The sequence below is a fragment of the Nitrospiraceae bacterium genome, from assembly GCA_019637075.1.
In the GTDB taxonomy this organism is placed as follows: domain Bacteria; phylum Nitrospirota; class Nitrospiria; order Nitrospirales; family Nitrospiraceae; genus JAHBWI01.
This window is the reverse complement of sequence record JAHBWI010000007.1, coordinates 1-115,343: the sequence shown is the minus strand read 5'-3', so window position 1 is coordinate 115,343 and position 115,343 is coordinate 1. Positions and strand designations below refer to the sequence as shown.

At 59.3% G+C, this 115,343-nt stretch carries 109 protein-coding genes, 1 riboswitch and 1 other annotated feature (1 of these 111 running past the window's edge); of the genes, 49 read left to right on the top strand and 60 right to left on the bottom strand.

From position 1 onward, the window contains the following. On the top strand, nt 1–1,076 hold the 3' portion of the coding sequence (locus KF814_16875; protein ID MBX3237822.1) for a HAMP domain-containing protein. It extends 889 nt beyond the left edge of the window; the window shows 1,076 of its 1,965 coding nt (coding positions 890–1,965); the start codon falls outside the window, past its left edge; it ends in the stop codon at nt 1,074–1,076. 9 nt (nt 1,077–1,085) lie between these two features. Here KF814_16875 and KF814_16870 read toward each other — a convergent pair whose 3' ends face one another. The 4 genes from KF814_16870 to KF814_16855 all read right to left on the bottom strand — a co-directional run bounded on the left by KF814_16870 (nt 1,086) and on the right by KF814_16855 (nt 7,174). Beyond that, nucleotides 1,086–1,958 carry a M48 family metalloprotease gene (locus KF814_16870; protein MBX3237821.1) on the bottom strand — a complete coding sequence of 291 codons (873 nt, stop codon included), beginning with the start codon at nt 1,956–1,958 and terminating at the stop codon, nt 1,086–1,088. Further along, complete coding sequence (locus tag KF814_16865) at nt 1,942–2,454, bottom strand: SH3 domain-containing protein (protein ID MBX3237820.1); 513 nt, start codon at nt 2,452–2,454, stop codon at nt 1,942–1,944. The genes KF814_16870 and KF814_16865 overlap by 17 nt, the downstream gene beginning before the upstream one ends. Nucleotides 2,455–2,502: 48 nt before the next feature. Further along, complete coding sequence (locus KF814_16860) at nt 2,503–4,680, bottom strand: adenylate/guanylate cyclase domain-containing protein (GenBank protein ID MBX3237819.1); 2,178 nt, start codon at nt 4,678–4,680, stop codon at nt 2,503–2,505. Between the two features lie 64 nt (nt 4,681–4,744). After that, nucleotides 4,745–7,174, bottom strand: coding sequence for an endonuclease MutS2 (locus KF814_16855; GenBank protein MBX3237818.1), 2,430 nt, complete (start codon nt 7,172–7,174; stop codon nt 4,745–4,747). A gap of 214 nt (nt 7,175–7,388) precedes the next feature. Here KF814_16855 and gap point away from each other — a divergent pair, with 214 nt between their 5' ends. From gap to secG, 4 genes are all read left to right on the top strand, one after another. Then, nucleotides 7,389–8,393 (top strand): type I glyceraldehyde-3-phosphate dehydrogenase, encoded by a 1,005-nt coding sequence (gene gap, locus KF814_16850; GenBank protein ID MBX3237817.1) that lies wholly within the window; start codon nt 7,389–7,391, stop codon nt 8,391–8,393. Nucleotides 8,394–8,479: 86 nt separating this feature from the next. Then, a complete protein-coding gene (locus KF814_16845) occupies nt 8,480–9,679 on the top strand; it encodes a phosphoglycerate kinase (GenBank protein MBX3237816.1) in 1,200 nt (399 codons plus the stop codon). Between the two features lie 39 nt (nt 9,680–9,718). Further along, on the top strand, nt 9,719–10,489 hold the full coding sequence (gene tpiA / locus KF814_16840; GenBank protein MBX3237815.1) for a triose-phosphate isomerase: 771 nt from the start codon (nt 9,719–9,721) through the stop codon (nt 10,487–10,489). Nucleotides 10,490–10,502: 13 nt separating this feature from the next. Beyond that, nucleotides 10,503–10,847, top strand: coding sequence for a preprotein translocase subunit SecG (gene secG, locus KF814_16835; GenBank protein ID MBX3237814.1), 345 nt, complete (start codon nt 10,503–10,505; stop codon nt 10,845–10,847). Between the two features lie 212 nt (nt 10,848–11,059). Here the strand turns inward: secG and KF814_16830 are convergent, their stop codons facing one another. Continuing rightward, complete coding sequence (locus KF814_16830) at nt 11,060–11,974, bottom strand: branched-chain amino acid transaminase (GenBank protein MBX3237813.1); 915 nt, start codon at nt 11,972–11,974, stop codon at nt 11,060–11,062. Nucleotides 11,975–12,216: 242 nt separating this feature from the next. On the opposite strand from KF814_16830, the gene rplU reads away from it, so the two are divergent. From rplU to bioB, 8 genes are all read left to right on the top strand, one after another. Then, nucleotides 12,217–12,531 carry a 50S ribosomal protein L21 gene (gene rplU, locus KF814_16825; GenBank protein MBX3237812.1) on the top strand — a complete coding sequence of 105 codons (315 nt, stop codon included), beginning with the start codon at nt 12,217–12,219 and terminating at the stop codon, nt 12,529–12,531. 25 nt (nt 12,532–12,556) lie between these two features. Then, nucleotides 12,557–12,820, top strand: a complete 264-nt coding sequence (gene rpmA, locus KF814_16820; protein ID MBX3237811.1) for a 50S ribosomal protein L27 — start codon at nt 12,557–12,559, stop codon at nt 12,818–12,820. 129 nt (nt 12,821–12,949) lie between these two features. Continuing rightward, complete coding sequence (gene obgE / locus KF814_16815) at nt 12,950–13,981, top strand: GTPase ObgE (protein ID MBX3237810.1); 1,032 nt, start codon at nt 12,950–12,952, stop codon at nt 13,979–13,981. Beyond that, nucleotides 13,963–15,093: a glutamate 5-kinase gene (gene proB, locus KF814_16810; GenBank protein MBX3237809.1), complete on the top strand. Its 1,131-nt coding sequence runs from the start codon at nt 13,963–13,965 to the stop codon at nt 15,091–15,093. The genes obgE and proB overlap by 19 nt, the downstream gene beginning before the upstream one ends. 51 nt (nt 15,094–15,144) lie before the next feature. Further along, nucleotides 15,145–15,825: a nicotinate-nucleotide adenylyltransferase gene (nadD, locus tag KF814_16805; protein MBX3237808.1), complete on the top strand. Its 681-nt coding sequence runs from the start codon at nt 15,145–15,147 to the stop codon at nt 15,823–15,825. Beyond that, the gene (gene rsfS, locus KF814_16800) at nt 15,815–16,234 is read left to right on the top strand and encodes a ribosome silencing factor (GenBank protein ID MBX3237807.1); all 420 of its coding nucleotides are present in this window, start codon (nt 15,815–15,817) and stop codon (nt 16,232–16,234) included. Before nadD ends, rsfS begins: the two co-directional genes overlap by 11 nt. A 5-nt stretch (nt 16,235–16,239) precedes the next feature. Next, nucleotides 16,240–17,640 carry a tetratricopeptide repeat protein gene (locus KF814_16795; GenBank protein MBX3237806.1) on the top strand — a complete coding sequence of 467 codons (1,401 nt, stop codon included), beginning with the start codon at nt 16,240–16,242 and terminating at the stop codon, nt 17,638–17,640. A gap of 95 nt (nt 17,641–17,735) precedes the next feature. Then, nucleotides 17,736–18,779, top strand: coding sequence for a biotin synthase BioB (bioB, locus tag KF814_16790; protein ID MBX3237805.1), 1,044 nt, complete (start codon nt 17,736–17,738; stop codon nt 18,777–18,779). 29 nt (nt 18,780–18,808) lie between these two features. Here the strand turns inward: bioB and KF814_16785 are convergent, their stop codons facing one another. Further along, on the bottom strand, nt 18,809–21,442 hold the full coding sequence (locus KF814_16785) for an ABC transporter permease (protein MBX3237804.1): 2,634 nt from the start codon (nt 21,440–21,442) through the stop codon (nt 18,809–18,811). A 101-nt stretch (nt 21,443–21,543) separates the two neighbouring features. Here KF814_16785 and KF814_16780 point away from each other — a divergent pair, with 101 nt between their 5' ends. Then, nucleotides 21,544–21,816 (top strand): response regulator transcription factor, encoded by a 273-nt coding sequence (locus tag KF814_16780; protein ID MBX3237803.1) that lies wholly within the window; start codon nt 21,544–21,546, stop codon nt 21,814–21,816. A gap of 3 nt (nt 21,817–21,819) precedes the next feature. Here KF814_16780 and KF814_16775 read toward each other — a convergent pair whose 3' ends face one another. Together KF814_16775 and KF814_16770 are read right to left on the bottom strand one after the other, a co-directional pair. Next, the gene (locus KF814_16775) at nt 21,820–22,746 is read right to left on the bottom strand and encodes a dihydroorotate oxidase (GenBank protein ID MBX3237802.1); all 927 of its coding nucleotides are present in this window, start codon (nt 22,744–22,746) and stop codon (nt 21,820–21,822) included. Further along, nucleotides 22,715–23,464, bottom strand: coding sequence for an ABC transporter ATP-binding protein (locus tag KF814_16770; protein ID MBX3237801.1), 750 nt, complete (start codon nt 23,462–23,464; stop codon nt 22,715–22,717). The genes KF814_16775 and KF814_16770 overlap by 32 nt, the downstream gene beginning before the upstream one ends. Before the next feature lie 101 nt (nt 23,465–23,565). Between KF814_16770 and KF814_16765 the strand changes: the two genes are divergently transcribed. From KF814_16765 to KF814_16740, 6 genes are all read left to right on the top strand, one after another. Further along, nucleotides 23,566–24,384 carry a ComF family protein gene (locus tag KF814_16765; GenBank protein ID MBX3237800.1) on the top strand — a complete coding sequence of 273 codons (819 nt, stop codon included), beginning with the start codon at nt 23,566–23,568 and terminating at the stop codon, nt 24,382–24,384. 2 nt (nt 24,385–24,386) lie between these two features. Continuing rightward, nucleotides 24,387–24,731: a zinc ribbon domain-containing protein gene (locus KF814_16760; protein ID MBX3237799.1), complete on the top strand. Its 345-nt coding sequence runs from the start codon at nt 24,387–24,389 to the stop codon at nt 24,729–24,731. Nucleotides 24,732–24,844: 113 nt separating this feature from the next. Continuing rightward, nucleotides 24,845–25,042, top strand: a complete 198-nt coding sequence (locus KF814_16755) for a helix-turn-helix domain-containing protein (protein MBX3237798.1) — start codon at nt 24,845–24,847, stop codon at nt 25,040–25,042. 13 nt (nt 25,043–25,055) lie between these two features. Further along, nucleotides 25,056–25,499, top strand: a complete 444-nt coding sequence (locus KF814_16750; protein ID MBX3237797.1) for a hypothetical protein — start codon at nt 25,056–25,058, stop codon at nt 25,497–25,499. Between the two features lie 154 nt (nt 25,500–25,653). Continuing rightward, complete coding sequence (locus KF814_16745) at nt 25,654–26,130, top strand: RusA family crossover junction endodeoxyribonuclease (protein ID MBX3237796.1); 477 nt, start codon at nt 25,654–25,656, stop codon at nt 26,128–26,130. Nucleotides 26,131–26,210: 80 nt separating this feature from the next. Next, nucleotides 26,211–27,449 carry a DUF3391 domain-containing protein gene (locus tag KF814_16740; protein MBX3237795.1) on the top strand — a complete coding sequence of 413 codons (1,239 nt, stop codon included), beginning with the start codon at nt 26,211–26,213 and terminating at the stop codon, nt 27,447–27,449. Nucleotides 27,450–27,535: 86 nt separating this feature from the next. On the opposite strand, the gene KF814_16735 is transcribed toward KF814_16740, so the two are convergent. The 4 genes from KF814_16735 to KF814_16720 all read right to left on the bottom strand — a co-directional run bounded on the left by KF814_16735 (nt 27,536) and on the right by KF814_16720 (nt 31,752). Further along, nucleotides 27,536–28,771: an ABC transporter permease gene (locus tag KF814_16735; protein MBX3237794.1), complete on the bottom strand. Its 1,236-nt coding sequence runs from the start codon at nt 28,769–28,771 to the stop codon at nt 27,536–27,538. A gap of 6 nt (nt 28,772–28,777) precedes the next feature. Then, entirely contained in the window at nt 28,778–29,491 is a 714-nt protein-coding gene (locus KF814_16730; protein ID MBX3237793.1) for an ABC transporter ATP-binding protein, read from the bottom strand. Between the two features lie 68 nt (nt 29,492–29,559). Then, complete coding sequence (locus KF814_16725) at nt 29,560–30,840, bottom strand: efflux RND transporter periplasmic adaptor subunit (GenBank protein MBX3237792.1); 1,281 nt, start codon at nt 30,838–30,840, stop codon at nt 29,560–29,562. Between the two features lie 186 nt (nt 30,841–31,026). After that, nucleotides 31,027–31,752: a hypothetical protein gene (locus KF814_16720; GenBank protein ID MBX3237791.1), complete on the bottom strand. Its 726-nt coding sequence runs from the start codon at nt 31,750–31,752 to the stop codon at nt 31,027–31,029. Nucleotides 31,753–32,000: 248 nt separating this feature from the next. On the opposite strand from KF814_16720, the gene KF814_16715 reads away from it, so the two are divergent. Continuing rightward, on the top strand, nt 32,001–32,876 hold the full coding sequence (locus tag KF814_16715) for an undecaprenyl-diphosphate phosphatase (protein ID MBX3237790.1): 876 nt from the start codon (nt 32,001–32,003) through the stop codon (nt 32,874–32,876). 146 nt (nt 32,877–33,022) lie between these two features. Here KF814_16715 and lspA read toward each other — a convergent pair whose 3' ends face one another. The 3 genes from lspA to nadA form a co-directional block, all read right to left on the bottom strand. Further along, nucleotides 33,023–33,544 (bottom strand): signal peptidase II, encoded by a 522-nt coding sequence (gene lspA / locus KF814_16710; GenBank protein ID MBX3237789.1) that lies wholly within the window; start codon nt 33,542–33,544, stop codon nt 33,023–33,025. Beyond that, nucleotides 33,541–36,372: an isoleucine--tRNA ligase gene (ileS, locus tag KF814_16705; protein MBX3237788.1), complete on the bottom strand. Its 2,832-nt coding sequence runs from the start codon at nt 36,370–36,372 to the stop codon at nt 33,541–33,543. The genes lspA and ileS overlap by 4 nt, the downstream gene beginning before the upstream one ends. Before the next feature lie 216 nt (nt 36,373–36,588). Next, nucleotides 36,589–37,692: a quinolinate synthase NadA gene (gene nadA / locus KF814_16700; protein ID MBX3237787.1), complete on the bottom strand. Its 1,104-nt coding sequence runs from the start codon at nt 37,690–37,692 to the stop codon at nt 36,589–36,591. Nucleotides 37,693–37,819: 127 nt separating this feature from the next. Between nadA and KF814_16695 the strand changes: the two genes are divergently transcribed. From KF814_16695 to KF814_16670, 6 genes are all read left to right on the top strand, one after another. After that, the gene (locus KF814_16695; GenBank protein ID MBX3237786.1) at nt 37,820–38,167 is read left to right on the top strand and encodes a hypothetical protein; all 348 of its coding nucleotides are present in this window, start codon (nt 37,820–37,822) and stop codon (nt 38,165–38,167) included. A gap of 113 nt (nt 38,168–38,280) precedes the next feature. Then, a riboswitch (TPP riboswitch) is annotated at nt 38,281–38,383 on the top strand. Between the two features lie 83 nt (nt 38,384–38,466). Beyond that, nucleotides 38,467–40,380, top strand: coding sequence for a phosphomethylpyrimidine synthase ThiC (gene thiC / locus KF814_16690; GenBank protein MBX3237785.1), 1,914 nt, complete (start codon nt 38,467–38,469; stop codon nt 40,378–40,380). A gap of 134 nt (nt 40,381–40,514) precedes the next feature. Next, nucleotides 40,515–41,315: a sulfide-dependent adenosine diphosphate thiazole synthase gene (locus tag KF814_16685; protein MBX3237784.1), complete on the top strand. Its 801-nt coding sequence runs from the start codon at nt 40,515–40,517 to the stop codon at nt 41,313–41,315. A 250-nt stretch (nt 41,316–41,565) separates the two neighbouring features. Next, entirely contained in the window at nt 41,566–42,081 is a 516-nt protein-coding gene (locus tag KF814_16680; protein ID MBX3237783.1) for a tetratricopeptide repeat protein, read from the top strand. A gap of 85 nt (nt 42,082–42,166) precedes the next feature. Beyond that, nucleotides 42,167–42,556 carry a histidine kinase gene (locus tag KF814_16675; GenBank protein ID MBX3237782.1) on the top strand — a complete coding sequence of 130 codons (390 nt, stop codon included), beginning with the start codon at nt 42,167–42,169 and terminating at the stop codon, nt 42,554–42,556. 23 nt (nt 42,557–42,579) lie between these two features. Continuing rightward, nucleotides 42,580–43,671, top strand: coding sequence for an aminomethyltransferase family protein (locus KF814_16670; protein MBX3237781.1), 1,092 nt, complete (start codon nt 42,580–42,582; stop codon nt 43,669–43,671). 93 nt (nt 43,672–43,764) lie between these two features. On the opposite strand, the gene KF814_16665 is transcribed toward KF814_16670, so the two are convergent. From KF814_16665 to KF814_16655, 3 genes are all read right to left on the bottom strand, one after another. Then, nucleotides 43,765–44,247, bottom strand: a complete 483-nt coding sequence (locus KF814_16665; protein ID MBX3237780.1) for a hypothetical protein — start codon at nt 44,245–44,247, stop codon at nt 43,765–43,767. A 55-nt stretch (nt 44,248–44,302) separates the two neighbouring features. Continuing rightward, nucleotides 44,303–44,545, bottom strand: a complete 243-nt coding sequence (locus KF814_16660) for a hypothetical protein (GenBank protein MBX3237779.1) — start codon at nt 44,543–44,545, stop codon at nt 44,303–44,305. Between the two features lie 163 nt (nt 44,546–44,708). Then, nucleotides 44,709–46,160, bottom strand: coding sequence for an alkaline phosphatase D family protein (locus KF814_16655; protein ID MBX3237778.1), 1,452 nt, complete (start codon nt 46,158–46,160; stop codon nt 44,709–44,711). A gap of 118 nt (nt 46,161–46,278) precedes the next feature. Between KF814_16655 and KF814_16650 the strand changes: the two genes are divergently transcribed. Further along, a complete protein-coding gene (locus tag KF814_16650) occupies nt 46,279–46,512 on the top strand; it encodes a hypothetical protein (protein ID MBX3237777.1) in 234 nt (77 codons plus the stop codon). Nucleotides 46,513–46,556: 44 nt separating this feature from the next. Here the strand turns inward: KF814_16650 and KF814_16645 are convergent, their stop codons facing one another. From KF814_16645 to KF814_16560, 18 genes are all read right to left on the bottom strand, one after another. Then, a complete protein-coding gene (locus KF814_16645) occupies nt 46,557–46,883 on the bottom strand; it encodes a hypothetical protein (GenBank protein ID MBX3237776.1) in 327 nt (108 codons plus the stop codon). Nucleotides 46,884–46,942: 59 nt separating this feature from the next. Next, on the bottom strand, nt 46,943–47,194 hold the full coding sequence (locus tag KF814_16640; GenBank protein MBX3237775.1) for a hypothetical protein: 252 nt from the start codon (nt 47,192–47,194) through the stop codon (nt 46,943–46,945). Nucleotides 47,195–47,538: 344 nt separating this feature from the next. Then, a complete protein-coding gene (locus KF814_16635) occupies nt 47,539–47,955 on the bottom strand; it encodes a hypothetical protein (protein MBX3237774.1) in 417 nt (138 codons plus the stop codon). Nucleotides 47,956–48,003: 48 nt separating this feature from the next. Next, a complete protein-coding gene (locus tag KF814_16630) occupies nt 48,004–49,275 on the bottom strand; it encodes an ATP-binding cassette domain-containing protein (GenBank protein ID MBX3237773.1) in 1,272 nt (423 codons plus the stop codon). A gap of 99 nt (nt 49,276–49,374) precedes the next feature. Beyond that, nucleotides 49,375–49,611 (bottom strand): acyl carrier protein, encoded by a 237-nt coding sequence (locus tag KF814_16625; GenBank protein MBX3237772.1) that lies wholly within the window; start codon nt 49,609–49,611, stop codon nt 49,375–49,377. A gap of 101 nt (nt 49,612–49,712) precedes the next feature. Further along, nucleotides 49,713–51,218 (bottom strand): SDR family NAD(P)-dependent oxidoreductase, encoded by a 1,506-nt coding sequence (locus KF814_16620; protein MBX3237771.1) that lies wholly within the window; start codon nt 51,216–51,218, stop codon nt 49,713–49,715. A 37-nt stretch (nt 51,219–51,255) separates the two neighbouring features. Then, nucleotides 51,256–53,253: an HAD-IIIC family phosphatase gene (locus KF814_16615; GenBank protein MBX3237770.1), complete on the bottom strand. Its 1,998-nt coding sequence runs from the start codon at nt 53,251–53,253 to the stop codon at nt 51,256–51,258. Between the two features lie 18 nt (nt 53,254–53,271). Then, entirely contained in the window at nt 53,272–53,865 is a 594-nt protein-coding gene (locus tag KF814_16610) for a serine acetyltransferase (GenBank protein MBX3237769.1), read from the bottom strand. 324 nt (nt 53,866–54,189) lie between these two features. Next, on the bottom strand, nt 54,190–54,582 hold the full coding sequence (locus KF814_16605; protein ID MBX3237768.1) for a nuclear transport factor 2 family protein: 393 nt from the start codon (nt 54,580–54,582) through the stop codon (nt 54,190–54,192). Between the two features lie 153 nt (nt 54,583–54,735). Beyond that, nucleotides 54,736–55,056, bottom strand: coding sequence for a hypothetical protein (locus KF814_16600; protein ID MBX3237767.1), 321 nt, complete (start codon nt 55,054–55,056; stop codon nt 54,736–54,738). 124 nt (nt 55,057–55,180) lie between these two features. Then, complete coding sequence (locus tag KF814_16595; GenBank protein MBX3237766.1) at nt 55,181–55,336, bottom strand: hypothetical protein; 156 nt, start codon at nt 55,334–55,336, stop codon at nt 55,181–55,183. A 218-nt stretch (nt 55,337–55,554) separates the two neighbouring features. Then, nucleotides 55,555–56,919: a sigma-54-dependent Fis family transcriptional regulator gene (locus tag KF814_16590; GenBank protein ID MBX3237765.1), complete on the bottom strand. Its 1,365-nt coding sequence runs from the start codon at nt 56,917–56,919 to the stop codon at nt 55,555–55,557. Nucleotides 56,920–56,993: 74 nt separating this feature from the next. After that, on the bottom strand, nt 56,994–61,805 hold the full coding sequence (locus KF814_16585) for a PAS domain S-box protein (GenBank protein ID MBX3237764.1): 4,812 nt from the start codon (nt 61,803–61,805) through the stop codon (nt 56,994–56,996). A gap of 221 nt (nt 61,806–62,026) precedes the next feature. Further along, the gene (locus KF814_16580) at nt 62,027–62,260 is read right to left on the bottom strand and encodes a hypothetical protein (protein MBX3237763.1); all 234 of its coding nucleotides are present in this window, start codon (nt 62,258–62,260) and stop codon (nt 62,027–62,029) included. A 223-nt stretch (nt 62,261–62,483) separates the two neighbouring features. Further along, complete coding sequence (locus KF814_16575) at nt 62,484–63,137, bottom strand: response regulator transcription factor (GenBank protein ID MBX3237762.1); 654 nt, start codon at nt 63,135–63,137, stop codon at nt 62,484–62,486. Then, the gene (locus KF814_16570; protein ID MBX3237761.1) at nt 63,134–64,672 is read right to left on the bottom strand and encodes a PAS domain S-box protein; all 1,539 of its coding nucleotides are present in this window, start codon (nt 64,670–64,672) and stop codon (nt 63,134–63,136) included. Before KF814_16570 ends, KF814_16575 begins: the two co-directional genes overlap by 4 nt. Before the next feature lie 106 nt (nt 64,673–64,778). Further along, nucleotides 64,779–65,699 carry an EamA family transporter gene (locus tag KF814_16565; protein MBX3237760.1) on the bottom strand — a complete coding sequence of 307 codons (921 nt, stop codon included), beginning with the start codon at nt 65,697–65,699 and terminating at the stop codon, nt 64,779–64,781. Continuing rightward, nucleotides 65,696–66,340, bottom strand: a complete 645-nt coding sequence (locus KF814_16560) for a class I SAM-dependent methyltransferase (protein ID MBX3237759.1) — start codon at nt 66,338–66,340, stop codon at nt 65,696–65,698. The genes KF814_16565 and KF814_16560 overlap by 4 nt, the downstream gene beginning before the upstream one ends. Nucleotides 66,341–66,381: 41 nt before the next feature. On the opposite strand from KF814_16560, the gene KF814_16555 reads away from it, so the two are divergent. The 8 genes from KF814_16555 (at nt 66,382) to KF814_16520 (ending at nt 78,232) form a co-directional block, all read left to right on the top strand. Next, nucleotides 66,382–67,962: a carboxypeptidase M32 gene (locus KF814_16555; protein MBX3237758.1), complete on the top strand. Its 1,581-nt coding sequence runs from the start codon at nt 66,382–66,384 to the stop codon at nt 67,960–67,962. A 168-nt stretch (nt 67,963–68,130) separates the two neighbouring features. Then, nucleotides 68,131–71,433 (top strand): PAS domain S-box protein, encoded by a 3,303-nt coding sequence (locus KF814_16550; protein ID MBX3237757.1) that lies wholly within the window; start codon nt 68,131–68,133, stop codon nt 71,431–71,433. Then, nucleotides 71,426–72,097 carry a response regulator transcription factor gene (locus KF814_16545; protein ID MBX3237756.1) on the top strand — a complete coding sequence of 224 codons (672 nt, stop codon included), beginning with the start codon at nt 71,426–71,428 and terminating at the stop codon, nt 72,095–72,097. The genes KF814_16550 and KF814_16545 overlap by 8 nt, the downstream gene beginning before the upstream one ends. Nucleotides 72,098–72,696: 599 nt before the next feature. After that, nucleotides 72,697–73,353 carry a response regulator transcription factor gene (locus KF814_16540; GenBank protein MBX3237755.1) on the top strand — a complete coding sequence of 219 codons (657 nt, stop codon included), beginning with the start codon at nt 72,697–72,699 and terminating at the stop codon, nt 73,351–73,353. 165 nt (nt 73,354–73,518) lie between these two features. Next, the gene (locus KF814_16535) at nt 73,519–73,935 is read left to right on the top strand and encodes a hypothetical protein (GenBank protein ID MBX3237754.1); all 417 of its coding nucleotides are present in this window, start codon (nt 73,519–73,521) and stop codon (nt 73,933–73,935) included. Between the two features lie 31 nt (nt 73,936–73,966). Then, the gene (locus KF814_16530) at nt 73,967–77,116 is read left to right on the top strand and encodes a PAS domain S-box protein (GenBank protein ID MBX3237753.1); all 3,150 of its coding nucleotides are present in this window, start codon (nt 73,967–73,969) and stop codon (nt 77,114–77,116) included. Next, nucleotides 77,113–77,739: a response regulator transcription factor gene (locus KF814_16525; GenBank protein ID MBX3237752.1), complete on the top strand. Its 627-nt coding sequence runs from the start codon at nt 77,113–77,115 to the stop codon at nt 77,737–77,739. Before KF814_16530 ends, KF814_16525 begins: the two co-directional genes overlap by 4 nt. A gap of 214 nt (nt 77,740–77,953) precedes the next feature. After that, nucleotides 77,954–78,232, top strand: a complete 279-nt coding sequence (locus tag KF814_16520; protein MBX3237751.1) for a hypothetical protein — start codon at nt 77,954–77,956, stop codon at nt 78,230–78,232. A gap of 22 nt (nt 78,233–78,254) precedes the next feature. Here the strand turns inward: KF814_16520 and KF814_16515 are convergent, their stop codons facing one another. Further along, complete coding sequence (locus KF814_16515; GenBank protein MBX3237750.1) at nt 78,255–78,818, bottom strand: hypothetical protein; 564 nt, start codon at nt 78,816–78,818, stop codon at nt 78,255–78,257. A gap of 219 nt (nt 78,819–79,037) precedes the next feature. Between KF814_16515 and KF814_16510 the strand changes: the two genes are divergently transcribed. From KF814_16510 to KF814_16480, 7 genes are all read left to right on the top strand, one after another. Further along, complete coding sequence (locus tag KF814_16510) at nt 79,038–79,469, top strand: transcriptional repressor (protein ID MBX3237749.1); 432 nt, start codon at nt 79,038–79,040, stop codon at nt 79,467–79,469. Between the two features lie 99 nt (nt 79,470–79,568). Beyond that, nucleotides 79,569–80,594: an extracellular solute-binding protein gene (locus tag KF814_16505; protein MBX3237748.1), complete on the top strand. Its 1,026-nt coding sequence runs from the start codon at nt 79,569–79,571 to the stop codon at nt 80,592–80,594. Between the two features lie 15 nt (nt 80,595–80,609). Next, entirely contained in the window at nt 80,610–82,196 is a 1,587-nt protein-coding gene (locus KF814_16500) for an iron ABC transporter permease (protein ID MBX3237747.1), read from the top strand. 90 nt (nt 82,197–82,286) lie between these two features. After that, complete coding sequence (locus KF814_16495) at nt 82,287–83,351, top strand: ABC transporter ATP-binding protein (GenBank protein MBX3237746.1); 1,065 nt, start codon at nt 82,287–82,289, stop codon at nt 83,349–83,351. A gap of 120 nt (nt 83,352–83,471) precedes the next feature. Further along, nucleotides 83,472–83,903: a TonB-system energizer ExbB gene (gene exbB / locus KF814_16490; protein MBX3237745.1), complete on the top strand. Its 432-nt coding sequence runs from the start codon at nt 83,472–83,474 to the stop codon at nt 83,901–83,903. After that, complete coding sequence (locus tag KF814_16485) at nt 83,887–84,261, top strand: biopolymer transporter ExbD (GenBank protein MBX3237744.1); 375 nt, start codon at nt 83,887–83,889, stop codon at nt 84,259–84,261. The genes exbB and KF814_16485 overlap by 17 nt, the downstream gene beginning before the upstream one ends. Before the next feature lie 671 nt (nt 84,262–84,932). After that, nucleotides 84,933–85,217: an energy transducer TonB gene (locus KF814_16480; GenBank protein ID MBX3237743.1), complete on the top strand. Its 285-nt coding sequence runs from the start codon at nt 84,933–84,935 to the stop codon at nt 85,215–85,217. Nucleotides 85,218–85,240: 23 nt separating this feature from the next. On the opposite strand, the gene KF814_16475 is transcribed toward KF814_16480, so the two are convergent. Continuing rightward, on the bottom strand, nt 85,241–86,305 hold the full coding sequence (locus tag KF814_16475; GenBank protein MBX3237742.1) for an FAD:protein FMN transferase: 1,065 nt from the start codon (nt 86,303–86,305) through the stop codon (nt 85,241–85,243). 506 nt (nt 86,306–86,811) lie between these two features. Between KF814_16475 and KF814_16470 the strand changes: the two genes are divergently transcribed. The 5 genes from KF814_16470 to KF814_16450 all read left to right on the top strand — a co-directional run bounded on the left by KF814_16470 (nt 86,812) and on the right by KF814_16450 (nt 90,930). Continuing rightward, nucleotides 86,812–88,251, top strand: coding sequence for a hypothetical protein (locus KF814_16470; GenBank protein ID MBX3237741.1), 1,440 nt, complete (start codon nt 86,812–86,814; stop codon nt 88,249–88,251). 120 nt (nt 88,252–88,371) lie between these two features. Next, nucleotides 88,372–88,773: a hypothetical protein gene (locus KF814_16465; GenBank protein ID MBX3237740.1), complete on the top strand. Its 402-nt coding sequence runs from the start codon at nt 88,372–88,374 to the stop codon at nt 88,771–88,773. Continuing rightward, nucleotides 88,770–89,447 carry an FMN-binding protein gene (locus KF814_16460; GenBank protein ID MBX3237739.1) on the top strand — a complete coding sequence of 226 codons (678 nt, stop codon included), beginning with the start codon at nt 88,770–88,772 and terminating at the stop codon, nt 89,445–89,447. The genes KF814_16465 and KF814_16460 overlap by 4 nt, the downstream gene beginning before the upstream one ends. Before the next feature lie 21 nt (nt 89,448–89,468). Next, the gene (locus KF814_16455; protein ID MBX3237738.1) at nt 89,469–89,993 is read left to right on the top strand and encodes a hypothetical protein; all 525 of its coding nucleotides are present in this window, start codon (nt 89,469–89,471) and stop codon (nt 89,991–89,993) included. Nucleotides 89,994–90,099: 106 nt separating this feature from the next. Continuing rightward, a complete protein-coding gene (locus tag KF814_16450; protein MBX3237737.1) occupies nt 90,100–90,930 on the top strand; it encodes an HD domain-containing protein in 831 nt (276 codons plus the stop codon). A 795-nt stretch (nt 90,931–91,725) separates the two neighbouring features. Here KF814_16450 and bfr (KF814_16445) read toward each other — a convergent pair. The 11 genes from bfr (KF814_16445) to KF814_16395 all read right to left on the bottom strand — a co-directional run bounded on the left by bfr (KF814_16445) (nt 91,726) and on the right by KF814_16395 (nt 104,298). Next, nucleotides 91,726–92,205, bottom strand: coding sequence for a bacterioferritin (gene bfr, locus KF814_16445; protein ID MBX3237736.1), 480 nt, complete (start codon nt 92,203–92,205; stop codon nt 91,726–91,728). Between the two features lie 40 nt (nt 92,206–92,245). Continuing rightward, a complete protein-coding gene (gene bfr, locus KF814_16440) occupies nt 92,246–92,722 on the bottom strand; it encodes a bacterioferritin (GenBank protein MBX3237735.1) in 477 nt (158 codons plus the stop codon). 308 nt (nt 92,723–93,030) lie between these two features. Next, complete coding sequence (gene topA, locus KF814_16435) at nt 93,031–95,367, bottom strand: type I DNA topoisomerase (GenBank protein ID MBX3237734.1); 2,337 nt, start codon at nt 95,365–95,367, stop codon at nt 93,031–93,033. A gap of 34 nt (nt 95,368–95,401) precedes the next feature. Beyond that, entirely contained in the window at nt 95,402–96,565 is a 1,164-nt protein-coding gene (dprA, locus tag KF814_16430; GenBank protein ID MBX3237733.1) for a DNA-processing protein DprA, read from the bottom strand. 98 nt (nt 96,566–96,663) lie between these two features. Further along, on the bottom strand, nt 96,664–98,172 hold the full coding sequence (locus tag KF814_16425; GenBank protein MBX3237732.1) for an Rne/Rng family ribonuclease: 1,509 nt from the start codon (nt 98,170–98,172) through the stop codon (nt 96,664–96,666). Between the two features lie 147 nt (nt 98,173–98,319). Further along, nucleotides 98,320–99,438, bottom strand: coding sequence for a rod shape-determining protein RodA (rodA, locus tag KF814_16420; GenBank protein ID MBX3237731.1), 1,119 nt, complete (start codon nt 99,436–99,438; stop codon nt 98,320–98,322). Further along, on the bottom strand, nt 99,438–101,318 hold the full coding sequence (mrdA, locus tag KF814_16415) for a penicillin-binding protein 2 (protein MBX3237730.1): 1,881 nt from the start codon (nt 101,316–101,318) through the stop codon (nt 99,438–99,440). The genes rodA and mrdA overlap by 1 nt, the downstream gene beginning before the upstream one ends. 24 nt (nt 101,319–101,342) lie before the next feature. Next, complete coding sequence (locus KF814_16410) at nt 101,343–101,843, bottom strand: hypothetical protein (GenBank protein MBX3237729.1); 501 nt, start codon at nt 101,841–101,843, stop codon at nt 101,343–101,345. Continuing rightward, on the bottom strand, nt 101,840–102,721 hold the full coding sequence (gene mreC / locus KF814_16405; protein MBX3237728.1) for a rod shape-determining protein MreC: 882 nt from the start codon (nt 102,719–102,721) through the stop codon (nt 101,840–101,842). Before mreC ends, KF814_16410 begins: the two co-directional genes overlap by 4 nt. 18 nt (nt 102,722–102,739) lie before the next feature. Continuing rightward, nucleotides 102,740–103,771, bottom strand: coding sequence for a rod shape-determining protein (locus tag KF814_16400; GenBank protein MBX3237727.1), 1,032 nt, complete (start codon nt 103,769–103,771; stop codon nt 102,740–102,742). A 68-nt stretch (nt 103,772–103,839) separates the two neighbouring features. Then, nucleotides 103,840–104,298: an RDD family protein gene (locus KF814_16395; GenBank protein ID MBX3237726.1), complete on the bottom strand. Its 459-nt coding sequence runs from the start codon at nt 104,296–104,298 to the stop codon at nt 103,840–103,842. Nucleotides 104,299–104,458: 160 nt separating this feature from the next. Here KF814_16395 and KF814_16390 point away from each other — a divergent pair, with 160 nt between their 5' ends. Then, the gene (locus tag KF814_16390; protein MBX3237725.1) at nt 104,459–105,157 is read left to right on the top strand and encodes a SurA N-terminal domain-containing protein; all 699 of its coding nucleotides are present in this window, start codon (nt 104,459–104,461) and stop codon (nt 105,155–105,157) included. Here the strand turns inward: KF814_16390 and queA are convergent. The 11 genes from queA to KF814_16335 form a co-directional block, all read right to left on the bottom strand. Continuing rightward, nucleotides 105,150–106,235 carry a tRNA preQ1(34) S-adenosylmethionine ribosyltransferase-isomerase QueA gene (gene queA / locus KF814_16385; protein MBX3237724.1) on the bottom strand — a complete coding sequence of 362 codons (1,086 nt, stop codon included), beginning with the start codon at nt 106,233–106,235 and terminating at the stop codon, nt 105,150–105,152. The genes KF814_16390 and queA overlap by 8 nt on opposite strands. Continuing rightward, complete coding sequence (locus KF814_16380) at nt 106,180–107,406, bottom strand: SpoIID/LytB domain-containing protein (GenBank protein MBX3237723.1); 1,227 nt, start codon at nt 107,404–107,406, stop codon at nt 106,180–106,182. Before KF814_16380 ends, queA begins: the two co-directional genes overlap by 56 nt. 11 nt (nt 107,407–107,417) lie before the next feature. Continuing rightward, nucleotides 107,418–107,672 carry a DUF2905 domain-containing protein gene (locus tag KF814_16375; GenBank protein MBX3237722.1) on the bottom strand — a complete coding sequence of 85 codons (255 nt, stop codon included), beginning with the start codon at nt 107,670–107,672 and terminating at the stop codon, nt 107,418–107,420. A gap of 3 nt (nt 107,673–107,675) precedes the next feature. Then, the gene (locus KF814_16370) at nt 107,676–108,695 is read right to left on the bottom strand and encodes an aspartate-semialdehyde dehydrogenase (GenBank protein ID MBX3237721.1); all 1,020 of its coding nucleotides are present in this window, start codon (nt 108,693–108,695) and stop codon (nt 107,676–107,678) included. A gap of 5 nt (nt 108,696–108,700) precedes the next feature. Then, nucleotides 108,701–109,921, bottom strand: coding sequence for a hypothetical protein (locus KF814_16365; protein MBX3237720.1), 1,221 nt, complete (start codon nt 109,919–109,921; stop codon nt 108,701–108,703). Nucleotides 109,922–109,929: 8 nt separating this feature from the next. Further along, nucleotides 109,930–111,003, bottom strand: coding sequence for a 3-isopropylmalate dehydrogenase (leuB, locus tag KF814_16360; protein ID MBX3237719.1), 1,074 nt, complete (start codon nt 111,001–111,003; stop codon nt 109,930–109,932). A 21-nt stretch (nt 111,004–111,024) separates the two neighbouring features. After that, entirely contained in the window at nt 111,025–111,384 is a 360-nt protein-coding gene (locus tag KF814_16355; protein MBX3237718.1) for a cupin domain-containing protein, read from the bottom strand. 110 nt (nt 111,385–111,494) lie between these two features. Further along, on the bottom strand, nt 111,495–113,042 hold the full coding sequence (locus tag KF814_16350) for a 2-isopropylmalate synthase (GenBank protein MBX3237717.1): 1,548 nt from the start codon (nt 113,040–113,042) through the stop codon (nt 111,495–111,497). A gap of 122 nt (nt 113,043–113,164) precedes the next feature. Beyond that, nucleotides 113,165–113,402 (bottom strand) — a binding site (T-box leader). A gap of 1 nt (nt 113,403) precedes the next feature. Further along, the gene (gene pssA, locus KF814_16345) at nt 113,404–114,204 is read right to left on the bottom strand and encodes a CDP-diacylglycerol--serine O-phosphatidyltransferase (protein MBX3237716.1); all 801 of its coding nucleotides are present in this window, start codon (nt 114,202–114,204) and stop codon (nt 113,404–113,406) included. Beyond that, nucleotides 114,201–114,851 carry a phosphatidylserine decarboxylase family protein gene (locus KF814_16340; protein MBX3237715.1) on the bottom strand — a complete coding sequence of 217 codons (651 nt, stop codon included), beginning with the start codon at nt 114,849–114,851 and terminating at the stop codon, nt 114,201–114,203. The genes pssA and KF814_16340 overlap by 4 nt, the downstream gene beginning before the upstream one ends. 48 nt (nt 114,852–114,899) lie before the next feature. Further along, a partial coding sequence (locus tag KF814_16335) for a ketol-acid reductoisomerase (GenBank protein MBX3237714.1) occupies nt 114,900–115,343 on the bottom strand: 444 nt, incomplete at its 5' end.

Below are 115,343 nucleotides of genomic sequence, written 5' to 3'. Positions count from 1 at the left end.
ATGCCTTCATCCGGCAGGCGCCCGAAGAAACCTATGCGCCGGTTTTCTCGCTGCTCACCACGGTCGGACTGATCGGATTCGGTCTTGTCCTCGCACTGTCCTGTTTCGGTTTTTTCGTGGGGCACCGCATTGTGAGGCCGATCTCGGCCTTGCGGCGCGATGCCGAATCCCTGCGACAAAACCTTACTTCGCCGGGGCCGCTGCCGTCGGAACCGCCGCCGACGGTGACACCCTCTCTGTACCGCACGGGGGATGAAATCGAAGACCTCGCTGAGAGCTTCGTCGCCATGAGGACGGTGCTGGAGGAAAACTTCAGAACCATCAGCGCCCAGCAACACGAACTGGTGCGGCGGGAGAAATTGGCGTCCGTCGGGCAGTTGCTGGCCGCCCTCGCTCACGACATTCGAAACCCCTTGGGCGTCATCCGCAGTTCCGCACAAGTCATCCTTGGTGGAGATCAAGAACCGGGAGTGCGACAAGAGGTGGCCCGCTACATCATCGAGGAGGTCGACAAGCTGTCCCATCGGCTGAACGATTTTCTCCGCTACGCGAGACAGAAGCCGCCTGAATTCAAGTCCGTCGTGGTAGAGGACGTCGTTCGCACAGCGCTCCGGCAGTGGCAGGCTCAGGGACGCGCCGATCGAATCGCCGTGGACTGCCGGTTTGGAGAAGGCCTGCCTCCGGTGCGCATCGACCCGGACCAGATCAAGGAGGCCATGATCAATCTGTTGTCGAATGCTGCGGAAGCGATGCCGAACGGGGGGAGGCTCACGCTTGTCACCGTCCGAGGTAAGCAGTCAGACGTGCTGCTCGAGGTGACGGATTCAGGAAGCGGGATTGCACCGGAGCATTTGCCTCGGCTGTTCGAGCCATTTTTCACGACCAAGGAGTATGGCACCGGCTTGGGGCTGACGAACGTGAGGCGGCTCGTCGAAGACAACGGCGGAAAGATCGATGTACGCAGCAAGCCTGGCGAAGGCAGTACTTTCGCCCTCCATCTTCCCGCTGCGACCTCCACCGAGGAGGAACAGGCCCCTATCGCCCTGCACGGATCAGGATCGGCAGAAGGCGCCTGAGCGTGGGCCTTAGACCCGTTTGACGTATTTCCCAAATCGGTCCGGCAACAACACGCCGGTGAGCTTCAGATTCTTCCCCTGTATCGTCTGTTGAACGGCCTGGATCCTCGCCGAGAAATTCGGGTGGGTTTTGAAAAGCGCCCGGTCGTCGCCCTTCAGGTCACGCAGCCGGCTCAGCAGAGTCACATAGGCACCGGCATCGTAGCCGACCCGCGCGGCAAATTCTTCGCCCAGGGTATCGGCTTCGATTTCCTTTCCTTGATCCAACCCTTCATCCAACAATTTTTTCACCGCTCCGTCGATCACGCCCTTAAACGCATTGGGATTGGCCGTCGCGTAGGCCAGGCCGGCCTCCGTAACCCCGGCCAGCCGTTTGCTTCGCTGAATCACCTCGAGAATATGCTTTTGGCTGACGTGCGCGATCTCATGCCCCAACGCCGCGGCCAATTCGGCTTCGTTTTGCACTTGGCGCAAAAGACCTCGCGTCACGAAGATGTAGCCGGCCGGGGCGGCGAAGGCATTGATCGAGTTGTCGTCGAGGATGGCAAAACGGTAGGGAATGTCCGGCCGGTCAGAGGTGAGGGCCACCGCCCGCCCAACCAGATTCACATACCGAACCAAATCAGGCTGATCGACCATGCCACCGTATCGCGCCACGACCTGCAACGCAATTGCCTGGCCTATCGAGGATTCCTCTTCGTAGCCGATCGGCAACAAGCTACTGACCACACTGCCCGTCCCGTGGATCACGTTGGCCAGACGAGGATTACCGGATTGCCGGGCTGTGTCCTCCGCTACTCGTTGGACTTCAGCGCAACCAGCCGTCATCAGGCTCAGGGTCACCAAAGCCGCGGACCAGATGGGATTATTTCGCATATTCACCGAGCCCTCCTTCCCGGAGAAACTCCTCCACATCCTGATCCGCCATCTGATAGGCGGTCATTCGGTCAACCGCTTCCCGGTCCTTCGCCCCAATGCCGGTCCGATTCGCATAGCCTTCGGACGCCTTGTCGAGGCCGCGGGCACCGGCCGACGCGGTCGTGGACGAGGCATCCCCGGCCCGCATGCTCTGTCCCAACTTGGCTAACATGTCACTACCGCCGGAAGGTTTGCTGGATGAAGTCTTATTGGAGAAAATCCACCCGCGCGCGCCGTTCGAGGTCTTCACGTCCAACCAGCTCCCGTCACGACCGAGCACTTCCAAGGCATCACCAAATTTGACGTTGGCCACGACGCCGTCGAGCGATGTCTTGCCGGAACGCAATTGTCCCGTCTTGGCCTGCACGTAGACGGTTTCCGCCCAGCCGGCAGTCCCGATCGACAACAAAGCGATCGTCAGCCCCAGCACCCTTCCCCAATTCATCGTTGTTTCCATCACGACTGCCTCCCTCCGGCAGGCTTGCCCGCGACAGTCACGCCCGCCTCGCTACTTCGACTTCAATTCGTAGACGCCGTCCCAGGCAGCAGCGGGTGGTTCCACTTCGTAGGCCGCCGCCCGTTCCAGATACACACGTGAAGGTCCGTCCGCCGGATCGAGAGCCAAGGCCTCCGCAAACCGGGCCTTCGCCGTCGCAAAATTCCGCTGCTTATAGGCCGTCAACCCTTCGAGATACCGGTCGAGGATGCTTCTTTTCTGTTCGGACAATTCCCCCCGCCGGCACAACAGCTCATAGACCACGACGGGTTCCTTTTTGCCCTTTACACGTAGCAGGTCTACCTCGCGCACTTCAACGTCGTTCTTGGCCAATTCCGCCGTACGTTGCCCGAGGAGAATCAAGGTGTCATAAAACTTGTTAGCCCCCTCCAGACGCGAGGCAAGGTTCACACTGTCCCCGGTGACTGTATACTCCATCCGCTCATCCGACCCCATGTTGCCGACGATGCAAGCCCCGGAATTGATCCCGATGCGCGCACCGATTTCCGGCAGACCTTCCTTCAGCCACTCCGCCCGCAAGCGCGCCAACTCAAGCTGGCACTCCAGCGCGGCGGAGCAGGCTCGTGACGCATGGGCGGCATCGTCCAGCGGCGCACCGAAGATCGCCATGATGCCATCGCCCAAGTACTTGTTCACGTTGCCCCGGTGGTTGCGCTTAATGATGGTGGTCATGGCCGAGAGGTACCGGTTCAACAGCGTAACGAGTTCTTCAGGCGGCATCTTTTCGGAAATGGTCGTGAAGCCGGCGATGTCCGAAAAGAGGATCGAGATCTCCTTCTTCTCCCCACCGAGCTTGATGGCCTCCGGATTGCGCATGATCTCCTCGACCACCTCCGCAGACATATACTTGTCGAAGGCCGCCCGCATCAGGCGCCGCTGACGGCCCTCCGTCACATACTCGACCGTGGCCGCGGTGCCGAACGTCAGCAGGAGCGCCGCTTCGGGAAACACGAGATCCATCCAGCGCTCATGGCCCGAAAACGCATGGGCGACGAGCGCGTAGTAACCGACGGCCATCGCAAGCGTGGCCCCAAACTTCACGAGATAGGACCTGACGAGCATGAAGGTGGTGGCGGAACCGATGCAAAGCAGGAACAATATCAGCCGGGAGAACCAGACCGGCGCCTGGCGTAGCGCCTGCCCGTGCAAGAGATTGTCGAGGGCCGCCATATGAATCAACACCCCGGGAGTCTGGCTCGAGAACGGCGTGACACGCAGGTCATAGAGCCCAGCCGCAGTGCCGGCGATGAAGACAATTTTATCTTTGAAAATCGACGCATCCAGCGACGGCTTCTCACCCTTTTGCTGCTGCGCGAATGCCTGCAGGACTCGGCCGACCGAGAGCCGCTGACGGTGATAGGTCTGCTCAAGCGCGCCATGCCAATCGGCCAGGAGACGTCCCGCCGCGTCGAGCGGCACGATGGTGTTTCCCAACATGGCCCGCTCAGAGTTCAAGGAAACGGTCTCCGTCCCCAGTAGCGCACGGGCGACTGCCAATGAAAGATGCGGAACCCATTGTCCCTCCACCTGCCCGGCCAACGGAACCCGGCGCGTCGGCCCGTCGGCGTCCGCAGACAAGTTGATGACTCCCAATCCGCGAGCTGCGCCGGCCAATGACGGAATCGGCATCTTTAACGATGGGTACCGATCGACGGAAGAACCTGCGTTCGATTCTCCCCCGCTGATCCCGATAGTGGCTCGTCGCAGCAGATCAGGAGGCGGTGCCGGACCGTCAGACTGAAACAGCATCGGGAGAAACACATTGCCCGCAGCGGCAATATCATCGGCGAACGACTGGTCGAATTCCTCGGCATTCTCATCCGGCTCGAAAAACATGACATCGAACACGATGGCTTTGGCGCCGGCCTGCTTGAGGTACCGCACCACATAGCCATGGCGATCGCGCGGCCAAGGCCAGCGGCCAAACGCTTCGAGACTCGCCTCATCGATGGCGAGCAGCAGGATATTGGGATCGGCTTTGGCAGGTTCTGCATACCGGCGGACGAGGTGATCCAGTGCTTTGAGTTCTGCGACCTCGAACCAACCAGAGGCTTGAAGCGATACGGTGAGTAGGAATACGCCGAGGCCGACAGCCAAGGCAGAGAGCACGCGTTGAACGGGCTTCGTCAGGACCACAGACTCCTCATGCGCCAACCAGCCGGGTGCCATGGTAACGAAGATCGCTACGGAGGGAAAGTGTGATTCCTCTGTGGCGAACAACCGGGAGGCCTGGTTACCGAAGTTCGACGATCGTCACACCGTCACCCCCCTCGGCGCGATCGCCGGACCGGAAGGTGGCGACATAGGGAGAGTCCTTCAAGTATTCGCGCAAGGCATTCCTCAAGCGGCCCGTCCCATGTCCGTGGATGATCCGCACGTAGGGGCTCCCTCCCAACGTTGCCCGATCCAGCACCGCTACAAGCGCATCGACTGCCTCATCGGCGGCCTGCCCCCTCACATCCAGGGTTTCCTGAATATCCTCCGGTGCAAGTGTGTGGCTGTTCCGCCTTGGTGCTGTCGCCTGTTTTTCTACTTTCTGGGTGCCGGTCTCAGTCGCCACAGCCCGGGCCACCCCCGTCAAACCGGCGACCGACGCGCTGATCTCCCCTTCTCCAACCCTCACACGGACACGCTTCTTGCCCCGAGGGTCTTCAAGCAATACCCCGCTCATACCCAAGGCCGTCACCTCGACAGCATCACCGATCGTGAGCGCTTCAACCGGGATCGGAGCCTGCGGTTCTCCCACATCACGACGCACCTCGGCTTCCAACTCCACCAGCCGGCTCTTGGTCTCGCGGGCTTTCACGATTTTCTGATCACGCTTGAGCTCATCCAAGGTCGCCTGGACCGCCGCTCGCGCCCTCTGAAACTCCTGCGTCAGCTTCTTCTTAAGACCTTTTCGCTCCTCGCGCTCCGAGTCCTGGAGCGATGTCAGCAACTCCTGCGCCTCCTTCGCAGCAGCGTCTGCTTCCTGCCTGGCAATGGCCGCAGAGGCCAACTCGTCGGTGACCCGCCGGTGCCGTTCCTGCACGTCAGTCAATAACGTCTCCAGGAGACGAGTCTCCCCCTGAAGCCGACGCCGCGCATCAGCGAGGATGGCCTCGTCCATCCCCAACCGTCCTGCTATTTCTATAGCCGCAGAGCCTCCGGGCTGTCCCTGCACGAGTCGATATGTCGGCGCCAGTGTCTCAAGATTGAACTCGACGCTCGCGTTGGCAAAACCGGGGGTCTCTTGCGCAAGGCCCTTCATGACGCTGTAGTGAGTGGTCGCGACCACCTTGGCCCCGATGTCCGCCAATCGGCAAAGCAGCGAGCTGGCCAACGCAGCCCCTTCAGCCGGATCGGTGGAAGTCACAGGCTCGTCCAATAACACCAGAACGGCCCCCTTCGCGGAAGGCTGGCAATTTCCATTCCGTCTCGGCTCAACCTCAGCAAGCAGCTTGACCATCTGCGTCATGTGAGCAGAAAAACTCGAGAGATCGCGAGCCAAGTCTTGGGAGTCGCCGATATCGGCATAGACCGCGTCGAACAGCGCCATATCCGAGTCCGGCCCGCAGGGCAGATGAAGCCCGCAACGCACCATCAGCGCGTAGAGGCCGAGGAGTTTCAGCACCACAGTCTTGCCGCCGGTGTTGGGGCCTGAGACAATCAGCACGCGGATGTGTTCATCAAAATCAATGTCGTTCGCAACCACTTGTTCTTTCGCAAGCACGAGCAGCGGATGCCTGGCACGCTGCAACATAATCCGCCCGTTGTCGGTCAGCCGTGGGGCCTCGGCTTGGAGTTGATGGCTCAAGGCAGCCTTCGCCGAAATCGCGTCGAATTCGGCCAGCACAGCGAGCGCCGCCGTAAGTCGATCGGCTTCGGGAGCTAACGCCTCCGAAAGGGATCTAAGGATGCGCCGCACCTCACGTTCCACCTCGAGATCCGCCACCTTGATCCCATTGTTGAGATCAACCAATTCCCTCGGCTCCAGAAACACTGTCGCCCCGCTGGCCGAGACATCGTGTACGATGCCGGGAACCCGCCCCTGCATATCCGCTTTAATCGGCACTACATAACGACCTTCTCGTTGAGCAAAGTACTGTTCCTGCAACACCTCCGCATACCGCTGCGATTGCAGAATTTGGTCCAGCCGATGGCGCATCTGCTGCTTGAGGTCGTTGGCCTGGTGCATGAACCGTCGCAGGTCCTGGCTCGCCGACTCTTTCATCGACCCGTCTGCATTGATCGCCGCATTGATCGCTCCCTTGAGCCGTCGCCATTCACCTGCCTGTCCGAGACGATGCAGCAGCTCGGCCAATGTCGGTGCATCCTGCCGATGGCGGGACAAGTACCGATGCACTTCCTCCAGTAGAGCCAACACCAGCCCGGCATCACGCAATTCAAGGATTTCGAGGGACGCCCCCTTCGAGACCCGCCCCAAGGCTTCCTCTATGTCCGGGAATTGAAGCGTCGGGAGGGGATCGGTGCTTTCCCGCAAGACTGCCGCCTCAGTGGTCTCCGCCAGGCGTTTTTGAGCCCGGACCAGATCCTCTTCCAAGGTCAGGGATCGGCAATAGCGAGCCCCACGACTTGAATGGGCATGAGAAGCCAGAGCGTCCAGCAGTCTCGTCCACTCCAATACCTTGTTTGCCTCGTTGCGAAGGCTTTCCGATTGCATGGATACGTGTTCCTGTTCGCGGGTGGCTGACTCTACCCGACGCGATACCCACAGGCAATATGGAGGCTCGCCGCTGCACCAATTCCGAAACAATTTCCCTAAAGCCCGCGAGTGACTCCCCCATTTGTATGCTTGACACTGAACAGGGCCGCCAGTACTATCGCCCCTCGTGTGCAATTAGATTAACCTGCTTAATTCTCGAGGACTTAGCCCCATGACCACACGCATCGGCATCAACGGATTCGGGCGCATCGGCCGCAACGTTCTTCGCGCTTCCATGGATGATCCCAGCCTGGAATTTGTCGCCATCAACGATCTGACCGATGCCAAGACACTGGCCTATCTCCTGAAATATGACTCCGTGCACGGCACCCTCAAGGGCACCGTTGAAGCCAAAGACGATCAGTTGATCGTCAACGGACGCCCCATCAAGGTATTGGCGGTCAAGGATCCGAAGGAATTGCCCTGGAAATCGTTGGGCGTCGATGTCGTCATCGAATCAACCGGTCGGTTCACCGACCGCGAAGGTGCGGGCAAACACCTCTCCGCCGGAGCCAAGACCGTCATCATCTCCGCCCCGGCCAAGGACCCTGATGTGACTGTGGTATTGGGCGTCAACGAACAGACGTTCGACGCGAAATCCCATCACATTCTCTCGAACGCCTCCTGCACTACGAACTGTCTGGCCCCGGTGGCCAAGGTGCTGTTGGACAACTTTGGGATCAAACACGGCGTCATGACCACGATTCATTCCTACACTAACGATCAGCAGCTGCTCGACTTGCCGCACAAGGATCTTCGGCGTGCGCGCGCAGCCGGCATGTCGATGATTCCCACGAGTACCGGCGCGGCGAAAGCCCTGCATCTGGTCTTGCCGCAACTGAAGGGCAAGTTGGATGGCCTGGCGATCCGCGTCCCGACGCCTAACGTTTCCCTCGTCGACCTCACTGTCGAGACCGAAAAGGATGCCGACGTGGCCGCCGTCAATGCGGCATTCAAGCGGGCTGCCGAGGGGCCGATGAAGAACATTCTGGCCTACTCTGAAGATCCGATCGTCTCCATCGACCAGAAAGGCGATGCGCACTCCGCGACGGTAGATGCGCCCCTGACTGCGGTGATCGACAAGCGGATGGTTAAGGTGACGGCCTGGTACGACAATGAATGGGGCTACTCCTGCCGGGTCAGGGACCTCATCAAGTTCATCGCAGCCAAATCGTAAAGTTCCGCTCCACGGTATCCCACCGGGAATCGCCGGCGAAATCAAAGCCGGCTTCCCAGGTGGCACATGAGGACTGAGCATCGACCATGAATCTCCACAAGCAGATCATCGAAGATCTTCAGCTACGAGGGAAACGGGTCATCGTACGAGCGGACTACAACGTTCCGCTGGACGATTCGCTTCAGATCACCGACGATACGCGTATCCGGTCGACGCTACCGACCATCAATCGCGCCGTCGATGAGGGTGCAAAAGTCATCCTCTGCAGCCACCTGGGGCGGCCGGATGGAAAATTCAATCCAAAGTTCAGCCTTGCCCCGGTAGCCAAGAGGCTTCAGCGACTTCTCGGCAAGGAAGTCATTTTTGCGCCCGACTGCATTGGTCCGGCCGTCGAAGGCCTGGTGTCGAAGATGAAGCCGGGCGACGTGATGCTGCTGGAAAACCTCCGTTTTCACCCGGAAGAAGAAAAGAACGAAGACAGCTTCTCCAAGGCCCTGGCATCCCTGGGTGACGTCTATATCAACGATGCGTTTGGTGCGGCGCACCGGGCGCACGCCTCCACCGTCGGCATCACCAAATTCATCCCGGAAGCGGCCGCAGGGTTTTTGCTCAAAAAGGAAATCGAGTACCTGGAAGGTGCGGTTGAAAACCCCGTTCGCCCCTTTGTGGCCATCTTAGGAGGCGCAAAGGTCTCCGGAAAAATCGGCGTGATCGAGAACCTCGGCAAGAAGGTGGATAAAGTCATCATCGGCGGAGGAATGGCATTCACCTTTCTGAAGGCAATGGGCCTGGAGATCGGAAAATCTCTGGTCGAGAACGACATGTTGGACTTTGCCAAGGGCGTCCAAGATCATGCCTTCGCCAGCGGTGTGAAGTTCTACCTGCCCGTCGATTGCGTTGTAGCCGCCGGTCGTGAACCCGGCGCCGAGACGAAGATTGTGCCAGTTCAGGAAATTCCCAAGGGTTGGTATGGCCTGGATATCGGTCCGGCATCGGTTAAGCTGTTCTCCGAAGCAGTCCAGGACGCCAAGACGATTCTCTGGAACGGTCCTATGGGCATGTTCGAAGTTGACGCGTTCGCGCGAGGCACCCTTGCGATGGCCCATGCCGTCGCCAATGCCTATGCCCTGACAATCGTGGGTGGCGGCGAAACCGCCTTGGCTGTGCACCGCGCAGGAGAATCCGAAAGCATCTCGTTCATCTCTACCGGCGGTGGCGCCGCTCTCGAGTTGCTGGAGGGTAAGACGCTACCCGGGCTAGCCGCGTTGCCCAACCGTCCCACCTAGACGCTGTCCACTTTTCCCACCGTCAACCCTGAGGACGAAGTGAGAACGCGATTTCTTGTCGGCAACTGGAAAATGAACAAAACGGCCTCCGAGGCCGCGTTGTTCGTGCAACAGCTTTCACAGCTATCTCCCAAGGTGTCCGGGATCGAGGTCGGGCTTGCGCCCCCCTTTACCGCCCTGCATGCCGTACGAACAACGCTGTCGCTTTCGTCTCCCTTCGTGGTAGGGGCTCAAGACCTTTATTGGGAAGATAAGGGTGCGTTCACAGGGGAAATTTCCGGGCCGATGCTCAAGGATCTGGGCTGCAAGTTCGTGCTGATCGGACATTCAGAACGCCGGCACCTCTTTGGCGAACAGGATGCGGCCACCAACAAGAAGATCACAGCCGCACTAAAACACGATCTCCAACCCATCCTTTGCATCGGTGAACGGTTGGACGAACGGGAGAGAGGCCTGACCGACTCCATCATTGAGCGTCAGCTCAAGGGCGGACTCGCCGGACTCTCCTCGCAAGACCTCCGCAGGCTAACGCTGGCCTATGAACCGGTGTGGGCAATCGGTACCGGTCAAGCCGCGACGGCGGAGCAGGCCGTACAAGTCCACAGGCACATTCGCCAAGTGCTCGACAATCTGGGGGGTGCGGGCTGTGGTGCGCAGGTTCGCATTCTCTACGGAGGCAGCGTGACTCCGCAAAACCTGCCCTCCTTCCTGGAATCAGAAGAAATTGACGGCGGCTTGGTCGGAGGGGCTTGTCTGGATCCTGCCTCCTTTGCTACACTCATCAACCTTACGGCCACCTCTCAATCTTAAAGAATCGAGTGACATGTATACCTTGCTGGTGATCGTTCACGTCATTGTGTGCCTGCTGATGATCGGAGCCATTCTCTTGCAGTCGGGCAAGGGTGCCGAAATCGGAGCGGCCTTCGGTGGGTCCAGCCAGACGGTCTTCGGCAGCCGCGGCCCAGCCAACTTTCTCAGCAAGTTCACCGTGATCACCGCCTTCGTGTTCATGTTCACATCGCTGTCGCTGGCCATCTTGGCTAAAGACCGGACCTTTTCATCGACCGTGATCGATTTGAACAAGAAGCCAGCCGCGAGTTCGCCCGCTCCCGACACCTCGAAGCCTGCTTCAACCGATTCCCATAGCTCGACCGAAGGCTCGCACTAGTCCCGGTTTCCGATCCACGCCAGCCATTCCTCCGAAGCGCTACCGTGCGCCAACCAACCGTCTCGGCTCAGATCATCTCTGCCCTCATGACATAAGAAGCCGGTAAATCCGCACGAATATTTGCCGCGCATGCCGGCGCGCCGACAATCTAATCGCAGAATTGTATGGGGAAGAGGATTGCGGCGGACCGCCCTGGGGCGGTCCGAATGAGATTAAACCGGGGCGAGCCAATAGCGGTGCTTCTCATCCGCCCCTGTCACAATATCGAAAAACGTCTTCTGAAGAGCCTGTGTGATGGGCCCAGGACGCCCGGTGCCAACCTTCCGTCGGTCGATCTCCGTCACCGGGGTCAGTTCGGCAGCAGTACCAGTCACGAACACTTCATCCGCGACATACATTTCATCACGCGTGAAACGCTCCTCCTCAACCGGGAGGTTCCGTTCCCTGGCCAGCTGCAGAATGGAATTGCGGGTGATCCCCTCAAGGATCGACGTCAGTGGCGTCGTCTTGAGCACACCGCGCCGGACGATGAACACGTTTTCTCCGGTTCCTTCGGCGACATAGCCTTCCGGATCGAGCATGATCGCTTCGTCGTAGCCGTCCGCCTTGACCTCGCGCTTGGCCAGAATGGAATTGACATAGTAGCCGGAAATCTTACCGCGAGTCATCGACACGTTCACATGGTGCCGTGTGAAGGATGACACTCTGGCTCGAATTCCCTTGGCCAGGGCTTCATCACCCAGATACGTTCCCCACTTCCATGCGGCGATGCTCACGCGGATCGGATTCTCACCTGGATAGAGCCCCATGGCACCATAGCCGATGTAGACCAGAGGACGAATGTAACAGGCCTCCAGGCGGTTGGCCCGAACCGTCTCGATGATGGCCTCGGTGATTTGTTTCCGGTCGTACGGGATTTCTATGAGCCCGATGTGGGCCGATTCGAATAGTCGGTCCACGTGCTCGGTCAGCCTGAAAATCGCCGACCCGCTCTTGCCCTTATAGCATCGGATGCCCTCGAATGCGGCCAATCCATAGTGCAGGGAATGCGTCAACACGTGCACCTGCGCGTCGGCCCAGGGCACCAATTTTCCATCCATCCAAATTTTTTCGCTGGCTTGCAACATGCGGCGGATCATAGCAGCGGGTCCGGAGGAGCGTCAAGAACCGCCTGCACCTGATCGGCCGGTTTCTCCTGGATCGACATGTTCCCGTGTCCAGCGCATGGAACAAATTTCCCCTTCCACCGCCACGCGTCCGGGGCCGGATGCGAGCCCGATGATTTTGAAACTTCGCACCTCAATTTCTTGACACTGGATCGACGGCTATGATACTGGTTGACGTTCTGCTGACGAGGAGAGAGATCACTATGTACGCTATTGTAGAGACAGGTGGGAAACAGTACCGGGTAGAGACGGGGACAGTTCTGCAAGTCGAGTCGCTTCCTGGCGAGATCGGCAGCTCTGTGCAACTCGAGACCGTGCGGCTGGTGCATGGGACTAACGGAGTCCTGATTGGCCAACCACTGGTGGCGGGTGCCCGCATTACAGCTGAAATCGTGCGCCAAGGTCGTACGCGCTCGATTACCGTGTTCAAGAAGAAGCGCCGCAAGAACTATCGTCGCACCCGCGGTCACCGCCAGGGCTATACGCAACTGCGCGTGACCGGTATCGAAACCAAGTAATCAATCAGCGCGGGAGACACCTTCCATGGCAACAAACAAAGGCGGCGGCTCCACAAGGAACGGCCGCGATAGTAATCCGCAGTACCTAGGCGTCAAAGCATATGGTGGTGAGACGGTCACGGCCGGCTCCATTATCGTGCGTCAGCGCGGGACGAAGTTTTTCCCGGGCTTCAACGTCGGGCTCGGCAGAGATCATACCCTATTTGCCACAGTGACCGGAGTGGTGAAATTCGAAGGCGGTCGCGGCCGGCAAAAGGTCAGCGTCTATCCCGCCACCTCGAAGGCGTGAGTCGAGTTCCGACTCACGCCCCTTACTCCTCGATCTTCTCTGCCTCCCTCGTCTCTCCTCTTCTCGGACCAGGGTGATACGCTATACTAGCGCGCTCCCCCGCAGCTTTTCACGGGGTTGGCATACACGATGTCCACGTTTGTCGATCAAGTCCGAATTCAGGTGACGGCCGGACAGGGCGGAAGCGGCGCCTGCAGCTTCAGGCGCGAGAAATATGTGCCTCGCGGAGGCCCTGATGGCGGAGACGGCGGCCACGGAGGCAACGTCGTCGTCATGGCGTCCACCAGGCTCAGCACCCTCCTGGATCTTCGTTACCAAAAGCATTACGAAGCGGAAAACGGTCAGTCGGGCGGCGGCAGCAATTGCCACGGGCGCACGGGCGCCGACGTCACCATTCCGGTGCCGGTCGGTTCCATGATCTTCGACGACACCACAGAGGAACTCCTGGCCGACCTCACAGCCGATGGAGAGTCCTGCGTCGTCGCGCAGGGCGGCCGTGGAGGAAAGGGCAATTCCAACTTCGCCACCTCCACCAACCGCGTCCCGACTCATTTCGAACCAGGCACGCCGGGTGAAATGCGGATGCTGCGGATCGAGCTCAAGCTGCTCGCCGATGTGGGTCTCGTCGGTTATCCCAACGCCGGCAAGTCTACCCTCATCTCAGCCGTTTCATCGGCACGCCCCAAGATTGCCGATTATCCCTTTACCACGCTCACGCCCAACCTGGCCGTCGTCCGGTGGACCGAAGAACAGAGCTTCGTGATCGCCGACATCCCCGGTCTCATTGAAGGCGCGCACGAAGGCAAGGGGTTGGGCTTTCAATTCCTTCGGCATGTCGAACGGACCAGCCTGCTACTCCATATAATCGACGTGTCAGAATGGACCCAGGATGACCCGGTCAGCAGTTTCGAGATTATGCGGCGCGAGCTGACGGCGTATGACGAGGCACTGGCGAGCCGTCCGTTTGCGGTGGTCGGGAGCAAGATCGACGTGAAAGGCGACGGCGAGCGCCTTGATCGATTGCGCAAGTACTGCCAGCGAAAGAAACTGCCCTTCTTCGCCATCTCGGCTGCCACCCGCGAAGGACTCGACGCTCTCATCCTCTACGTGGGACAACAAGTTGAACGGCTACGGACATCCTCGTGCGAGACGAACTCCTAAAACAGGCACGGCGCGTCGTCGTCAAGATCGGTAGTAGCTTGGTCGCCTCGCGTGCGCAGGGGCTGAGTGCTGACCGTATCGAGCGACTCGCCGGCGAGGTGGCCGCGGTGCGAGGACAGGGACGAGAGATCGTCCTGGTTTCGTCCGGTGCGGTCGTGTCCGGCATCAAAAAGCTTGGGCTTCGAGAATATCCCAAGAGCCTGCCGGTCAAGCAGGCGGCCGCCGCAGTCGGCCAGAGTCAACTCATGTGGGCCTATGAAAAGGCCTTCGAGCCGCTCGATCTTCGCGTGGCGCAAGTGCTGCTCACTCATGCTGACTTGGCGGATCGCCGAAGGTTTTTGAATGCCCGGCACACCCTCACAACCTTGATTGGATTCGGTGTCATCCCCGTCATTAATGAGAACGACACGGTGGCGGTGGAGGAAATCCGCGTCGGCGATAACGATACGCTGGCGGCCCAGGTCGCACACCTCATCGATGCCGATTTGCTCGTGATCCTCTCGGATGTCGAAGGGCTCTTTACCGTCGATCCGCGCAAAGATCCCACGGCGACGCTGATCCCAGTCATTCCTGAAATCAATGAGGATATCGAGCGACGAGCAGGCATATCCTCGACCTTCGAAGGCACCGGCGGCATGGCGACAAAAATCCGCGCGGCTAAGAAGGTGGGCGAGTACGGAGTCGCCACGCTCATCCTCAATGGCACCGTCCCGGGATTGCTGCCTGATGCGCTGACTGGGAAAGAAGCCGGAAGTTTGTTTCTCGCGAAGGGGCGCAGACTCAATAGCCGCAAACACTGGATCGCCTTTACCCTCCGGGCCCGTGGGCAACTGAAGCTCGATCAGGGCGCGGTCGATGCGCTGACGCAAAAAGGGAAAAGCCTACTCGCCTCGGGTATCTTGGACGTGACCGGCCAGTTTGATGCAGGAGATCCCGTGGCCTGCGCCACACCGGACGGCAGGGAGTTCGCGAAGGGGCTGGTCAACTTTTCCTCTGACACACTCGTGCGTATCAAGGGGCTCAAGACTCTCGAAATCCAGCAGATCCCCGGTCTGCAAGAATACGAAGAAGTAATTCATCGCGACAACCTGGTCCTGCTGTCTCCCTTGTAACAATGCCCGGGGCTCGAGAGCATTAACCGGCCGGTTCGTGGACGGTCAAACATGAAGCTCGGAATCCTCGGCGGCAGCTTTAATCCGATTCACAAATGCCACCTGTCCGTTGCCCGCGCCGCCAGGTCGTGCGTCGGCCTCGACCGCATTCTGTTCATTCCTACGGGCGACCCACCACATAAACCACCCGGGTCGTTTGCCTCCGCCCATCACCGCCTCCGAATGGTGGAATTGGCCATCCAGGATGACGAGGGATTTTCAGCCAGCGATCTCGAACTCCGCCGGCCGGGAAAGTCCTACACCATCGATACCCTCCGTGCCCTCCTTCCGGAGCAGGAGCCAGGCACAGAGCTGTTTTTTATCGTGGGGCTGGATGCCTTTCTCGATGTGCCATCTTGGAAGGAATCAGATACTCTTCTGAGCCTGTGCCACTTCATCGTCATTTCGAGACCGGCGACGTCCTTCCAAAGCCTGACCAAGCTGCCGGCCTTCAAGACCACTTCGGTCGCCACCCTGGCCGCCTTGGATGCCGGCACCCAAACTCGAGCCGACCTCCCGCTCTCATCTCGCTCCACGCTCATCCTGCTCAAGCTTCCCCCGTGCGACGTATCGGCCTCCGAAATCAGAACTCGCCTGCGGCAGCAGGCATCGCTGGCAAATCTGTTGCCCGTCCAGGTCGAATCTTATATACTGACTCACAAGTTATACATGGAGGACGCCGATCGTACCTGAATCAAAGGCCAAAGCTCTTGCCATTGCGGGAGCCATCCTCGACAAGAAGGCCGCAGACGTCCTCATCCTGCACATTGCGAAACTCACCTCCGTCGCCGACTATTTGGTGCTGGGCTCCGGAGAATCGGAACGTCAGGCTCGCGCCATTGCGGACCATGTCAGTGATGTGCTCCGTGCCCAGGGCCACGCCCCGCTGAGCGTGGAGGGGTCTACGTCCGCCAAGTGGATCGTCATGGACTTCGGTGACGTGGTGGCTCACATCTTTCAAAAGGACATCCGCGAACATTACGCCCTGGAACGTCTCTGGGGCGATGCGCGGTCCGTGCGCATTCCGGGTGGAACGGCAGCCAAACCTCCGCTCCCGGCGAAGAAGGCACCACGCCGAGCGCGGACTCGTAAACAGGGCTAGGACTCATGTTCCGACTGCTCTCGACGATTTTCCTGGTCAGCGCCGGGATTTTTCTCTACAGCTATTTCCGCGAGCTGAACCCGGGCACCGTCTCGATTCGTACCGGTCCCGCCGCCGTCTTCGAACTCAGCCCCGTCACCCTTGTCTTGATCGCCATGGCGGTCGGGGCCGTGCTGGTCGCCCTGGTCGTGACCATTAAGGAAACCTCGCACTTCTTTCTCAACTGGCGAAGCAACCGCCTGGTTCGGCGAAAAGAAAAAGTCGACTCGCTCCATCGGGACGGAACCCATGCGTTCATGTCCAAACGGACGGCCGATGCCGTGAGCCTCTTCGAACGCGCGCTTCTGATCGACCCGAACCGTACCGACTCGCTCCTGTGGCTGGGAAACATCTACCGGTCGGAGAGCAATTTTGCAGAAGCGATCCGTTTGCACCAACAGGCACACCGCATCGAAGAACGAAATGTAGAAATCCTGCTGGAATTGGCGAAGGATTTGGAGGGAGCCCGTCGCTATGAGGAAGCACTCCAGACCCTGCAGAAGATTCTTCGTATCGAACCGGACAACCTCACGGCCCTGACGCGCAAGCGCGATCTCCAGATTCGTCTGGAAAAGTGGAGCGACGCCTTGGAGATCCAACACCGCATGGTCAAGGCCAGCCTGCCGGAGAGCGAGCGCCGTGCGGAAGCGGCACTCTTATTGGGCTGCATGTATGAGGTCGGTCGCCAATTGCTGGAGCGAGGCCATCCGGACAAGGCTCGGCGGTATTTTCGCGGCGCGATCAAGAAAGACCGCTCCTTCCTTCCAGCCTATATCGGCCTGGGAGAAATTCTGGTTCGTGAAGGCAAAACGAAGAACGCCGTCGAAATCCTCAAGAAGATCTACGCCAAAACCAAGAGCATCATTATCCTGCACCGGCTGGAGGAGTTGTTTCTCGAGCTCGGCGAGCCCGATGAAATCATTCGCGTCTACCAAGAAGCCCTCCAGTTGGATCCGCGCAACACAGTGATCCAGTTCTACTTGGGCAAGTTGTACTATCGACTCGAAATGGTCGACGAAGCCTACGATATCCTATCGACCATGGATGGAGCACAGGAGCAATTGGTCGATTACCACAAGATTATGGCCAACCTGTACCTGCGCAAACAGCACATGGACGAAGCGGTGCTGGAACTCAAGAAAGCGCTGGGATTCAAAAAGCGCGTCGTCGTCCCCTACCTCTGTACCCACTGCCACCATGAGTTGGCGGAGTGGTCGGGCCGCTGCCGCCGATGCGGCCGGTGGAACACCTACGTTGCCCTCCCCTGGCTCGATGCCAACAAGCCGGACAGCGACCGTGAAGGTTCAAGCGCCCGGCTCCGCACCGTGCCCTATCAAGGCATTGCATCTCCGTTTGAAACCGTGTAGGGTTTCAACGCTCAATTTCCATCCGGCACGGCGGTCTCCCGAACGATCCTGTTCGTGAAAACCACCCGTTTGATTGCGTCACAGGAGTACCAGGAATGACTGATTTTGTCGCGCTATCCGAGAAGGCCCTGCGGGACGAACCGCTTACCCGTGAAGAATGTCTGAACGTCCTGCAGACCCCCGATTCCCAACTCCTGGAACTGCTCCAAGCCGCCTTTCGGGTGCGTGAACGCTATTTCGGCACGACGGTCCGGCTCCAAATGCTGTTGAACGCCAAAAGCGGCGCTTGCCAAGAAGATTGCCACTATTGCTCCCAATCCTCGATCTCAACGGCTCCAATCGAGCGGTATGGCCTGTTGCCCATCGAGCAGATGATCAACGGTGCCCGACGCGCCGCCGCCGCGAAGGCCCAGCGCTATTGCATCGTCATCAGCGGGCGCAGCCCCCTCGACCGGGACATCGACGAGATTGCGGGCGCGGTCCGGGCGATCAAGGCGGAAAACCCGATCCAAGTCTGTTGCTCACTCGGCCTGATGAACGAGGAGCAGGCCAAACGCCTGAAGGCGGCCGGTGTGGATCGCGTGAACCACAATCTGAACACCAGCGAGGCCTATCACTCGTCGATCTGTAGCACGCATACGTTCAAGGACCGGCTCAACACCATCAACAACGCCAGAACGGCGGGCCTGGAAATTTGTTCCGGCGGCATCGTCGGGATGGGAGAGCGGGATGAGGATATCGTCGATCTGGCAATGGCACTCCGCGAGGTCAAACCCCACTCAATTCCGTTGAACACCCTGCACCCTGCCCAAGGCACCCCGCTGGAAAACTGCCATCAGTTGACGCCGCAGCGATGCCTGAAAGCACTGTGCCTGTTTCGCTTCCTCAACCCCAAGACCGAAATCCGCATCGCCGGCGGGCGCGAGCACAACCTTCGCAGCCTGCAGCCATTGGCCCTCTATCCGGCCGACTCGGTCTTCGTCAACGGGTATCTCACGACCCCGGGTCAACCGGCTCCCGAGGTGTGGGGAATGATCGAAGACCTCGGATTCACGATCGAGGTCGACTACCAGCCTGCGGAACACAAGTTCCACCATACTGCCGAGTCGAGCTGCGAGCCGCTGAACACGCGACACTAAGTGCGCGCGTCATCCAATCGGCATTGCGCCTATTCCCCGCGAAGTACGTCGCCGATCGGCTGCTTCGCCGCCCAGCGGGCCGGAAGATACCCGGCCAACAGGGTCGCTGCTCCCGCTAAACCTACGACCTGAAGAAGGGCGCCGACCGGGACAATCATCTGGATCGTCCAGCCGAACGATTGTTTGTTGATGACTGTCACCAGCAGGACCGACAGCGCACCTCCGCCGACGAGCCCGAGCCCGGTCCCCAGCACTCCAAGATAGGCGCTTTCCCACAAAACCAATTGCTTGATTTGCCCCGCGCTGCCACCGATGGCAAGCAGGGTCGCAAACTCCCGCCGACGTTCCAGAATCGAGGTGATCAGCGTATTGACGATGCCCAGCATGGCAATCACGACGGCGATCGCTTCCAGCACATAGGTCATCACAAAGGTCCGGTCGAAGATCTCCAGAACTTCCCGGCGCAACTCCCCATTGCTGATGAGAAGCGGCGGCGGCTTGCGCTGGCCCCCTGAGGCCAATGCCTCGGAGATCTCGCGGCGGATCGAGCCGGCATCAGCGCCTGGCGCCAGATAGACCGCGAATACTGTCACCAGATCGTCATGCCATAGGGACCGGTAGAGGGTCCGATCCATCACGACCTTTCCCCCGTGGGTGCCATAGTCGTAGAACACCGCCAGGATCGGAAACGAGCGGACACCTTCAGGTGTGGGGATCGCCAGCTCTTGGCCCTCCTTGACGCCAAACTGATGCGCCAACACCTCCGACACTAAAATGCCTCCCCGTTCCGCAGCTTGCCTCAGGACCGTCGAAGAATCACCCTGTCGAACCTGATACCGGCTACGCTCGGCATGGAGCCGGAGGTTTCGTGACACAATCGAGACCCGATGCCCCTGCATCTCGCCCCGTACATCACGATAGGAATCGACCGCGGACACCCCCGGAACCTGTGCCAGCCTGGCTTCCCAATCAGGCGGCAAGCTGCGCCCCGAGCCGCCCTGGACGGTGCCGCGTAGCCAGGTCGGAGGCGCCACGACCACATCCGCCATCACCGTCTCATTGATCCAGAGTTCAACCGTATGCCGAAAGCTCCGTACCATAATGATCACGCCGATCATGATCGCCAATCCGACCATCAAGGCGGAGACCGTCACACCGTTGCGACCGGGATTGCGGCTGGCATGGTCGATGGCAATCGAACGCAGCGCGCGCTGCACCTCGGACGCTCCATCCGTGCCCGTCGAGGATGTGAACCTTCCTCCGCCTGTGACACAAAAGGGCGCGAGGCAGGAAAGCCCGGCCAACAACGCGAAGGCGGCAGCATAGCCCGGCAACGGCAGGCCGTTGACAGGGCCGGCCATACTCAAGCCACCCGCCAATAGCAGCAGCCCGCACCCTGTCAAGGCCACACCCTTGCTCGCAGCTGTTTGACTGCTCTCGTAATCCCCCGGCGCCAACGCCCGCACCGCGATGGTTCGCCCGGCATCGAGACTCGGCCCCAGCGCGCCCAGAACGGACACCCCGGCCCCAACAGCAACCCCCTCTGCAATACTGCGCAACAGACCTTTGGAACCAACGAAGGAGCCGGCTCCCATTCCCACCGCCACATACAAATCTGAAATCGTCCGGCTCAGAAGAATGACCAGCACCTGCGCGAGAAACAGACCGGCGAGGCTGCCGATCAGGCCACCCACCGTCCCCAGCAGCGCACCTTCCGCAAGAAACAAGCCGGTGACGCGTCCCTGAGTCATCCCGATGGCGCGATAGATACCGATCTCCCGCCGCCGCTGCGCAATCGCAAACGACATGGTGTTGTAAATCAGAAATACCCCGACCAGCAGTCCCACCCAACTCAATACCATCAAGTTGAGACGAAACGCCCGCACCATATCCTCGACTTTCTGAGTCCGGCGGGCGGGGCGATCGACGGTGACATGGGGAGGCAGTGCTACGCGGATCGCGTGGACGGCGGCGTCGATCGAAACGCCGGGCCCAGTCACAACGTCGATCCGATCCAGACGGCCGATCAGTCCGAATTGTACCTGCGCGGCGGCAATGTCCATGATGGCGAGATGATCCCAGCCGGATTCCCCCCCGCCGGCGTCGTCGATGATGCCGGCGATGCGAAGCGCCACCGGCCTCAAGCCAGCCATCACGTCCACTGTACTGCCGACGCTGACCTTCCACTCCGCCGCGGCGCGACGTCCGATATACACACTGTCCGGTGCAAGTAGGGCATCGAACTGGGCCTCGCCTTCCGCACGGTGCAGACGAAAGCCTCGAGACTCAGTCTCGGCGAGCAAATCCAATCCGAGGACTTGGATGGCCTGCCGCTGAAGTTCCCCCTCGAGACGAACCACGGTTTGGGAGATGACCGGCGAGGCAGATTGAATACCGGGGAGCGGCCTGACGGCGGCGATCAACCGTTCATCTATGCCTGTTTCGTTGCCGTGGATTTCAATCGTCGTGGGACCAGCCACCGTCAGAACGGTCTGTTCGAATGAAGCCAACACATCGAGATTGGCGCGCTGGACGGCAACCGCAGCCGCAACCCCCAACCCGACTCCCAGGATGGTCAACAGGGTACGCCCCGGTCTGGTGGAGAGATGGGCCCAGCCCAACCGTAGTAGCGCAAAGGATAGGCTGGTGATGAAACCTGACATGGATCTCACGAGAAATTGCGGGAGCCTAGTAGCTTTCCTTTACAGAATTATCCAGATGTGATACCATCACGGCATTCAGTAGGTAGTGATACAGGAACGTTGTGGCTCCACGTAAACGCCCCAGAGTCATCAAGCCCTCAAGACCCTCAAGTACCAGAACGGGAGGGCTCACACCCCGGCAGAAGGAAATTCTTCGCCTGGTTTCCCAAGGGAACACCAACCGCGACATTGCGAAGCGGCTGGCGATCAGCGTCCGTACGGTTGAAGTACATCGCTTCAACCTGATGCGCCGGCTCAAGGTCCGCAATGTCGCCCAGCTCCTTCGGCAAGCGCTTCAACTGGGGTTCCTCCCCAAGAACTTCGCATTCAAGTAACGGCTACAGTTCTTTAAGTTTCCCTCGGCAATCCGCAACAGACTTGTAGCCCTTGGCCTCGAGCGTTGCGGCCAACTCACGCTCCAGCCGCTCGAATACCGACAGACTCTCCTCCACCAACACGGTACCGATCTGCACCGCCGAGGCGCCGCACAACAGGTGCTCGAACACATCGCCCCCTTCAACGACTCCCCCGGTGCCGATGATCGGGATCGAGCCACCCAGCAGCTTCCAGAATGCCCGCACATTGGCGAGAGCTACCGGTTTGATCAGCGTGCCGCCCAATCCCCCGAATCCGCCTTTGGGCTTGATGACGGCGGTCTCACGTTGGCGGTCGACGACGAGACCGTTGCCCACCGAATTGATCAGGTTGAGATAGTCCACATTGGAGCGCCGAATAACCTCCGCCATGACGGCATGGTGCGCCGGATCAAAGTACGGAGGCAGCTTCACCCCCATTGGAACCGTGATGAGCGGACGCACCCGCTTGAGCAACCGCTCGGAATCGGCGGCGTCATAGCCGATCTGGGGCTTGCCCGGGATGTTGGGACAGGAGAGGTTGACTTCGATCAAATCCGGCTGCGCCCGATTGATTTCACGCGCAATGGTCAGAAAATCGTCTTCGCACAGTCCGGCGACGCTGGCGATAACCGGTTTACCCAACCGCTTGAGATCGGGGATCATCTCGGCGTAGGCCCGATAGCCGAGGTTGGGCAATCCCATGGAGTTGATCGAGCCACCGGGGAAACCGTAGTACCGTGGCTCCGGATTGCCGGCCCGCGCCTCGACCGTCATGGACTTCGTCACGATCGCACCCGCGTGCGACTTCCCGAGGGCGACCAGTTCGTCCTTCGTGACGCACAAGGCGCCCGAGGCATTCATCAGACAGCTGGGAAACTTAACGCCCGCAATCGTTGTGGAGAGATTCATTCGCTGATCCTTTCGCTCCCATTCCAGCGGTCCGTCCCACGAGGCGACCGTCCCGCATTTCCCAAAGATAATCGGCGGCCTGTGCGGCCGGTTCGCTGTGTGTGACGAGGACGACCGTGTGTCCAAATCGCCTGGGGAGACTCCGGAAGAGGTCCACGATCTCCGCGCCCTGACGCGAATCGAGATTTCCCGTCGGTTCATCGGCCAGGATGAGCCGAGGCCGATGGACGATGGCGCGCGCGATCGCCACCCGTTGCTGTTCGCCGCCGGACAGTTCCCCGGGACGATGCGTGCTGCGAGCAGCCATGTCGACGGCCGCCAGCACCTCCGTGACGCGATTGTGTACGGCAGCGCCCCGTTCCCCTTTCAGCAGGAGGGGAAGCGCGACATTCTCCACGACGGTCAGACCTGGAATCAGATGGAACGACTGAAAGACGATTCCGATGACTTCCCGCCGGAGCCTCGTCCATTCCGCCGCGCTTTCACGCGTGACCGCCCGCTCCTCGATCATCATCTCGCCCGACGTGGGGTGGTCCAATCCCCCGATCAGGTTCAGCAACGTGCTTTTCCCGCACCCGCTCGGGCCGACAAACGCGCAAAAGTCACCGGCTTGGATCTCGAGCGTTATATCCTGAAGCGCGTGAACGGTGGTACGGCCGAGCCGGTAGTCCTTTGAGATCCGGTCCAACCGCACCAGACTGGTCGTTGCCTGTTGCATCAGAAGGGCCGCAGATCAGGCAGAGCCGGGCTCCTGCTGTCTCCGCGGGCCTGTCCTATAACATAACCGATTTGGCAGCCACAACCTTGACAGATCACGGCATGTTTCTTAAGAATTTTGCGATGCTGCAGCAATTGGTTCGACAAACTATGCGGCTGCTCTTTCCCGTGACCTGTGATGCTTGCGGGGAGCCGTTGGGCGGGGATCCCGTCCCGTTTTTCTGCCACGACTGCTGGAGCCTGATCCGCCCCTTCGAGGGGCCTTCCTGCCCCAGATGCCATAAGCCCTTTGCCTCGGCCTCGTCATTGGTCATGAGTCCGACCCACGAATGCCGGCAGTGCCGGACGAGCCCGCCCGCCTATAGTCAGGCCTGGGCGCCCTACCCTTACTGCCCCCCCTTGCAGGAGGCGATCGCCCTTTTCAAATTTCGAGGAAAAGTGGGGCTGGCCGGCGCTCTGGGACGGCTCCTGATCGAGGCGCTGCCTCCCACCCTCGTCGGTGATCTGGTGATTCCCGTCCCGCTCCACCCCGACCGGCTGCGGAACAGGGAGTTCAATCAGTCACTGTTGTTGGCCGATCGCATCGCAACCCACCTGGCACTCCCACTCGACTATCGGAGCCTCGTGCGTATCAGGGACACGGCCCCGCAGACAACCCTGACTCGTACGGCCCGACTGCAGAATATGCGGAGCGCCTTTGCCGTCCCCAAACCTAGCCGGATTTCCGGTAAGCGCATCCTGCTCGTGGACGACGTATTGACGACCGGCACCACCGCAAACGCCTGCGCCAAAGTCCTGCTCAAGGCCGGAGCAGCCGATGTCACCCTGCTCGCTCTAGCGCGATCGGTGGACCAGGGGATGATCCCCGACATAAGACTTCCCCCCTCCGCTTTCAACCAACGATCTCTTGGAGACAACTAGCCATGCCTATTTATGAATACCGTTGCCGGCAATGCAAAAAGAAGATGAGCCGTCTGGTACTCAACCCCCGCTCGACCGATTCCATCACCTGCTGCCACTGCGGCAGCCCTGAGCTGGACCGCCTGTTCTCACGATTTGCCTCTCCAAAATCAGAGGAATCCAGGCTGGAAGCTCTCGCCGACCCGGGAAATCTGAGCGGCGTGGACGAGAACGATCCCCGGAGCATGGCGAAATTCATGAAGAAAATGGGCCAGGAGCTTGGGGAAGACCTTGGTGATGATTTGGACGCGGCGATGGAAGGCGAGGCATCCGGAGCATCCGATCTGGACGGCATTGACGCAGACTGACATGTATTGTCATGAATAATTCCTTGACTTCACCCCCGGTGTTTCCTACCATCGCAGGTGGGTGGGGAGTCTGAATCCGCCCAGAGACGGATGTATGGCTCAATTTCGCTTCCATGGTCACCGAACCCAAGAACGAGTTGCTGACGGTCGCGGAAACATGCCGCTACCTCAAGATTACGCCTCGGACCCTGTATCGCTACATTCAGGATCGTCGGTTACCTGGGTTCAAGCTCGGCAAGGAATGGCGGTTCGTCCGCTCGGATCTGGAACGATGGCTGCAGGAGCGCACCAGCGTGCAGCCACGGTCCTGATTGGAGGATCCCGATGATGTTCGCCGGCGAATACCTGTGCAAAGTCGACGAGAAGGGGCGATTCCTCATCCCCTCGCCGATCCGGGAGCAATTGGAGACCGACGGAAACCAGGTCATGTTCCTCAAGGGCGCCGAGCAGTCGCTCTGGATCTACTCCGCCAAGGAATGGGAAAAGGTACTCGAACGCACCAAGACCACCCTCGATGAAGATCAAAGCCGCCTCTTCATGCACTTCATCGTCTCTGAAGCCGGCACCTCCGACATCGACAAGGCGGGCCGAGTCTTGATTCCAGGCCGTCTGCGCAAACTCGTTCCCATGGATGAAGATCAGGAAATCATCCTCGTCGGCCTCTATCACCGGATGGAAATTTGGAACCCCGCCGAATGGCGCCGGTACATTTCCAAGACGGAAGACCGGTACGAGCAGAACATGGCCAAGATCCTCAATCTCCTCTAGTGTCAAAGGCTGGCCGTTGCGCCGCACATCCCGGTCCCGACAAGCTCCGGTTGCCTTTCGATCCGTCTCGTTTCGAGCGCCTTCTCCGTCGACGCCCCCTATTCCCGATTCCCAACTCCTTCGGCCCCTGCTTGGCCGTCGCAGGCCCGGGCATATGGAACTTCCGGTCGATCTCCAAGCCAGCGCGGGGCAAGACTACGTACGCCTGACCCTGCCGGTCCCCCCGAGCGTGAATCACCAATATGCGACCGTGAACGGCCGCCGGCTCCTGTCCGCCCGCGGCCGGACATTCAAAGATCTGGTTGGGCAACAAATTCTACTTGCGCTTGCCCAATCGGGCCATCGTGATACCCTGAGGCAAAGGCTGCAGGGGAGCCGTCTGGCCCTATCCGTTCGCTTCTTCTTCGCGTCGGCGTTGCGACGGGACGTGGACGGAGGGCTCAAGATCACCCAGGATGCGATCTGTGAACATCTGGGCGTCAACGACAACCGAGTGGTGGAATTGCACGTGTATAAGCACCAAGACCGAGACCACCCCCGTATGGAATTGCAGTTGTCCGTTCTATCGGCCGATACACCCAATGACCCTGGTCCAGATCAGCCGAAGTCACCCCCTGCCCGCTGCCGTTGAATATGCCGCCCCCACGGTCAGTCGGATGAGACCAGCAATACATCGGGCCTAGGCGCCAAATTTCACCGATAGAACCACCAGTGGCTACCCGCCGCATCACCATAGAGACCGTCCAGATCGGCATGCACGTCGTGAAACTCGACCTGCCCTGGTACCGCTCGCCCTTTCTCCGGCATTCGTTCCTGATCCGGACGGACAAACAAATCGAGAAATTGCGCCGGGCCGGCGTGAAAGTGCTGGACATCGATCCCAGCCGCGGCCTGGATGTGGCACCACCTTCACCGGCGGAGCAGCTCGAACTGGTGCCCATGCCGCTCCCGCCGCCCATGCCGAAAAAGGGCAGCGCCGGAGCGGTCCGTTCCCTGGCCACGTTGACCGAAGAATTAGAAACCGCGCGCGCAGCGCGGGTACAGTTGGAACGCTCGGTCCGATCAACCTTTTCGCGGATCGCGGAAACCGGCGTCGTGGATCCGGAAGAGGCCAAGCGCGCCACCCTGGATATCAGCGCGGTAGCCCAAACACTCGAAACCCACGCCCTGTTCATGGCCTTCAGTCAGGGACGCGAAAGCGACCCCTCGCTCAGCCAGCATGCCGTGGCCACGTGCAGTTTCGCGCTGATTCTCGGGCGCGCGGCGGACTTGGACTTACTGATCATGCAGGAACTGGCCACCGGCGCCCTGCTCCATGATCTCGGTTTGCTGCAGGTGCCCAAACGCATCCTCACCCGCATCAACGACACCTCGATCACGGTTGGCGAGCCGGAACGCCGCGCCTATGAATCCCATCCTCGAGCCGGCGCGATCACGCTCGAGCGCCAGGGGCAATTTCCACCCGCCGTCGAACAGATCCTGGCCGAACACCATGCCTACCTGGACGGCAGCGGATTTCCCTCCGAAACGCGCGGAAGCTTTACTTCGGAATTGACGCGCATCGTGATGATCACCGACCGCTATGATGAACTGCTCACCGGCTTCGGCGGAGCCTCCCCCCTAACGCCTCACCAGGCCCTGCAGCGCCTGTTTCAGGAAGGGCAGGACGGCAAATTGGACCATCGGTTGGTGTCTCTGTTTATCAAGGTCATGGGAATCTATCCCGTCTACACCGTGGTCGAACTCACCACCAAGGAACGGGCCGTCGTCACGGTCATCAATTCCCGCAAGCTGCATCAACCGATCGTCACGATCACCCACGACCCCAAGGGCGAGCCCTACATCGTTCCTCTGGTGATCGACTTGGGCAACCAGGATGAGCACGCGCCGAGTCGCTCGATCCGCACGATCCTCGACAGCATTCCCCACGCCTTCGCCCGCAACCACTGAGCGATTCTCGAGCCGTTCCCTCCGATCCCGCCGAGTGAATACGGGATCGAAGGCTCCGCCTGGAAGGCACGGCCCTCGGATTGCTCCTATTCGTATCGGAGGGCTTCGATGGGTTTCAGGCGAGCGGCCTTGTTGGCGGGATAGAGCCCGAAGAACAGCCCCACGGCGAGGGAAAAGCAGAATGCGGTGACAATCGAGTCCACGGAAATGATGGTCGGCCAGCCGGCCACAATCGTGGTCAGGCGGGCACCGAGGACGCCGAGGACCACGCCGATCACGCCGCCGACCAGGCTCAGCGTGACCGCCTCGATCAAGAACTGCATCAGAATGTGAATGCGTTTGGCGCCGACCGCCATGCGGACACCGATCTCCTTCGTGCGCTCGGTCACGGAGACCAACAGGATATTCATGATCCCGATGCCTCCGACGAGCAGCGAGACCGACGCGATGGCGAACAGCATCACCGTCAACGTCTCGCTCGTGCTCTCCTGCACTCGGCCGATGTCCACTTGAGTTCGGATCGTGAAGTCATCCGCCTGCTCCTCCTGCAGTCGATGCCGAGCCCGTAGCGCCTCGCGAATCTGTTCCACGGCTTCGGGCAAATCCGCGGTCCGTTCGGTGGAGGCGAACAGGGCTCCGACTGATCCCAGAAACTGACTGCCGAAGACCTTGCGCTCGGCGGTACTGAACGGAATGAAAATGATGTCGTCCTGGTCGGTGCCTTGGGCGGATTGACCTTTTGGCGCCAAGACGCCGATGATCTGAAAGGGCACGTTCTTGATCCGAATCGTGGCCCCGACCGGTTCTTCCCCAGGATCGAACAGATTCTCCAGGGTCGTCTGCCCGATCAAGGCCACTCGCGCGCCGCTCTCCGCATCGGCCAGGGTAAACGGGCCGCCGCCGCTGAATGACCAATCACGAATCGTAAAATAGCTCGCCGAGACGCCGTTGACCGGCCCGTTCCAATTGCGGTTGCCGTTGACGATCTGCATCACGTCGCGTTTGGCCCAGCCCGTATCCGTCAGCAGAGGAATACGCTTTTTGAGGTCGAGACCGTCGGCGGTCGTCAGGGTGACGGCGCCGCCCTGGCTGCCACGGACGCCGCTCACGGTCGTGGTACCCGGCATGATGATGATCACATTCGTCCCCATGCTCGCGACCTGCGCCTGGACCGCAGCCCGCGCCCCTTGCCCGATGCTCACCATGGCAATGACGGCCCCCACGCCGATGACGATGCCGAGCATGGTGAGGCCCGCCCGCAGTCGATTGCGACTGAGCACTCGAAATGCCGTCATCACGGTAAGAAACACGAAAGCCGACATGGCGTCTTACTCGGTGACGGTGAGCTGGCGGGGAACGCGTTTGATGTCCTGCACGATCTGTCCGTCCTTGATGACGATCTCTCTGGATGCATAGCCTGCAATATCCGGCTCGTGAGTCACCAGAATGATCGTAATGCCATCCTCGCGGTTCAACCGGTCGAGAATCCCCATGATCTCGCGGCTCGATTCGGTATCCAGATTGCCGGTGGGCTCGTCGGCGAAGAGAATCGCCGGAGCAGCCACCAGGGCTCTGGCGATCGCCACCCTCTGCTGCTGGCCGCCGGAGAGTTGCGTAGGGTAATGGTGCTCGCGCCCGGCCAATCCGACGCGCTCCAAGGCGGCAGCCGCCTGCTGCCGTTGTTCCTTGAGCGACAACCCTCGGTAGAAGAGCGGGAGTTGCGCGTTCTCCAACGCACTGGTACGTGGGATCAGGTTGAAGCTCTGAAAGACGAAGCCGATTTGCCGGTTGCGAATTTCCGCCAAGACGTCCGGCTTCGCAGCGCCGATGTCCAATCCATCCAGTTCGTACCGCCCGCGCGTGGGCTGGTCGAGACAACCCAGGATGTTCATCAGCGTGGATTTGCCTGATCCCGATGTGCCCATGATCGCCACGAACTCCCCGCGATCGATCGTGAGATTCACGCCTCGAAGCGCCTGGACCTCCACGTCGCCCACACGGTAGACCTTCCAGAGGTCTTCACAGCGGATCAATGAGCCCATCGTGCCTGTCGTCCCCCATGGAATGGCCGGATCACCTGGCTCCGCTCCATCGCCGGGTCAGGAACAAGCTAGATCCCTCGATCCCTGCGAGTCCCTCGCTGCTGCCCCGCGCCGAATCCTGGAGGAAGATCGCCGCCCTTTCGGTCACTTCTCGGCATGTCGATCCCCACGACGACTTGTTCGCCTTCCTTCACGGCCGTCGACACGATTTCCGTGAAGGCCCCGTCGGAAATGCCCATTGCCACGGGAATACGTTCCAGCTCGTCCTGATCGTTTCGTTTCCAGATCGCCGCCTCTCGGCCGCCCGGCTCGGCCCCACCGGTCTTCCGCCCGGCGACTTTACCCTCGCCGGTCGAATGGTTTGAATCAGCCGGCGCCGCCTCGACTCGAGCCGTCCTCGGGGGGATAAAGCGGAGCGCGGCATTGGGGACCTTCATCACATGATCTTTCTGGGCCACCACAATCGCTACGTTGGCCGTCATGCCGGGCTTCAAGCGAAAGTTGGGATTGTCGACCTCCACCACCACGTCATAGGTGACCACGTTTTGCACGTTGATCGGAGCATTGCGCACTTGCCGAACCCGCCCCTGAAAGACTTCGCCCGGGTAAGCATCTACCGTGAACGAAGCCGGCTTGCCGTCGGTAATCCCGCCGATATCCGCTTCGCTGACGTTCGTGTCGACTTGCATTTTGTTGACGTCTTCGGCGATGAGGAACAGCGTCGGGATGGCAAAGCTGGCCGAGATCCGTTGACCGACCTCCACCTGACGTGAAATGACTACGCCGTCGACCGGAGAACGGATCACCGTGTACTTGAGATCGAGTTCGGCCGACTGCAGCAGAGCTTCGGCCTGTTTAACCGCTGCCTCCGTCACCTTCAACTGCGCCGTGGCCCCTTCAAAAGCCGTCAGCGCGACATCCAGCTCGTTCTGCGAGACGAACTGCTGGCCGACCAGCGCCTTGGCCCGGTCCAATTCGCGCTTCCGTTGGGCGAGGTCGATGCGGGCCTTGTCCAACGCCGCTTTGGTATTGGCCAGACTGGCGGCAGCCTGATCACGTTTGGCCTGATAGGGAAAGGGATCGATCCGCGCAATGACTTGGTTGGCTTTGACCTTGGAGTTGAAATCGGCCTGCAGGCTTTCGATCATGCCCGAGACCTGGCTGCCGACTTGGACGGTCGTGATGGGATTGATCGTACCGGTCGCTGTCACCAACGAGACGATCGTGCCCTGCTCGACACCGGCTGTCCGGTAGCGGATCGGCGGCTTGCGTTCCCCGTTGAAGAACACGTAACCGGCAATCGCCAATCCGATCGCGATCACCCCGACAATGAGCCCGACACGACGCATGAACCACATCCTTCGTAATTGGTCCGTCATTGTAGCAAGAAGGGGGCGGCGAATCAGCAGGGATACACAGCGCAGGACCGAATCGCTCCGATATGCGACAAAGCGCTGAAAACACGAAGGCCGTTTGCCGGGTTCGGCAAACGGCCTTCGGAGGGCGTGAACACTCACGCCTACAGAACGTATCTTCTACGGTGTAACCGTGATGCGATCCTTGATCCCGTCGAATACATCCTTCGTCACGACGTTCTTGGCGACAAGCTCGCCCTTCACCTTATAGGGCCGGTTGTTGACGATCCGGTCGGCCACATCCTGCGCGATGCCGAGCGACAGCACCAAGTCGGCCGAGGACACCTTGTTGATGTTCAACAGAGAGGACAAGGGCGATGCCGGCGAGGGACTCGCCATCGGCGACGTCGCGGCCGGAGCCTTGGAGACGGGGGCATCCGCGCCGGGCGAGACACCCCCGAAGGAGGAGGGGCTCATCGACGACATCGGCCGCCGATCCTTCATTTCCTTCTGGTAGCGCGCCACCAGCGACTTCAGTTGCTCGTTGTGCCGGCGAGCTTCTTCGTATTCGGTTCGGATGCTGCGGTTCTGCGCGCTTAACTGCTTGATCTTGTCTTCCAGTTCCTTGGTGCGAACCTCGATCGTATCCCGTTCCTTGTCGCGGCCGTGTTCGATGCGCTGCAATTCGTCCCGGGCCGCCTGCATTTCCGACCCGAACTTCGCGTTGAGATCCTTGAGCGTCTTGACCTGCTGCTCCAACGCGTTCTTCTGCGAGCGCGCACGCTCCAACTCGCCCTTGGCGGCGTCGGCATCGGCAAGCGCTTCGTGATACTTCTTCTCCGCCACGCACCCACTGACAGCCACCGCGCTGACGAGCGCAAGCCCTGCCATCCACACTTGCCTCATGCGACCCTCCCCTGTTCGATCAAAACTGATCGGACTGCTTCCTTTACCTGTGTGTATGCCATCATCCAAACTTTGTCAACAGATTTGCGGATTGCGCCGAGGCCGATACGCACCTCCGCATCCGCGGGCGGATTTCGTCGAGCGTAATGAATCACACCTGTGCTTGACTGCGCTGGGACACTCTGGGAATATGCATTCACCGTTCGGCAATTTCACCCGTTGACCCACACCAACCCGATCACGATCTCATGACCAATTGGGGCCCTGAACTCGCCGTAATCCTCGGCATCATCGAAGGCTTGACCGAATTCCTCCCCGTCTCGTCCACCGGCCACTTGATTCTGGTGGGCCACGCCCTTGGGTTTACAGGGGACATCGCGTCGAACGTGGAGATCTCGATTCAGCTGGGAGCCATTCTCGCCATCATCGCCTATGAGCGGACCAAGCTCGCGGCGCTGATGTCCAACGCCTTGCGGGAGCAAAGCGCTTTTCGCGCGCTCATGCAGCAGCGGAAAGGTGCGCCGCTGGGCGCGGTACTCCGGAGCTCCATCACCCAGTACCCCAACCTCTGGTTTCTGTTCGGGCTCGGCCTGGCGTTTCTCCCCGCTGCGCTCGTGGGATTCGTCGCCCATAAATGGATCAAAGCCCATTTATTTTCGCCGGCTACGGTCGCCGCCTCGTTGATCATCGGCGGCATCATCATTCTGGTGGTGGAGGGTCGGCGTCAGCAGGTGCAGGCGAAGGAGTTGCTGGAGGTGACGCCGCGTTCCGCGCTATGGGTGGGTATCGCCCAATGCGCCTCGCTGATTCCAGGCATGTCGCGATCCGGATCGACGATCATCGGAGGGTTATTGGCCGGATTGGATCGACGAGTGGCTACGGAGTATTCGTTCTTCCTGGCGCTCCCGACCATGATCGTGGCGACCATCTATCAAATGTTGAAGTCCCAAGCGGTCTTCACTCAGCAGGACTACGTCGCGCTGGCCATCGGGCTGGTCGTGTCGTTCGCGGTGGCCTGGGCGGTCATCGCCGCCTTTCTCACCTTCGTCCAACGCCACACCTTGCGGGCCTTTGCCTACTACCGCGTGATCTTGGGCATCATCGTGCTGCTGGTAGTCAGATAGCGGGCCTCGAACCGGACTTGTGCATTCCAGCCCTCATGCCGCTCGTCGTTCGCAAAGCGTGGACCGTCTCTCGCTAAGCGAGAAACACGGCCTGTTCGCGCTTGACCGCGAACGAGGAACGACGCGGCACGAGAGACGCGGTTACGTCAGGCCGGGCGGTCTTCGGATGGAGCCGGCTCTGGATCCTTCTGCTTCTCAAACGCAAAGTGCAGGATGAGGAAGGCGACGCCGACGGTGATGGCCGAGTCCGCGATGTTGAACGCGGGCCAGTGGTAGCCGTTCACATAAAAGTCCAAGAAATCGATCACCTCTCCGTAACGCAGTCGATCCAGCAGATTGCCGATCGCCCCGCCCAGAATCCCGGCGACGCTGAGCTGCCCCATCCACTCATCGGCCGGCATCCGCACCAGAATCGTGCCGAGCAGACCCAGCGCGAACACGGACGTGATCCCGAAAAAGATGAAACGGAAGGAACTGCTGCTGGAGGAGAGAAACCCAAAGGCGGCGCCGGGGTTTCGGATGTAGGTGATGCTGAAGAGGTTGGGAACGACCGGAATCGACTCATGCAACCGCATCGTGTCCATCACGTGGAGCTTGGTCCACTGATCCAGAACGATGATGACGAAACTCAGCGCCCCCAGCAGGACGTACCGAAGGGTTCCGTTCACCGGACAGCCTCAACGCATCGATCGCACAAGGTCGGATGGTCCGGGAACGAGCCCACGGCGGGGCGATAATTCCAGCAACGCTCGCACTTGGGATGGGCGCTGCGCACGACCGTGACGTCGATGTCCTCCGGCCATGATTGGCCCTCACTCGCCGAACGATCCTGCGCCAACTCAACCTGAGACACGATGCATAGGTTCGGGAGGATGTCCTCGTACGGCTTCAAGAAAGCGTAGGCCTCCGCGGTCGCATGGACGGTCACGCTGGCCTCCAGCGGAGCGCCGATCGTCTTATCGCGCCGCAATTTTTCCAGCGCCCCCTGTATCTTCACTCGATACCCGAGCAGCCGCTCCCATCGTTTCGCCAACTCGGCATCCATCCAGCGAGGCTCGACCTCCGGAAACATCGCCATCAGCACGCTGGGAGCCTGAGCCTCCGTGCGCACGGCTTCTGGCAACATCCGCCAGATTTCCTCTGCCGTAAAGCTCAACACCGGCGCCATCAGCCTGGTCAGCGCCACCAAAATGTCGAACAGCACCGTCTGGGAGCTCCGGCGCAACGGCGAATCGTGTCGGAACGTATAAAGCCGATCCTTGAGGATGTCCAAGTAGACGGCACTCAAGTCGACCGAGCAGAAATTGTTGATCGCATGGAAGATGCTGTGAAACTCGAAGTCGTCGTAGCCCTGCTTCACACGTGGAATCAGCTCGGCCAGCCGCATGAGCGCCCACCGGTCGAGTTCAGGCAGCCGCTCGAACGGGACACGATCACGGACCGGATCGAAATCGTACAGATTGCTCAGCAAGAACCGGCAGGTATTCCGGATCTTGCGATAGGCCTCGATCAGATGGTTCAAAATCTCTTGGGAAATCCGAAGATCTTCCCGGTAATCCTGCGCCGACACCCAGAGGCGGAGGATCTCCGCGCCCGACTGTTTGATCACATCCTGCGGCGCCACCACATTCCCCGCGGACTTCGACATCTTTTTCCCGGCACCGTCGACCACAAATCCATGGGTAAGGACAGCCTTGTAGGGAGCGCAGCGGTCGGTGATGACACCGGCAAGCAACGCGCTGTGGAACCAGCCGCGATGCTGATCCGATCCTTCCAAATACAGATCCGCCGGCCACCACTGCCTAGGTTTAAGCACCGCCGCGAAACTGACGCCTGATTCGAACCAAACATCGAGAATGTCCCGTTCCTTCTCGAACTCGTTCCCGCCACATTGTCCGCAGGTCGTCCCGTTCGGAAGCAGGTCGGCCGCGGTCTTGGCAAACCAATGGTCGGTCCCGTGCTGCCCGATCAGGTCCGCCACATGGTCGATCACCCGGGGTGAGGCCAACACGCCACGGCACTTCGTGCAGGTAAAGCCCGGGATCGGCACACCCCACACTCGCTGGCGCGACAAACACCAATCTGGCCGATTGGAAATCATGCCCTCGATCCGGTCACGCCCCCAGGGCGGCACCCACTGCACGCGTCCGATCTCGGCCAGGGTTTCCCGCCGGAGATCGTTCGTCTCCATCGAAACGAACCATTGCTCCGTGGCGCGGAAGATCACCGGCTGCTTACAACGCCAGCAATGGGGATAGCTGTGATTCAACGATCCATGACCGAGCAATCGGCCGTTCTCTTTGAGTCGCTCCACGATCTTCGGATTGGCCTTGAAGACATGCTGCCCTGCGAACTCCGTCACGGCCGGGGTAAACCGGCCGCCGTTGTCCACCGGCGCCAGAATCTCGAGCCGTTCCCCGACCGACGCCTTGGCGTTGTGCCCGAGGACGAGGATATAGTCCTCCATGCCGTGCCCGGGAGCGATGTGGACGCAGCCGGTTCCCTGCTCCAGCGTCACGAAGTCGCCCAACAGAATCGGAGACAGGCCGGTCGTCAACGGCCGTTGCGTTTCCAAACCTTCGAAACCCTCGCCGCCCTTCTTCACCCCGACGATCCGATGCGACGGCAGGCTGCAGGCCTTGGCCACCTGGTCGACGAGTTTCTCAGCCATGATCAGCAGTTCGTCGCCGACGAGTACGAACGCATAGTCAATGTCGGCATGCAGACAGACCGCCTGGTTCGCAGGAAGCGTCCAAGGCGTGGTGGTCCAGATAACGACGGCAGCGGATTTGGCTTCGGGCGGCAAGACCAGCCCACCGAACCGTTTGCTCAGAACGGCCGGAGACGCCGCCAGGGGAAACTTCACATAGATGGAAGGCGACGTGTGGTCATCGTACTCAACTTCGGCTTCGGCCAGGGCGGTCTGGTCCTGAGTGCACCAGAGCACCGGCTTCAATCCTTTGTAGACCCCGCCCCGCTCCACGAACTTGCCGAACTCACGCAAGATGGTCGCTTCGTACGCAGCGTTCAGGGTCAGGTAGGGCCGGTCCCAATCGCCCAGTACCCCCAAACGTTTGAATTCGTCGCGCTGAATCGATACGAACTTCTCGGCATACTCCTTACACAATCTTCGGATGGCGAGCGGGTCGAGATCCTTTTTCTTCTCCCCAAGTTCCTTCAGGACCTGATGTTCGATCGGCAGGCCGTGACAGTCCCATCCCGGCACATAAGGCACCTGGAAGCCGGACATGGTCTTCGACTTCACGATCATGTCCTTGAGAATCTTGTTCAGCGCATGGCCGATATGGATCTTGCCGTTCGCGTAGGGAGGTCCGTCGTGCAAGACGTAGCGTGGCCGCCCCTGGCGCGACTCCTGAAGGCGCTCGTAGATCCGCTCCTGCGCCCACCAGGCCAACATGTCCGGTTCCCGCTGCGGCAAATTCGCCTTCATCGGGAATTCGGTCTTGGGAAGGTTCAATGTCGATTTATAGTCCATAGAAATGCGTCACCGTCGGGGTAAGAAGGAAATCGCGCAAACCTGGCGTGGAATATACCGGAAGGAGGGGTAACGGCACCAGCCCCAGATTATGGCGGGCTCGACGACAGCGCCATCAAGCAAGGCCGCAGCACAAGCCTCTGCGAGGTACTCGGTCGCCGGAAGGTGAGGACGGAGGGACGGCGAGGAAACCGAAGGCGCCCTATGGCGATGCCGCTAGCTGATCGCCATCATGCGATCCAGCGCCGCCTTCGCCCACTGCTTCTCGTCGTCCGGCACCACGATGTGGTTGACCACATGGCCCTCCGCCAGATTTTCCATGGCCCAACAGAGGTGCGGGGCATCGATGCGGAACATCGTGGCGCATTGACAGACGGTGGACGAGAGGAAAAAGACCTTTTTGTCGGTGAGTTCATGCTTGAGGCGGTTGACCAGGTTCAGTTCGGTGCCGACTGCCCAGGTCGTCCCTGCCGGCGCGGCCGTGACCGTGCGGATGATGTACTCGGTCGAACCGACGAGGTCGGCCTTGTTTACCACATCCTCATGGCATTCCGGATGCACGATCACCTTCACATCGGGATACTGCTTTCTGAAGTAATCCACGTGGGCCGGCTGAAACATCTGGTGCACGCTGCAATGGCCTTTCCACAGAATGAGCTTCGCTTGCTTGATCGCGTCGACCGAATTGCCCCCGCGCGGCATGTAAGGGTCCCACACGATCATTTGATCTCGGGGAATCCCCATCTTGTTGGCCGTGTTCCGGCCCAGGTGCTCGTCCGGGAAAAACAGGATCTTTTCACGACGCGCCCAGCACCATTCGATCACCGTTCGAGCGTTGGTGGAGGTGCAGGTGATACCGCCATGTTCTCCGCAAAAGGCCTTGAGGACCGCCGCAGAATTCACATACACGGCCGGCACGACGGTCTCCTCCACCGGGACGACCCGTCCGATGGCATCCCAGCAGGCTTCGACCTGTTCGATCGCCGCCATATCGGCCATGGAACAGCCTGCCGCCATGTCCGGCAAAATCACCGTTTGGTTCGAACGGCTCAGAATATCCGCGGTCTCGGCCATGAAATGGACGCCGCAAAAGACGACATAAGGGCGGTCGGACCGCTGTTCGGCGATCTGCGCCAGCTTTAACGAATCGCCGCGAAACTCGGCATGCTGAATCACTTCGTCGCGCTGATAATTGTGCCCGAGGATCATCACGCGATCACCCAAGGTCGCCTTGGCCGCCCTGGTCCGCGCAAACAGTTCTTCGGCAGAGAGGGATTGGTAGTCGGTGATCGGACGGGGCAATGTGGCGGCGGTTTTCACATGCAGCCTTTCGGATTGATGAAAAAAACTATACCACAAGCGCACTTACACTGTCTGATTCTACGACAGGGATTGATGGCATTCAATTGAGTGTACCGAAAAATAAGGACCTACAAATGCGCCCTCTATGGGCCGAAAGACCTGCGACATCGCGCGAGGTACTTGCTCCCGGAGAAAGCTGCTGCGCTCACTCGTTTTGCGCTACACTGCCGCTCCGATGCTGACTCACGCGCAAACGGAACGATTACTCGACGATCTGTCGGGACGGTTGGGCTTGTCCTTGCCGCCGGAGGCGCGCGCCCCGTTGCTCGACGATCCACCGGCTGATGCGGAGACCTTCACCGAAGAGGTCCTTGCGGCGGAAGGGCTCGATCCTGAAACGATGGAGCGTTATCTCTTTCGCCAAGTGCACAGCATGGTCGCGCGGGCGTTTGTGGAAGCTCAGCGGATCGATCACGGCCAGGATGCCCGATAACCGCCGACCAGGCCGGAACAAAACATGAGGCTCCATTGTCGGCGGATCGGTCAACATCCTGCTAGGCCTTTTGCCCGCATTGACAAGCCCTCCGGCTGATCGGTACGATCAGCTTTAACAGCTAGGGGTGCCATCCGGCTGAGAGTCCGAACGATCGGACGACCCTCAGAACCTGACCTGGGTAATACCAGCGTAGGGAAGCGACGGAACTCGTAACCGTTCGCTTCAAGCCGCACCCCACCCGGATGCGGCTTTTTTATTTGGCCGTCGGAGGCTCACCTTTACGAAAGGACAGCACCATGAGCGAGGCCCATACACAGAACGGATCCAGTGACGGTCACGGCGCTCCCGCCACTGCGCACCTGACCACGACGCCCTTTCCTGCCTCGCGCAAGGTCTATCTCAACGGCTCGCAGCCGGGCGTCCGCGTCCCGATGCGGGAGATCACGTTGACCCCGACCCGTTCGGCCAACGGCGGCGACCAGACACCGAATCCTCCCGTGACGGTCTACGATACGTCCGGTCCCTACACCGATCCGAATGTACAAATAGACGTACGCCAAGGCCTGCCTTCCCTGCGACGGACCTGGATCGAGAACCGCCGGGATACGCAAGAGTTGCCGACTGTCACCTCGCAGTATGGCCGGATACGCGCGGCCGATCCCAAGTTGGACGAGTTGCGTTTCGGTAACATCCGCAAGCCGCTGCGGGCCCAACCTGGCCGCAACGTCACGCAAATGCATTACGCCAAGCAAGGCATCGTCACGCCGGAGATGGAATACATCGCGATTCGCGAGAATCAATCGCGTGAGTTGGCGCGGGAACTGATGACGGCCAAGAACGGCTACGGCGGTGGCGTGGTCCAACACCCAGGCCAAGCCTGGGGAGCTCGCATCCCGAGCGCGATCACCCCCGAATTCGTTCGTGATGAAGTGGCGCGCGGGCGGGCCATCATCCCGGCCAACATCAACCACCCTGAAAGCGAGCCGATGATCATCGGCCGTAATTTCCTGGTCAAGATCAACTCCAACATCGGCAACAGCGCCGTCGCGTCGTCGATCGAGGAAGAAGTCGAAAAGATGATCTGGTCGATCCGTTGGGGCGCGGACACGGTCATGGACCTCTCGACCGGAAAGAACATCCATGAAACACGCGAATGGATCCTGCGCAATTCCCCCGTCCCGATCGGCACCGTGCCGATCTACCAGGCCTTGGAAAAGGTCGGCGGAAAGGCCGAAGACCTCACGTGGGAAATCTTCCGCGACACGCTGATCGAACAGGCCGAACAGGGAGTCGACTACTTTACGATCCATGCCGGGGTGCGGCTGCGCTATGTGCCGCTCACTGCCAAGCGCATGACGGGCATCGTCTCGCGCGGCGGATCGATCCACGCGAAGTGGTGTCTGGCGCATCATGAAGAGAACTTCGCCTACACCCATTTCGAAGAGATCTGCGAGATCATGAAGGCCTACGACGTCTCCTTCAGCTTGGGAGACGGTCTGCGCCCGGGATCGATCGCGGACGCCAACGACGAGGCCCAGTTCGCAGAATTGGAAACCCTCGGCGAGTTGACCAAGATCGCCTGGCGTCACGATGTCCAGGTCATGATCGAAGGACCGGGGCACGTCCCGATGCATCTGATCCAAGAAAACATGGAGAAGCAGCTCAAAGAATGCGACGAGGCTCCCTTCTACACGCTGGGGCCGCTCACGACCGACATTGCCCCCGGCTATGACCACATCACCTCCGGCATCGGCGCCGCGATGATCGGCTGGTACGGCTGCGCTATGCTCTGCTATGTGACGCCCAAGGAACATCTGGGCTTGCCGACGAAGGAAGACGTGAAGGTCGGCGTCGTCACCTATAAGATCGCGGCCCATGCGGCGGATTTGGCGAAGGGACATCCCGGAGCACAGGCTCGTGACAATGCGATGTCCAAGGCCCGGTTCGAGTTCCGCTGGGAAGACCAATTCAATTTGGCGCTCGATCCGGAAACCGCGCGCGCCTACCACGACGCCACGCTGCCGGACAATGCGGCGAAAGTCGCCCACTTCTGCAGCATGTGCGGGCCGCACTTCTGTTCCATGAAGATCACGCAGGATGTGCGCACGTATGCCGCACAAAAGCAGCTCGAGGAGCAGCAGGCTATCCAGATCGGAATGAGAGAAAAATCCGAGGAGTTCAAGAAAGCCGGATCCGAGATCTATCTCTAAGGCTGATCAACCTGGCCGCCCGGCAAGGCCGCAGGCAAGCCCCAACCGCAGGCGTACCCTCCGGGTTACGTTGAAGAGTTGGGGAACCGAGAACGCCGCCGGAATCCATGGTCAGCAGCCGTCAAGGAGCTTTTATGCCGAAGCCGAAACCAGCCCCACTACGCGAGCGCGACATCACCCGCCAAATCGCCCGCGAGTACTATAAAGAGTTCGACCAGTTGATCGAGAGCGACGTCATCATCGTCGGCGCCGGCCCGTCGGGGCTCATCTGCGCCCACGACTTGGCCGAGATGGGCTTTCGCACCCTGGTGATCGAGCAGAGCCTGGCCCTGGGCGGCGGGTTCTGGTCCGGTGGCTACCTCATGAACAAAGCCACCATCTGCGCGCCGGCCCACAAGATCCTCGAGGAGATCGGCGTGCCCTGCAAACGGATCAAGGACTGCGAGGGCATGTATATCGTCGATCCTCCCCATGCGACCGGAGGCTTGATCGCAGCCGCCTACAATGCCGGCGCAAAGGTCATGAACCTGACGAGGGTCGTGGACCTGATTCTCCGCGGCGACGGAGTTCTCGAAGGCGTGGTGGTGAACAACACCACCGCTGAAATGGCGGGGCACGATATCATCCACGTCGACCCGATCGCGCTCGAGAGCAAGATTGTCGTCGATGCCACCGGGCACGACGCCGTCGTCGTGAACCTGTTGCACAAGCGCGACCTGTACCAACCGGTTCCTGGAAACGGCGCCATGTGGGTTTCCCGGTCAGAAGAGGAAGTGATGGATCGGACCGGAGAGGTCTACGCGAACTGTTTCGTGATCGGTCTCGCGGTCGCGGCAGTGTACGGCACCCCACGCATGGGTCCGGCCTTCGGCTCAATGTTGCTCTCCGGGCGCTACGGCGCGGAGTTGATCAAAAAGAAGTTGAAACAAGAGTAGCGAGGGCGGCTCTTGCTCGCGCAACGCGCAGCCCCGGGAGGCCCTCGTTGGACGCGCGCAGTCGAGCCACCCTCACTCCTCTTGAATGGGCCGCGTATGGGCCACAGCGCAGCTGTTCTCGGCGAACTGCTCAAAAAGGTCTTCCAGCGCGGCCGCAGAAAGCGAAAAGTCCGAGGCGTACTCATCGCATAGTACGTCGAGGGGTTTGAGAGACCAACAACAACGCTGGAGGGCTTTTCAGCAGCTCGAAATGGATGTTCAAGATTTCTTAATTCAGGGCGAAGGCAGCGACGAAGACAAGCGGACGGCGTGGCAGCTATTCCAGCAAGCCTACGAACAGCAGATGAAGGGCCAGCTGGAGGAAGCGGTTACCCTCTATAAGGAATCGCTGGCCACCCACCCGACCGCCGAAGCTTACACGTTTTTGGGCTGGACCTATAGTTTCATGGGCCGCCTGGATGAAGCCATCGACGAATGTCACAACGCCATTGCCTGCGATCCGGATTTCGGCAACCCCTATAACGACATCGGCGCTTATTTGATCGAGAAGGGCGACCTGGATGAGGCCATTCCCTGGTTCAAAAAGGCAATGGAGGCCAAGCGATACGAAAGCCCGGCCTTCCCTCATCTGAACTTGGGGCGGGTGTATGAACGCCAGGGTAAATGGACGGAAGCCATCGAGTGCTACAAGCAGGCTCTCGCGCTCAATCCCAACTATACGCTGGCGAAGAAGGCGCTGGGCCGGCTCATCAGTTCACTGAACTAGTCTGCGTCCCGAAGCCATAGCCTGAACCGGCTGATCCGCCGCCAAGAACGCGATCGGCCTTAACCCTAGCATCAACCTACTTACAATGAGTCAGCCCACAATCCTCGTCGCCATCACCGATATCTTTTTCTACACGAAGGTCAGGGACGCCTTGAGGCCGCATGGCTACCAGCTGGAACGGGCCAGGACCCACGAGGAGGTCCGACCCAAGACCGCGGCAATCAGCCCGGCGGCCATCGTCATGAACATGAACGACCCGGGCGTCGATGCATTCAAAGCCTTGGAATCGCTCCAGCCTGACATCCACGCGCGTCGAATCCCCATCCTGGCCTTTGCCAACCACGAAGAGGTGGAGACCTGGAAGCGCGCCAAGGAACTGGGCGTCACAAAGGTCGTATCGCGGAACGAATTCTCCTCCCGAACGAGGGAACTCGTGGAGGAACTACTCTCCCCGAACGTCAAGGGGCAGGCGTAACGGATCCTGCCGCAGGAGCACCGATGAAACAGTCTCGATTGCATGACAGCCATACACAACTCGGCGCCGTGTTTGCGGAGAGCGCCGGCTGGGATATGCCGGCCCACTACGGGGATTGGGAACGCGAGTATCGAGCCGTCCGCCAAGCAGTCGGACTTGCAGATCTTTCGCACCGAGGCAGGCTCAAAGTCACGGGCGATGACCGGGTGAAGTGGCTGCAGAGCATCATCAGCAATGACATCTTACCGCTCCAGCCGGGTCAGGGCAGGTACTCCAGTTTCCTCACGCACAAGGGAAAGATGCTGACGTATTTCCGAGCCTACGTGCAGCCGGACCATATCCTGGTCGAGGATGTCGGCGAGGTCGGCGACGCGACCTTTCAAGCCCTTCGCAAATTCTTGCTCTACGGCACCAAGGCGAAAATGGAAAATTGCGCCGATACTTCTGGGCTGCTGCTGGTCAGTGGGCCGAAGACTGCCGAGGTCATCAAGACAGCGTTTGGCGTGGATGCGTCCGGACTCGCGTTGTTGCAGTGCCTCACCGTCACCGTGGCCGGCCAGCCCGGGTTGGTGATGCGGACCGAAGAAACCGGCGAGTTGGACCTTGAAGTCCTCGTCCCCGCGGCGGTCCTGACCGACACCTGGAATCAACTGATGCAGGCCGGCGCAGGACAGGGCCTCATACCGATCGGCACCAAGGCACGCGAAGCTTTGCGGATGGAAGCAGGCCTTCCCGTCGCAGGCCCGGATCTCAACGAGGAGATCGTGCCGCCGGAAGCCAACTTGGAGGGAAAAGCGTTCAGCCTGTCCAAGGGTTGTTATCCCGGCCAGGAAGTCGTGGCGCGGATGGACACCTACGGCAACGTGCGGCGTCACCTGGTGGGCCTGGTGCTGAAGGATGGCACGCTGCCCTTGAAAGGGGCCAAACTGTTCAGCCAAGATCGCGAGGTGGGATGGGTCAGCAGCGTCGCCTATTCACCACAACAGAACGCCGTCATCGCCTTCGGCTTTCCGCTGCGGGACTTTTCCAAACCAGACACGACGTTGACGGTCGAAGTTTCCGGCACGAGGCATGCGGCGGTCGTCCACGCCCTGCCGTTCTACCGCCGAGCCTGATCAGCTATCCCCAGAGACCAGACCCGGTTTTCCGTCCATAAGGCACCTCACTGTCGCTGCCGTCGCTCATAACGGCAGCGACAGCGGTCGACTCTACTTTTCCGGATTCCGCGAAGCCGTCACGGCGCTGGTGAATCCCAGCACGCTCGCCCGATCTTCGTCGTCAAGCGCCAGCAAGAGGTGCGTTTCTTCCGCATGCATCAGCCGAAGGCTGAGGAACGGTTCTTCACGCCGCTTCTCACGGTTGTCCCAGAGGGCATCGATGATTTGGACCTTGTCCAACTGCCCTACCGACACGATGTCGTATCGGAAATAGGAATCCCCGATGACCATATCGAAGATGACGTTTCCAGCCGTCAACAAAACGGCGTTGAAGCGCCCCTGTTCTTCGTAGCCTTCAGGCAAGAACTTGTTGATGTGGCAGCGGGCTACCTTCCGATCACCGAGCGCCGCGCGAATCTTTTGCTTCAGGGATTCATAGTCGATCTGGAGCGCCTTCTCGTCCGGACCGGTCGCGGCGGCCGCGGCATCTTGCACTTTGGTGAAAATTTCATCTGCGGACATCAACCCTGCCATGTGCTCTTCTCCTTCGTTACAGATGCGAGGCCTTTCGGCCGATACGTTATCCGATTTACCCGCGGCGGGCTCGCAACGAGCGCACGATACCGATCACTCCGATCCCTGCCCAGGCGAACTCCAACAGCACAAATCCGATCCGACGATCTTCGATCGCGACGATCCCCAGCAGCAGCGATCCGAGAATGTTCAGCGCCAGATACCCGCCGTCCAATTCCCGCCATACTCCGCCTTGGATCAGCGCGTAGGCGACCAGTACCATGACGGCCCCCACCACCGAAATCACCTGCATCAACATCGACAGACTCCCATGGCTCCTGGCCGTCGGAGAACCGTAACGGTACCGTCCGACTCGACGGGAAAGCAAGCGAATTTGCATCGGACGGTTCGATCCGATGGACTCGTCCTTGGCACGGAACCGTCAGGCAGAGGACGCAGGCACCACCCGGGATCGGTTTTCACTATTGTGCCGTGAGCCGGTGGGTAAACCGTTCTCTTCCCGCGCCATCGATGACCTTCACAACAAAGGTGCGCCTGTCCACCCGGACCAGGCCAAAGCTCTGGTAGCCCCCTTCGCTGATCAAGGTGGTGACGGCGAACGGACTCCGGACCGCAGTGACCCGGCCCGTTCCAGCAGAGAGGGGACCGACGGTGAACTCATGAAAGTCAGCCAGCCCGTCCCGATCCACATCGTAGGCCAAGCCCTGGACAAAATGGACATCCCCAGTGAGCCACACCACATTGCGGATCGGAGCCTCGATGATGGTCTGCGCGATTGTTTTCAGTTCCTGCTCGAACCCCGTGCCGTCCGGCCCTCCGGCCCAGCCGTCGTAGCCCGGCTCCTGTGCGGTGCCTGGTTTGGGAATCGACAGGGGCACGCTGCTGACGATCACTTTCCACAAAGCGGTTGAAGCACGGAGTCCTTCCGTGAGCCACCCCAGTTGCTCAGCCCCCAGCATCGTTTTCAACGGCCCATCCGGCTCACTGTTGCGGCTTCGGTATTGGCGCGTGTCGAGGAAAAACAATTCCAGATCGGCGCCGGCTCGGACTCGGCGATAGAGCCGATAGGGCGCGTGCGGCAGTGCTCGAATCGGCCAGTACTCAAACAGCGCCTGCCGCCCCGCCGGCATGTAGCTTTCGAACGGCCCGGCAAAGTTGTTTCGAACGTCGTGATCATCCCAGGTCAGGAACAAGGGGACAGAGGCCAAGAAACGTTGTAGTGGAATCGAGCCACGTTGGTACCGTTGTTTTGCCCGAAACTGCTCGAGCGTCACCGCTCGAAAGTCGCTTCCAGGCAAATTCGGCAGCCCGCAGACATCATCGGCATAGATCGTATCGCCGAGGAAAACAAAGAAATCCGGCGCCCTGTCCTGGATCAAGGAGAAGATCCCGTAACTATCGGCGCCGGTACGGCACCGGCCCTGCCCACCGAGGTCTCCGCTCCACCCAAACGATATCGGCGATGTGTTTTCGGGCGCCGGCAAGGTCGTGAATTCAGCGGCCGCGGTCGCATCCGACCCCGAAGCCGACAGTTGAAGACGATATCTGGTGCCGGACCGGAGCCCGCGCAAGTCCAGCTTGAGCGTCAGGTCTGCGGAAGTCTCGGTCCGTCCCTCGACCGTCCCTCTCTCCCTGTGAGCCAAGCCTGCTCCCGCACTCGAATCGGGGCCGGCCGGCGCATAGTCGATCCGAACCACCACCGGCCGGGTCGTCCGCACCCAAACGACGGCAGAGCTGTCGCTCACGTCACCCGTAGCCATGCCCTCGGCAAAGAGCGGCTGCGATTCCAGGTTGTCGTCAGAGAATGGACTGCCCGGAGGGAGCCCCTCCCGATAGGTGGGAGCACAAGAGAGGACGAGGCAGGCGAGCCACAACACCAAGCCCTGCCGGATAAGCCGGAATACCATCCGCATGGAAGCTAGATACTGGAAGCGATCCGGCAGGTCAATCGAGGCAAGCGGCCCGAGTTTGGGCCTCGTTGCATTTCACGGGATGTCTCCTGCATACTTCGTGCTGCAGAAGGAGGGACGCATGAGCAGCTCGAATTGCATGATTCAAGGATGTCAGGCCCGGGTCTATGCGCCGGCCGGAACACAGTCCGTCTGCCGGGATCACTTCTTCGGCTATCTGACGTGGCGTCGTCGCCGAGGGCCGCAGATGTTCCTCAAGTATGCCGCCATGACGATGGACGAGCGGGACACGATCGCCGCCGAGTGGCAGAAGACCGTCCGAGTCGAGGATCTTCCCAGCGCCACCTCCCGCTGATCCTACCCGATCCAGTGGGGTAGAATTTCCCGATTGCGTCACCGTCATTCTGCCCCGTCTTCGGAACGTAGGATCCCCGTTTCGAGCGCGACCTTGAGCAGTTGCGCGGTATTCGAGACCCGCAGTTTCTTCATCATATTCGATCGATGGGCCTCGGCGGTCTTCACGCTGATCTGCAACTGCTCCGCAATACGCCGGCTCGTATTTCCGGCCCAGACCAATTGCAGGATTTGTAACTCTCGCGGCGTGAGATCTTCGGGCCTTCGCATGTTCGTCCCGTCGACTTCCTCCATACCGGCCGAACGCTTTTCGGTTTCCCCGCTCGGCGACACCACCTGCCCGTTCACAACTGAGTAATTCTGGTATGACATGATGTCCCTCCGGTGATGACGATGCGCTCCTGCGCGTTCGACCTCCATGACTTCCCTGCCTAGCGGTCTTGCCCACTGGCGGGGTCGCTTTCGCTCCGCAGTTGCTGCAAATATCCCAGCACCGCGGATACCGCCTCTGCTCGCGACACCCAAGCCTCCTGGGAATTCGCATTCACATCGATCCAGCTTCCTCCGACATGCTCGCGAAACACCAACCGTTCGAACATGCCGTGGCTGGCCAGTTGAATGGCCAGAAGAAACTCCTGGTCTGCCTCATCCTTGAGCAAGAATCCTTTGACTTCCAAGATCATCCTCCCTCTCCGCCTCCGGCCCTCATGTCTTTTCCTCTTCTCAAAGGCCGTGCCACTGCCAAGAAAATCCACAACCCTTTCAATATTGCTGAGTTAGGAAGACAGGGCCTGAAGGAAGTGCCGGCAGAAGGTTGTGCCACGCACACGCGATCTGTGCCAAAGCTGTGCCATGAGACAACGCCGGGAAGTCACAGGAAGCACGACGTTCAAGTCAGAGCGAGAGCTTGTTGGATTAATACACGTGCGAGCAAGGAATACAGAAGGATCGGAAAAAACCGAACGGAGGCGCGGACTTCAACTAGCCGGCAATAGCGGCGCCAAAGCAAGCATGGGAGAGAAAAACGCTATTCGGCGCAGGAACAGCCGGAAAGCGACCTGGTCGCAATGTAGGTAAGGTTGTTCGTATAGCGCGTGAAGCTCTTTTGCTTTCGGAAGAGGCGCAGGAAGCAATCACTGCCCTTCTGTTGGACAAAGAACCCATAGTCCGCTCCCGAAGACGAGGAGACACCGAACGGACGCGGTCCCAAGACGCCGCTCGCCAAGACCGTCGTCGTATCTACCGCCAACCGATCTGCGACCTCGGGCTTCTCCCCTTCCTCGGTGAGGATCGATGCGAGTTGATCCCGCATGGTGTGGTTGCAGGACTCTTCGTTCAGCGTCGTCACCTGCGCCACCGTGGTACAACCGGCGAGTATCAACGAGAGGAGAACCCCAAACTTCGTTGCATCGTCTGCACCCGTCAAGCCACGAGCTCTCTTCATCAACGATCCTTCTCTTTGCCTCCGCCCTGCTGCCGGGAAAAATGCCCCTCAGCCAGGAACGAATCGTGTCCGCCACTGCAAAAGCGGCCGCACGACCCCAGGCCAATGCCCATTGAAATCTCCCCGCGCCGAATCACCGACACCATGTTCATCGACGCGAAACCCAACGGCCCGTGGCGCGTGAAGATGCAGACGGAAGGGATCCTCAGTCATGATCAGCGATGACACGACCATCACACCTTCCGACAGGAAATTCCCGGGAATCGTCGCTGTGGAGGTATACCGTCCGGCAGGCCTAGGCGTCCGTTGCCAATCCTGATCCCGGTCATGGGCAATAAACACCAACACATCTTCCTGATTATACAGATTGAACACGGGCAGAAACACATGCCCAGGCTTCACCACGTCGAACTCCACCTCGAACTCGATCGGTTTCCGAATGTCGAACTGGCCGGATACGACCCCGGCATCCGTTTGGATGCGCACCGCTCGCAGTTTCACGATCTCGTTGCCCGGGGCTTCCCTGGGATCAGACCATTCGACCGAGGGTTTGATGTGTCCCCCGTGGAGATACTGATCTACAATGTCATGGGCGGAACCCTGCCGGACCACTTCTCCCTTGTTCAGGAGGATCGCCCTTTCACAGAGCCGCGTGATCGCCGACATATCGTGAGAGACGATGATCACCGTTCGCCCCTGCTGCCCCACATCCTCCATCTTCCCCATGCACTTTTTCTGGAATCGAACGTCTCCGACCGCTAATACCTCGTCGACAATCAAAATATCAGGGTCCATATGGGCCAAGACCGAAAAGCCGAGGCGGACATACATTCCACTCGAATAGTGTTTGACCGGGGTGTCGATAAAACGCTCCACTTCAGCAAACGCTACGATTTCGTCGAACTTGCGCCTAATCTCTTCACGCCTCATGCCCAGGATGGCACCACTGAGATAGACGTTGTCGCGCCCGCTCAGTTCCGGATGAAAACCGGTTCCGACCTCCAGCAATCCGCAGAATCGGCCATGAATCAGTGCTCGCCCTTTCGTGGGTGTCGTCACTCGAGAAAGTATTTTCAGCAGCGTGCTTTTCCCCGATCCGTTGGTACCGATGACGCCGAAGACCTCTCCTCGCTTGATTTCGAACGAGACGTCCCGAAGGGCCCAGAGGGCCTGGTCGGGGACTACCTGCTCCTCCGTCCGGCGAACTAGTCGCCGCAAACCCTGCGCCAGCGTGCTCGTCAGCAACCCGTCGCCGGAAGAAGTTCCGCCCAGCCGATACCTTTTGTGGAGCCCCTCGACCAGCACCGCTGTGTCGCCCATACGCACTCCGACAAGTACCTTCTTATGATTGCCGAACACTCCGGATTTCGGTCGGCTGACGAACTGCTTCCGGTAGTCTGCTCCGACCGGCCCATCCGCTTATCGTATGCCCTGCTTCATCAAGAACTGCTTCAATTCTCCGACATTCTTCATCTCTGCGAGTTCGTTGCCGCTAAACCTGACGCGAAAAGCCTGTTCGATGCCGAACATGAGATTGATGTGGACGACAGAGTCCCATCCGGGAATATCGGATGCGGTCATCTCGTCCCGAAGCACCAAATTGTCATCCTCAAACACTTGCCGAAACACCTCTTCAAGCCGCTCCTGTACTCCCATGTCTCCTCCGTCTCTCCCACTTCTGTGTTCCGTTCCAGCCGCCCGCTTCTGCTGTCTTGTATGTCAGCCCGGAATGGCGTGTCCCTCACATCGTACGGCCGCTACAAATCGAACCTCTCCAGGATGTGCGGCGCCTTCGTCAGGCGAGGCGCCGACAAACTCCGCACGATGCCGACGGCGACGCCTTCAACGCGCATGGCTCCCTGTCGCCCCAAAGCCGTATTGGTTTGGTCCGTGAGCAGCCGAGGAGGGCGCACGATCACTCCTTGCACTAAGGGGTAGTGCACGCTGGCCCAATGGACCAGTCCTTCGATCGCACTCTTTGCCGCAATGTAATGCGGCCATTCGACGGGCAAGTCCGCCACGAATGCCGAGGACACGGCGATATTCCAGCCGGATTTTTCGGAAAGTGCCTCCAACAACGCGGATAAGGGAGTACTCACCATCTCCAAACTTCGATGCACGAATTCCTGAAACTGAGGAATCTTCTCCGAAATGAAGGCCAAGGGCCGAATGGGAGGCGATGCGTTGCACACCAAAATATCAAGACCACCGTATTGGGACATGACACGGCGGCGGAGATCCTGACACCACTGAACATCTCCGGCATCCCCTTGGACCAACTCGATTGCGCCGCTCTCGTTCCGACAAGCGGCACGCACCTGTTCTGCCTCGCTGCCGGACTGTTGATAGGCCACGAGGACCGAACAGCCTTGGGAAGCGAGTGTCTGGCTGATGGCGGCACCGAGACCTCGGCTTCCTCCAATGACGACCGCAACCTTCCCCTCCAACTGCCGAGACCGCGGCAAGAGGTTGCGAATGATGGCCGGGGATGCGCGTGGAGAGTCCTGCCGCACGAAGGCCGACATTCGGGCCTCGACGCATGGCAAACCGCTCCAGAAAAGGGTCCCATTCATATGCACCATATCCAGCCGATCATCGAAATCCGTCACGGCGACCCGGTAATTCCAGGGACCCGGTCCTTGTTCCTCACCCGATGCGAACGTGAGCGCTAAGCGCCAGAACACCGCCCGCCGCCCCGGCAACTCCATCCCTACGACGAAGCTTGCCCAGAGCAGTGCAGCGAGTTGACCGACAGATGCGCCTTTCGACGAGAGATTCCATCGGTCGATGACCTGCTCCAGATTTTCGATCGCGGGCCCATATGTTCCCGTCGCACTCGTGCCGGCCTTGCAGTCTGATCGCGTTCGATCCGCGGCCTCACATGGTCCCTGCCAGGAAAATGCCGTCAGAGGGAGATGCTTGTGCGCACCAGGCTCGAACGTCACCGTGGCCTTCATCATGATCCGACCTGCGTCGTATAGTCGGATCGTCCATCGTGCGGACGAGGTACAGGCGGTCTCTATTCGATACTCCGCACCCATCACCAGAGGGTTGCGAAACTCCACTGACAGAGCGTGTAACCGGTGACTGTCCTGGTCCGGCAACTGTCCTAGAGCCGCCAGAAATCCAAGGACGCCAAAGACAACCGGCTCTGCGTAGGGAGTGGAGCGGGCATAGCCCTCGGACAGGTGGAGCGGGTTACGGTCGTGGCTGGCGGCGCTGAAGAGAATCAGATCTTGCTGAAGAAAGCGAATCGACGTCATACGGATCTGGACGGACTACACTTTTGAAAACTGCCACTCAAGCTTCGCCTTCGGCGGGCTCCCACGAATCCACTCGAGTAATGAACTGATTGGCAATCGCCCCCTTGCCGGAAAGGTCATAGATCCACGTGGTGCATTGTTCCGAAGCAACCTCCTGTTCGAACCCAAATTTGGCATAGACATCGGCCGCAAGCGCATTCTTCGGAGTCGGTATATACGTCCCCCTGAGAGCGACACAGCCCAGCGACATCGCTCGCCGGCAAAGGTATTCCAGCATCGTGGCCTCGACCGTGCGCCCGATGACACGGCAACTCATCAGCCAGGTATCGATATCAAGCAGGGTACCTTGTTGGTGCGCGATCACGAGGCTGACCAATCCATGGTCGGCATACCGATCGCGCAAGCGCAACGCACCATGCACGCAGTTCGGATCCCCAAGAAAGGCCTCGAGTTGCGCCATCCCATGGCGCTTCGTCGTCAGGTTGAATTGGTTGGTCTTCCCGATCAGCTGTGCAATTCGAGGCAATTGGGAGTGCTCAAACGGCGCCACGATGGCCCGCATATGGAGGCCACGGTAGAAGTCTTCCATCGAGCCGGCAGAAGACTCCAGTTCCCTCACCCGTGATCGGGCGCGATACTGATCGGTGCGTGTACGGTCTTCAGCCGTCAGCGACGCCGTCTCCAACAACAGGTATTGCGACAGAGCCCGCCGGTACTGCGAGGGGTCTCCCGGCAACGGCACGACGTCCACCTCCGGCACAAACCGACGAACGGCATCCCGCTCCGTCGGATTGTCATCGACGAAGACCAGCGAATCGAGCCCGATTTGCAACGTCTGAGCGATTTTTCGAAGGTTGTCCGGCTTCGAATCCCAGTTGGCAACGAAGAGGGCCACATCTTCGAGCTTCAGCCGCATTTCCGAATGTTGCTCGAAAGGTTGAATCGCATCGGCATGATTGTTCTTCGAGCAGACGGCGAGGATGACTCCCTTGTGTTTGAGTTCGAGGATGTATTCCTGAAAACGAACGAAGGCTTCTCCGTCCACCGAATCGCCGAGCTTGATGCCGGCCAGGCCGTCTTCTGCGATGACGCCGCCCCAGAGGGTGTTGTCCAGGTCCAACACGAGGCACTTTCGATTGAGTCCAAGTTCCGCCGCGATGACAGCGGCATTGTGCCTGGCCAGCAGCGGCAACGCCTCGAATGCGACAGCCTGCTTTGCCAAGTGCCAATATCGAGGATCCGACCAACGCTGCTTGCCGATGAGGGCGGACAGGCGTTCGCAATCGACCATCGCCACCTTGGTTCCGGCCGCCTCACCCAGCCCGGCGTTGACGAATTGCGTCATCATGTAGCGAGAACCCGGCAGCTTGACCGAGAGGTGCCCCAAGGCCACTTCGCAAGGAAGCGCGAAATTGTGTTGCACGATGCGCGCGGCGGACCGTGTGGCCACCTGACGCCACAAGGCTGTCCACCGTTCGACTTCACGCCGAATTTCCTGTTCCGGCTCATCGCTGTACTGGGGCAGTCGGAGATCTCCCTCTTGCACGGCGAGAACGACGATGTCGGGGGCAAACGCGTAGAGGCCGCTGGCAGCGTCGATGATGTCCTGTTGAAATTGCCCGTAATGGCTTTCATAGAAGCTGGCGATAATTCCAAGCCGACTGAGGGCGAATCGCAGCAGTTGTCCGAATTGAGTCGTGGTGTAACTGCCGAGCAACGCCACCTTCACTGAACGAAGGGCGGGAGGCGTGCTGCGCGACGCACAACGTTGGAAGAGAGACCAACCGGCTTGCCAGGCCATATAGTCGTCGCCCGCATCGATCACGGACTGCGCCCAGAAACAGGCCTCGGTGTAACGCCCGATCCGCTCGTAACTACGGGCAAGCTTCAGGCAGAGTTCTGCGGAGGGAGGTGACGTGATACCGTCAAGATACGCTTCCACCGCTGCTTCATGTTTTCCAACAGCACGCAGGGCGTCTCCGCGGCTCTCTGACGAACAAGCGACTTGGGCGGGGTTAATTTCCGATCTTGTCATGAAGATAGATGGCCAATCCTATGACTCCAAACCGCTGACTTTGCGTACGGCATGTGCAGGATCGGGTAATCGAATGACGCGAGGCGCCTCTGCGAACACTCTGGCCTCGGCAGGCACATCCGACATCACGGTCACGTTCGGCCCGATAAAGGCGCCGTCACCGATCTTCACACCGGCAAGAATCACCGCACCCGTGCCCACTTCCACCCCTTTTCCTAATTTCGGTCCCGTGTTCAACGTCTTTTGCCCCCCGTATCCTGCTCCCACTGTGACATTGTGCCGGATCACACAGTCATCACCGATCTCGGCTCTCCAATGGAACACGATACCGCCTTGGTGAACGATGCTCACCCTGCGGCCTAATACCACGCTCAGAGGGATTTCCACGCCGTAATGGTTCCGTACAAACCGATACAGAGATCGATAAAGGCACATCAGCACCGACTTCGGTACCCCTCCCCGCCGGTTGGACACCCAGGTCCCGAAGCGATGCACGGCAATGGCCCGGAACCCAGGCATCGTCCAATCGCAGCTGTTTGTGGCCCAATCCTCGCGGATGAGAGTACCCAGTTCTCCCAGCCCCTTACATAACCGAGTTAGCGTTCCAACCATGGGCAATGTCTGTGCTCGGACTGACATGGAATGAGGAATCATCTCGGAGCCCCCTTCCCGTTTGAGCATCGGCGCACTGCGCGTGCCCCTATCCGTAGCGCATCTCGCCGAAAGAGCAGCCGATCACGTCGAACAACCTGCAGCAACAGTCGGCGAAGCATCCCTGCAGTATGTATAGCCGATCTTATCACTAATCCAGTATTACTGGACAGCTTAAATTTCGGTACCAGGGAATGCTGGGGTTAAGAATCAAGAACGAGGGAAGACGTACTTCCTTCAAGACTGCCGTAGAAATGAATGCGACAAGGATGTGAGGGGGAGGGACTAGCCCATCACGGGCGATCCGTGGTGGTGGATCATCAACCACTCATCACCGATGCGTTCGAACAGATTGGTGGCGAGCACGCTCGTCTCCATCGGCTTTTCGCCCTGCCGGCTGGTCAGGTTTTCGGTGCAAATCACCCAGCCAAGGTCGCCGGCCACTTGGACCTGAACCTCGGTCAGTTCGAATTTCATCGAAAACGTGTTGTTGAAGATTAGTACCCAGGAATCGCGCACGGCAGGCCACCCGGAACGGAGCGTCCATCCGGGGTGGATGCAAGTCACATATTCCAGGTGCGCCCAGACCTTGTCCATCTGGAGCATGTCCAGACTTTCAAAGGCGGCGTAGAAGGCAAGATTCGCGCGGGTAATTTCTTCGATTCGCTGTTCGATCACGGGAGGCTCCTCCGGCTGGGCGGCATCTTACTGCAAACACCGCTGCCGGAGCGAGCCTCATTTCGGCGGGAACACGCAGGGGCGGACCCGCGGGAAGCGGCTGGACCAGTGAGGCTGGGCAAGCCTCCCGGCGGCCGGTCGCCGCGGATCATCTCAGCTCGCGGTTGAAACGAGCAGGCCCCCTTCCAGCGCGGTCTTCAGCAACTGCGCGGTATTGGACACTCGAAGCTTCTTCATCATATTGGCGCGATGCGCTTCCGCCGTCTTGATGCTGATGTGGAGCCGGTCCGCAATGATGCGGTTGGTCATCCCCGACCAGACCAATTGGAGAATCTCACGCTCGCGCGGCGTCAGGTCTTCCGGACGGCGCTTCGACATCACGCGCCCGTCGGCAGGACGACCGTGCTCCATCTGTTCGTCCGTGTGCTGCCCGTTCAACATCGCCCGCTCCATATCATAGTTTCCGTTCAACATATGTCCTCCGATTGTGACGTGAATTGTGTCCAGCGGACGTTCGTTAGCGTTCAGGCTTGAGAAGCGGTCCGGTCGCATCCCCAAGCCCGTTCAGATACGAGAGCACCGCGCCGGTCAGATCCACCTAGTACCCATCCACCTTTCCCCGCACGAATAACCGGTCGAACAGTCCGTTGCCCGTCGGCTGAATCGCGAGTAGAAATTCCCGGTCGGTGCCGTTGCTGAGCAAGAACCCTTTGACGTCCATCGTGGCCGGTGCTCCAAACTGCTTTCGGGCCATTCGTGTGTCGCGTCCTTGCTCCTGACAACTATCAAGGACTGTGCCAGCGGGGAATTTTGGGGAGATGATGAAAAACCGAGGCCTTAGGCAGAGTCACTCAGCGGGGCAACGATTGAAGCGTCAATCCGCTGGCACAACAGCTAGTAGCATGACTGTGTCATTGGCTCGGAACGACACAATTTCTGAGTGGAGGCTCAGTGAATGAGGATGTGATGCTGTCAGATGGGGACCGACAAATCGTACTCAGCCAAACGACGATAGAAGGTGCGGCGACTCATGCCCAGCAGTCTGGCTGCCTCGGAGCGATTGCCGCCGGCGCGACGGAGGGCATCGAGCATGCGCGCCCGCTCGTCGGCACTCGGCGGGGTGACAGCCGCAACCGACCCATCGACTATCTCCGGCGGCAAATCATCCACGTGCAACGTCGTCCCTTTGCAATGGATCATTGCGGACTCGACGGCGCTCTTGAGCTCGCGAACGTTGCCCGGCCAGGCATAGTCCATAAGCAGCTGCATCGCATCGACATGGACGTGGTGAACCGGCTTTTCCATCACGGAGCGAAATTGCGTGACGAACGAATGGACGAGCAAAGGAATATCCTCTCGCCGTTCGCGAAGCGGGCCAAGCTGCACCCGCGCCACCCTGACCCGATACAAAAGATCTTTTCTGAACGTGCCTCGTTCCACGTCATCCGCAAGATTGTGGTGCGTGGCGGCCACGACCCGCACATCAATCTTCCGCGGCTTGGCTTCGCCGAGACGGGTCACCTCCCGTTCCTGCAGCATCCGCAGCAAGCTGGTCTGCACGGCCGGGATGATGTCCCCGATCTCGTCTAAGAACAGGGTGCCGCCGTTGGCCGCTTCGAAGAGGCCTTCCTGATTGTCGATCGCGCCGGTAAAGGCCCCCTTCTTGTGGCCGAACAACTGACTCCCCAAGATTGATTCCGTGAAGCCGGCGCAATTGACTGCGATGAACGGCCGATGCTTCCGTCGACTCGAGAGGTGGATGGCGCGCGCCACCAATTCCTTACCCGTCCCGGTTTCGCCTTCGATCAACACAGTGGCGTCCACTGCCGCCACCTCCTGAATCTGTGTGAAGAGATTCACCATGGCGGCGCTACGGCCGACCAGGTCGTGAAACTTTCCCTGGTCCGCCAGCTGCGACTGAAGGGCCTGCGCCTGGTCCTCCGCTTCGAACCGCCGCCGGACGTCCTCCACCCATTGCTCGGCAATCGCCAATCGAAGCTTCAGGAACTCGATGCCGATCGGCTTGACCAGATAGTCGTTGACGCCCGCCTGCAGGGCTTGCCGCAGGGAGTCGGCGGAATCATGGGCCGTGACCATCACGATCACACAGCGATCTCCGCGCAGGTCGGCCCGGATCTGGCGGCATAGCTGGATGCCGTCCATACCGCCCCCGCGCAGCTCCCAATCAAGGAGCAAGAGCTCGTATCCACCCTGCTGATACGCCTCCCAGGCGGATTCGCCGTCCGCGCAGGCCGTGACCTCATGTCCGCGGGCTCGAATGACCTGTTGAAACAGCTGTCGGATATCGATCTGATCTTCGACCAGAAGCACACGCATGACTGTCGTCCCCCCTTGGCCTTCCTACCCAGGACAAGACCCGCCGGAATCCCCGCGATCCCGCTGGGCGCCGCTCACACATATTCCACCTGAAGATGCTCGAGGAATCGCTGGAGCGCCTGGCGGTGTAGGTCGACCTGCCCCGCATCCCGACGGACGGCGGCCTGCTCCAATCCCCGGCCGATGTCGCTGACGACATCCAAGCTGTAGGTCCCGCCCGCCCCTTTGATCCCGTGGCCAATCGCACGAATCGTGTCGAAGTCGCCCTGCACCGTCGCCAGGGCGATCTGTTCAAGATCACGCCGACGATTCTCGAGGAATGAGGGCATCAATTCCTCGAATTCGGCGCTGACCCGCAGGACGACTTTCTCCTCGTGGCGTTCGGCCGGCGTTCCGTCGGCTTCATCGGCCGATCGGGTATAGAGACGTACCGCCTCCAGCAACCGTGCCTTTCGTATCGGCTTGGTGAGATGGGCGGTGCAGCCGGCCGCCAGACTCCGCTGGACTTCGCTCGGCAGTGCGTTGGCCGTGAGCGCCAAGATCGGCACGGGTTTGCGCCCCTGCTCCTGCTCCCACTCGCGGATCGCCCTGGTCGCGCTGTAGCCGTCGAGCACCGGCATCTGGACATCCATCAGCACCAGGTCATACTGCCCATGGGTGAACAGTTCCACCGCCGCCTGCCCGTTGGCTGCCGTATCGAGATGGTGCGGGGTCGATTTGAAATAAAATTCCATCATCCGGCGGTTGTCGAGAAAATCTTCCGCCAGCAGAATCGTCAGCGCTCGCTGCCCCGCACTCGCACTGCCCTCGGACTCCTTCGATCGATCGGGGCCCGGTTGAGCGACCAGCCCGATGACCGTCATCATGCCGTTGAACAGATCGGAGCGGCGGAATGGTTTCGTCAGAAACCGCACCACCCCGACATCGCGGGCACGGCCTTGATCACCGGCCCTGCGCTCGGACGTCAGCATGAGGATCGGCAGGTCTGCAAACGCCGGCGTCCGCCGAATATCGCCGGCGACATCCCACCCGCTCTTGCCCGGCATCCGCACATCCAAAATGATCAATCGATAGGGCAGCCCCGCCTGTTGAGCGCGGGCCAATTCCGCGCAGACCTCAGAGCCGTTCGCAACCTCTCCAGCCGGAATCCCCCACCCCGCCAAGGTCTCTCGCACGATCAGTCGGTTGGTCGCGTTGTCGTCGACGATCAAGGTGCGCAGGCCGGCCAACTGCTCCCATTGCGCCGGCGCAATCGTCTCGACCGCCGGCCGGGCGGACACACCGAACAGCGCCGTGAAACCAACGGTGCTGCCGCGGCCCAATTCGCTACGCACCCACATATGCCCACCCATACCCTCGACCAGTCGCCGAGAGATCGTGAGCCCCAACCCACTCCCGCCGTATTGCCGCGTGATCGAGGAGTCGACCTGCGTGAAGCGCTCGAAGATCGAATCCAGCTTGTCGGCGGGAATGCCGATTCCCGTATCCTGCACCGTAAACAGCAGAGCTCCCGGCTGATCCGCCTCAGGATTCCGTTCGATCCTTAATACGACCTCGCCGACCTCCGTGAATTTCACGGCGTTGCCGAGCAGATTGATGAGCACCTGCCTGAGCCGGTTGGGGTCACCTACGAGGGAAGTCGGGACGTCCGGCTTGATCCGGTAGGCCAATTCGAGATTGCGCTCGGCGGCTCGTACCGACACCAACTCGGCGGCCCGCTGAACGAGATCGCTGAGATCGAACTCGATGGCCTCCAGTTCGAGGTATCCGGCTTCGATCTTGGAAAAATCCAAGACGTCGTTGATGAGGCTCAGCAGGTTGCCGCCCGCATCCCGGAAAATCTGGACGTACTCGCGCTGATCGTCCGTCAGGGGAGTCTCCGACAGCAGGTCAGCCATCCCTACGATCGCGTTCATCGGTGTGCGGATCTCATGGCTCATTGTTGCCAAGAAATCGCTTTTGGCACGATTGGCCGATTCAGCGGCTTCCTTGGCCCGCAGCAACGCCTGCTCGGCGTCCTGCCGCTGTTTGGCCTCATAGGCCAGCGCGACCAGGTTGCTGATGGAGGATGCGAACCGAATCTCCTCACTGCTCCACGTCCGCGAGCGCCCGACGTGTTCGTGACCCACGACCCCGGCCAACCGCCCGCCGAAAAAGAGCGGCACATCCAGCAAGGCGCCGATATTGAGCGGACGCAGGTACTGGTCGGCCAACTCCGCGGTCCGAGGATCAGCCATGGCGTCATGCGCGTCCACAACCTGTTCCTGGAACAGCTCGGCAAAGTATCTGGGATACGATGCCACGTTCAGTCGGGCGCCGCGAAGGTGCCGCGATTCCCGCCGCTCAAAGAGTTCGGCACAGTCCAGGTAGGCACCTGTCTGGTCCAACAACCAGACGCTCCCCCGATCGACATCGAGGACGCCCGTCGAGGTGCGTATCAGTTCTTCCAGCGCCGACTGCCATTCCCCCGACCCGATGTGCACACTCTTCGTCAGCCGCATCAAGGCATCCTGGTGGGCCTGCAGGACGGACTGGCTCCGACGCAGCGCATCCTCCGCTCGCCGCCGGGGCGTGATATCCAGCACCAGCGTTAAGATGCATTCTTGGTCCCCGATGGACACTCGCTCGATGTTGAAGAGCCCGTGCCGGACTTCCCCCGATTTGGTGCAAAATTCTTTTTCGAGGTCGCGGATGAAGCCCTTCACGCGCAGTTCCTCGAGCAACTGACGGCGATGCTCCGGATTGACCCACATGCCGATATCCAACGACGACGTGCCCAGCAACTCTTCCCGCGAATAGCCCGAGACGCGGACAAATGCATCGTTGACGTCGAGAAAGAGGCCGTCTTCGGATCGGCTGATCGCCATGACCGCCGGGCTGCTATGGAATGCCTTCATGAAACGCTCTTCGCTCTGGCGGAGGGCCGTCTCGGCCTGCTTTCGTCGGGTGATATCGACGCTTAGGGTCAACAGAGAGGGTTGAGTTCCGAACGTGACCGGCGCAAAGCCCATCAGCACGTCCAGGATCTCGCCCGATTTCACCCGCACGCGGGATTCGAAATCCCGCACACTTTCGCCTTGCCCTAGCCGCTCAAATACCCGACGCCGGTCGTCCGGGTCGGCCCAAGCCTGAATCTCTGCCAATGAGCGTCCCAGGATTTCGTCCCGGCCATAGCCCGATTGAACAATGAACGCATCGTTCACTTCCAGAAATCGTCCGTCGGCCATGCTCGTGATGCACATCGCGGCCGGGCTGGCGTGAAACGCCCTGGAAAAGCGCTCCTCACTCTCGCGAAGCGCCCGTTCGGCAAACTTGCGCTCGGTCACATCGCGCGCCACGACCTGAAACCCAAGGACAACCGACCCTTCACGCAGCAGCTGCGTATCCTGCTGGAGCCACACTTGTTGGCCGTCCTTTCTCTGGACCGGCACCTCAAACCGAGTCGTCGGGATTCGCCGGATGAACTGCCGTCCATACAATCGCTCGGTCTCCTTCCGCGCATCCGGGCGGACGATATCCAGATAGTGTCGCCCCAACAGCTCTTTGGGCGCGAATTGCAACACGCGCAAGGAAGCCGGATTGCAGTAGGTGAATCGGCCGGCTGCATCCGTTCGATAGATGATGTCGCCCGTGGACTCCACCAACTCGCGGTAGCGTTCTTCACTACTTCGTAGTCGCTGCTCGGTTTCCTTCCGACCGGTAATGTCCTCGACCATGCCCTCATAGCCCACGATCCGCCCGGTCTCGTCCCGAAGGGCGCGGCCGCTCTCGGAAATCCAAATAGTGCCGCCGCCCTTTCGAAAGACCTGGGATTCGAACCCCGTGACGGAGGCGCACTCCTGTATCAGTTCCACGAAAGCGCCCCGGCGACCCGGTTCGACATAGACCTGTCGCGCAATGTCCTCGACCTGGTCGATCATGTCCGCGGGAGAATCGTACCCATATAGCTTGGCTAGGGCAGGATTCACGGAGAGATACCGTCCGGTCGCAGAAGATTGATACAGCCCCACGACGGCCTGCTCGACCATCGTTCGATAGCGCTCCTCGGCGCGGGTCAACGCATCCTCCGCATGTTTTCGGACCGTGATATCAAGATGGAATCCCGACATCCGCACGATCTTACCCTCGGGATTTCTAAACCCGGCGCCGAATGCAGCGATCCACCGGTAGGATCCGTCCTTGTGCCGCAACCGATGCTCGAGTCGATACTGCGCCGTCGTTCCTTTGAGGTAGCCGTCGACGGCAGCCAGCGCGCGGGCACGATCTTCCGGGTGCAGCCGGACCTCCCATTCCTTGAATGTGTCTTCGATTTCCTCCGGCGCATAGCCCAATTGACTCTTCCATCGGGGCGAAAAGTACACGTGATTGGTCTTGATGTCCCAGTCCCACACGCCGACGTCCGCCCCTGTCACCGCCATCTCAAATCGCTGCTGACTTTCACGGAGAGCCAATTCGACATGGCGTCGCGCGGCCAACTCTCTCGTCAATTGCTCGTTGACGGCGACCAAGGTCTGCGTCTGTTCCGCGACTCTTCGCTCCAGCTGAACGTTGGTCTCCTGCAACCGCATTTCCGCCGTACGACGTTCGCGGATGAACAGCGCCACGCCCCAGAGCACCGCACTGCCTAACGCACGGTTGAACAACGCAACGGACGGCGCCACACCGGGTAACGAGAACCAGAAGCCCAGGGCGAGGAACCCGGTGCAGAGGGCCGCAATGGAAAAGGGGGCATTCGGAATGGGAAGCCGGGAAGCCAGCGCCAACGGCACGAGATAGAGGAGCCACACAACGTGGCCCAATGGAGTGATGAGATCCAAGGCGCAGACCGCACCGGTCAGCAACAGGACAAGCGCGATCTTCCCAAAGTCGCTTCCGCTGAAAGCCATGGAGTCCCTATGGCAGGAGAGATGACAGACGTAAAAGCCCGACAAGAATACTCCGAATGAGTGGTTACGTAAACCGTCCGATGCTACGTCGCGGGCACAAGAGCATGCGCCCTGAGAGACGTAGCAAATTACGACTGCGCTGATGATTGGGCGAATGTCGCGAGCCTAAACGTACAGGACCAAATGGGGAAGGGAAGGCGGTTGGACAGGTTGTCGATCGGCTAATGAAAGAGTCCGCGGATTTCCAGAACCAGCAATGCTAGGACCCCGAGCAGGACCAGCGTAAAGCAAAAGGCGAGAAGCCGCAGACGGCGATTGGCGGAAGCCAACTGATTGAACCCTTCCCCGAATTCATAGGCCTGTCGTGATGGACGGCCCTTCTTCGTGGCAGCGGCCCGCAACGGATGGGAGCTGGTAGGTGTGGACAACGATGGCTGGTGTGAGAGCTCTGGCATAGTGGACCCCGGTACCGTTCAGTGCTTCACGTGGGTCGATGGGTGATGATTCCAAACGTGGGCCAAACGCTACCCAACTCGGGGGGTGGCCCGCATCGGGGAATCCCTGATACGTCAGGGTATTTCACCCTAGTGCGTTGGATGACACACCGGTCTTCCTGATTGCGGTCCGCGAGGAGTTACGGAGGGGGATTCAGCAGCAAGCGGCCTGCTCGGACACCTATTATGGATCCGGGGCAACAAGCCCCGTCCGGACGGCCAGCCGTACAAGGCCGGGAATATCATGGATTTCAAGGCGATCCATGATTTGGGTACGATGCGCTTCCACTGTTTTGACGCTGAGATTCAATCGTTGGGCGATTTGTTTGGTCGAGCACCCTTCCGCGACCAACTGCAGAATCTCGCGTTGCCTGGCAGTCAGCTTCGCGAGAGGACCGGCGGGAGCGGCATCGTCCCGGCAGAAGGCGTCGACCGTAAACTTCGCGAGCGCCGGCGCCAGGTAGGTCCCACCCCGACATACGGTCTTAATGGCCAACTCAAACTCGGTTCGATCCGCGTCTTTCAGCAGATACCCGGCTGCACCGGCCCGGAGCGCTTCCTTGAGATATTCCTCGTTCGTGTACATCGACAACATGAGGACCTTCGTTCCCGGACAAGCCTGGCGCAAACGGCGGGTGGCTTCGAGTCCATTGAGTCCGGGCATCGCGATATCCATCAGCACAATGTCGGGGGTCAATTCCTTGGCCATGTTGAGCGCATCGCGACCATCGCTCACTTCCCCGATGACTTGGACCCCCTCCAGTTTTTCGAGCAACGCACGAAACCCGGCTCGGACCAGCGTATGGTCTTCAGCGAGTAAGACACGGACCGTACTCATCGTCGCTCTCCCTCGTCGAGCTGAAACGTCGCGCGAACCTCCGTGCCCTGGCGACGGGCGGACGAAAGTGCAAATTGTCCGCCGACCAGGCGAACCCGTTCCTCCATCCCCGAGAGCCCAACCGTCCTCTGTGCGCGAGGGTCGGAGCGAAGCAGCTGCGGCTCGAATCCCACGCCGTCATCCCGGACGATTAACACAAGCGTTCCGCGATCGCTTCGCAACGATACTTTGACGCGCTGCGCGGAGGCATGGCGCACCACGTTGGTCAAGGCTTCTTGGGTTAATCGAAAGCAAGCGATTTCGACGTCGGGAGAGGGACGGGTGGTCATGCCTTCGACCTGGAAGTCCACATGCCACCCCGCCCGCTCCGCCTGTTTGGCCACATACCACCGTAAGGCCGGCACCAACCCCAGTTCGTCGAGAAGCGATGGACGAAGATCGAGGGCTATGCTCCGCACGTGTTGGAGTACTTGATCCAGCACCTGCATGCTGTCGACAATCTCCTTTTCGACCGATTGGGATTTGGGCGCGTCTCGAATTTCCTGTAAATTGAGCCGGATGGCCGTCAAAGCCTGGCCGACTTCATCATGCAAATCACGGGCAATCGCACGACGTTCCGTCTCCTGAATCTCCATCAGGCGACGCGAGAGCACGCGCAAGCGCTCATTCGCCTCGCTGAGCGCCGCCGTCCGCTCGGTGACCCGCCGCTCGAGTTCTTCGTGGGCGGCCTCGAGCACCGCCTGCGCGTGCTTCTGAGTCGTAATGTCGGTATTGAGTTCGAGACTTCCTTCAGGGACGCCATTCGCGTCCCGCAATAACGTCCACCGACTGGACACCGTGATTCGCTTGCCGGTCTTGGTGGTGTGAACAAGCTCGCCGTTCCAGAATCCGTTCGCAAGAAACTTCCGTTTCACCTCCGGTAAGGGACGCGGAAACTTGGTGTGCAGGAATTTGTGAATGTAGGCCCCCAACGCCTCTTTGTTACTCCAACCGTAGAGCCGGACCGCTCCGTCATTCCAATACGTAATTGTGTCCCGCTTGAGATCGCGCACGAGAATCGCATCGTTGGCAAGGTCCAGCAATTCGGCCTGCCGGCGCAACATCTGCTCTGTGTGCAACTGCCGACTCGTATCATGAATGACGAAGACATAGCCCCCAACCCGACCGCCCTCGGCCGGGAAGGCGGTGATCGACACAATGACGGGAAAGCGGTGGCCGTCGCGACGGACATAGGTCCATGCAGCCTCGGAGGGACGTCTCAATCCTGCCTTGGCGACAATGAGCCGGAAGGCTGCCGTCTCCAACGCACGGGGCGTCTTCTTGGGCTTGGGCAAACGCCGGCGCCACTCCGTCTCGTCATGAAAAGCCACCGGCGTGAGTTTTCCCACCACCGCTTGAGCCCGTACGCCCAACATGCGCTCGGCCGCCCTGCTGAAGGCCTTGATCAGCCCGTCCCGCGACGTGACCATGACCGCGGCCTGTTGCTTCACCGAGCCTTGCCGGGATGGCTGTCGTTTCGCAGCTTTCGTACCCATGACGCTTACATCGATTGGTCGGATGTGTCGGATAGGGCGCACGATAGCAAAGGGCAGGAAGGATAGCCAGTCGTGATGAAAGCGACCGCCCGCGGCACTCGGGCGGTCATTTGGCTCGCGCCGACTGCCAACCGACGAGCCACACCCCGGCCAAAATCAGGGCGATACCGACGAGTTCCACGAGCCCAACCGATTCCTGCAGCACGGCTACCGACAACGCGACGGCCGCGACGGGCGTCAAATTGCCGAGCACCGAGGCGCGCGAGGGTCCGATCCCCTGCACGCCATACAGCCAGGCCTGCTGCGCCACCGCCGTGGCGAATACCACGAGATAGGCAAGGGCCAACCAATCCGGCGTGGTCACAGAGGCCGGGCCTGCCTCCAGCATTTTCCGGTCCGTCCAGAGGAGGGGTAGTTGAAGAACGGTGGCCACGAGCAGCGTAGTCCAATTGACCGTGAGCGGCGACACGCGCGCCATGATGGACCGGCTGCCGATACTATATAACGCCCAACTCACCACCCCGCCGAAGACCAACAATCCGCCGAGGAGGGGCTGTTCGCCGGCTGCTTGGAATCCGGCCACGGACACCAGCGCCACCCCCGCGCAGGACAAAACCCCTCCGGCCCAGACCAGCCGCAGCGGGACATCTTGTATCAACAATGCCGACAGCAGTGCCGTCACCACCGGTGCTGAACCGATGATCACACCTGCAACGGCGCCGCTGACAAAGCGCAAGCCATAGAGGATGAGGAGGTGGTTACCCAGCACTCCAAGCCCAAGCAGGAACAATGTTCGGAGATCTGCGGCGTTGAACGAGGCCAAGCGGCCTTCCTGCCACCACCACGTCGCCAGCACAATGATGAGCCCGCCGATATCGCGGAGCGCGGAAGCTTCGACGGCCGAGAACGCGCCCAAGGCGAGCTTCTGCGCAACGATCGACCCTCCCCACAATACGGCCGCCAACGATAACGCCGCGTAGGCGGTAGTTTCGGAGGACTGTGCGCTGGCCTTGTCGCCCTGGCTCATCCCCGTTTTCTCACCACCAGAATGCCGTCGCGGATCGGAACCAACACCGATGTCACACGGACATCGGCCGCCACCACCCGATTGACCTCCTGAATCGCCGCGGTCTTTTCGTCGGGCGGAGGTTGCTTCAATACATCGCCGTCCCACAGTACGTTATCGATGAGAATCGCCCCGTGCGGCGAGAGGAGCTCAATCGCGCGGCGATAGTAGTTCACGTAGTTGAGTTTGTCCGCATCGATAAAGACCAGATCGAAAGGACCGGTCAGTTGTTGCAGCGTGTCGAGGGCCGGCCCCATTCGAATGTCGATTTTGCCGCCATGCTCAGACCGGCCGAAGAAGCGCCGCGCCACCGCCGCCGACTCCTCATCCACTTCGCAGGTGACGACTCGGCCGTCGGACGGCAGCGCCTCCGCAAAGCAGAGCGCACTGTAGCCGGTGAACATGCCGATTTCCAACACCCGGGTTGCCCGCACGAGCCCCGCCATCATATGCAGAAACGCCCCTTCCAACGGCCCGACGATCATGCGTGCATATTCCATCGTCCGTTCGGTCTCTTCGCGTAATGCGCGCCGGACGGGCGATTCCGGCAGGGAATGGGATTCGGCATACGTCTCGATGTCGGCGGAAACCAACTCGGGCATCGTTTCACTCCACTGAGGGGTTATGCGACAATACCTGACAAATGCCGCGGATCATACCACGGACCCGGCGGTGGAAGGAGTCAGACGTGAAGAACCTCGCAACCTTGGAACCGCTTTCGACCCGCTTGCTGGAAATCCAACGCATCAATGCCGCCGCCTCGGTCTTGTCCTGGGACCAGGAAACGTACATGCCCGTCGGAGGGGGCCCCGCGCGCGCCGAGCAGATCGCGGTGTTGCAGGGACTGGCGCACCAAAAACTCGTCTCCGACGAGATCGCGGCCTTGCTGTCGTCATGGGTAGACCCGACCACCGGACAAGCAGCGGAGCAAGGGCAGGAGTCCTGGGACGAACCATCCCGATCCCTCCTGCGCGAGGTCTGGCGCGACTTCAGCCGCGCCAAGAAGCTGCCCTCGGCCTTCGTCGTGCGTCTGAGTCGCGCCTGCTCGTTGGCTCAGCAGGCGTGGGTCGAGGCACGGACGGCAAGCGACTTCAAGGCCTTCCTTCCTCACCTCTCGAGTCTGTTGGCGATGAAACGCGAGGAAGCCGATTACCTCGGCTACAAGGCTTCCCCCTATGATGCGTTGCTCGACGTCTATGAGCCCGGCTCGACCATTGCCCAACTGACTCCGCTCTTCGAACAACTTCGCGCACGATTGGTCCCGCTTTTGAAACGAGTGACACAGAGCGCCGTCTCGATCGATCACAGGGCGCTCACGCAGCACTTCGACAGCGCGCGTCAAATCGAATTCGGCCGGCTGGTGCTCACGGCCATGGGGTATGACTTCGAGCGAGGCCGGCTGGACCTCTCCGCCCATCCCTTCACTACATCGTTTCATCCCACCGATGTGCGCGTGACGACCAGGGTCTTCGAGGAGGATCTGCCCTCCTGCCTCTTCAGCTGCATCCACGAGGGCGGCCACGGGCTCTACGACCAAGGCCTCGATCCCCGCTATTACGGCACCCCGTTGGGAGAATCCGTGTCGCTGGGAATTCATGAAAGCCAATCACGGTTGTGGGAAAACTGCGTCGGCCGCTCACGCCCCTTCTGGCGGTTTTTTTATCCGATCCTGCAGCAGACCTTCCCCGAACAGTTGCGGCACGTGGGATTGGAGCAGTTCTACGTCGCCATCAACCGCGCGCAACCGTCGCTGATCCGTGTCGAGGCGGACGAGCTGACGTACAACTTGCACATCATGCTGAGATTCGAGATCGAGCGGGACCTAGTCGAGGGACGCGTGCAGCCGGAGGACCTGCCCGGTATTTGGAACGAAAAGATGCGGCATGATCTCGGAGTTGTTCCAGATCGAGACGCCGACGGGGTGCTGCAGGACGTGCATTGGTCCATGGGAGCATTCGGCTACTTTCCGACCTACACCATGGGCAACCTCTACGCCGTGCAATTCTATGAGCAGGCCGCGCGCGAACTGCCGCATCTGGAAGAGGACATCGCCGCGGGCCGGCTGATGGGATTGCGACGGTGGCTGGAACAGAAGATCCATCGCTGGGGGCGCATGTTCACCCCAACGCACTTGTGCCAGCGCATCACGGGGACAAGTCTCGATCCCGAACCATTCCTGCGCTATGTCGAACGGAAATACTCCGAGCTGTATCGACTCAGCTGACCTCGTGCACGAAGTTGGCCGGCCAAGGCCGGACCAACTTCCATGAGTGATGCTATTTCTTCAGTATTACTACCGTCGAGATAGAGCCTAACGGCCCTACTGCGCTCACGTATAGATCAGGTAAAGTCGCTCGTCGATTCTGTATTCCCATCGTCAGTTGCATCGTTCATGCAGACCCAGTCTCGGCACATGATATTCGGGAAGGATTTGCGCGTTCTGATGTCGATCGGCCTGACCACCGGCCTGATTTGCTCGGCTGATATTGCGCTCCCCCTCGGCCACATTCCCTGGATCCTCTATTTTATTCCGCTCGCCCTCAGCTTTCAGATGCGGAATCGGCAAGCCCCCCTGCCCTTCGCGGCTCTCTGCTCGCTGTTGATCTGCGCGGGCTTCGTATTCTCACCGCCCGGGACCTCGCTCTCGACCGCAACTTTCAATCGACTCACCGGGGTGATGACGCTCTGGTTCGTCGCCTGGTTCCTTGTGCGACTTCGGATACGACAGGACAAGCTTGGACAGACCGAGGAACGATGGCAGATTCTAGCCCACCATACCCATGACATCCTCTGGGAATGGGACATCACGACCGATCGCCATTGGTGGAGCGCCAACGCACGAGCCCTCTTCAATTTAGACTCGGAGTCGGAACCGTCGATTCGAGCCTGGGCATCGCGACTGCATCCGGATGAGCGCCCGAGGGTGACGGAAAACGTGCAACGAGCGATTGCCGGCAGCGACTCCGGCTGGGCCGACGAATACCGTTTCCGTACGGCTGATGGGTCCTATCGCAGCTACTTCGATCGTGGCACGATCCTCCGGACGCCGGACGGCAAGGCGGTGCGGATGATCGGGGCGATGATCGACGTAACGGATCGCAAGGAACGGGAAAATGCCCTCGCCTTCTTCCGCTCCCTCCTGGATCAGGCCACCGACGCCATCGAGATCATCGACCCGGCCTCGGCTCGTTTTTTAGACTGCAACGAGCCCGCCCATGCCGATCTCGGCTATACCCGTGAAGAATTTCTGCAGCTCTCCGTCTTCGATATTGCGCCGCACTTCGACCCTGAAGTGTGGCGGGAGCGAATTCGATCGATGCCGCCACAGGGATCGGTTCCGACGGAATCGATCCACCGACGCAAGGATGGCTCGACCTTTCCTGTGGAAGTGAGCTGTCGATTGGTGCATCTGGATCGCCCCTACATCCTGGCGATCGTGCGCGACGTCTCGGTTCGCAAATCCACCGAACAGGCTCTGCGGCTATCCGAACAACGCTATCGCGACCTCGTGGAACGCATCGACGGGATCGTGTGGGAGGCCGACGCCAGCACCTTTCAGTTTACATTTGTCAGCGGCCATGCCGAAACGTTGCTCGGTTATCCCGTTCAACAATGGTTGGATGATCCGCAATTCTGGCCTAACCATCTCCATCCCGACGACCGGGCCGCGGCCATCCAGTACTGTCACGATCACACGGCCAGAGGCGCCGCCCATAGCTTCGAATACCGCATGATCGCGGCGGATGGCCGCACGGTGTGGGTATATGACAGCGTAACGGTCTCCCTGATGGACGGCAAAGCGCAAACGCTGCAGGGTGTGATCCTCGATATTACCGAACGCAAACACATCGAGGCGGCATTGCGTGAGAGCGAAGAGCGCTTTCGCCAGGCCTATCATCATGCCTCACTGGGGATCTCGACCGCAGATCTTGCCGGACACATCAGTCAGGTGAACCCTGCTATCTGCGCCATCTTAGGCTATGAGGAAGGGGAACTGCGCGGCCGCACCTTCCAATCGTTGACACACCCCGACGACTTGCCCGCCAATCTTGAAAGAGTAAAGAGCCTGCTGGATGGTCGGGCGACTCGCCAGGAGTTCGAAAAGCGATACATCCGCAAGGACGGCACCCATGTGTGGGCCACGGTCAGCATCTCTCTGATTCGATCAGCCGAGGGAATCCCATCTCACCTGCTGGCGATGGTACGGGACATCACGGATCGAAAACTTGCCGAGGAGGCCGCACGTCACCGGCAGCAAGAACTCCGCCTCCTACTCGAGGAATTCCCGGCCATCCTTTGGACCATGAGCCCGGATTTGCACTTTACCTCCTCGACCGGTCGAGGCCTGACGACGTTGGGGTTGGCGCCCGATGAGATCGTGGGCCAGTCGCTGGAGCAATTTATGACCGGCCTTGGCGCTCTCCCTCCCATACTGGAACAACACCAGCGCGCCCTCAAGGGAGACCGCGTCACGCTGGAACTGGCGACGAATGTCGCGACGTTTCATACCCATGTCGAACCGCGCTTTGACGGCCATGGACGAATCGTCGGCACTATCGGCGTCGCCATGGATATCACCGACCGTAAACGCAACGAAGAAGCGCTCCGCATGAGCACGAAACGCCTACAGTTGGCCTTGAGGACCTCCGAAATGGGAGTGTGGGAGTGGGATGCGGCAAGTGACCGAATCTACTGGTCCGAAGAATGCTTCAGCATTTTCGGTCTCCGATCCTTTGAAGGCACCCTGCAGGCCTTTCGTCAACTTGTTCATCCCGACCACCGTGAAGCCTTCAGCGACGCCTTGGAGTATGCAATCGCGGCCCACACCCCTGTCACGCTGGAGTTCCAATTCATTCGCTCTGACGGCGCCGTACGATGGGCGTCCAACCTCGGCCAAGCCACCTACGATCAGGCCGGCCAGGTCATCCGCTTTACCGGCACGGTCCAGGACGTCACTGCGAGAAAAGCCGCGGAGACCGAACTCCAGCAGGCCTACGATCGTCTTCGAGACGCCACCCTCCGGCTGACCCAGGCCGAAGAATTCGAGCGCGGACGGATTTCACGTGAACTCCACGACGAGTTCGGTCAAGCTCTCACGGCGCTGCAGTTTGACCTGTTCAGCCTCCGTAAGCGCCTGGAGTCCGACTCCATTCCCAGACACGATCCCGCGGTCCTTAACCGTATCTCAACCATGATTACCCTGACCGAACGCACGATGGCGGCCATCCATTACATGACGACCATTCTACGCCCTGCCATGCTGGACGAGCTCGGACTGTTCCCGGCCTTGCAGGCGAGCGTCGATGAATTTTCTTTCCGCACCGGCATCAACTGCGAATTCACAGCCGGGCCGGACCGGGCCGCGACGCCCGTCGATTCAGACATTGCGACCGCCGCCTATCGCATCATGCAGGAATTGCTGACCAACGTAATCCGGCATGCCAACGCATCGCACGTCAATATTGTCTTGGATATTCAAGACGGCCAGCTTGAATTGGAATTTCAAGACAACGGCATCGGCATCACTCCCAACCAGATAGACGCGACCACGTCCTACGGCATCCAAGGCATGCAGGAACGGGCGGCATTGCTTGGAGGATCGTTCACCATCACCGGCAGGCCGGGCACCGGGACCAGAGCAGGCCTGACGCTTCCCCTGACCCGGCAGCAAGCGATGCAACCACGCCATGACTAGGACTCACCACCAACACGCTCATCCCCTTCGAATCCTGCTGGCCGACGATCATGCCATCGTCCGACAAGGGTTGAAGCAGCTACTGGAACAGGAATTGGTCTCGGTGCAGTTCAGCGAGGTGGAAACCGGCCAGGGGCTGATGCAAGCCGGACAGAACCATCCGTGGGATCTGGCCATCATCGATATCAATCTGCCGGACAAGAACGGCTTGGATGCCTTGAAGGAAATCAAGATTCTCCGGCCGGAGCTCCCCGTCCTGATCCTCACCCTCTACCCGGAGGCACAATATGCCACCCGCGCGTTGCGGGCCGGTGCGGCAGGGTATCTGACGAAGAGCACGGCGCCGGCGGAAATCACCCTCGCCGTGGACAAGGTGCTGGCGGGTGGCCGATATATCAGCGCTTCCTTAGCGGAGCGGTTAGCCGACGAACTCACCAGGCGCGCCACACCCGCACCAACAGCACTGCACGAGTTGTTGTCGGACCGCGAACTTGAAGTGCTGCGATGGATCGCCCGAGGCAAGACCGTCACGGAGATCGCCGACCAACTATCGTTGAGCTTCAAGACCGTCAGCACCTACCGTGCTCGGCTCTTGGAGAAACTACATTTGAATACCACTGCCGATCTGATCCGATACGCGCTCGACCACCACTTGGTCGAGTAATCAGAAGCCCCAACCGGCCGCGCACATATCAGCTTTCCTCCTACAGCGACCAGCGCAATCTTCTGCCAAGAGATGCCCTGTCCTTCTGATTTCGATAAAACCACTGTTGTGATTGAATATACAGAGTATTTCAGGAGATCGTTTGTTGAATCTGAATGAGACAGCCTAAGGCCCCAACCCCCGATCCTGTGCCGCATCTGCCCCCCCTCTGCCTCGACGTAAACCAGGCATTGGAATCCCCAATGACCGCAGTTTCTATGGACTGCTGCAAGTCCGTTGTTACCAGTAGGAAGCCGGTCACGGGCCCGGCCTTCCCGTTTTCCTACGCGGTCCTTACAGGACCAACTGCCCAAGTAGACGCAGGGCCGTCTAGCCCTGCCAAACCGGCTATGTGGTCTGCTACACAGTCGCATGAATGTACGCTAAGGTGATTTCCTAGTGCAGACTGGTCAAGGGATTGGAGGCCGATCACGATCCCGAACACAGGGCCTACTGAAACGCCCCCGGCGCATCAGAAAGACAAACATCCTCCCAACATCCCGATCATCCCTGCGCCGTACTGCCGACCGTGGCTCCCATTGGCCCACGGAGCCCAGCCCATGAATATTTTGATCGTGGACGACCATGCCATCGTCCGCCGCGGCCTGAAGGAAACACTCGCCGATATCCTGTCTTCCGACCACCCGGCACTCCTGCTTCAGGAAGCAGAACATGCGCAGGAAGCCATCGACCTCGTTCAGAAACAGCGTTGGGACCTGGTGCTCCTCGATTTGAGCCTTCCGGACCGAAGCGGATTGGAAGTGCTGCGCGAGATCAAAGCGACGCATCACAACATGCCGGTTTTGGCCCTTAGCCTGCAGGCGGAGGACCATTTTGCCCTGCGTGCGTTGAAGGCAGGCGCCTCTGGTTTTCTGAGCAAAGACAAGGGGATCAAAGAGGTATCCGCAGCCGTACAAAAGCTCCTGGCAGGAGGGCACTACATCAGCCCCGAACTCGCCGAGCACTTGGCCCTCGAAGTTTCCCACCGACATACTGCTGCGAAGGGCCAGACATCACAGATCCACCGCTCACTATCGGACCGGGAGTTGGAAATCCTCCAATGGATCGCCAGAGGCCGCCGCCTGACACAGATCGCGGGCCACCTGAACCTGAGCGTCAAGACCGTCAGTACCTATCGCTCCCGGATCCTTACCAAACTCGGCATGCAGACGACCGCCGAGCTGATCCGCTACGCCGTTGATCAGCAATTGACCTGAGCGTCACGGCCCGCGCCGAACGAGGATTTTTCTGACAGCACGGCCAGCTGTAATCCTGCACTACTTTCCGCATTCATCCGATTTCAAGAATCCCGTCTATCATGTGTAATTGATTATAGAATCGGTCGCGGCATCAGCCGACCACCACTTTCAAAACCGAGGGCTATGACTACCATCCTGCTGATCAATGCCGATGAGACCTTGCGTCGAATGGTCGGACTGGCTGCGCCGGCCAAAGACCTGGCGATCCGCCACGCCGGCAGTCTGGCGGTCGCGCAAATCCAGGCGGCATCCCAGCCTCCCGACTTGGTGATTGCACGCTCCGTCATTAGGGACGACCAAGGCCCTGAGGAACTGGCCGAATTGCGACGAACGTTTCCCGACGTCAAAATTGCGATAGTCGCGGTGCTACACGAGCCGGCCCTTGAGAGCGAAAAATTCAAGACGGTCGCTCAAGCGCTCCGCCTCGATTACTGCCTGATCGAGCCTGTAGCCCCCGCAAGCCTTCAACTCACCCTGCAGTCGGCACTTGCCTCGAGGCATCCACAATCCGTGGCAACCGGACACCGCAGCAACGCCTAACCCATACCCCGATCGATCCAAGAGAGGTATAATGCCGCGCAGGGGCGATTCTGCCCTGTTCGTCGGCATTGCTATGACTGCACTGGAATCTCTCAGCCTACTCATGAGAGGCGCCCGCTGGTGCCGCCCTCTCACCGCCGGCCTGTTCATCGCCATCTTCGTCCTCGATTGCTATATCCCGCAAGGTTACTCCGTTCCCACCCTCTACCTGCTGCCGGTGATCCTCACACATTGGCTCACGAGCCGTTACGCCCCCGCCCTCGGCGCCGCCGCGATGACCCTGCTGACGCTGGCCGGCTTGACCGTCTCGCCGGTCGGCAATCTCTCTGCCGCCTACTTCAACCGCACCTTGGCCATCGTCGCAGGCTGGGTCTTGGCGCTGTTGTTGGTCCACGTGCGTCAGCGGCAAGAACGATCGGAGTTCGAAAACCTCATCGCCCAACGGACGGAGGCCCTGCAGCAAACGAACGCGGCACTCGAGCTGCAGATCACGACCCTCGCCGAGACAGAGAAAGTGCTCCGCGAAACGGAGGATCGGTTCAGCCTTGTCGTGTCGGCCACGCAAATCGGCATTTGGGACTGGAACCTTCGAACGAACCGAACATACTACTCCCCCCTGTGGAAACAGAGCTTGGGGTATGCCGACCAGGAGATATCCGATTCTCCTTCCGAATGGGAAACGCGGTTGCATCCGGAAGACCGGGAACGGGCCTTCGGACTCGTCAATCAGTTCCTCTCCGGCCAGATCCCTACCTATCGCCTGGAACATCGACTCCGACACAAAGACGGTCGATATCGTTGGATACTGACCCATGCCACGCTCCTCCGGGACGACCAGGGCGTTCCTGTCCGCATGACCGGATCGCACCTAGACATCACCGAACAAAAGCAGGCGGAGCAGGCCTTGCGCGAAAGCGAGGAGCGCTATCGCGGTGTGATCACGGCGCTGGCCGAGGGCGTCGTCGTATTGGATCACACCGGGACCATCGTCTCCTGTAACCCAAGCGCCAGCCTCATCTTAGGCGTCCCGGCAGACGTGCTCGTAGGCCGAAACGCCTCGGATCCGTCCTGGCGGACCGTGCACGAAGACGGCCGGCCATTCCCTGCTGAATCCCATCCGGTCATGGTGAGCTTGCGTACCGGAAAACCGCAAGCCAATGTGATCATGGGGGTCCGCCGGGAGGATAACCGGCTTGTGTGGATTTCCATCAATACCGAAGCCTTGGCTCGTAGAGACGCGACGGAGCCCTACGGCATTGTCGCCTCATTCCGCGACATTACCGCCTGGAAAGAAACGGAACATCGTCTCCGCAGACAAGAGCAGGAATTCCGTGTCCTCGCCGACAATGTTCCCGGGTTCTTTTCCTACGTTGATCGGCAATACCGATACCAGTTCGTCAACAAGGCGTATGAAACGTTTTTTGGACTGGCAGCGGATCGCATCCTCGGGCAGACGATGATGCAATTGATGGGGCGTAAAAATTTTGAGTACGCCAAACCTTATGTGGATGCGGCACTGTCAGGGCAAACGATTTCGTTCGAGTACCATATGTCCCGCTCCGACAAGCCGAGTCGTTGGATGAAAGTCAACTACGTGCCGGATACCAGATCCCAGGGGAGCGCCCAGGGGGTGTATGCGCTGATCACGGATGTCACCGCATCCAAACAAGCCGAGTCGGCGCTTCGACAGAGCGAATCGATCCTCCGCAGCTTTTTTGAAAGCGGCGTCCTTCTCATGGGTGTCGTGGAACTCTGCGATGACGACATCCTGCACATCACGGACAATGCCACCACCGCGGCGTTCTTCGGCACCACCCCCGAAGAGATGCACAACCGAACCGCCACCGCACTCGGAGTTCCCCGTCACATCGTAGACGAATGGATTCGACACTATCGGGCCGCGGCTCGAACCGGAGCGCCGGTCAAGTTCGACTACGAGCATGTCAAGGAAGGCAAAACCCAGCACCTCAATGCAACCGTCTGCTCCATTGGACGAGGGCCCAGCGGGTATCCCCGCTTTTCCTACGTGGTCGCCGACGTCACCGAGCAGCGCATAGCCGCCGAACGGCTGCACCGCAACCTCACTCTGCTCTCAGCGATCACGAACGGAACGACCGACGCAGTGTACCTAAAGGACATGGAGGGTCGGTATCTCCTGGCCAACCCGGCTGTGGCGGCGGCAGCGGGCAGACCGATCGACGAAATCGTGGGACACACCGACTGGGAATTGTTCTCTCCGGAGACAGCCCGTCAGTTGACTGATGATGACCATCGTGTGATCGCCTTGGACAGCACCCAAACGTTCGAAGAAGAAGTCACTACGGCAGACTTTGCTCGAACCTATCTCTCCACCAAGGATGTCTATCGGGATGAAAGCGGCACGGTAATCGGCGTGATCGGCGTGAGCCGGGATATCACCGAACGGAAACACGTCGAACGGGAGCTACAAACAGCAAACGAACGCTATCGCGACCTCTCACGGCGACTCATCGAGATTCAGGAGGAGGAGCGGCGGGCTATCGCTCATGATCTGCACGACCAACTGGGGCAACTGCTGACAGCGATCAAGTTGGAACTCAGCAGTCTCAAGAAGAAGCTACGCAGCCAGCAACCCGCACCCGGCCTCGAATCGCTTCTGGCGCAAGTCGGCTCATCCCTTCAGTTGGTAGACCAGGCCATTGATGCCTCTCGCCATGCGGCCATGGGGCTTCGTCCGACTCACCTGGACGACCTCGGCCTCGTCGCGGCCATTCAATGGCTGGCCAAGGACCTAGAGACCCGCTCAGGCATTCTATGCGAATTGACGACGTCGCCTGATCATTCCACGTTTCAACTTGGTGAAGCCATCTCAACCGGCTTATTTCGCATCACCCAGGAACTTTTAACCAACATCGCCCGCCATGCGGAGGCGTCAGAAGTCCATATCTCATTGACCCAGACAGCAGAATCGCTCGTGCTGCAGATCGAGGACAATGGGGCAGGTATCGCGACGGAAGTCGCCGCCAAGCCCACCGGGCTTGGGCTGCGCGGGGTACGGGAACGTTCCTCACTCTTGAACGGAGAATTCTCCATAGACGGCGCTCCGGGTAAAGGTACGACGGCCGTTGTGCGGATCCCACTTCACCAGGAACGCGGAGCGAATGCGACCGTGGACTCGCAAGCTTCGGAGGTGCGGCCGTGAATATCCTCCTGGTCGACGATCACGCCATCGTACGAAAAGGACTCCGGCAAGTCTTGGCAGAAGAACTGCCGTCACCAACTTTCGGCGAGGCCGGATCTGCCGCCGGCATGCAACAGGCCCTCACCAAACACAAATGGGACCTTGTGATCCTCGATTTGAACCTTCCTGATCGGCACGGCCTCGATGTGCTCAGAGACCTAAAGCAAACACGTCCGCAACTCCCCGTCCTTGTCCTCAGCCTCTATCCAGAAGAGCAGTATGCCACACGCGCCATTCGGGCCGGCGCTTCAGGCTACGTCACCAAGGACAGCGCACCGGAGGAGTTGACCACGGCAGTGGAAAAAGTGCTATCGGGAGGACGGTACGTCAGTCTCTCGCTGGGAGAGCAGCTTGCCCATGAACTGTCGGATCGCCCCACGACCAGGCCGCGTGCACTGTCGGACAGAGAATTGCAGATCCTTCGGTTGATGGCGGCAGGACTCACCTTGACGGAGATCGGTGATCGCCTAGCCCTCAGTGCTAAGACCGTCAGTACATATCGCGGCCGGCTGCTGGACAAGCTGCGGCTGCGCACGACCGCCGACCTGATCCGCTATGCCGTAGACGCCCGACTCGTCGACTGACATCCTCCGTCTCATGTTCTACCCCCTGCAATCATACTACGAATTACATCGTAGGATTCCGCCTGACGCAACAACGAGCTAACTCCTGATTTGTGCCCATGACCGCTCGTGCCATACTATTACATGTAGGACTTAAACTCCCTGTCTGGCCGGCCGCCGAGGCAGGATGATGACAACGACACCCTAGTTAAGCCTGGGAGGTTGCGACTTCCTAATGACGAAAAAAACGCGTGTATTCAAGAAGCCCAAAGTCACATTGATTAGCGCGCCGCTCTCACCCTATCAGCGTCCCATCGAGCTGACCAAACGCGAGCAGATGATTTTGGAGCGGGTATGGCTTGGCGCCCAAAATCAGGATATCGCGCGAGAACTGGGCATCAGCATGCGCACCGTGGAGGCGCACCGCGCCATGATCATGAGGAAGTTCGGCGTGACAAACGTGGCTCAGTTACTGAGAACAGCGCTTCTGGGTGGATTTCTCGAGCTTCGTTGAGCCGCGCCCTCTCACGACGGAATCAATAGCCCATTGCAGCATTGAGTTTGGCGGTGAGGCCGCCAGGCAGACCGAATTGAGCCTGCACCTCAATCCGCGCCGGCACGAGCAGTGTGGTGTGGAAGACGATGTCCCGGATCGGGATTTTGAATTCGGGCTGCTGCGGCGTACTCAATTCGACGGACTCGACCGATTGGGTGATGGCAGTCACGTCCTGCGGTCCATAGGTTGTGAGGACCGCCTGCAAGATTTCATAGATCTTCTGGTTCGTTTCGCTGGCCTCAATCCCTTTCTGCAACAGCGGCAACACCTCTTCCCTCGCCTGGTCGGAAATGCTGAAATTTTCGATTCGCTCCTTCCGCCGGAGCGAGGTCAGATCGTTGTCCAGATCTTTGCTGAAGGCGCCATAAGCGAAGCGGAAAAATTCGAAATGGAACCCCTTGAATCCCTTTCCGAACATCTGCAGTTCAGCAAGAAAGCACAGTTGCTGCAGCTTCACGTCGCTCATCAACCCGTAGGGTTCGACCTGCGCCAGGACCGATAACAGCAGCACCCGATCGACCGTCATTTCCTGCGGTTTCCGCATTACCAAGTTCCTCCCATACGAAACATCGTCCGAATATAGCAGGATCGCAAAAACGTTGGCCAGCACCGCTGTCGCGCGTGTCCCGTCACATCACGCAAGCCGAACTCGTTCGACACAGTTCAATTCAGCCACTCGCTCATGGCCTCCACTGAAACACCGCCCCTTGACCAGCTGAGGCTCTTTCGTTTTTAATGGGGCGCTTACACAGCCGGTTCTGTCATGAGAAAAACTGACAAAGAAATGGATGCCCTCCGCCAGCACCTGGCGAAGCATCAGTTGAAGCTGACCCGCCAACGAGAACTCATCCTGACGGCTTTCCTTCGCCAGGAACACGTCACCGCCGAGACGATGTACCACCAGCTCGCGAAAAAGGACCCGCATCTCGGCCTGGCGACCATCTATCGCACACTGAATCTCTTTTGCGAGGCAGGCATCGCGCAGGCACGACATTTCGGTTCGCAAACCCAGTACGACAACGTCTCCCATAAGGGACACCATGATCACCTGATCTGTACGGGCTGCGGAAAGATTGTGGAGTTCGAAAATTGCGAAATCGAGCGGCTCCAGGAGGAAGTGGCGACCAAGAATGGGTTCGTCATCCAAACGCACCGGCTTGAGCTCTACGGCCTCTGCGTGCACTGCCGCCATTGACGGCCCGTCTTTTTTCAGGTAGCATATTGAGACGGGTTATCAATTTCAATTATCTTGCCATTTCTCGCTTCTAGCTCTCTATCTCAGGAGGTGCGTCTCATGGTGTCGGCCCGCATGATGTCGGCGTGGGTGTGCCTGGTTATGTCCCTGTGCTTGTCAGCCCTGTCCCCGGACGCCCAAGCAGCGGACAAGCTGGTAGTGTATTCGGGCCGTGCCGAACGCTTAATAAAACCGGTGCTCGACGAATTCCAAGCCAAGAGCGGCATCCAAGTGGAGTTGTTGTCTTCCGGCACGACCGAGTTGGTAAACCGGCTCCAAGCCGAAGGGGACCGTACCCCGGCCGACGTGTTCATCACAAACGATGCCGGCAGTCTCGAACATGCCCGCGAGTTGAAGCTTCTGAGACCGCTCAATATGAGGGAAGTCGACCGAGCAATACCCCCGCAATTCCGTGCCGCCGACAACAGTTGGATCGGACTCTCGGGCAGGTTCTGGATCGTCGTTTACAACAGTAAGCTCGTCACACCGGACCAGATTAAGTCGCTCCTCGACTTGGCGAACCCACAGTGGAAGGACAAGATCGCGATTCCCAATTCCGGCAGCGAATATCTTCAGGCGGGAGTCTCGGTCATCAAGGCGACATATGGCGATGATAAGACCAAACAGTTTCTTCAGGGCCTCAAGGTCAATGCAGGCAACCAGGTCTATCAAAAGAGCAGCCAGATCGTAGAGGCGGTCGCCAAGGGACAAGCGGCGGTCGGCATCGTGAATCACTACTACATTTACCGTCACCTTGCCGCGCAACCGGACGCCCCCATCGCGGCCCTTATGCCGGATCAACAAGAAGGGGGAATGGGAGCGATCATGAACGTCGCGGGTATCGGTGTGACCCGCACGTCCAAACACGTCGAGGCCGCCAAGGTGCTAGTCGAATTTCTGGTGGCGCAAGCGGGCCAGAAACTGTTTGCGGATCTGGACAAGGAGTACCCACTGCATCCGGAAGTGAAAGCCGATCCCGCGTTAGTCGACCGGCACTCGTTCCGCGCGGCCTTAGTTCCGCTGGCCCGCCTGGCCGAACTTCGTGAACCGACGCTCACACTCATCGAACAAGTGGGGCTGCGCTAGCAGCATTGAAGCCCCATGGTCACCTCGGTTCGCCAGTTCATCCTGTCACCGCTACAGTGGTTTAGCCTGGCCACCACCACATTGCTGGTGCTTCCGTTAGCCTACGTTACCTTTCTGGCTGCAACGGCCAGCCCCGCCGTGTGGAAGCGTCTCTGGGCTACTCGAATCCCCGAGTTGCTCTGGAACACGGTGTCCCTCGCCACTAGTGTTTCCCTGCTGACACTCGCGCTTGGCGTCTCGCTGGCCTGGGTCGTGGTGCGCTATGAGTTCCCTGGGCGACGGATCTGGGAATGGGTGCTGGTGCTGCCACTGGCCATGCCGACTTATGTGCTGGCCTACGTCTACGCGCACCTTCTCGGAATGGGCGGGCCCATCGACGAGTGGTGGCAGTCGATCGGTGCGCCGGCCGGTCTACTTTTGTCCCCCACCAGCTTCTCTGGGGTCAGCCTCGTAATGGCCCTGGATACGTTTCCCTTTGTGTACCTTCTTGCCCGTGGAGCCTTGCTCAGCTTGAACGTCTCGTTCGAGGAGGTCGCCCGGGTCTGCGGTGTCTCTCCATGGGCCACACTCTGGCGGGTGACGCTCCCGCTGATTCGACCCGCCATCGCCGCCGGATTGGCCTTGGTCATTCTGTACGTGGTCTCAGACTTTGGGGCCGTCTCGCTGCTCCGCTATCAAACATTGACCTATGCGGTGTACCAGCAAATGACCAGCCGGTATGATCATACCGCCGCAAGTGTGCTGAGCGTGCTGCTGGTTGCCCTGGCCTTATTGTTTCTCGTGACAGAGCGATGGTTTCGACAGCGCAGTCGATTCTATCAAACAGCCGGCCGTTACCGAACGCCCGTCCGACAAGATCGCGGCCCAATCGGTGTAACGCTCTTGACCATGTTCGTCGGCTTGGTATTCGCCGCATCATTCGGCGTCCCAGCTTTCATGCTGATCAAATGGAGCGTCGCTGCAGTGTCGCAGGGAGTATTGGATGCACGGTTTTATGGGTTCGTTTGGAATAGCGGCTTCCTCGCCTGCTTGGCTGCAACCAGCGCCGTCATACTAGGCCTCCCGTTGGCTTATCTCGCCAGCCGGCGTCCCAGTCGCATCAACCTGGCCTGCCTACAAGCTGCCTATGCCGGGTACGCGTTGCCGGGTCCCGTGGCCGCCTTGGCCGTCCTGGTCCTCTTCACAAGCCTTGCCCCGTTCTTGTATGGTTCAATGGTGGTCTTGGTCGTGGCCTACGTCCTACACTTCTTACCGGCCGGCCTGCAGTCGCTTGAACCAGCCCTGCAACAGGTCACACCGAATATCGAAGAAGTGGCGAGGACTCTTGGCTGCACGACGCGACAGATCTTGCGCCGTGTGACACTCCCCCTGATTCGGAATGGCTTCGTCGCGGCCTGGGTGCTCATGTTCCTTCAGACGATGAAAGAACTTCCGGCGACCCTGTTATTGCGTCCCGTCGGTTTCGATACGTTGGCCATTCGGGTTTGGCTCGAAGCTAGTGAGGAGTATTACCAGTTGGCCGCTCCCTCGGCTCTGCTGATCGTCATACTCAGCCTGCCAGCCCTCTTGATGTTGGTATCAAAGGACTGGCGTGCTGCCTGAGAGGACATTGCCGTGAATTGCGTAGTGGGTCCTGACGAGGACAACGGGCAACATTCAGCGGGCCAATCGGCGCCCTCAGCGGGCGATTCAATGCCCACGTCGCCACCGGTGCTGGATCTTAGAAGTGTGTCCTGCGCCTATGAGCCATCCAGGCCAGCCGTAGAAGGGATTAGCTTCAGTGCGCAAGAAGGGGAAATTCTCTGCCTGCTCGGACCATCCGGCTGTGGCAAGACCACCATTCTTAGAGCCATCGCCGGCTTTGAACGCGTAACCGCCGGCGCCATCACACTCTCAGGCCAACTCGTGTCCAGCCCAGACTTTCTGGTGCCAACGGAACAGCGCCGGGTCGGAATGGTCTTCCAAGAATATGCACTCTTCCCGCACCTGCGGGTCGAACAGAATATTGCCTTCGGCCTACGGCATTTATCCAAACATCAACGCCGCGGCGTGGTCGAGGATCTCCTCAAATTGACTGGACTCTCCGGCTTGGACCGGCGCTATCCGCATGAACTCTCTGGCGGCCAACAACAACGCGTCGCACTCGCAAGGGCGCTGGCCCAACAGCCGATCGTATTGCTGCTGGACGAACCGTTCAGCAACCTGGATCCCGATATGGCGAGTCGAATGCGCCATGATCTGCATGAACTGCTCCGTCGGACAAAGACCACCACAATCTTGGTCACCCACGGCCACGACGAGGCGTTCGCGATGGCCGACCGCATCGCGGTGCTCAACAACGGCCGGCTTGAGCAGTTCGATGCGCCTGAAGCCATTTATCACATGCCCGCAACGCCGTTCGTCGCCGACTTTGTGGGACAAGCCGATTTCATTTCCGGAGTCGTGACCCATGGAATGGTCGCCACCGAGTTAGGCTCATTTCCTAATACTCTCAGCCTGGAGAACGGCACCCATGTGGTGGTAATGATCCGCCCGGACGACATTCACGTCGTCCCCACAAAGGGGGCCGAAGCGCGCGTACTCTCCCGGCAATTCAAGGGCTCAGAAAACCTTTACACCATTCGCCTACCGTCTGGGCAAATAGTGCATAGCAGCGAACCCTCAACGAGCGTCTATCAGGTGGGCACGGCCGTAGAACTCCGCGTGGTCGCCACCCATACGGTCCTCTTTGCGCAAAGGTCGGCGCAGAACACCTGATTGAGCCGCGCGGAATTTGACGGAGTGTCTTTGGTTCTCACATAGAGTGCAGAGTGGTCACGACGGGATCCAACCCACCGCGCCGTGAGCCGTGATTGTTCATCCTAAAAGGAGTGTCTCATGGACGCGTTGAAGCACGCCGTGGATTATGGAATTATCGGTCTCCTGCTGTCCTTAAGTGTATGGTGCCTGGCAGTAGCTGTTGAGCGTTGGTTGTACTATCGTAAGGTAGATCCCGCCCAGTTCTCCGATGTTCAGGTTTTTGAGATTGCCCTCACTAAACGTCTCGTGATCATTGGTACCGTCGCCGCCAATGCCCCCTATATCGGCCTGCTTGGCACTGTATTGGGCATTATGTTGACCTTCCACACGATGGGCACCTCCGGCACAATGGCCGTCAACACGATTATGATCGGCCTGAGCCTTGCCCTCAAGGCAACGGCGGTCGGACTGTTGGTTGCGATTCCCTGCGTTGTGATGAACAACATCCTGCGTCGCCGCGTCGCTGAACTCTTATCTCTCTATAAGGTGCAGCATGGAACGAGAAGTTAATCAGATCAACGTCATCCCTCTCGTCGACGTCATGCTGGTGCTCCTGGTCATCGTACTGACGACTGCAACGTTCATCAGTACTGGGCAAATCCCTGTCAATCTGGCTAAGGCCAAGGAAGTCGGCGACCATAAAGACGTCCCCGTCGTCATCACCCTGACCTCGGAAGGAAATCTCTTCTTGAATGATCAGGCGATTCCCGCCGATGGGTTAAAGGCGGCTTTGACCTCGCAACCTCGTGAATCGCTCGTGGTCGTCCGCGCCGACAAGGTCACGTTGCTGGAACGATTTGTGGCGGTGGTTGATGAAGTGAGGGGCCTGGGCTTCCAGTCGGTCAGCTTGGAGGTCGTTCGCTTGTGACTGATCAGCCAGTCGTTGGGAACAGGGAGTTTGCCCACCTGCGACTGAGTGGCTGGATCATTTCTGCTTGCATACACGGCTTCGCTCTGTTTCTGGCCACATCATTTCTGGCAAAAGTAACACTGGCGCCTAGCACCACGCCCTTCCAGTGGAACGTGGCTGTGGTGCACCCTCCCGAGGCGCCCGCTTCGACTTCAGCCTCAAGCACCCCCGCCGTCCCCGCTGCGACGCGGCCCAAGCCATCAGCGAGGAAAGAGATCCCGATGCCAGCCCGACCGACCGGCCCTCCGGTTGCTTCTGCGCAGCGGCCTTCCTCTCGGGATGCGGTCAGTGCCGATCCGCCCAGGCCCATCGAATCCGCCGACCTGGCACCAGCACCACCCCCTCACGTCGAACCTTTCCGATCAGAATCGGCCGCTGTGGCCGCACCACAATCCACAGGCGTCCCCGAGCCCCCCAAGCAAGACGTAGAAAGCACTCTCCATCCCCAGCCGTCACTTAGTGAACCGCAGCCCCCAACTCCCGTGCGGGAAGAGACGGCCGCACCGCCGACGCCCAATACCCCTCCGGCACAATCAGCCACAGCACCGCCAGAATCTGAGCCGCCAGCTACCAGCGTAGCAGCCGTCGCACCTCCTACGGTGCAGGCACCGCCGACGCGGAAACCGGATTTGGGTTGGCTAGCAGGATCAATCCTGCAGCGCATCGAACCCTTTAAGCGTTACCCAGCCGCAGCAAGAATTGAGAAATTGGAAGGTCGTGTGGTTGTTCGAGCGGTAATTCTGGCTGATGGTCAACTTGCTTCATCTGACATTGCAAAAAGCTCAGGACATGACATTCTCGACCAGGCGGCCCTAGAGGCGGTGCGGCAAGCGGCCCCCTTTGTACTGACCCAGCAGCTTGGGCGAGAGCGCGTAACAATCCACATTCCCCTCAGTTATACATTGGGTCGTTAGATTCGCAAAGGAACCCACTACAGCTATTCCAGCGTTGCCTCCCCCATTTGAACTCTGCCCTGTAAACGCGAGGAGACCCAAACTTTTCCATCCCGATCGACGATGATTGCGCCGACACCGGGCAGACTCTCAATCAATGCCATGGCGCGTTCCCGCCCCATCACGAATAAGCCCGTATCAAGCCCATCGGCAGTGATCCCATCCGAAGCCACAACGGTCACGCTCTGACAGTCCCAAGCCGGTTGGAGAGTTAAGGGATCGAGGATGTGATGGTAGCGAATGCCGTCTCGTTCAAAGTACCGCTCGTAGTCACCGGCGGTTGAAATTGCTTCATTCTTGAGATTGATCCTGGCAAGCAGGACGCCCTCGCGTCGGGGATGCCGAATTCCAACAGAAAAACCCGCCTGCTCTGGAAGACTCCCGAACGTCTTAATATCTCCGGACAGCGCGACCACTCCTCCCTGAGCACCAGCCTGTTGCATCACCTCAGCGGCACGGTCCGCCGCGTACCCTTTTCCTATCCCCCCGATATCGATGCGCATTCCGAAATGCGGCAAAAAAATCGTACGCTCCCCCTCATCCAGCTGAATAGCTCGCCAATCTACTAGCGGATGCAATCGCTCTAACTCTTGAACAGTTGGGATTTGCTGCCGTTCGGTGACACTCCACGCCTCAACAGCCGGGCCCACGGCAATATTAAATCCTCCCCCGGTCATCCGCGCGAAATCCAATGATCGGGACACCAACTCGAACGTCTCCTGGCTCACACGAACCGGCCGTCTACCGGCAGAAGCATTGACCTGCGAAAGCTCGCTATCTGGACGCCAGGTACTGAGGAGCTGCTCCAAGCGCCTGATTTCTTGAAAACCCGCCTGAGTCGCCTCTTGGGCAGTTTCGCGACGAGCAGCCACCGCCGTGATAGACACGACGGTACCCATATGCAACTGGGCCCGCTTCAGAACTACTGGATCCCCCCCTCCGCCCACTCCTGCACACCCGTGCAGCGCGCCAAAGACCACAATGACGAGCAAGAGCCTGCGCCAGTCGAAAAGTCGGGAAGCAACGAGCACCGGGTCAGGTAGCCGCATGATTCCATTATAGAGACCGCCTGGGCCGAATGACACTGGCCAGGCAGCAAGCAGAGGGGGTTGACTTCTCCCTCGGTTGCGAGATATTAATAATCGTTCTCAATTTCATTTGAGAGGAGCCGTTCGCGAAATGGCATCCACAAGCTCTCCCATCGAATCTGGCTCCAACGCCGAAACCCGCTGTGAATGCGGGCAGCTCATCGCCAAGGTCCGCGGCGGGGGTCTGGAACTGAAATGCAAACGCTGTAAGCGCATTGTCCTCATCCCTTTCGCGTCCATTGAAGGGTGGAGCACGGTTGCATCATGACCTCTATCATGGAAGGAGGTATCTCGCTCAGTACATCCTCGACAGCTTGTCCATACTCTTGCAGCACATCCTATACAGGCCAGAGACCATCGAGTCCCGAGTCAGACCATCACCACTATACAGTTCACGGAGGTTTCCAATGAGGGTGCGGTCAATCCTCGGGGCTCTCGTCTTCGCTAGCTTACCGGTTTTGCCGGCTATGGCTGTTGATATGACCCCGGAAGACATCAAGAAAATGGTCGATGAAGCAGTGGAAAAGCGACTCCAGGAACACGAACGTCATGAAGGCGCCATGGAACGCCGCGACACCTCAGCAGGACAGATCAACGAGCCTGGCATCGGTTCTCTGCCTGAGGTCGGCCGAGAACGTCGTGCCGAATCCCAGCCTGCTCTTTCCTTCGGATCAACTGGCTCAGGCCGTCTTGTGTACGCAAAGCCTTTCGTATCGGCACCAAAGGCTATTGTCGGCGGCTATATGGATATCCAATTTCGCTCGCACCGAAACGGCGTTCTTGAGTCCGGATACGAAGCCAACGGTGTGAAGCGCGGTACCACCAACGGGTTTGACCAGCAACGCTTTGTGCCATTCATTTATGCTGACGTCACTGAGCATGTGAAGTTCGCAGCCGAATTGGAAATCGAGCACGGCATTCGAGAAGATGCGACACAGGGTGCGGAAATCGGGCTCGAATTCGCCCATATCGACTACCTTGTGAAAGAACCTTTCAATCTTCGGGCGGGCATCCTGCTCATCCCGATCGGAAAGTTCAACCTGTTGCATGATTCACCGTTGAACGATTTAACCGATCGCCCACTTGTCAGCCGTCTTGTGATTCCTTCCACAATGGCCGAAACCGGCGCAGGCTTCTACGGTACGGTCTACCCGGGCCGGACCAGCAAGTTGGACTACGAGTTCTATGTCACAACCGGGCCCTGCGGATACAACGCAGACGGCACGCCACGGATCCGCGAAGAAGACGGAACTCGAGGTTCACGACAGCGTAAATGCGCTTCCGCTGACGGGTTAGATATCAACAACGGCAAGGCCGTGTCCGGCCGTATGGCGTTCAGTCCCATGTTGGGCATTGAGGTCGCAGGCTCCGGATACTTCGGCAACGCCTCGCCCTACAGCTACAATCCTCTCAGCATCATGGCGGTCGACTGGACGCTCCAAAAGGGTCCGTTCGAAGTCATCGGAGAAGCGGCTTGGGCCTATGCTCGCGGGAATTCTCGGCAGATTCCCGTTCCTGGCGGCGCCACAAATCCTGTGGGCTCACTCCTCACCGGGGTGAATACGTTCAATACCCTGGCGGCTCCCCCACAACGTATGCAGGGCTTCTATATCCAAGGGAACTACCACTTTATGCCTGCATTCCTGACGGCACTCTCTCCCAAGCGATTTGGGGAAGGCGCGACGTTCACGGCGGTCGTCAGATACGACAGAGTTAACTTGAACATGGACAACCGCGGTGAAAACCAAGGGGAATTGGAGCAAATTTCGTTTGGCTTGAACTACCGTCCGGTGGAAGACGCCGTGTTCAAGGTCAGCTATCAGTATATGCCCAAGTCCTTTAATTCCAACACGGAGAGACGGATTCATGACAGCGCGTTTGTAATCTCTGCTGCGACGTATTTTTAAGCCGCATGCGGCGGATTGTCTGAACATTCGGACAATCCGCCGCCCGAAAGGAATCTCTTGCACGTGAAATCCTCTGCCTTGACCGCCATCCTATGCTTGCTGATCACTGGCTGTGCAAGCATGAACGGCAGCCACGCACACACATCTGTCTGCTCATACGACACCACATGGGAAGCCACGGTCGATGTCCTAAAAGGCTACTCGATTACGACCCAAAACAAGGAAAAGGGTGTAATCGAAACAGCCTGGATCGAGATGGAAGGCAAAGAGCGGTCGTTCGGCATCTTCGGGCGTGAAGGATTCGGCAACCGTGAGCGGGCACAGTTAACTGCTACGGTCACGCACGACAAGGATGTCGCCTCGGTCAACGTTACCGAGATCCGTCAACGCTGGCACGCCAGGGGTGGTGTGACGTCGCAAGCCACAAAATGGTGGCCGATCGAACCGTCGGAAGAGGTGCTGCAAGATATTTCCACTCGGCTCACAACGAAGCTGCGAGAGAAAGGCTGTGCAACAACATGAAGTTCGTCGTCCTACTGTCCAGTGTCATACTATCCGTTGCTCTCCTCCCCACCTTAGCCCGCAGCGAGCGGATATGGGACAGTGAACTGAAACGCTATCTGACGGATCAGGAAATGACCATGGCAGAGGTCTTCATGACCGAGGAGGAAGGGCTCAGGGTCATTCTTCCAAAATCCGAGCGAGTGAGGAAGGAACAAATTCGTCTCACTCCTGAAAAGAAAGCACAGATCGAAGAGCGAATCGGCTGGAAATTCCCGGAAGAGTCCTTTGAAATTTACATCGGCGAGACCGGCACACAAATCGACGGGTATGCGATGGTACATAACACCATCGGTAAACATAAACCGATGACTTACATGGTCGGGGTCGACCAACAGGGCAAGGTATCGGATATCGAGTTGCTGATCTTTCGGGAAGCGCGCGGCAGCGAGGTGCGGCAGAAGCGGTTCAATTCTCAATACGAAGGCAAGTCCGTCCTAGATCCGATTAGGATCAACAAGGACATTATCAACATCAGCGGCGCGACGATGTCCGTTCGCTCGATGAGCGCAGGCATTAAGCGCGTGCTGGTGCTTGTCGACGAGTTTTATCTCAAGCCGGCAGGACAGGGCAGCGATACCATGACGGCGCGCAAGACGGACAAAGGCTTCTTCAAATCCATTTTCGGCAACTAGGCCACGGCCCGTACTCCGGCTATGCGCAACTTCAACAGCCGCTTTCGACTCCGAGATTCGGACCGTCACATCCGATTGCTCTATACGATTTTTCTTGGGCTGATGCTCACGGGATTCCTCTTTTCATTTTTCTGGGCACACAGCATGACGGGCCTCTCGCCGCAAGGCATTGCCGATCACTACCGTGGGTCGGATGCCACCTTCGGCGAACCCATGTCGTTCCGAGAATTGGCGGAGGTCACCCACTTTCATCTGTTTACGATGCCGGTGGTGTTTATGATTCTTGTCCACGTCCTCTACCTCACGAATGCGAGCCATGCCACGAAAGTATGGACGACATGGTTGGCATTTGGCGGCGTGGGATTGGATCTCCTCTCCCCCTGGCTGATCAGTTACGTGTCTCCCGTTTTCGTCATCACGATGCTGACTGGCGATACGCTGATGATGGTGTCGTTCCTGATCATGATGTGGATCCCGTTGCACGAGATGTGGATTCTTAAGCAGCCACTCATGGCTGGGAAGCACGGGGAAAGCCACAAGCACTAAACCAGACGCCCGTCTGCCATACAGCCCGCGGCCAGAGGCCATAGGCCCAGAGCCCAAGATCGTGCCCACGGTCTTGGGCTCTGTTGTTTTTTTAAGGAGGTGACCGATGCAGTCATCCGTAGTTGCGCCAATCAACCCCACAGCTCAGTTGCTTCACGGAATCATGATGGAACTGCGGACGCTCGATTCGTTGTCCCTGCCCCTTTCGTCCCGTGAGTATATATGCCATCTCACCCTCTGTCGGCTGGCTCGTCGTATCGAAACCGCACTGCCTCACCACTATGGCCATGGGGAGCAAGCTGCTCACTATGCAATGCGCTTGGGACAGGAGGCAGGACTCTCGCCGGAGGATCAGACAGAGCTGCATTACGCCGCGTTGCTGCATGATATCGGGCTTCTGACGGTTCCAAAACATTTGACCGACCCGAGCGCGACTCTGACGCCTGAGGAATACATCCTCGTGCAAAGCCATTCGCGGGAAGGTGCGCAACTATTGAGCGAGTTTCGCTTTCTAGGTCGCGCTGCGTTGTGGATCGCACACCATCATGAGCATTGGGATGGCTCTGGATATCCCTACGGGCTGCGCGGCTTCTATGTGCCGCTGCCGGCACGTATTCTCGCCGTCGCGGACTCCTTTGACATGCTGGTCCGGCAGTCTGGCTCGGCCGCACGAGCCTGTCGGCTGCTCCAAGCCTCCTCAGGGACCCAGTTCGACCCATCACTGGTCGCGCTGGCCTCTGAACTCCTGCAATTCCCTGTGCAACCGGTTCATGCCTTTCAAACCAAGGATGCATCGCCTTTAGGTTCGAGGTTCGGAGTGGAATGTGCCCTTCCACAACGCGCAGGGGAGGGCGCCTCGATTCCTCCTGAGGCCCCCTCCTCTTCCCTTCCAGCTAACTTACCTACCGGACACATGGAGGAAGAAGAACTCCCGTGATCCAGATGGGGCAGACGACTCCAATATTCAGGGTACCATTACTATTGCAGGCCGGCTTCACATCATCGGCTCGCAAGACGTTCACGGTCGACGGACCGCGATCTGCTTCGCCAACTCCCGAGTCTCACCCGAGCTGCGTTTCTTGAACTCCATATGCATCGACTCCATCGCGAACGGCCCAATTTCCTTGCTGTGACTTCCCACTTGGATCTCGACGATGGCTGCAACCTCTCACAGCTCAGCACACTCGCGCTTCCCGTCGTTATCGACACTCTCAAGCGTGTCCATCGGGCTTTTCACGTCTCATGGTCCGCCTTTCACACAAACTGCTACACATTCCTTGTCGACCCGGAGGGATTCCTGCGTTTCCATTTGATCCACGCCCTCAGCCAGAGTGGGATGAACACTCTCCGTGCAATCGTGGAGGAGAAACGAAGACTGATGAAGCCGCTTCAGGAGAAGAAGACCGTTAGACCGGGAGTTGTAGTTCCGTGGAGCCTACGAGGACTGACAGGACCTGCTGCGAAAATCACCGCTCAGTGGGAGATCCGATGAAGATCATACGATGCCCACGTTGCGGTCGAAACGAATTAACCTTTACCGGACCATTTTGGAGCTGCGCGCCCTGCGGCCTAACCGTCACTTCGGCAGCGCTGGCGATTGACTGTCCGTACATGCGGGGCGCCATACCTCCAGGCCACCCTTGTTGATACCACCCCTCGCCTATCAGGAAAGAACTACTGGCGGCCCGATGGGGGTCGGGCCGCCCCAAAATCCCACGTTCGATTTGGCGGGCTAAACCTTACCACCCTTCATCTGTTCGGCCAGATAGACTGGTAGCCCGACCTGTTTGATCGTACGGAGCTGGGTTTCAAACCAATCGATGTGCTCCTCCGTATCGATGATCATATCCTCAAGCCGATGCCGGGTAGTGAAATCACCGACCTTCGCACAGTGCACAATCCCCTCTCTCAAAAGATCCGCGTCCTCTCGCTCGAACGACAAATCCGCCTCAAACAGATCCGGCACCTTCTTACCTGTTGCCACAACATCCAACTGATCGACCGCCGGAGTCCCTTCGAGATACAAAATGTGGTCGATCAATCCTGAGGAATGGGAAACCTCCTCCTGGGCCAGGTGGCTGAAATGCTCGTGCAACCGCTCATATCCCCAATTCTTACACAGAGCGGCGTGTAACAGGTATTGATGCACGGCTGTCAATTCCCCCACCAGTACTTTATTGAGACGCTCGATTACCCCGTCTTTGGCTTTCATGATAACTCCTGCTGATACCGCATAGGGCCAGTGGCCCCGATCAGCTATCCTTCTTGATTTGCTCGGCCAGGTAGTTTTCTACCCCGACCTGCTTGATGGTTTCCACTTGCGTTTCGATCCAATCAATGTGGGCATCCACATCTTCCGCCATGTCTTCCAGCATATGACGCGTGGTGAAGTCCCCGACCTTGGTGCAATGCACAATTCCATCGCTCAGCAGCGCCAGCATCTCCTGCTCAGCCTTGAGATCAAGCTTGAACTGTTCTGGGACATTTTCCCCGACCTGCACCGTGTTCATACGCTGAACGTTGGGAACGCCTTCCAGATATAGGATATGTCCGATCAATTGATCGGCATCCTTCATTTCGTCGATACTCCGCTCTCTGACTTTATGGTGCAGTCTCTCATAGCCCCAATTGGCGCACATCTTTGCATGCACGAAATATTGATTGATCGCTGTGAGATCTGCCGTCAGCACTTTATTCAGAATCTCGATGACTCCCTGTTTCGCTTTCATGGGTCCCTCCTCCCGGCCATAGGGCGCCTCCCGTGATGACCTGACGCGCATACGCGCATCAGATTGCATTTCTACTTTCTATCTTACACTCTAATTAGAGATTCTCACGGGGCTTGTCAACAAGAGAGATACGTATTATCGACAAATGTTCTCAAATTCAGTGAGAACAGATCTCATTGCTCCTGCGACTAGCGCGCCGTGCGCAAGTCAAACCAACACACGCGACACAACAAAGTCAGAGTGCTGAATGGCTGACGGAGAAGGAATGCTACAGGGATGAGAGGAAAGGGAGAGAGGAACGAAGCCGTCTACCCAGCTTCACGGTAGCCGCATTCTTCGTTTCGGCACTGAACAGTTCGCCCCGTCTGCTTGCTCACCTTTTCGATTAGGAATGGGGCCTGGCAAGTAGGACAAGCCTTATTGATAGGTCGATCCCACAGGGCATATTCACATTCTGGATACCGGCTGCAGGCATAGAAGTTCCGGCCCTTCTTCGTCCGCTTCTGTACCAAGTCGCCGCCGCAACCGGGCTGCGGGCACTTCACGCCCAACGCGATGGCCTTTGTCGTCTTACAAGCGGGATAAGCGGAGCAGGCCAGAAATTTTCCGAAGCGTCCGCTCTTGACCACCATCGGACTCCCGCACTTCGCACACTTTTCATCCGTAGTTTCCTCAACCTTCGGCACGATCTTGATCGTCCCGTCGGCTAGGCGTTCGAAGTTCTGTGTGTTTTTGCAGGGAGGATCTTCCTTGTACGCAGGGCAGGCGAGAAATTTTCCGTTCCGCCCCCATTTGATCTCCATCATCCGCCCGCACTTCTCGCAAGGAATGTCGGTTGGCGGCTCGACGACGTCCTTCGGACCGGGGATGTTCTGGGCCAGCTCCATGTCCTTGGTAAACGGCGCATAGAACTCCCTCACCGCCGCGACCCACGGCTTGGTGCCTTCTTCCACCTCGTCCAGTTGCTCCTCCATATGAGACGTGAACTCGGTATCGAGGAGATCCGGGAACCCCTTCAGGAGAAACTCATTGACGGTCTTTCCCGTTTCGGTAGGAAGAAATCGGCCCTCGACCTTCTCGACATATTTTCGATCTTGGATCGTAGAAATAATCGAGGCATAAGTGGATGGACGGCCGATGCCTTTTTCTTCCAACTCACGGATCAGCAGCGCTTCATTGTAACGCGGAGGAGGTTGGGTGAAATGCTGTTTGGAAGTCAGTCCTGGCACCGTCTGCGCGTCCTGTGCGATCAACCGAAGACGTTCGCCTTCGTTGAGCGCAGGGAGCTGTCGGTCCGAATCGTCCTCCGCTTCCTGATCGCTCTTGGGTTTCTGCGTCAGCAATTCCTTGTCGATTCCCTCAAGGTACACCGCCGTATGCCCGGGAAATTTCACGACCGTACCGGTCGCCCGGAAAATGTAACGGTCCTGGGTTCCGACTGGTGCGCTGTCGACTCGGGTCACATCCAGGATCGCAGGCACCATCTGGGAGGCAATGAAGCGGTTCCAGATCAACTTGTAGAGTTGATATTGGTCGTGCTCAAGGTATTGGCGGATCGATTCGGGGTCGCGGCTGGCTTTCGTCGGACGAATCGCTTCGTGTGCTTCCTGTGCGGCTTTCTGCGTCTTGTAGACGTTCGGCGTGGCAGGCAAGTAGTCGGCGCCGAACCGTTCTTGAATCAGCTGCCGAGCATCCTCCGTAGCTTCTTGAGAGATGCGTGGCGAATCCGTTCTCATATAGGTAATCAAGCCGGTGGCGCCTTCCGCCCCGATCTCCACCCCCTCATACAACTGCTGGGCAAGGGTCATCGTCTTCTTCGGGGTGAAGTGCAGCTTCCTGGCCGCTTCCTGCTGCAAGCGACTGGTAATAAACGGGGCTACCGGATTCCGCTTCTTCTCTCTCCGCTCAACCGATTGCACGACGAAATCTTTGCCCTGCACGTCAGCCAGGATTCGTTGCGCCACATCGCCGGTGCCGATCTCTGCGTCTTGCCCATTGATGGAATGGAGCTTGGATTCGAAGGCGGGCGGGTTTGGACCAGACAATAGCGCCGTAATCGACCAGTATTCTTCCGCGCGGAAGGCTTCCCGCTCTTTTTCCCTATCACAAATGAGACGCACCGCCACGGACTGGACGCGCCCCATGCTGAGGCCTCGTCGAACCTTCTTCCACAACAGCTGGCTGCCTTGATAACCGACGATTCGGTCCAAGACTCGGCGGGCCTGTTGCGCCTGCACGAGCTTCATGTCAATCTCGCCGGGCGACTGCAGCGCCCGCTTGATGGCGGACTCGGTAATTTCGTTGAACAACACACGGAAGACTTTCCCGTCTTTCTTCTTCCCTTTGCCATGCAGTTCCTGCGCGATGTGCCACGCAATGGCTTCCCCCTCACGGTCAGGGTCCGGAGCCAGGAAGACTTTGTCAACTTCGGAAGCCTTCTTCTTGATATCCGCAAGCACTTTCGATTTGCCCTTGATCGTGACGTACTGGGGTTCGAAGTCGTGCTCCAGATCCACGCCCAACTTGCTGGTAGGCAAATCTTTGACGTGGCCGACGGAGGCCATCACGGCATAGCCGCGCCCCAGGTACTTCGTAATCGTCTTCGCCTTGGTGGGCGACTCAACGATGATCAGGGTTTTTGCCATTTTGTCCTATCGCTTCAAGCGGCGCTTGAGTATCTCATGGTCTGTCGGCTCCCCACCCCTTCGAGAACGGCTCCGACAATGGCCGTATATAGACTTGACCGGGCAACGGTCGAATCGCCTGCTTCAATTCCAAACCAAGAAGTGCGGCAGATACTTCGTGGGCCGCAAGGCCGGTCGATTGAATAATTTCGTCGATCGTCCTTGGCTCGCATGAAACTGCATCATACACCAGGCTTTCTTCTTTTCCAAAGCGATGGTCTGATTTTTTCACAGGAGCCACGCGCTCAGCAAATCGCTGCTTGCATACAATATCCAATTGCGGCCACAATTCTTCGATGACGTCTGCCGCAGACTCAACCAATCGCGCACCTTCTCGAAGGAGCTTGTGGGGGCCACGGCTGCCTTCATACTTCACAGAACCCGGCACCGCAAACACTTCGCGTCCCTGCTCGCCGGCAAGACGTGCCGTGATCAAAGACCCGCTCTCGAGTGTCGACTCAGTCACGATCACACCCAACGCAAGCCCGCTGATGATTCGATTGCGGCGAGGAAAATGGTGGCTCAATGGCTGAGCCCCCAATGGAAGGTCGGACAGGACGGCGCCGTGCTGCTCAATCTCAGCACGCAGCAGGCGATGTTGTGGTGGATAGGTCCGATCGAGACCGCACCCCATCACGGCCAATGTGCGACCGTTGGCCGCCAGCGCCCCGCGATGGGCCGCCCCATCGATCCCCCGTGCCAATCCACTGACGATCGTCAGTCCGGCGGCCACCAGCTCGCGAGCCAGTTCTTCAGTGAACAACCGCCCCGCTTCACTCGCTCTCCGAGCACCCACGATCGCGACGGCCGTCTGATCCTCCGATGTTACGGTGCCTTTGACATACAACAGCGGCGGTGGATCTGGGATCACACGGAGCCGTGCAGGATAGTGCGGATCGAGCACCGTCAGCACATCGATGCCTTCACGAGCCGCCTGCTCGAGTTCCCGATCCGCCGCCTCACGCGCCGAGGCGTCAGGTCCACGCACGATCGCTTCCGCAAGCGAGGCACGGCACCCCGCCTCCATCAGTGCGGCAACCGAGCTGGCGAGGACCGCGTCCGGTTCGCCGAACGCCTCAATCAGTTTCAGCAGAACGGCATCCCCGACTCCGGGAACCGCGCGCAACAGTAACCATGCCCGCAGCGATGAATCAGCCATGGCCAACCAGGATAAGCCGGTAGTGGACGAGACGGGCAGTGACGGGGGCGACAAGAGGCCCGCCGTGAGGCAGGCATAAGGTCGAACGCCGAGCGGATTTAAATCACGACCAGATCGAACTGTTCCAGATGCAGGCGATCATCCGATTGCACGAGAATCTTGGCGCCGAATCGCCGTTCAAGATCCTCGATCCCTTGCTGCTCCTGCTCCTGCAGCAAATTGGCGACCGTCGGGTGAGCCCCGACGACGACACGCTGCTGCTCGATCCCGTTCCCGATCCGCCGCACTTCCCTGAAAATCTCATATGCGACCGTCATTGGGGACTTGGTATAGCCCCGACCGTCGCAATAGTGGCACGGCTCGGATAACGCACGAAGCAGGTCTTCGCGTACACGTTCTCGGGAAATTTCGATCAATCCCAGGTCGGAAATTCTGGAGATTCGGGTCCTTGCCTTGTCCGATGACATGGCGTCTACCAACGCATGGTAGACCTTGTCGCGGTTTTTCTCCCGCTCCATGTCGATGAAGTCCACGATGATGATGCCGCCGATGCCGCGCAACTTGACTTGATACGCGATCTCGCGAGCCGCTTCGAGGTTGTTGCGGAGGATCGTCTCTTCCTGGTCACGCTTGCCGACGAAACGGCCCGTGTTCACGTCGATGACCGTCATCGCCTCCGTATGGTCGATGACGATATAGCCACCTGATTTCAGCCAGACCTTGCGGCTCATGGCCCGGGCGATCTCCTGCTCCACACCCAGATGGTCAAACAGGCTTTCTTCCTTGTCGTAGAAGTGGATCCGCGAAGTTTGTTCCGGCGAAAATCGCTGGACGAAATTCCGAATGGCCTCATACTCGTCGCGCGAGTCGATCAGAAGGCGATCCACGCGGCGGCCGAACAGATCGCGGACCACACGAAAGCTCAAACTCAAATCGCTGTGCAAGAGACTCGGGGCCGGCTGGTGATCCCGCTTGGCCAGCACGTCCTGCCACAGAACGTGGAGAAACTCGACATCGGAACGGAGTTCATCCTCTTTGACGCCTTCGCTGACCGTTCGAACGATATAGCCATACCCAGGCCGACGGGCCCGCTTCATGATGTCCTTCAGGCGCGCCCGTTCATCGTCCCGGGGAATCCGGCGTGATACCCCGATATGCTCAACCGTCGGCATGAACACGAGGTATCTTCCGGGAAGAGAAACATAGGTCGTCACGCGGGGCCCCTTCGTGCCGATCGGCCCCTTGGAAATCTGGACCATGACCTCCTGGCCTTCCGACAGTAATTCTTCGATCGGCTTCGAGCTCTGGCGTTTGGGGCGTGGCACTTCCGACTCTTTTTCGTCTTCCTCACCCTCGATCAGCGTGTCTCCGGTATCCAACTCCATCGTGAGATCGGACACATGCATAAATGCAGCTTTTTCCAGTCCGATGTCGATGAAAGCGGCCTGCATCCCGGGCAGTACTTTGGCGACACGTCCCTTATAGATGTTTCCGACGAAATCCTGATCTTTCGCGCGGTCTCCATAGAGGTCCGTGACGACCCCGTTATCCAGCACCGCGACGCGGGTTTCCTCCCGCGAAATACTGATGGCAATCTCTACGCCCATACACACTCCTTTGCGGTCAGGTAGGAGGAGCCGGGAAACCGACGCGGGACCATCCGTCCCGGGTTCCTGGTTGTCTCGCCGAACCGATTCCCCCTGCCTTACTAAATATGGTTATTTCACAATGGCTTGCCCTCTGTCCAGGCATGCCTAGTAGAACAGGGTCAAACGCCGTCTTTTGACGTTCAACAACAATCCAAGGGACGCCATCGTCATAATGGTGGCGCTCCCTCCATAACTTACCAACGGAAGCGGAATGCCCACGATCGGGAACATGCCGGCCGTCATACCGATATTGACCACCACGCAGAAACACAGCATGGCGATAATTCCCGCCGCAAGCAGCGCCCCCAGCGTATCTTTGGCTCGCCCGGCAATTTCCAACGAGACCCATATCAGGGCGATAAACAGCGCGAGCAAGACGAGCACCCCAAGGAATCCCCACTCCTCGGCGTACACGGCAAATACGAAGTCCGTATGGCCTTCAGGAAGGAATTTCAGCTGGCTCTGAGTTCCCCCGTAAAGGCCCTTGCCCACCAATTCTCCCGAGCCGATCGCAATACGGGATTGCAGCGCGTGGTAGCCCTTCCCTCCTGGATCGTAGTCGGGGTCCACGAATGCCATGACCCGCTGTCGCTGGTAATCGTGCAAGGATGCCCAAACATATTCCCAAACAAACGGGAACAGCATCACGGAAAGGAGCAGGATAATGCCGAGGGCTTTCGAGCGAACCCCCACCATCAGCAGCATCGCCGCATAGACCGCCAGAAAGCTCAGACCGCTGCCGAGATCCGGTTGCTTCAAAATCAGGATGAGTCCCGGCAGCACGATGAGGCCGGGCAGGACTACCCGTTGCAACCAGCCGACCCGTGAAACGGTCGAATAGTAGTTCGCCAACACGAGAATCAATACGAGCTTGGCAAATTCCGACGGTTGAAACGCGAATGGGCCCATTGGAATCCATCGCTGCGCGCCGCGACTGGATTTGCCCATTACCAGCACGACCGCGAGGAGGATCAAAATGACGATATAGGCTGGATAAGCCAGCCGGGCGATCTTGTGATAGTCGGACAGATACATCACCAGAAACGCCACCGCCCCCAGCAGAATCCAGACAATTTGCTTCAGATAAAAGGGAAAGTTGGTGTCTTGGGAATGCGTCACGCTGTAGATCGAGACCACCCCGACGGACAAAATGATGACGATAAGCCCGAGGAAGCGCAGGTCGAAACTGTCCAGGCCGCGACTATCGATCACACGGTCAATCATCAGGTCCGCTCCGGAGCGATAGCCGCCGGGGGTTTAGGTTTTGCGGCCCCGCTCCCGGTTCCCGCCACCGGTTGCGGGTAGGCTTTCACATAGGCCTCAATCAATTCTTTCGCCAGGGGTGCCGCGGCCGACCCGCCGTGGCCCATGTGCTCGGCCAACACCGCGACGGCGATGGTCGGAGCCTCTACGGGAGCAAAGGCAACAAACCAGGCATGGTCGCGAAACTTCTTCGGAATGTCTTTTTCGGGCCCCGTGCGTAGGGCCGCCGTCTGAGCCGTTCCCGTCTTTCCGGCAATCGTCACCAGCGGCGACTTGGCTCTCGTCGCGGTTCCCTCTTTCACGACTCCGGCCAATGAATCGCGAATCAGCTTCAACGTGGCAGGTTTAACGTTGACGCGCCCACGGACAGTCGACGCCAGTTCCTCTTGCGACGCGGTCACTCGATTCATGATCGACCGCACCAACCGAGGCCGTACGGACACTCCGTCATTAGCTACCGTCCCGATCACACTCGCCATTTGAAGCGGGGTCACGGTCACATACCCTTGGCCGATGGAGGCGGAGATCGTTTCACCGGGGAACCAGGGTTGGCCTTTGGCCTTTTGCTTCCAGGCTGTGGAAGGCACGATGCCGACCCGTTCGGACGGTAACTCGACGCCGGTCTCCTGCCCCAATCCGAACTGCTTCGCATAGTCCGCGATCGTATCGATGCCCATTCGTTGGCCCACGGTATAAAAATAGACGTCGCACGAATGGATCAACGCATGGTCCATATCCACCGATCCATGCCCGCCGGCTTTCCAGTCATGGAACAGCCGGTTACCGAACTGATAGCCGCCGGTGCAGCGCACCTGCGTGGCCGGCGTCACCGTATTGGACTCCAACGCCGCGGCAGCCATCACAACCTTGAAGGTCGAACCGGGCGGGTATTGCCCTTGGGTGGCCCGATTGTTGAGCGGCCGTCCCTCATCCTGTACGATTTCCACCCACTGCTTCGCGGTCAACTCCTTGGAAAGCACGTTGGGGTCGAAACCCGGCCGGCTTGCCATGGCCAGGATATCTCCGGTCCGCGGGTCCAATGCGACGATGGCGCCCGATTCCGGTCCCAATAAATCTTCGGCCATCTTCTGCAGTCGCACGTCGATCGTGAGATAGAGGTCATCGCCGGCCAACGGCTTGTCCATGACGACCGCACGTTTTTCATGGCCCAACGCATCGACCTCGACGCTTTTTTGCCCCGCCCGACCACGAACCTGCCGGTCGAACGATTTCTCCACACCATATTGTCCGACGATGCTCCCTTGATGGAGATCGGCAAACTCCGGCTTCTCGAGTTGTTCCGCTGAAATTTCCCCCACGTAGCCGAGTACGTGCGCCGCCACCGCGCCGCCCGGATAGTTCCGCTGCGATTCCACCTGAATCATCACTCCCGGCAAATCCAGCCGGTGCGATTCGATCAGGGTCGCTTCCCGCAGAGTCAGCCGGTCCTTGATCTTTCTCGGCTGCAGCTTGCCCCCCCGGCCGGAAGACAACTTCTTATGCACCAGCTCCGAATCGAGATTCAGGAGTGAGGTCAGTTGTGCGACCAACGCTTCCCGGTCCTTCACGTCCTCCAACGTCACATACAGGGCGAAACTCGGCACATTGTTGGCCAGCAACACGCCATTACGATCGAAAATAAGGCCGCGAGCCGGTTCGAGAATGACCGATCTGGTCCGATTGTTTTCCGAGAGGTCCCGATAGTATGGCCCCTCTCGGATCTGGAGGTGCCAGAGGCGCAAGGCAAGCAGTCCAACCACGAGCAGCAATCCCACACGCAGAATAGTGAGTCGCCGCTGGAGATCGTGAAGTTCTGAATCGTTCAGCCCGACGGAGGCCATACCTATCCTGTAGAGAACCCCTATCTACAATACCGGATCGGTGATGAGACGGTCGTCGGGCCATCGCCGCCTGAACAGCAGATAGACCCCAGCGCCGATCAGGGCGTCGAAGGTAGCCTGAATCAGCACCGTGGATCGAAGGACCGTCCACGTTTCTTCCAGCGTAGTCGGTTTCATCGAATACATGAAGACCGCGCTGGACAGGCAGGAAATGACCCCCAGGCCGACCAACAGGACCATCGGCGTGATATGCGCCATGTGGCGTCCGGCCAATCCGGCCAAAAATCCGGCGCCGCCCTTGGTGACCACATTTACCCAGAGATCGCCTGCGGACAACAAATCCTGCGAACAACCAAGGATGAGTCCGAGCACCAGCCCGTCTAACTCGCCGCCAAGAAATCCCACTAAACAGGCCGCGATGAGCCCCAAGTCCGGGCGGACTCCCAAGATGCTGACGTAATGGAGCAGTGTGGTTTGAAACGGAACCACCACCAGCGCCAAAACGACGTACAAGACGAACTTCACGGTTTTTTCCGGTCTCCCTGCGTCCCTTGCAGAAGCTTTTGCGCCGCCTCGGCTTCCTCGTATGGTGCGGTGATGACGAGGACCTCATCCAGCCTAGTGACATCCACTTCGGGTTCGATCTCGGCGGTCTGAAACAAGGCCCCCTCTTCCTTTTCAATCTGCGTCAGCACACCGATCGCCATGCCGCGCGGAAACACGCCGGTCAAGCCGGAGGTTACGACACGATCACCGGCTTGCACGTGCGACAGGAGCGGGATGTATTTCAGACGAGCTCGTCCATGGCTGGTGCCTTCGACGATTCCCTCATCCCGCGTGCGTTGCACGAGACCCGCAATCGCGTTGTTCGCGTCCGTCACCAACAGGACGACCGAAGAGGCGGAGTTGGCCTTCACTATGCGGCCCACCACTCCGGCGGGTGTCACCACCCCCATTTCCGGACGAACGCCGTCCTGCTCGCCTTTGTTCAGAATCAAACCTCGATACCAATTGGTGGCGTCACGCCCGATGACTTGGGCGGCCACAGTCTGCGACTTGGATTGTTCCTTGAACTGCAGGAGAGTTTCGTACCGTTGCGTGGCGGCGACCGACTCGCGAAGCTGGTTGTTGTGGCCCTTCAGCAGATCAAGCTCACGGCGCAATTGCCGGTTTTCCTCGCGCACGCCTTGAAGCGCGACGTATCCGTCCCACGTCTCCGTGAGGCCGTGATCCACGGCGGAAAAAGCCGCCAACGGCAGGCTGAGAATCTGTCCGAGCGGTCCGCCGAGATATTGAAGCAATCCCTGGCTTTGGCTAGGCAGGAGAAACAGCGCGGCGAGCAGCAAGGCGAAGAGCACGACGGCTAATCGCCTGGAGCCGTATGTTGAGCGCAAGATAGCCATCCACACTCGGGATGGAGATTATCGCGCGGTGCTGCACTGCGACATGACGGACACTTTGCGCAGGAGATCGAGCTCGTCCAAAATCTTGCCGACACCCAGCACCACGGAGGTCAACGGATCGTCCACCGTGATGATCGGCAGATTCGTTTCCTCCCGGAATCGGGTATCCATCCCCTTCAACAAAGAGCCACCGCCAGTGAGTACGATCCCGCGATCGATGATGTCTCCGGCCAACTCGGGAGGCGTGTTCTCCAGCGCCACCTTGATGGCATTCACGATCGTTCCAATGGGTTCCTGCAGCGCTTCTCTGACTTCCGCATCATCGACGACCAACGTACGCGGGATCCCGGAAATCAGATCGCGCCCTTTGATCATCATGGTTTTCCGCTCTTCGAACGGATAGGCCGATCCGATCTCGAACTTGATCCGCTCGGCCATATGTTCCCCGATGAGCAGATTGTACTTCTTCTTGATGTAATTCATGATGGCGTCGTCCATCCGGTCACCCGCCACCTTCACCGACTCGCTGTAGACGATGCCGCCGAGCGAAATCACGGCGATGTCCGTGGTACCGCCCCCGATGTCCACCACCATGTTTCCTGAGGGCTCGGTGATGGGCAACCCTGCGCCGATCGCGGCCGCCACCGGTTCTTCGATCAAATAGACTTCGCGCGCGCCGGCCAACTCGGCCGAATCACGCACCGCCCGCTGCTCGACCTGGGTAATCCGCGACGGCACCCCAATAATGATGCGGGGCCGCACGAAGGCGGTGCGATTGTGCGCTTTCTGAATGAAGTGACTGAGCATCGCCTCGGCTTTTTCGAAATCGGCGATGACACCTTCTTTCATGGGGCGAACGGCCACAATATTGCCCGGCGTTCGACCCAACATTCGCTTCGCGTCGGCGCCCACGGCCATCACCCGTTCGGTCTTCTTTTCGACCGCCACGACGGAGGGTTCGTTTAAGACGATCCCCTTCCCATGGACGTAGACGAGCGTAGTCGCCGTCCCCAAATCGATCGCCAGGTCGTTCGAGAACCACCCGAACATGTCACTCATGAAACTCACGGTACCTCTCCCTTCACCTGGGACGTATAATCAGCGATCGCATCAACGGTTCAATCAGGTACTTCCAGTTGCCCGGTGTCCAGCACTTGGGTTCTGGCGATTTCATCACCCAGGCGGCGACCCTGTTCATTCCCGATCACAAGCAGCGCCTCGAGCGAGAGAATGGCCAACCACCCGATCCACCCGACGTAGGGAATTTCGAATGCCAACTGGGCAAGACCAAACGGGAGATTCCGGATAATCGATTCTTTGAAGCCTGCCGCGTCACGAGTGCGGGGAACGACGGTTTGAAGTCCGATCAGTCGTTTTCCCAAACTCCGACCGCCTGCGAACCCATCGGCTACCAATATATAGGCAAGTCCGGCAAGGAATCCGACCGGCGGGACCACCCGGTCCGCCGCGGCAACAATCAGCAGATCGATCACCTTGGCGATGAATCGGTTCAGGATCTGGGCTTTCGGATAGACGCCCAGTTCGAACGGGCTTTCCCCAGTAACCTCCTCTGCCAATTCAGATCTCCCCGATCGATTCACACTATAACAAATCTCCCCTGTCTGCACAAACAAAGTCGCAATCCCGGCACACAACGGTATCCACCGCGTCCCTCTTGCGTTTTCTGCGATCGCCTGAGTAAAATCCCGCGAGAAAACTCGTCATGGAAGGTCATCGATGATCAAACTGCTTCGCGAAGCCGCGCACGATTATCCCTGGTTTCTGAAATCCATCATGGGGCTCCTTGCCCTCGCCTTCATTATCACGATGGGATGGTGGGGATTCGGACAACAAACCGGAACCAGCGTCGCTTCAGTGGGTGACCAACAAATTCCTCAGGATGAATTCCGTCGCGCCTACGAGAATACGTATCGATTCTACAAAGACAAGGGGCAGACGGACATCAAGGACGAATTTCTCAAGCAGTTCGTGCTCGAGCAGCTGATCGAGAATCGCATGTGGCTGCTTACGGCAAACGAGATGGGGCTGACGGTATCCGACGAGGATCTGCGCAATGCGATCACGCAACGTACCGAGTTTCAGCGCAACGGCCAGTTCGATCCAGATCTGTACCGACGCCTGCTGTCCGCCAATCACTTGACGCCGGCACTGTTCGAAGCGATGGAAACAAAGGACATCCTCACGAACAAAGCCAGACTGGTCATCATGGATGCGGTGGCGTTGACGCCCTCTGAATTCTCCGAAGCCCAGGCACTCGTGACTCGCCAAGCCGAAACCGATCCCGCCAAGGCCGAAGCAGCCAAGGAGCGGATCTTCCAGAGCTTCCTCTTTCAGAAACAGCAGCGAGCCCTGATGGCGTACGCCGAGTCGATGAAGACCAAGGTACCCATCAAGATCCACAAAGAACTCATGTAGCCCTCGGCCACCCCTCGCCGATCAACATCGCATCGCCATAGCTGTAGAATCGATACCGTTGCGTCACGGCTTCCCGGTACGCCTCGCGCAATCGTTCGATACCGACCAGCGCGGAAACGAGCATGAGCAGTGTCGTGCGCGGAAGGTGAAAGTTGGTGAGCAGCGCATCCACCACTCGAAACGGGAAACCCGGCGAGATAAACAACTCAGTGGGACCGTCGAAAGGCTGCAGCCGCCCGGTCGCGTATGCCGCCGACTCCAGCGCCCGCACCACCGTCGTGCCCACCGCCATCACGCGACCACCGCATGCCTTGGTTCGTTCGATCGCTTCGATCGTCTGAGCCGAGACCTCGACCCGCTCCGCACCCATGCGATGTTCCGTAATCCGTTCGACGATGACGGGACGAAACGTGCCGGGCCCAACGTGTAGGGTGACGTTCATCACTCCCACGCCCGAGGCAGCCAATCGTTGCATGAGTTCGTCGGTAAAATGCAGGCCCGCGGTCGGCGCCGCAATCGCACCTTCCCGACGCGCGAAAATCGTTTGATACCAGGTCAGATCCTCCTGGGTCGGAAGCCGTTTGATGTAGGGTGGCAGCGGCATCGTCCCGGCGCTGTGCATCAGGTCGCTTACGCCGGCCGGTCCCGTCACCCGGAGCGTGGTCCGATCCTGACTCCGCTCCAAGATCTCGCCCTGCACGCCTGACGAAAACTCAAGGACCGCTCCCGGGCGCAGACGGCCTTTGATCAAAATCGACCACACCCCATCGCCGAGATCTTCGACAAACAGCAATTCGGTGGCCTTTCCCGTCGAAGCAACCCGAACCGGCACACGCGCCTGCATCACCTTAGTATCGTTGACGATAACCAAATCTCCCGCCCGCAACAGCTGCGGCAAATCGGCTACGCGGAGGTGTTGATGCAAACCGCTCGCACGATCCAGCGCGAGCAGCCGCGCCTGGTCGCGGGGAAGCACCGGCTGATCGGCCACCAAGGTCGGATCGAAGGGAAAATCGAAATCGCTAAGGAGCATGGGGTGCAGGAAGGGTTGGGGCAGACAGGGGAACAACGGCGGCATTTTGCAATTCGGTACCGGGATAGTAGTAGCGAAGAATGCTGGCATAGGAATAGCCGAGTTCGGCCAACTCCTTGGCGCCCCACTGGCATAGTCCCACCGCATGGCCGGCGCCGTACCCGGCAAAGGTCACTTCGGCACCAACTGATTCCACCTCGAACTGAGTGCTGGGGATGATGGTGTAGCCCACTGCCTTGCGAAGATCCTCACCACGCAATACGACCTCGCCATCGGAATGGAGAATCCGCAGCCGGGCAACACGTCCGGCCCGGCTATAGGCAATGGGAGTGAGGGTCGCAATCGTTCCCACGGCAAAACCCTGCTGCCGTAGGTTGCGCTCCAACTGTTCGATCTTCACGCTGGCCTTCCATTGATAATAGGGAGAATCCAAATCAAAGGGACACTCGACGCCTTTCAGATAGGGCAGATCTTTGTTTAGCCACACGTTGACCGCATCCTCGGTGGGCCCCGCGGCTGTCGAAGAGAACGCCGCGTAAATCGGTGCCTGCTGATGGGTGACGACGATGCCTCTGGTGGCCTCCACCGCGTCTTCCACCCGTCGATCGACCCCAGCCCGCCCCCGATAGACCTGGTCTTGTGTCGTCGCGACGACATCGTACTCGCGCGCGGCGCTTAGCATTTTGTTATAGAGCGCATACGTCCGAGCCGCCACCGCTTGCACCTTCAGCATTTCGGAATGCCACGCCGAGCTCACCTCCGCGGGCACGACGCCTTTCACATATTCTTCCAGGTCAACCTGATTGACAACGGACAGCGCTCGTCCCTTGCGCAATACCTTCACTGCACCACTCACCGGCAGCCCCTGGGGAGCCGCCGACTGGGCGCCGGCAGCAGCTCGAGTAGATCCCGACGCAGCGGCATCCTTTCCCATCAACAGCGTGAGGCCCGAGCGCAAGGGCCGAACGGTCAGTGAGTCCCCCCCCATACGCCGGCCGTTGACGTGAATACCGTCCGATCGCGACTGAATGTGCAGCGGAGCATGCACGGCGCGGCTGTCTCCGTGATCCGAGATCACGGCCAGCTCCCCCTCGGATCGGACTTCCAGCTGGTGGAGATCCTGCCCGACCAAGACACGAATGGACTCGGCGGAAGCAGGAATGGCTGCCGTCAGCACGATCAGCAGGGCCAGGACGACGCCTGCCGGAAAGGGCACGCCACACCGGATCAACGGCGAAACAGCCATGAAAGTAGGTAGAACACAACGCTCAGCAGGATGCTGAGCACCAGACTGGTTGCAATCGGCACATAAACGCTGAAATGCTCTCGGCGGATGGACATGTCACCAGGAAGTTTTCCGATCCAGTTAAAAAGCGAACCGATTCCCGGCCAACGGTCCGCCAGAATGAACAAGACTCCGACACCAGCCACAGCGAGTCCCACGAGGATCAGGAGTCTGCCCAGGCCGCTCCATTCCGCCATGTTTTATTGTATCAGACATTCCGCGATTTGAACCGCGTTGAGCGCCGCACCCTTTCGGAGATTGTCGCTCACCACCCACAAGTTGAGCCCGTTGGTGACTGACTCATCTTCTCGGACACGCCCAATGTAGACTTCGTCCTTTCCCGACACCTCAAAGGGCATGGGATACAGCTTCTTGGTCGGGTCATCGTACACGATCACGCCGGGCATGGCGGCCAAGGCAGCTCGGGCATCGTTCGGCTTGAGCGGGCGCTCCAACTCGACGTTGATGGCTTCCGAATGACACCGCAGGACCGGCACTCGCACTGTCGTCGCGGTCACACGCAGCTTCGGCGCATCCAGAATCTTCCTGGTTTCACGCACGATCTTCACTTCTTCGGAACAGTCGCCCCCTTCCCCGAATGACCCGATATGCGGGAGCAAATTGAAGGCAATTTGATACGGGTAGACCTGCACCTTCACGTCCTGAAAGGTCATGAGTGCCTTGGTCTGATCGACCAGTTCATCCATTGCAGCCGCACCGGTCCCGGAGACCGACTGAAAGGTCGTCACCACGACCCGCTTGACCCCCACCGCATCCTGCAAAGGCTTGAGCGCCATCACCAGCGGCGTCGTCGTGCAATTGGGAATCGCCACAATCCCCTTCTTCATCGCACCTAAGGCGGCGGCGTTAACTTCCGGTACCACCAACGGCACGTCGGGGTCCATACGAAAGACCGCACTATCGTCGATCACCGACACACCGGCGGCACCGAGCTTGGCCCCATAGTCCCGGCTGATGGCATCCGTTGCGGATACAAAAGCCAGATCCACTCCGGCGAAGGACGACTTCTCGGTCAGTTCCTCAACCTTGTAGCTCTTGCCCTGGCACGACAGGGACTCCCCAGCCGATCGTTTTGACGCAAACAGCCTGAGCGATTCGATCGGAAACTTCCGTTCCTCCAGAATCTCCAGGCTTTCCTTCCCCACAGCCCCCGTGGCTCCGATGATCGCCACCGTGTAGGCCTTTTTCTTTTTCAACATCGTGACTATCCTTCCGTCGCGATTCGCACAATTCGAATACGGTGATTGAATGTGTCGGCGACGACGATGCTGCCGGTGGCGTCGACGGCGACCCCGAACGGGTAGCTCAAACTCCCAGCCAACGCATCCCCACCATCGCCGGAAAATTGAGCCACCCCGTTTCCTGCCACGCGACTGATGGCCTTGGTCGCCGGATCGTACCGGCGGATCAAATGGCTGTCGGAATCGGTGATCAAGATCGCCCCGTCGACAGTTACGGCGATGCCGGCGGGCCGAGAGAGACTGGCAGAAGGAGGATCCTGGGGACCTTGATACCGATATGTTCCTCCGTCACCCACGACCGTGGAAATTTTTCCCGTTGAGAGGGCCACGGCGCGGATGCGCCCATTAAAGGTATCGGCAATGAACAGCGTGCCGCCAGGTCCCAAGGCGAGGCCACCCGGCCCGGCCACACTGGCCTGAGTCGCGGGTATCTCGTCGCCGTTGTACGCAGCGGTGCCATCCCCCGCAATGGTGCGGATGGTCCCTGAGGACAGATCGAGCGCACGGACTCGATTGTTGCCTTGATCGGCGATATACAGCGTCGTCTCGTCTACGGCCAACGCCACAGGATCGTTCAGTCCAGCCGACGCGGCTGGTCCTCCGTCGCCATGGAACCGCGGCTGCCCCGTCCCAGCAAGTGTGGAGATCTCGCCGGTGCGCGCGTCGACTTTTCGGACGCGGTGATTCATCGTATCGGCGATGTAGAGATTGCCGGCCCTGTCGACCGCAACAGCGCTCGGAAAATTCAAGCTGGCACGGGTGGCGGGGCCACCGTCGCCTTCGAAGCGGCTGAGCCCAATGCCTCCGCCGGTCACGTAACGCACCGTACCGCCAACGTCCGTGACCTGGCTATACGTCTTCGACTTGTCGGAGGAAGGTTCGGCAAACGGGTCTTCTTCTTCGCCGGGCGGTTCGGCGGCTGCCTGTCCTGCGGCGGCAAACGAAGCCCCTGGTCCGGCCGCGAGCCGTCCAGCCACTGTAGTAATCAGGCCCGTTGCCCGATCAACTCGCCGCACCACATGGTTTTCGGCATCGGCGATAAACAGGTTGCCGTCACGGTCCAGACATACGCCTTTCGGCTCGTTCAACGATGCCGAGGCGGCAGGACCGCCGTCTCCGCTGTAGTCCGGCTCTCCGATACCGACCAGCGTTTCGATTGTCGTCACGCGTGCGGTGAGTGTCATGGTCCCGTTCAGACCAGATTCCGAAGAATCGCGTCTCCCATCTCCGTTGTCCCGAGCAGTTTCATGCCCTCGGCATGGATGTCCTTCGTGCGGTAGCCGAGATCCAGCGTCTTCACGATGGCTTGCTCGATCGCGGCTGCTTCCTTGTCGAGTTGGAAGGCATAGGACAACATCATGGCGCCGGACGCAATCGTCGCAATAGGATTGGCGATGTTCTTCCCCGCAATGTCCGGAGCACTCCCGTGAATCGGCTCGAACAGGCCGACCTTTGCTCCGACGCTCGCCGACGGGAGCATGCCGATCGAACCGGTCAGCATCGCCGCCTCATCGCTCAAAATGTCTCCAAACATGTTGTTGCACAACAACACGTCGAACTGCCGTGGGTTCCGGACCAGTTGCATCGCGCAATTGTCGACGTAGATGTGACTCAACGCCACATCAGGATAATCCTTATGCACCTCGCAGACCACGCGCCGCCAGAGTTCCGAGGATTCCAGCACATTGGCCTTATCGACCGAGGTAAGCTTCTTTTTCCGCTTCCGAGCTGCGTCGAACGCCACCACCGCGATCCGCCTGATTTCCTCCGTCGTATAGACTTCGGTGTTGATGCCGCGCTCTCCGCCACCCGGCAGTTTCTCTATGCCTTTGGGCTTGCCGAAATAAATGCCGCCCGTGAGTTCACGCACGACGAGCATGTCGATCCCATCGATAACCTCCCGGCGTAAGGTGGAGGCATCGGCCAGTCCCGGATAGAGTTTCGCCGGGCGAAGATTGGCATAGAGGCCGAGCTGCTCGCGCAGACCGAGCAGAGCCCGTTCCGGGCGTAGACTATATTCCAGCCCCTCCCACTTAGGCCCGCCGACTGCTCCCAGCAACACGGCATCACTCTGTTTGGCAACCGCCAGCGTATCCTGGGGAAGGGGGACCCCGACCTTATCGATGGCCTGGCCTCCGACATCGGCCGCCGTGAACTCGAACGTATGGTGGTAGCGCTCCGCCACCGCCTTGAGAATCTTTACCGCCTCCGGCACGATTTCTCGCCCGACGCCATCACCCGCCAATACCGCGATCTTCGCTTTCACGTGATCTTCTCCTCTTCGTTATCAAAGCACCGTTTCTTGTTCCGGAGTCCAGGCGGGATCCACCAGGCAGAGAAACTCGACCGGGTCGGTTCCTTCGTTCACAAGCGACTGGTTCGCGCCGGGCGGCACGTAGACGACCGAGCCGGCCTCGACCTTCACTGATTCCTCGTTCACCTGCATCGTGCCGCACCCAGAGATGAAGTAGTACACCTCGGACGAGGTCAAGCGATGCCACAGCGACGCCTTGCCCGGATCGACGAACCCGTGCGCCAGACTGTACCCCAACTTGAGCGGCGCCTTCGACGGATGCAGCAATTCCCGCAGCCTCGTGTGATCGCCGGCCAAGAATTCCGGACACTGTCGTAGATGCGTGTGCAGCATGAGGAGACCCTTCCCTCACCGCCGGCCGATCGCCGTGATCGGAAGGGGCAGGGCCCGACCGCGGCGCTCGCCACGGTCGGGAATTGAGGAATCTACCCTGTGGATCGGGATCAAATCAAGCTGACCTTCTGCACGCCCTCAGCCTGTTTGGACGCATGGTAGGCCAGCTTATTCAATGCATTCAGATAGGCCTTGGCCGAAGCGGTAATGATGTCGGTATCGGCCCCGTGTCCGGTCACGGTTCGGCCATCTTCCTCGACCCGCACTGAGACCTCGCCCTGGGCATCGGTTCCGCCGGTGATGGCGTTGACCCCGAACATCAGCAGTTTGCTCTTGGTATGGGTCATCGCGGCGATCGTTCGGTAGACGGCATCGACCGGTCCATCCCCCGTGCCGGTGTGCGTCACGGTCTTGCCGTCGATCTCCAACTCTACCGTGGCCTTCGGCGTCTTGTTGGTTCCGCTTTCGACCTGAAACGATTTCAAGACGACACGCTCCGACATCTTGGCCACTTCTTCGGACACGATGACTTCGAGATCTTCTTCGTAGATCTCCTTTTTATGGTCCGCCAACTTCTTGAACCGCTCGAACGCGTGATTGATCTCCTCCTCCGACAACTTGTAACCGAGTTCCTCCAAACGTTGCCGGAAGGCATGGCGACCGGAGAGTTTGCCCATGACCAACTTGTTCTGTTCGAGACCGATCGATTCGGGCCGCATGATCTCGTAGGTGGTCTTGTCCTTCAGCAACCCATCCTGGTGGATGCCCGAGGTATGGGCGAACGCATTGGCTCCGACAATCGCCTTGTTCGGCTGAACGACCATCCCGGTAATCTTGCTCACGAGACGGCTCGTCTTGGAAATTTCCTCGGTATTGACCTTGGTATCGGCCTGGTAGAGGTCCTTGCGCGTTCGCAATCCCATCACCACTTCTTCTAATGATGTATTTCCCGCGCGCTCTCCGATCCCGTTGATCGTACATTCCACCTGCCCAGCCCCCTCGATCACGGCAGCCAGACTGTTCGCCACGGCCAACCCCAAATCATTGTGGCAATGGACGGAAATGATCGCCTGCCTGCTGTTCGGGACCCGCTCCCGGATACCGCGGATTAATTTACCGAACTCCTGCGGAATTGTGTAACCGACCGTGTCCGGAATGTTGACGGTCCCAGCCCCCGCCGCAATGACCGCCTCGATGACCTCATAGAGGTAGGTCGGATCCGACCGGCTGGCATCCATCGGCGAGAACTCGACGTCGTCGACGTACGTACGAGCCAGCTGCACCATCTCTACCGCCCGCTTCTTGGCCTCGTCCCGCGTCATGCGAAACTGATGCTTCAGATGGATGTCCGACGTCGACAGGAACGTATGGATCCTGACCCTCGGCGCGCCTTTCAACGCTTCGTAGGCCCTCGTGATGTCCTCCGGTCGCGCACGGGCCAAACTGCAGACAGTCGGCCCATCCACCTCATGCGCGATCCGCCGTACAGCCTCGAAATCGCCGGGCGAGCTGTATGCAAACCCAGCCTCGATGATATCGACCCCCAGGCGAGCCAGTTGCTTGGCGACCATGAGTTTCTCTTCGACGTTCATACTGGCCCCCGGCGATTGCTCGCCATCGCGCAACGTCGTATCGAAAATTCTGATCATCCTCGTCATGGTCCCACCCTCCTCTGTTCCGCAGATTGCTCAATCCGGGTTCCCAACGAAGCCGCAGGTGTAGAAAACAACGTTGGAAACCGGTTTCGACAATCTGCCAATAAAAAAGCCCTCGCCCCACGGACAGGGACGAAGGCTTCCAGCTCTTCGTGGTACCACCCTGATTCGGCAACGGGAATCATATTCCCGCCGCCCTTCATTCAATCCGTCACGTGGATGACTCGGGACCGACTACCACCCTTTTGGGGTTCGTGGGTCCGGCTCAGAGGCGAGTTCGGCGATTGACCGACCGGCTTGCACCATCCGCCGGCTCTCTCACTACGGTCAGCGTCGCCTACTACTCCTCATCACAGCCCGCACACTACTCTTTCGACTCCAACACCGGCGTCTCTGACCTGGTCAGCTGTTTGGCGGAAGGCTTTGCAACCATCCCCCACAAACGAGAGACAGGGCCTGATACCGCGTATCCGGCGAACATGACAAATACCATAACCTGAGGCCAGGCAACAATCAACATCAATGCCAGAATGCCCCACACCAGGTAGGTAAAGTGCTCGCCTCGACGGAACTTCATGTCTTTGAAGCTGCGATACTTGATGGTGCTGACCATCAGAAACGCCAGGCAGAGCGTCATCACCAGAATCAGGATCGGCTTTACCTCCGATCCCATCTGCGTAATGTGCAGATCGAAGATGACCAGCGACGCAATCACGCCCGCGGCAGCCGGAATCGCCAAGCCCGTGAAATATTTACTGTCTGAATTCGCCACTGTGGCATTGAACCGCGCCAGCCGCACGGCTCCCATTGCCACATAGGTGAACATCACCGCCACTCCGAACATCCCCTGCCCGCTGAGAGCAAACGAGTAAATCAGCAGACCAGGCGCGACGCCGAACGACACCACGTCGGAGAGGGAATCATATTCGATGCCGAACTGCCCGGTGCTATTGGTCAGGCGGGCCAGTTTCCCGTCCAGCATGTCGAAAATCATGCCGACCAAAATGGCGATCGCCGCAGCCAAATGTTGGCCGTTGAATACCGAGAGGATGGCAAAGACCCCGCAGAACAGGTTCCCCGTCGTGCAGAGATTCGGAATCAGGTACATCGCCTGCCGCTTCCGATTCCCCTTGGCGAAGGCACCCCGAATCGGCGCTGGTTTCATTGGAGTTCCCCCACAATGGTTTCTCCGCCCTTAACCCGGTCCCCAACCGCCACACGGACTTTCGTCCCGAGCGGCAAAAACGTATCCATTCGAGACCCGAAGCGAATCAGACCATACCGTTCCCCACGCTCGACACGATCCCCTTGGCCGACCCAGCTGATGATCCTGCGGGCAATCAATCCAGCCACCTGCACGCACAACACCTTCGTGCCGGACGGCGTCTTGAGCATGACCGCATTCTGCTCGTTTCGAAGCGTCGCTTCCGGCTTGCTCGCCACGAGGAATTGCCCCGGCTGATACACGACCCCTTCGACCGTTCCCTCGCAAGGAATTCGATTGATGTGCACGTCAAAGACGTTCAGGAAGATCGTGAGCCTGATGCTCTTTTCCTTCAGATATCGAGGCTCGAACTCCTCCTCGATCGCGATGACCTTGCCGTCGCCCGGCGCCACGACCGCATTGGGATCCTGGGGAATCGTTCTGGATGGGTTTCGGAAAAACCATGCTGTAAACAGCGTGAACCCGCCGAACAAGAGAGTGGGAACGGTCCAGTCGACCAACGCAGCAGCCGCCGTGGCCGCTCCAAGCCCACCGACGAATGGAAACCCCTCTTTTGCAATGGGCACCCCGACGGCACGATCAGCCATGGTCCTCCAGCCGTATCACTGTATGCTACCACGCCGGGCGCAAAGGCATTAGTTTTTATTCTTGTCGACCAACTGGTCCTTTTTGAGCCAGGGCATCATGCCGCGCAGCCGCCCCCCGACCTCTTCGATCGGATGGCCTTCGCCTTTTTTCAGCAACGCGTTGTACACCGGGCGGTTGGCCTGATTTTCAAGCACCCATTCCTTGGCAAATTGGCCGCTTTGGATCTCGCCCAAGATTCTCTTCATTTCCTGCTTCGTCTGCTCCGTCACGACGCGCGGTCCGCGCGTGATATCGCCATACTTGGCCGTAGTGCTGATGGAGTAGCGCATGTTCGCGATGCCGCCCTCGTAGATCAGGTCGACGATCAGCTTGACCTCGTGCAGGCACTCGAAATACGCCATCTCGGGCGCATAACCCGCCTCGACAAGGGTCTCGAAACCGGCCTGGATGAGTGCCGTCATGCCACCACAGAGCACGGTCTGCTCGCCGAA

What these genes read in the sequence shown, in the direction of transcription:
- KF814_16860 (MBX3237819.1), bottom strand. Translation starts at nt 4,680, where the DNA reads ATGGCACCCGGCTGGTTGGCGCATGAGGAGTCTGTGGTCCTGACGAAG.
- KF814_16855 (MBX3237818.1), bottom strand. Translation starts at nt 7,174, where the DNA reads ATGCAATCGGAAAGCCTTCGCAACGAGGCAAACAAGGTATTGGAGTGG.
- gap (MBX3237817.1), top strand. Translation starts at nt 7,389, where the DNA reads ATGACCACACGCATCGGCATCAACGGATTCGGGCGCATCGGCCGCAAC.
- KF814_16845 (MBX3237816.1), top strand. Translation starts at nt 8,480, where the DNA reads ATGAATCTCCACAAGCAGATCATCGAAGATCTTCAGCTACGAGGGAAA.
- secG (MBX3237814.1), top strand. Translation starts at nt 10,503, where the DNA reads ATGTATACCTTGCTGGTGATCGTTCACGTCATTGTGTGCCTGCTGATG.
- KF814_16830 (MBX3237813.1), bottom strand. Translation starts at nt 11,974, where the DNA reads ATGTTGCAAGCCAGCGAAAAAATTTGGATGGATGGAAAATTGGTGCCC.
- rplU (MBX3237812.1), top strand. Translation starts at nt 12,217, where the DNA reads ATGTACGCTATTGTAGAGACAGGTGGGAAACAGTACCGGGTAGAGACG.
- rpmA (MBX3237811.1), top strand. Translation starts at nt 12,557, where the DNA reads ATGGCAACAAACAAAGGCGGCGGCTCCACAAGGAACGGCCGCGATAGT.
- obgE (MBX3237810.1), top strand. Translation starts at nt 12,950, where the DNA reads ATGTCCACGTTTGTCGATCAAGTCCGAATTCAGGTGACGGCCGGACAG.
- nadD (MBX3237808.1), top strand. Translation starts at nt 15,145, where the DNA reads ATGAAGCTCGGAATCCTCGGCGGCAGCTTTAATCCGATTCACAAATGC.
- KF814_16795 (MBX3237806.1), top strand. Translation starts at nt 16,240, where the DNA reads ATGTTCCGACTGCTCTCGACGATTTTCCTGGTCAGCGCCGGGATTTTT.
- bioB (MBX3237805.1), top strand. Translation starts at nt 17,736, where the DNA reads ATGACTGATTTTGTCGCGCTATCCGAGAAGGCCCTGCGGGACGAACCG.
- KF814_16785 (MBX3237804.1), bottom strand. Translation starts at nt 21,442, where the DNA reads ATGTCAGGTTTCATCACCAGCCTATCCTTTGCGCTACTACGGTTGGGC.
- KF814_16775 (MBX3237802.1), bottom strand. Translation starts at nt 22,746, where the DNA reads ATGAATCTCTCCACAACGATTGCGGGCGTTAAGTTTCCCAGCTGTCTG.
- KF814_16770 (MBX3237801.1), bottom strand. Translation starts at nt 23,464, where the DNA reads ATGCAACAGGCAACGACCAGTCTGGTGCGGTTGGACCGGATCTCAAAG.
- KF814_16765 (MBX3237800.1), top strand. Translation starts at nt 23,566, where the DNA reads ATGTTTCTTAAGAATTTTGCGATGCTGCAGCAATTGGTTCGACAAACT.
- KF814_16760 (MBX3237799.1), top strand. Translation starts at nt 24,387, where the DNA reads ATGCCTATTTATGAATACCGTTGCCGGCAATGCAAAAAGAAGATGAGC.
- KF814_16755 (MBX3237798.1), top strand. Translation starts at nt 24,845, where the DNA reads ATGGTCACCGAACCCAAGAACGAGTTGCTGACGGTCGCGGAAACATGC.
- KF814_16750 (MBX3237797.1), top strand. Translation starts at nt 25,056, where the DNA reads ATGATGTTCGCCGGCGAATACCTGTGCAAAGTCGACGAGAAGGGGCGA.
- KF814_16745 (MBX3237796.1), top strand. Translation starts at nt 25,654, where the DNA reads ATGGAACTTCCGGTCGATCTCCAAGCCAGCGCGGGGCAAGACTACGTA.
- KF814_16735 (MBX3237794.1), bottom strand. Translation starts at nt 28,771, where the DNA reads ATGTCGGCTTTCGTGTTTCTTACCGTGATGACGGCATTTCGAGTGCTC.
- KF814_16730 (MBX3237793.1), bottom strand. Translation starts at nt 29,491, where the DNA reads ATGGGCTCATTGATCCGCTGTGAAGACCTCTGGAAGGTCTACCGTGTG.
- KF814_16725 (MBX3237792.1), bottom strand. Translation starts at nt 30,840, where the DNA reads ATGCGTCGTGTCGGGCTCATTGTCGGGGTGATCGCGATCGGATTGGCG.
- KF814_16720 (MBX3237791.1), bottom strand. Translation starts at nt 31,752, where the DNA reads ATGAGGCAAGTGTGGATGGCAGGGCTTGCGCTCGTCAGCGCGGTGGCT.
- KF814_16715 (MBX3237790.1), top strand. Translation starts at nt 32,001, where the DNA reads ATGACCAATTGGGGCCCTGAACTCGCCGTAATCCTCGGCATCATCGAA.
- ileS (MBX3237788.1), bottom strand. Translation starts at nt 36,372, where the DNA reads ATGGACTATAAATCGACATTGAACCTTCCCAAGACCGAATTCCCGATG.
- KF814_16695 (MBX3237786.1), top strand. Translation starts at nt 37,820, where the DNA reads ATGGGCCGAAAGACCTGCGACATCGCGCGAGGTACTTGCTCCCGGAGA.
- thiC (MBX3237785.1), top strand. Translation starts at nt 38,467, where the DNA reads ATGAGCGAGGCCCATACACAGAACGGATCCAGTGACGGTCACGGCGCT.
- KF814_16685 (MBX3237784.1), top strand. Translation starts at nt 40,515, where the DNA reads ATGCCGAAGCCGAAACCAGCCCCACTACGCGAGCGCGACATCACCCGC.
- KF814_16680 (MBX3237783.1), top strand. Translation starts at nt 41,566, where the DNA reads ATGGATGTTCAAGATTTCTTAATTCAGGGCGAAGGCAGCGACGAAGAC.
- KF814_16675 (MBX3237782.1), top strand. Translation starts at nt 42,167, where the DNA reads ATGAGTCAGCCCACAATCCTCGTCGCCATCACCGATATCTTTTTCTAC.
- KF814_16670 (MBX3237781.1), top strand. Translation starts at nt 42,580, where the DNA reads ATGAAACAGTCTCGATTGCATGACAGCCATACACAACTCGGCGCCGTG.
- KF814_16665 (MBX3237780.1), bottom strand. Translation starts at nt 44,247, where the DNA reads ATGGCAGGGTTGATGTCCGCAGATGAAATTTTCACCAAAGTGCAAGAT.
- KF814_16660 (MBX3237779.1), bottom strand. Translation starts at nt 44,545, where the DNA reads ATGTTGATGCAGGTGATTTCGGTGGTGGGGGCCGTCATGGTACTGGTC.
- KF814_16655 (MBX3237778.1), bottom strand. Translation starts at nt 46,160, where the DNA reads ATGCGGATGGTATTCCGGCTTATCCGGCAGGGCTTGGTGTTGTGGCTC.
- KF814_16650 (MBX3237777.1), top strand. Translation starts at nt 46,279, where the DNA reads ATGAGCAGCTCGAATTGCATGATTCAAGGATGTCAGGCCCGGGTCTAT.
- KF814_16645 (MBX3237776.1), bottom strand. Translation starts at nt 46,883, where the DNA reads ATGTCATACCAGAATTACTCAGTTGTGAACGGGCAGGTGGTGTCGCCG.
- KF814_16640 (MBX3237775.1), bottom strand. Translation starts at nt 47,194, where the DNA reads ATGATCTTGGAAGTCAAAGGATTCTTGCTCAAGGATGAGGCAGACCAG.
- KF814_16635 (MBX3237774.1), bottom strand. Translation starts at nt 47,955, where the DNA reads ATGAAGAGAGCTCGTGGCTTGACGGGTGCAGACGATGCAACGAAGTTT.
- KF814_16630 (MBX3237773.1), bottom strand. Translation starts at nt 49,275, where the DNA reads ATGGGCGACACAGCGGTGCTGGTCGAGGGGCTCCACAAAAGGTATCGG.
- KF814_16625 (MBX3237772.1), bottom strand. Translation starts at nt 49,611, where the DNA reads ATGGGAGTACAGGAGCGGCTTGAAGAGGTGTTTCGGCAAGTGTTTGAG.
- KF814_16620 (MBX3237771.1), bottom strand. Translation starts at nt 51,218, where the DNA reads ATGACGTCGATTCGCTTTCTTCAGCAAGATCTGATTCTCTTCAGCGCC.
- KF814_16615 (MBX3237770.1), bottom strand. Translation starts at nt 53,253, where the DNA reads ATGACAAGATCGGAAATTAACCCCGCCCAAGTCGCTTGTTCGTCAGAG.
- KF814_16610 (MBX3237769.1), bottom strand. Translation starts at nt 53,865, where the DNA reads ATGGTTGGAACGCTAACTCGGTTATGTAAGGGGCTGGGAGAACTGGGT.
- KF814_16600 (MBX3237767.1), bottom strand. Translation starts at nt 55,056, where the DNA reads ATGTTGAACGGAAACTATGATATGGAGCGGGCGATGTTGAACGGGCAG.
- KF814_16595 (MBX3237766.1), bottom strand. Translation starts at nt 55,336, where the DNA reads ATGGCCCGAAAGCAGTTTGGAGCACCGGCCACGATGGACGTCAAAGGG.
- KF814_16590 (MBX3237765.1), bottom strand. Translation starts at nt 56,919, where the DNA reads ATGCGTGTGCTTCTGGTCGAAGATCAGATCGATATCCGACAGCTGTTT.
- KF814_16585 (MBX3237764.1), bottom strand. Translation starts at nt 61,805, where the DNA reads ATGGCTTTCAGCGGAAGCGACTTTGGGAAGATCGCGCTTGTCCTGTTG.
- KF814_16580 (MBX3237763.1), bottom strand. Translation starts at nt 62,260, where the DNA reads ATGCCAGAGCTCTCACACCAGCCATCGTTGTCCACACCTACCAGCTCC.
- KF814_16575 (MBX3237762.1), bottom strand. Translation starts at nt 63,137, where the DNA reads ATGAGTACGGTCCGTGTCTTACTCGCTGAAGACCATACGCTGGTCCGA.
- KF814_16570 (MBX3237761.1), bottom strand. Translation starts at nt 64,672, where the DNA reads ATGGGTACGAAAGCTGCGAAACGACAGCCATCCCGGCAAGGCTCGGTG.
- KF814_16565 (MBX3237760.1), bottom strand. Translation starts at nt 65,699, where the DNA reads ATGAGCCAGGGCGACAAGGCCAGCGCACAGTCCTCCGAAACTACCGCC.
- KF814_16560 (MBX3237759.1), bottom strand. Translation starts at nt 66,340, where the DNA reads ATGCCCGAGTTGGTTTCCGCCGACATCGAGACGTATGCCGAATCCCAT.
- KF814_16555 (MBX3237758.1), top strand. Translation starts at nt 66,382, where the DNA reads ATGCCGCGGATCATACCACGGACCCGGCGGTGGAAGGAGTCAGACGTG.
- KF814_16550 (MBX3237757.1), top strand. Translation starts at nt 68,131, where the DNA reads ATGCAGACCCAGTCTCGGCACATGATATTCGGGAAGGATTTGCGCGTT.
- KF814_16545 (MBX3237756.1), top strand. Translation starts at nt 71,426, where the DNA reads ATGACTAGGACTCACCACCAACACGCTCATCCCCTTCGAATCCTGCTG.
- KF814_16540 (MBX3237755.1), top strand. Translation starts at nt 72,697, where the DNA reads ATGAATATTTTGATCGTGGACGACCATGCCATCGTCCGCCGCGGCCTG.
- KF814_16535 (MBX3237754.1), top strand. Translation starts at nt 73,519, where the DNA reads ATGACTACCATCCTGCTGATCAATGCCGATGAGACCTTGCGTCGAATG.
- KF814_16530 (MBX3237753.1), top strand. Translation starts at nt 73,967, where the DNA reads ATGCCGCGCAGGGGCGATTCTGCCCTGTTCGTCGGCATTGCTATGACT.
- KF814_16520 (MBX3237751.1), top strand. Translation starts at nt 77,954, where the DNA reads ATGACGAAAAAAACGCGTGTATTCAAGAAGCCCAAAGTCACATTGATT.
- KF814_16515 (MBX3237750.1), bottom strand. Translation starts at nt 78,818, where the DNA reads ATGCGGAAACCGCAGGAAATGACGGTCGATCGGGTGCTGCTGTTATCG.
- KF814_16510 (MBX3237749.1), top strand. Translation starts at nt 79,038, where the DNA reads ATGAGAAAAACTGACAAAGAAATGGATGCCCTCCGCCAGCACCTGGCG.
- KF814_16505 (MBX3237748.1), top strand. Translation starts at nt 79,569, where the DNA reads ATGGTGTCGGCCCGCATGATGTCGGCGTGGGTGTGCCTGGTTATGTCC.
- KF814_16500 (MBX3237747.1), top strand. Translation starts at nt 80,610, where the DNA reads ATGGTCACCTCGGTTCGCCAGTTCATCCTGTCACCGCTACAGTGGTTT.
- KF814_16495 (MBX3237746.1), top strand. Translation starts at nt 82,287, where the DNA reads ATGCCCACGTCGCCACCGGTGCTGGATCTTAGAAGTGTGTCCTGCGCC.
- exbB (MBX3237745.1), top strand. Translation starts at nt 83,472, where the DNA reads ATGGACGCGTTGAAGCACGCCGTGGATTATGGAATTATCGGTCTCCTG.
- KF814_16485 (MBX3237744.1), top strand. Translation starts at nt 83,887, where the DNA reads ATGGAACGAGAAGTTAATCAGATCAACGTCATCCCTCTCGTCGACGTC.
- KF814_16475 (MBX3237742.1), bottom strand. Translation starts at nt 86,305, where the DNA reads ATGCGGCTACCTGACCCGGTGCTCGTTGCTTCCCGACTTTTCGACTGG.
- KF814_16470 (MBX3237741.1), top strand. Translation starts at nt 86,812, where the DNA reads ATGGCTGTTGATATGACCCCGGAAGACATCAAGAAAATGGTCGATGAA.
- KF814_16465 (MBX3237740.1), top strand. Translation starts at nt 88,372, where the DNA reads ATGAACGGCAGCCACGCACACACATCTGTCTGCTCATACGACACCACA.
- KF814_16460 (MBX3237739.1), top strand. Translation starts at nt 88,770, where the DNA reads ATGAAGTTCGTCGTCCTACTGTCCAGTGTCATACTATCCGTTGCTCTC.
- KF814_16455 (MBX3237738.1), top strand. Translation starts at nt 89,469, where the DNA reads ATGCGCAACTTCAACAGCCGCTTTCGACTCCGAGATTCGGACCGTCAC.
- KF814_16450 (MBX3237737.1), top strand. Translation starts at nt 90,100, where the DNA reads ATGCAGTCATCCGTAGTTGCGCCAATCAACCCCACAGCTCAGTTGCTT.
- bfr (MBX3237736.1), bottom strand. Translation starts at nt 92,205, where the DNA reads ATGAAAGCCAAAGACGGGGTAATCGAGCGTCTCAATAAAGTACTGGTG.
- bfr (MBX3237735.1), bottom strand. Translation starts at nt 92,722, where the DNA reads ATGAAAGCGAAACAGGGAGTCATCGAGATTCTGAATAAAGTGCTGACG.
- topA (MBX3237734.1), bottom strand. Translation starts at nt 95,367, where the DNA reads ATGGCAAAAACCCTGATCATCGTTGAGTCGCCCACCAAGGCGAAGACG.
- dprA (MBX3237733.1), bottom strand. Translation starts at nt 96,565, where the DNA reads ATGGCTGATTCATCGCTGCGGGCATGGTTACTGTTGCGCGCGGTTCCC.
- KF814_16425 (MBX3237732.1), bottom strand. Translation starts at nt 98,172, where the DNA reads ATGGGCGTAGAGATTGCCATCAGTATTTCGCGGGAGGAAACCCGCGTC.
- rodA (MBX3237731.1), bottom strand. Translation starts at nt 99,438, where the DNA reads ATGATTGACCGTGTGATCGATAGTCGCGGCCTGGACAGTTTCGACCTG.
- mrdA (MBX3237730.1), bottom strand. Translation starts at nt 101,318, where the DNA reads ATGGCCTCCGTCGGGCTGAACGATTCAGAACTTCACGATCTCCAGCGG.
- mreC (MBX3237728.1), bottom strand. Translation starts at nt 102,721, where the DNA reads ATGGCTATCTTGCGCTCAACATACGGCTCCAGGCGATTAGCCGTCGTG.
- KF814_16400 (MBX3237727.1), bottom strand. Translation starts at nt 103,771, where the DNA reads ATGTTCGGGTGGTTCTCGAACGACCTGGCGATCGATTTGGGGACGGCG.
- KF814_16390 (MBX3237725.1), top strand. Translation starts at nt 104,459, where the DNA reads ATGATCAAACTGCTTCGCGAAGCCGCGCACGATTATCCCTGGTTTCTG.
- queA (MBX3237724.1), bottom strand. Translation starts at nt 106,235, where the DNA reads ATGCCGCCGTTGTTCCCCTGTCTGCCCCAACCCTTCCTGCACCCCATG.
- KF814_16375 (MBX3237722.1), bottom strand. Translation starts at nt 107,672, where the DNA reads ATGGCGGAATGGAGCGGCCTGGGCAGACTCCTGATCCTCGTGGGACTC.
- KF814_16370 (MBX3237721.1), bottom strand. Translation starts at nt 108,695, where the DNA reads ATGTTGAAAAAGAAAAAGGCCTACACGGTGGCGATCATCGGAGCCACG.
- KF814_16365 (MBX3237720.1), bottom strand. Translation starts at nt 109,921, where the DNA reads ATGACACTCACCGCACGCGTGACGACAATCGAAACGCTGGTCGGTATC.
- KF814_16355 (MBX3237718.1), bottom strand. Translation starts at nt 111,384, where the DNA reads ATGCTGCACACGCATCTACGACAGTGTCCGGAATTCTTGGCCGGCGAT.
- KF814_16350 (MBX3237717.1), bottom strand. Translation starts at nt 113,042, where the DNA reads ATGACGAGGATGATCAGAATTTTCGATACGACGTTGCGCGATGGCGAG.
- pssA (MBX3237716.1), bottom strand. Translation starts at nt 114,204, where the DNA reads ATGAAACCAGCGCCGATTCGGGGTGCCTTCGCCAAGGGGAATCGGAAG.
- KF814_16340 (MBX3237715.1), bottom strand. Translation starts at nt 114,851, where the DNA reads ATGGCTGATCGTGCCGTCGGGGTGCCCATTGCAAAAGAGGGGTTTCCA.